This window comes from Streptomyces sp. NPDC026092 (assembly GCF_040638605.1).
In the GTDB taxonomy this organism is placed as follows: Bacteria; Actinomycetota; Actinomycetes; order Streptomycetales; family Streptomycetaceae; genus Streptomyces.
In genome coordinates this window covers 1-114,013 of record NZ_JBEZYN010000012.1, presented here as the reverse complement: position 1 = coordinate 114,013, position 114,013 = coordinate 1, and the positions used below count along the sequence as shown (strand labels likewise).

Genomic DNA, 114,013 nt, shown 5'->3' with positions numbered 1-114,013 from the left:
ACCTCGACGAAGACGAGCCCCTTCACCAGGCAATCCCTGAGCTCCTCAAGCCAGTCGATCCGCTCGTCATCGGAGGGTATGGATCCCAGGGATGTAGATATGTGCCCTTCGAATATCGAGTACGCGTCCTGGATGAGTTTATGTGAGGGGCGTGACGGGATCTCGGTCTGGGAAATCTTCCCGGTGGCTTCATTCCAGTCCTGAATGAAGTCCTTGAAGAAGTCCCGATCGAAAAGGGAGAGAGTTAGAAAGTATTGTGGTTGAGAATGCCGACCATCCTTGCGGGCGATGTAGTCCCGCTGGATGTTATTCGCCATCACTCGCGCCTCTGTTGAGGCCATGATTCCAAGCGTGTCTCTAATGGTGGCAATCAGGATGGTCGACGTGGTAAGGCGCTGCTGGCCGTCCAGGAGGGATCGGCTGGTAATTTTATCGTCAGTGATGGTGACGATAGGGCCGATGAAATACTCTGATGACGCCTTCGTTCCCGTTCGGCGCGCGCGCATAAACTTCTGAATGTCGGCCCAGTAGGTGTCGACCTCACGCTTTCCCCAAGCGTATTGGCGCTGACTGTCATCCGGTACTTCGACCGGAGGGTTGTTGGCGCCTATGAGTTGCCCAAGGGTCTGGCGGGCGGCGTGCTTGATGATGGCCATGGGCTATCCTCCCCGAGTTTCTCACGAGAATAGCGTCCGACGCGCATCTTTGCGTGAATTCTTCGGATTCAGGCTCCATGGGTGAGCGAGTTCAGGGTGAAATGGTGGTTATTGTCCATCTGTCCGGTATGTCGAGAGGGTTGCCCTTGGGTTCGCGGATCGTTCGTCAAGGTTCGTCGGCTTCGTCTGATAACTTCTTTGGTTACTGACGCCCAGGTTGCAAGGTGGGGGAATGGGGAATACGGCTTCGGTTACGAGCCCGCACGGCTTGTACGAGATTCTGTCGCGGGTGTGGGGTTCCGGTGCCCAGAATTTCCGCGATGGATGGGTTTCAGTGCTCGGAGCGGAGTGGGGCTCCGCCGAGTTTGCTCGACGGCATGCCGAGGTCGGTGTCCTGCTCTCGGAGACGATTGAGCAGGTCCATGCGCTGCCGGAGGCCCAGAGGGCCAGGTATTCCCGCTACTTTCCCCAATGGTGGACCGCCGTGATGCAGCCGGATCTGAGCTGGACTGACAGAGGGCGTCCAGCGAGCGTGTTGGTGGGACAGGAGACGCTTGATCATCTGGCGTCGGCCGCCGACCTGCTGGAGACCGCGATGCGCGGCACTAGTGCCGCGCCGAGTGGGGGCAACCTGGAAGAGCTCACGGAGAGTTGTCGCTCATGGCTCGAGATCCTCGCCGATACCTCAGACTCTGAGCTTCCTGCCGCTCTCAAGAACGAGATTTCCGCCCAGATCACGCACCTTCTCTGGCTCATTGAGCACGCTGAGCTCTTCGGGGTGGCGAGGGTCTCGCGCGAAACCAGTCACGTGCTGGGCTCCCTCACCCAAGCATCGACGATGCTGGCGGGTGTCGACCCGCAAGCTGGCGGTAGATGGAAGAGGGCGTTCCTGGGTCTCGTCACTGCGTCAGTCGTGTTCACGGCAGGCGCAACGCAGGTGCAGACTGCGATCGAGGCCGGCACTGGAGTGGTCAAGGAGATCACTCAAGTCGTGGATGGCATCGCCAACTCCGCAGAGTGAGCGGAGCCCCGCCTCCATCATCGTTTGAGGTTCTGCCGTGATGGAGGCGGCTCGACTCCGTGTCAGCCGGCTGCGATGGCTGAGTAGGTCATGACGTCGGCGGGGAGCTCGTGCCTGAGCTTCCAGGTGATACCCATCGGCTTGCTGCCCTTGTGTTCGACGTAGTCGGCTGGGCCAAGGAGCATCCATGGTTGGGGTCCGCCTATGTCTGTCTTCTTGTAGCGGCGGACGAAGAGGAGGACGTGGGAGTCGTTCTCCCTGTGGGTCTGGTAGCGGATGCCTGTGGGGGACGTTTCCGATGTCTGGTTCTGGGACTCCCAGTGGAAGAGGCTGTCGTTCAGCGCGTAGTCCCGGAAGCGGGTCTGTGGGGAGAAGTCCTTCTCATCCTTCTCCAGCGTGATCAGCAGCGCGTCCGTCTGGATGTCCTCGCACCACCTCACTCCCTCGCGGAAGTGGCCCGGCATGAAGCCGCCGATGAACGACTGGCCCAGAGCGGGGAGGATTTCTTCCCGGCTGTACGCGGCATGGACCGTCAGCGGGAGGTCGGCGAGGGGGCCGAGGAGCGGGATGGGGACGTGGTCGGTGCGGTCAAGGACATGCGCAAGCACCTGGCGCACTTCGTCGCGGAATGCGTGCTGGGGGCGCAGGGAGTCCATTGCATCCTGGTAGCTGGTGAATCCACCCAGAGGCCACAGCGAGAAGTAGAACATGCGGGCGTAGGCGCGCTCGATCTCGTTGAGTTCGCTGTAGGGAGGGGCATCGTCGGCAAGGAGCTTCGTGTAGGCCTCGACCCGTCGAGGGTCGTCGACATGGAGGAATGCCGAGACGCGCTTGAGGAGCGCTTCCTCGCCTTCGGGGCCGGCGCTGGGGAGCAAGCCCGAGCGGCGTAGCAAGCCAGTCCATGAGTTGCCGTTGCCGCGGTAGATCTCCTTGAGCTCTCGTCCGCTCTCCCCCAGATAGTCCGACAGCCGGGACTCGCCGTACCGGCTCACTTCCCGAGCGAGCTGCGTGACGTTGACGCTGATCTGGCTGCGGATGTTGTCCATGATCAGGTCCTTGGCCTTGGACTCAAGGACGATCTGGCAGCCAGACGGAAGCTGGGGGAAGTCATGCTCGATGTTGGCGAGCAGGCGGTTGCGCGTCAGGTTGGTCAGGGCGCGGAACTGCTCCTCGAAGCGGAATTCCTTACGGTGCTGGCCGATGAAGTCGAGGACGGTGAGTACCGCCTTGCCTTCGCTGCGACGCAGCCCACGGCCCAGCTGCTGCAAGAAGACCGTGGCACTTGATGTCGGACGCAGCAGAAGGAGTGTGTCGACGTCCGGGATGTCCAAGCCCTCATTGAAGAGGTCGACGGAGAAGATTACTTGAATCTCCCCCGAGCTAAGCGCAGCGAGCGCGTCTCTGCGCTCGTCTCGCGGCGACTCCCCAGAGAGGGCCACGGCCTTGATGCCGGCGCGGCAGAAGAAGTCAGCCATAAAGTGGGCATGAGTGACTGAGACGCAGAAGCCGAGGGCACGCATGGACCCTGGGTCCGTGACCTTGTCCATCACTGCCTGGACGACGAGTCGGGCGCGTGCGTCGTTGCCGGTGAACAGGTTGCTCAGGGCTGAGGCGTCGTACGCCCCGCGCTTCCAGGTGATGGCACTCATGTCGGTGTTGTCGGTGACACCGAAGTAGTGGAACGGGCTCAGCAGGTCGTTCTCCAGCGCCTCCCACAGACGCATCTCCGCCGCGATGCGTCCGTCGAAGAACTCATCCTGGACGTTGCGGCCGTCCATCCGCTCCGGCGTGGCCGTGAGGCCGAGGAGCTCGCGGGGCGTGAAATGGTCGATGATCTTCCGGTAGGTGGGGGAGACCCCGTGGTGGAATTCGTCGATGACGATGACGTCGAAGTGGTCAGGGGCGAACCGTTCGAGAGCGCCAGCGTTGAGCGACTGAACACTCGCGAAGACGTGCTTCCACTCCTCCGGGACGATGCTGCTGTGCATCTCTTCGCCGAAGTTGGCATCCACCAGGACGTCTTGGTACGTCCGTAGTGACTGGCGGAGGATCTCCTGCCGGTGAGCGACAAAGAGCAGCCTGAGGTCGCTCCCGTGCTTCGCCCTCAGATGCTTGTAGTCGAGCGCGGCCATGACGGTCTTGCCGGTGCCCGTGGCGGCAACGAGCAGATTGCGGTGGCGGCCATGGACTTCGCGTTCCACTTCGAGGCGTTCCAACATGTCCCGCTGGTGGGGATAAGGCCGCACTTCGAGCCCCGAGAGCGTGATGTGGCGTCCTGCGGCGTTGTTGGGGCCGCGGCCGGCGATCTGGAGGGCTTCGTCGAGGCGCCTCGAGTCGTGGTCGGGGTCGTACGGCTCGAATGCCGCATCGCTCCAGTAGGAGTCGAACGTGGCTTCAAACTTGCGGAGCACATCCGGGGTGGCGATGGATGACAGGCGGACGTTCCACTCCAGGCCGTCGAGGAGGGCGGCCTTGGACAGATTGGAGCTGCCCACGTAGGCGGTGTCGTAGCCGCTGTTTCGTCGGAAGAGCCACGCCTTTGCATGGAGTCGAGTAGAGCGCAGCTCGTAGTTGACCTTCACCTGGGCGTTGAACCTCTGGACGAGACGGTCCAGTGCTCTGCGCTCAGTGGCACCGATGTAGGTCGTGGTGATGACCCGGATCGGAACGCCCCTTGCGTGTGCCGCTTCGAGGGACTGCTCGATGACTCGCAGACCGTGCCACTTGACGAACGCACAGAGAAGGTCGACCCGGTCGGCTGTGGCGAGCTCAGCTCGGAGCTCAAAGCCCAGGCTCGGGTCATCGGGGGAGTTGGTGATGAGTGCGGTCTCGGAGAGTGGAGTCGCAGGCCTGATCTTGTAGACGCCCTTGGCCTCTTGCTCGGCGATGGCGAGGAGCTGGCGGGGGCCGTCGGACACGAGGTCGACCCACTCTCGAGCGCCCTCGATGCTGTTCATCGATTCGAGGATGTGGTTGGCAGCGTGAACGCGCTCAGCCTCGGGCAGGCGCTCCAGGATGCGCCGCGTCGTGTCCGCGACGTGCCGCGCGATGACATGGGGCGCCGACTCGGCTCCTATGGCGGCGTCGATCGCATGCCAGCCCTGATCTGTCAGACCCTTCAGCTGGTGCTCGAGACGCAGCGTGATGAGCTGCTCGTAGAGCCCCGAGATCGGCTCGTTGGTATTGATCGGACCAGCCACTGTTGTCCCCTCCCCGTTCAGACCTCAGTGATATCAGGCGTCACAGAGAAGCCAATCGCAACGCTGGCATGGCAGGTCAAGATCAGGCCATGGCCTTACGGACTGCTTCCGTGAGGAGGTCGACCGGCGGTCACTCCGCCCCGTGGCACTCCCCATAAGTCCGCCCCGACCCGCACCAGCACCCCGCCCCCCGCGCCGGCGGCCAAGCCGTTGCTCGGCCTCGGGCCGCCAGGGTCGTGGCGTACTGGGGGAGGAGGTCTGCGTTTGCGGGGGAGGAGGATTCGGAGGCGGCGAAGGCTTCGTAGGAGGGGACCGTGGCCGGGACGATGCCCAGGTTGGGGGTGCCGGCCGCGGACAGTTCGCGGAGGGAGGCCTCGAGGTCCGTGAGGTGGGCGCGGTACGTGGGGTACTCGGATTCCAGCTCCGGGTACGACGTCAGGAGCTCGTCCAGTTCCGCTTCCGGCCAGTGGAGGACCGCCACCGGGAACGGGCGGGAGAGGGCCGTTCTGTAGGAGCCCAGTTCGCTGCGGAGGCGGGTGATCTCCGCCTGGAGTTCCGCCGGGTCCGACGAGCCCAGCGACCACAGGCGCTTCGGGTCGTGGAGCTCGTCCAGCGGGACCGCCGCCCTGTGCAGGGTGTCCGCCAGCGTGTCCCAGTCGTCGTGCGGGAGCGCCAGCATCCGGCGGATCCTGTGGCGGGTCACCAGGAGGGATTGGGTGGCGTGGGGGAGGTCCTGGTCTGAAGCCTTGCCGGTCAGGAGCGTGGCGGCCTGCGTCGCCGTCTCTTCCGCCAGTTCCAGTTCGTCGTGGGCCTCCAGCGTCTCCGCCATGATCTCCCACGGCCCCGCCTCCGCGGGCATCGCCGTACGGAGGCCCTCGATGATCGCCCTCGCCTCCGCCTCGTGGCCGTACTCCCACAGGTTCGCCGCCTTCAGTGAGCGGATCAGGTGGGGGTTCCTCGGAGACTCCGCGAGCAGGGAGTCGTACAGCGTCGTCGCCCTTGTGCGGTCGCCCGCCAGTTCCAGGTGGGCCGCCGCCTGGAGAAGCAGGGCTTCCTGGTCCTCGGGGTACCGCGCGGCGGTGCGCAGCAGGCGCTCGGCTTCGGTGGCGTGGTCGGCAGGCATGTCGGGGCGCATGCCGACCACCGTACTGCTGTACGGCCCTGGAGAGTTGGCGCCCCAGCACCTATCGTGCCCCGCGTGCGGGCCAGGGTGCGGGACAGAGTGCCGGTCGTCGTCCAGACGCGCGGGGTGCGGAGCACACCCGCCCGCCTGCTGTGGGCCGGCGCCGAAGCCGTCGTCACCTGCGGGGTTGTTCTTCTTCTGCTTGTTATTCACCAGCTCTGGTGGACCAATCAGCAGGCCCGCGCCGAAGCCGGCGAGCAGGTGCGCGTGCTTGAGCGGGAGTTCGAGAGGGGGGGTGGGGGAGAGGCTGAAGTTGGGGAGGGTGAAGCGGCGCCCTCGGTTTCGGCTTCGGCATCGGCTTCTCCTTCCGCCCTTCCCTCTTCTGCGGCCTCCGGCTCCGGGCCCTCCTCGGCCCCTCCCGACCCTCCGGCCAAACCCGCCTACGCCATCATCCGCATCCCCCGCATCGGCCTCACCGCCCCCGTCGCCCGTGGCGTCTCCAAGCGGTCCGTCCTCGATCGTGGGTACGTCGGGCACTACCCGAACACCGCCGGCCCCGGCCAGACCGGCAACTTCGCCCTCGCCGGGCACCGCAACACCCACGGCGAGCCCTTCCGGTACATCAACCGGCTCCGACCCGGAGATCGCATTCAGGTGCAGACCCGCGACACCGCGTACGAGTACGTCGTCGATCGGGTGCTCGCCCAGACCTCGCCCCGCGACACCGGCGTCATCCAGGCCGTGCCCCGCTCCCTCGTCAAGCCCTCCTACGGCTACTCCGAGCCCGGCGCCTACCTGACCCTCACCACCTGCACCCCCGAATTCAGCTCCGCCTATCGGCTCGTCGTGTGGGCCAAGCGTGTATAACGGTCAGTACGATTGGGTCACTGGCTGAGGAAGGAGTGAAGGTGGGGACAGCACTGCTGCGCATCGCCGCTCCCGTTTTCTTCCTCCTTGCCCTCGGTGAGCTCTTCCTCTCCGACGGCTCCAGCCTCTCCGCCGCCGTCGCCCTCGCCGCGACCAGCGTCGTCTGCGCCCTCATCGGCGCCCAGGCTCCCGCGCCCGTGCCCCCCACCCGGGTACGCACCGCCCTGCGCGATCGTGAGCAACGCACCGCCTTCCTGCCCCAGCGCGACCCCGACGCCTCCGGGCGCCGTCGGCCCCGGGCACCCGGACGTCTCCTTCCGGCGGCCGCGTAGGCATCAGGAGTACTGCGTCAGCAGTACCGCCTCTGTAGTTGTGCGAGTACTGCGTCAGCAGTGCCCCCTCCTCGTCCTGCGCGGACTCGTCATGCCGATCCCTTTCCTCATCCCGGCACGACTGGCCCCCGGAGGGTCCCCATGTCCGTTTTCGCCACCCTGGTCGAGCGTCTCGCCGACCTGCTCCAGCCGCTCTTCGCCACCACCGCGACCGCCGCCGCCATCGTCCTGTTCACCATGGTCGTCCGGCTCGCCATCCACCCGCTCTCCCGCGCCGCCGCCCGCGGCCAGAAGGCCCGCGTCCGGCTCGCCCCGCAACTCGCCGAGCTGCGCGCCAAGCACTCGAAGAACCCCGAGCGGCTCAAGAAGGCCGTCATGGAGCTGCACGCCAAGGAGAAGGTCTCGCCCTTCGCCGGCTGCCTGCCGAGCCTCCTCCAGGCGCCCGCGTTCCTGCTCATGTACCACCTGTTCTCCGGCGACCGCATGGCCGGGCACAGCCTCTTCGCCGCCCCGCTCGGCGACCACTACGCCGACGCCCTGGGCGGCGGTGGGGTTTTTGGTCCTGCCGGGGTCGTCTACCTCGTGCTCTTCGCGATCGTCGCCGCAGTGGCCACGTTCAACTACCGGCGTACGAAGCGGCAGCTCGCCGCCCAGCCGCTGAACACCGGCCTTCCGGACACGCCCGGCGCCGAGACCATCAACAAGCTGATGCCACTGCTCTCGTTCGCCACCCTCATCACGGTCGCCGTCGTCCCGCTCGCCGCCGCCCTCTACGTCGTCACGAGCACCACCTGGACCGTCTTCGAGCGGGCCCTCCTCTACCGCGACCAGCCCGCCGTGGGGGTCCTTGCTACTCGCGCGTAAGGGTCCAGTCCGTGAACGGGGTCTTGCAGAGTGGTCCGAACTCTTGGAGGATCGACCAACCTCCGATGGCCGCAACCCATCGGCCGGGTGTCACGAGGGCCGCACTTCTGGCCCGACCCGACCAAGGGAGAAGACCATGAAGCTGCTGCGAGTCGGCCCGGTGGGTGCCGAGCGGCCCGCCCTGCTCGACGAGGACGGCACGCTGCGCGACCTGTCCGCCCTGGTCGGCGATGTCGACGGCGGCCTGCTTGCCGACGGGGCCGCCCTCGACCGGATCCGCGCCGCCCTCGCCGCCGGCGTGCTGCCCGCGCTCGACGCGACCGGTCTGCGGATCGGCGCGCCGGTCGGCCGGATCGGCAAGGTCGTGTGCATCGGGCTGAACTACCACGGCCACGCCGCCGAGACCGGAGCCGCGACCCCGACCGAGCCCGTCGTCTTCCTCAAGGCCCCCGACACCGTCGTCGGCCCGGACGACACCGTGCTCGTACCGCGCCGCAGCACCAAGACGGACTGGGAGGTCGAGCTCGCCATCGTCATCGGCCGCACGGCCCGCTACCTGGAGAGCGACGAGCAGGCCCTCGCCCACGTCGCCGGCTACGCCGTCGCGCACGACGTCTCCGAGCGCGAGTTCCAGATCGAGCGCGGCGGCACCTGGGACAAGGGCAAGAACTGCGAGACCTTCAACCCGCTCGGCCCCTGGCTCGTCACCGCCGACGAGGTCCCCGACCCGCAGGCCCTCGGCCTGCGGCTCTGGGTCAACGGCGAGCTGAAGCAGGACGGCCACACCTCCGACCAGATCTTCCCGGTCGCGGAGGTCGTCCGGTACGTCAGCCAGTTCATGACCCTGTACCCCGGCGACATCATCAACACCGGCACCCCGGCCGGCGTCGCCATGGGGCAGCCCGAGCCCAAGCCGTACCTGCGGGCCGGTGACGTCGTGGAGCTGGAGATCGACGGGCTCGGGCGTCAGCGGCAGGAGCTCAAGGACGCCTAGTTCCGAGCCTCGCCATGCCTCCGTGTGCCCCCGCAAGGGGGCACACGCGTTCTCAGGCGTCCACCGCGTACGACGTCAGCAGGCGTTCCAGCGCCTCCACCACCATCGCGTGGTCCTCCGCCTGCGGCAGCCCCGACACCGTGACCGAGCCGATCACCCCCGCGCCCACGACCGCGACCGGGAACGAACCGCCGTGCGCGGCGTACCGGTCGGGGTCCAGGCGCGAGGACGCCTCGAACGTCGTCCCCTTGGCCCGGAAGCGGGCGCCGACCAGGAACGAGCTCTCGCCGTACCGCTCCACCACCCGGCGCTTGCGGTCGATCCAGGCGTCGTTGTCCGCGCTCGAACCCGGCAGCGCGCAGTGGAACAGCTGCTGCGCACCGCGCCGGATGTCGATCGCCACCGGCGCCTCTCGCTCGCGCGCCAGCTCGACGAGAAGGGAGCCGAGCGCCCACGCGTCCTCGTACGTGAAGCGGGGGAGGACCAGGTTCCGTTCCTGCGCCTCCAGTTCGGGGATCTCGCTCGCGGAGTTCACAGCGTCACCGTGATTCCCTCGCGGGCCGAACGGCGAGCCGCCTCCAGCACGTCCAGGGCGGCCGCGGCCTCGTGGGCCGTGACCGGGTTCGTACCTCTGCCCCGGACCGCGGCGGCGACGGCCGCGTAGTACGCCGGGTAGTCGCCAGGCGCCGACTCCACCGGCAGGCCGCCGCCGGTCAGCGGGGACTCGCCGGCGCCGAGGCGGCCCCACAGCGACTCCGGCTCCACGCCCCACGCCACGCCGGGCCCGGGGAGCAGCCCCTCGCGCAGGTCGCCCTCCTGGGGGTCGAGGCCGTACTTCACGTACCCGGCGCTGGACCCCAGGACGCGGAAGCGGGGGCCGAGCTGGGCCGTCGTGGCGCTCACGTACAGGTGGGAGCGGACGCCGTTGGCGTGCGTGATCGCGAGGAACGTGTCGTCGTCCGCCTCGGCGCCGGGGCGCCGCACGTCGGACTCGGCGTACACCCGGACGGCCGGGCCGAACAGCACCAGCGCCTGGTCGACGACGTGGCTGCCGAGGTCGTACAGCAGACCGCCGATCTCCTCCGGGGCCCCGGACTCGCGCCAGCCGCCCTTGAGCTGCGGTCGCCAGCGCTCGAACCGGGACTCGAAGCGCTGGACCTCGCCCAGCGCGCCCTCCGCGAGCAGGCCGCGCAGAGTCAGGAAGTCGCTGTCCCAGCGGCGGTTCTGGAAGACCGAGAGGAGCAGGCCCCGCTCCTCGGCGAGGGCGGCGAGCTCGCGCGCCTCCGCGGCCGTACCGGCGACCGGCTTGTCCACGACCACCGGGAGGTCGGCGGTGAGCGCGGCGGTGGCGATCGGCACGTGCGTCTTGTTGGGGGAGGCGACGACGATCAGATCGAGTTCGTCCGCCCGCGCCCACAGCTCCTCGGGGGCGTCCGCGATCCGTACGCCGGGGTACGCGGCCCGGGCCTGCGCCTGGCGCTCGGGGTTGCTCGTCGTGACCGTGTCGAGGACGAGGCCCTCGGTGGCGGCGATCAGCGGGGCGTGGAAGACGGAGCCCGCCAGGCCGTAGCCGACGAGTCCGACGCGGAGGGGGGCGGTGTCGGTCATGCTCCCACTTAAGCAACGCTGTTGCCAAAGTGCAAGTGACAGGGACAATGGGGTGGTGAACGTGGTGAACAGGGAAGTCAGGCGTGCGCTGTCGGACGCCGGAGTCAATCTGCCCGGCCTGCGCAGCCACAACGCGGCCCTCCTCCTCGACCTGCTGCGGACCGCGGGCGAGGCCGGCATCAGCCGCCTGGAGCTGGCCGAACGGACCGGGCTCACCCCGCAGGCCGTCAGCAAGATCACGGCGCGGCTGCGCGCGGAAGGGCTGGTACGGGAGGCGGGTCAGCGCGCCTCCACCGGCGGCAAGCCCCGTACGGTCCTGCGGCTCGTCCCCTCCGCCGCGTACGCCGTCGGCGTCCACCTCGACCGCGACGAACTGACCGCCGTCCTGGTGGACCTGGCGGGGGTACGGGTCGCGGTACGACGCACCCCGCTGGACCTGGGCGCGGGCGCGGAGGCCGTGTTCGAGGTGGTGGCGCGGGAGGTGGGGGCGGTGGCGGGTGCGGCCCCGGGTGGTGTGCCGGGTGCGCCGGGTGACGTCGGGGCGGTGGGCGGTGCCCACGATCGCGGCTCCGACTCGGACCTCCCCGACGACGAACCCGCCGTTCTCGGGCTCGGCGTCGCCATGCCCGGGCCGCTCGACCACCTCTCCGGTACGCCCGGGCGCGTCACCGGGTTTCCCGAGTGGGAGGGCGTTCCGCTCCGGGAGGAGCTCGCGCGGCGGCTCGGGCTGCCCGTCGCCCTCGACAAGGACACCAACGCCGCCGCCCTCGGCCTCGCCCTGCGCTCCACCGCCCCCACCGCCGACTCGTTCGCGTACCTCCACCTCGGTACGGGGCTCGGCTCCGGGCTCGTTCTCGGCGGCGCCCTCCACCGGGGGGCGAGAACCGGGGCGGGGGAGTTCGGGCACCAGACCGTCCTGCTCGACGGGCCGCCCTGCGGCTGCGGCGGGCGCGGCTGCCTGGAGGTCCTCTGCCTGGCCGCCGTCGCGCGCGGTGACGTGCCGGAGGCGGCGCGGGTCCTCGGTACGGGTGCCGTGAATCTCGTACGGCTCCTCGACATCGACCGGGTCGTGCTCGGGGGCCGGGTGGTGGCCGGGGACCCCGAGGCGTTCGTGGGCGGCGTCCGCGCGGTCCTCGCCGGGGCGGGCCTGGGCACACCGGTCTCCGGTGCCACGTCTCCGTACGCCGTCGCGGAGGGCGCCGCGCAGCTGATCCTCGCTCCGATCTTCGGAAAATAGGCTGATCGGGCGGAATGTGCGGCCCGTCCGGGCGGGCGCCCCGCGTCGCTGCCCGGCGACACCCCGCCCGTGTGGCAGCGTCGCGGCCGTCCCGTACGCCCGCGAGCAGCAAAGGCACCCGCCCATGCGACTGCGCAACGCCCTCGCCCTCGGTGTCACGGCGGCGACGACCGGAACCTCCGTCCTCGCGCTCGCCGTCGGCCCGTCCTCGGCGGAGCCCGCGACGCCGAACCGGGCGGCGGCCCCGGCCCCCACCTGCGGCAAGGCGACGGACCGCGACTTCCCGATCGACACCCGAATCCACGGCGGGCCCGGCACGTACGTCCCCGGTGCCGGCTTCCGTACCTTCGAGGTCGACCTCACCAACACCACCACCGAGCCCTGCCACGGCGTCCACCCGGTCCTGGCCCTCACCGACCGCGACCGCGTCCTCCAACCCGCCCAGATCCGCCTCGACTTCTACGACTCCGAGGCACGGCGCTGGCGTCCGGTGACGTTCGAGGGGACGGAGGAGGACGAGAACGTCGGAGTCTTCGCGGAGGCGCCGAGCGCCGCAGCCGCCAGCCCCTCGGCCACCGGCCCGGCAGCCACATCCCCCTCTGAGACCGCCGCCGTCCTCCCGCCCTTCGCCGGCTTCTCCGTCCCCGCCGGCCGCACCCTCACCGTCGACGTACGGCTCGCCTTCCGTGACGGCACCGCGCCCAACGAGGTCGTGGCCAACGCGGCGATCGTGCAGCGCCGGGGGGACGACGGCGACTGGATCGGCGAGTCCGGCGGCTACCGCCTGACCATCGCCGCCGAGGGGACGGAGGAGGACACGGAGTCCGCCCCCGCCGAGTCCGCCCCGCCGCGCGGCGACGGCACCGGCCTCCCGCGCCCGCCCGCCGCCGTCCCCGACCCCGCCCGGCCCGAACTCGCCCAGACCGCCGACGAGTCGACCGGCCTCCTGCTCCCCGTCTCCGGTGCGCTGCTGGTCGCGGGCGTGGCCCTGCTCGTCGCGGCCCGACGTGAACGGCGTGGACGGACCTGAGTCCGCCCCGCCGCGCCACCCTCCGTACACCCTCCCGTTCATTCCCATCTGCGAGCATCCCTCAGTGGACTACCCGAACGACCAGGCACCTGGCGCACCCATCCGCTCCGGCATCCCCGAGCACGGCCGCATCCCCAAGTACTACGCGGTGAAGGCGAAAGTCGCCTCGCTGATAGACGAGTTGGGCGAGGGCGGGCTCCTGCCCACCGAGCGGGACCTCGCCGTCCGCTACGAGGTCTCCCGGGAGACCGTCCGGCAGGCCCTGCGCGAGCTGCTCCTCGAAGGGCGGCTGCGCCGCCAGGGACGCGGGACCGTGGTCGCCGGGCCGAAGCTGGAGCAGCCGCTCTCGCTCGCCAGCTACACCGAAGGCGTACGACGGCAGGGGCGCACCCCCGGCCGTACCCTCATCACCCTCGACCACTTCCCCTGCCCCGAGGCCCTCGCGCCCGAGATCGGGGTCCAACGGGGCGAGCCCGTCTGGCACATGGAGCGCGTGCTGCTCGCCGACGACGAGCGGGTCGGTCTGGAGAGCACGTACGTGTCGGTGGCCCGGGCGCCGCGTCTGGACAGCGAGTTCGACCCGGACTCCTCCTTCTACCGCTACCTGCGCGAGCAGCTCGGCATCACCTTCGGCGACGCCGACGAGCGGATCGAGACGGTGCTCGCCACGCCCCGCGAGGCTCTGCTCATCGGCACCCCGCCCGCGCTGCCGATGCTGCTCATCCACCGGATCTCGCGGGACACCTCGGGCAGCCCGCTGGAGCGCGTCCGCACCCTCTACCGGGGTGATCGCTTCAGCTTCACCGCGCACCTCGGCCACCAGGGCTGACCGACCGACGTGCCGGACCGGGTCTCGACGAGAGTCCCGTAAGATCACAGAAAGGTAACGGGTCTAGGCCAACCTTGTCGCCCCGTTCACCGTCCCGTTGCCATCCGGATCGTTCCGGGTCACCAACCCCCAGGACCGTGAACGGCATGAAGGTGATCGTCGTAGGAGCCGGCGTGGTGGGAACCATGCACGCCTGGCACGCAGTGGAACGCGGCCACGAGGTCGTACACATCGAGCGCGAGGCCGAGGCGCGCGGGGCCTCGCTCCGCAACTTCGGCCAGATATGGGTGAGCGGCCGCGCGGGCGGAGAGGAGCTGGACACCGCGCTGCGCGCCCGCGAACTCTGGGAGGGCATCGGCGCCCGCGTCCCCGAGCTCGGCTTCCGGGCCATCGGCTCGCTCACCCCGGTGCGGGGCGACCTCGAACTGGCCGTCGCCGAGGCCGCCCTGGCCCGGCCCGACGCGGCGGCGCGCGGCTACAAGCTGCTCACCGCCGAGGAGGCGCGCCAGATCAACCCGGCCCTGCGCGGCGCGTTTGAAAAGGGAGGGGCCAAGGCCGCGCTGTTCTGCGAGCGCGACGCGGCCGTCGAGCCGCGCACCGCCCAACTCGCGCTCCGCAAGGCCCTGCTGGCCTCCGGGAAGTACACCTTCCTGCCGAACCGCGAGGTCCGGGACGTCTCCGGCGCCGAGGGCATGCGCAACGCAGCCGTCCGCGACGACCGCGGCGAGATCCACACCGGCGACGCCGTCGTCCTCGCCACCGGCGCCGCGCTCAGCGGCCTGGTCCGCGAGATCGCCGGCAACATCCCGGTCCGCAAGGTCCGCCTGCAGATGATGCAGACCGACCCGCTCGGCGAGCCGCTGACGACCTCCGTCGCCGACGCCGACTCCTTCCGCTACTACCCGGCGTACAAGTCCGAGGCCCTGGACACCCTCAACGCGGGCCAGGCCCAGGACCCGACCGCCGCCGCGCACAAGATGCAGCTCCTGATGGTGCAGCGGCTCGACGGCGGACTGACCATCGGCGACACGCACGAGTACGAGCACCCCTTCGCCTTCGACACCCTCGAAGACCCCTACGAGCACCTCGTCCGCGTCGTCGAGTCCTTCCTCGGCCGCCCGCTGCCGAAGATCCGGCGCCGCTGGGCGGGCGTGTACGCGCAGTGCACCGACACCACCCGGGTCGTGCACCGCCAGCAGGTCCGCGAGGGCGTGTGGCTGGTGACCGGACCCGGCGGCCGCGGCATGACCTGCTCGCCCGCCATCGCCGAAACGACCGCGAACGAACTGGGCTGGTGAACACCATGACCGACATCCACAAGCACCACCTCGTCGTCCTCGACATGGCCGGCACCACCGTCGCCGACGGCGGTCTCGTCGAGCGGGCGTTCAGCGCCGCCGCCGAGCGCCTCGGCGAGGACCCGGCCACGATGATCGACTACGTCCGCGCCACGATGGGCGAGTCCAAGATCTCCGTCTTCCGCCACCTCTTCGGCGGCGACGAGACCCGCGCCCAGCAGGCCAACGTCGCCTTCGAGGAGGCGTACGGAGAGCTGGTCGCCGGCGGCCTGATCGCGCCGATCCCGGGCGCCGCCGAGGCGATCGACGAGCTGAAGGGCCAGGGCCGTACCGTCGTCCTGACCACCGGCTTCGCCCGGGTCACCCAGGACGCCATCCTGGACGCCCTCGGCTGGCGCGACCTGGTCGAGCTGACCCTCTGCCCGGCCGACGCGGGCGGCCGGGGCCGGCCCTACCCGGACATGGTCCTCGGCGCCTTCCTCCGTACCGCGGCCGTCGACGACGTCCGGCACATCGCGGTCGCGGGCGACACCTCGTACGACATGCTCAGCGGTGTCCGCTCGGGCGCCGGGATCGTCGCGGGCGTGCTCACGGGCGCGCACGACGAGGCCGCGCTGAAGGAGCACGGCGCCACGCACGTCCTCGGGTCGGTCGCCGACCTGCCGGCGGCGATAGCCGCTGCGGAGGCGGACCGGTGACGGCGCCCGCCCCAGTCACCACGGCGCGCGGCCCGGCCACCACGGCGACCGCCCTTCGCAGCGGCATCCGGTTCGACTCCGTCTCCGTCGCGTACGGGAACCACACCGTCCTCGACTCGCTCGACCTGACCGTCGAGCCCGGCGAGGTCATGGCTCTCCTCGGCCCCTCCGGCTCCGGCAAGACCACCGCCCTGCGCGCCGTGGCCGGGTTCGTGCAGCCGGTCTCCGGGCGGGTGTTCATCGGCGACCGTGACGTCACCGCCCTCCCGCCGCACAAGCGCGGGATCGGGATGGTCGTCCAGCAGTACGCCCTCTTCCCGCACATGCGCGTCGAGGACAACGTGGCCTTCGGCCTGAAGGCGCAGAAGGCGCCGAAGGCCGACATCCCCGGCCGGGTCGCCGAGGCCCTGGAGATGACCGGGATGGCCGCCTACGCGAAGCGCTACCCGCGCGAGCTGTCCGGCGGCCAGCAGCAGCGCGTCGCCATCGCCCGCGCGCTCGCCATCCGGCCGAACGTCCTGCTCCTCGACGAGCCGCTCTCCGCGCTCGACGCGCAGCTGCGCTCCGGGATGCTCGCCGAACTGGCGCGTCTGCACCGCGAGTTGCCGGACGTCTCCATCCTGTACGTCACCCACGACCAGGTCGAGGCGCTGACCCTCGCGGACCGGATCGCGGTCATGGACAAGGCCCGGCTGCAGGACTGCGGTACGCCGCAGGACCTGTACCGCCGTCCTCGTACGGAGTTCACCGCGTCCTTCGTCGGCAACGCGAACCTGCTGCCGGTGACGGTGGGGGCGGGCGGGGTGATGTTCGGCGGCACCCAGCTGGAGGTCGCCACCGACGGCATCGCGCCGGGCGCCGGCGCCACGCTCTGCGTGCGGCCGCACCTCGTCGGCCTCGGCGACGGGCCGAACGCGCTGCGGGGGCGGATCGCGGAGGTGCAGTGGCGGGGGTCCACGCACCGCTTGTACGTCGATGTCGACGGGCAGCGCGTCAAGGCGGACGTGCGGGAGCTGCGGGAGACTCCCGCCCTTGGTGACGAGGTCACGCTGCACTTCGCGCCCGAGGACGGGGTGCTGCTGGGGGCCGGGGTGTCCGATGGGTGACCCGTCCGCACGGGCCATGACCGCTGAGCGGCGTCGTGGCGGGGCACCGGGGGCGGAGGCGCCCGCAGAGGCGCCGTCCGTTGTGCCCACCCTCCCCCGGACTCCGTCCGGGGGGACCCCCACCGCCCCGGCGGAACGCATGCCCACAACGATCTTGTGGGCACTGCCGCCCGTCGCCGTTCTGGCTCTCGTCTTTCTCTACCCGCTCGCCCTCGTCGTCCAGGAGTCGCTCGCGCCCGGTGCGTACGCCGACGTGTTCGCGTCCGAGGGGTTCCGGGACGCGCTCGGTACGACCGTGTGGCTCGCTGTCGGGTCGACCGTCGGGTGTCTGGTCCTCGGGTTCGTGCTCGCGCTGATCATCGCGTTCGTACCGTTCCCCGGTGGGAAGGCGGTGTCGAAGTTCATCGACGTCTTCCTCTCCTTCCCGTCCTTCCTGATCACCCTCGCCCTGCTCTTCCTCTACGGCACGGTCGGCATCGGCAACGGCCTGTGGACGGATCTCACGGGCGCCGAGACCGGGCCCTTCCAGTTCCTGACCACGCCGTGGGGTGTCCTCCTCGCCGAGATCACGTACTTCACGCCCTTCGTGATGCGCCCCCTGCTCGCCGCGTTCTCGCAGATGGAGACCGCGCAGCTGGAGGTCGCCTCCTCGCTCGGGGCGAAGCCGCTGCGGATCATCCGGCAGGTCATCCTGCCCGAGGCGCTGCCCGCGCTCGCCGCCGGCGGCAGCCTCGTCCTGGTCATGTGCCTCAACGAGTTCGGGATCGTGCTCTTCACGGGCGCCAAGGGCGTCACGACGCTCCCGATGCTCGTCTACGGCAAGGCCATCCTCGAATCCGACTACGCCGCCGCCTGTGTCGTCGCCGTCGTCAACGTCGCGATCTCCGTGGGCCTCTACGGCCTCTACCGGGTGGTGAGCCGCCGTGTTGGTGCATAGCCGTACGGGCAAGTGGACGACCTGGGCCCTCTTCGCGGTCCTCTTCGTCCCGCTCTTCGCCCTCCCGCTCCTGGTGATCCTCGCCGCGTCGTTCTCCACCAACTGGTCCGGGGCCTTCCCCTCCGGGCCGACCGCGGAGCACTACACGGCCGCTGTGCGCGGCGAGTCGCTGCAGGCGCTGACGACCAGCCTGGTCACCGCCGTCACCGCGAGCCTGCTCGCGCTGACCATCGGCACCTGGGCGGCCCTGGTGGCCAACTCCCTGCGAAAGAACGGCCGTCGGTTCCTCGACGCGCTGTTCATGCTGCCGGTCGCCGTGCCCTCGGTCGTCGTCGGTCTCGCCGTCCTGGTCGCCTTCTCGCAGCCGCCGGTGCTGCTGAACGGAACGCGCTGGATCGTGATCCTCGCGCACACCATTCTTGTCACGGCGTTTGCCTATCAGTCGGTTTCGGCGGCCATCCTCCGTCTCGACCCGATGTACGAGCAGGCGGCGGCGAGCCTCGGTGCCCGTCCCGCGTACGTCCTGCTCCGGGTGAAGCTGCCGCTCCTGCTGCCGTCCCTGAACGCGGCGGCCGGGCTCTGCTTCGCCCTGTCCATGGGCGAGTTGAGCGCCACGATGATGCTCTACCCGCCGGACTGGCTGCCGCTCCCGGTGCTGATCTTCACCGCGACCGACCGTGGCTCCCTCTTCACCGGCTCGGCGCTCGCCGTGGTCCTCATGGCCACGACCCTGATCGTCCTGCTCGCCGTCTCCCGTATCCGTACCAAGGCGTCCTACCGATAAGCGCCTGCCGCAAGCACCCACCGCTGAGCGTCACCACCGCCAAGTCCCCCAGGAGAGAACGACGTTATGCGTACCTCGTCCAAGCTCGTCAAGCCGATCGCCGCCGTCACCGGCAGCCTCGCCCTCGCCGCCACCCTCACCGCCTGCGGTGGTTCCTCCGCCGCCTCCGACGAGAAGGTCGTCACCGTCTACAGCGCGGACGGCCTCAAGGGGGAGAAGGGCGACGGCTGGTACGACAAGGTCTTCGCCGACTTCGAGAAGGCGACCGGCATCAAGGTCAAGTACGTCGAGGGCGGTTCCGGCGAGATGGTGCAGCGCGCCGTCCGCGAGAAGAACAACACGCAGGCCGATGTCATCGTGACCCTGCCGCCCTTCATCCAGCAGGCCGACTCCAAGGGGCTGCTCCAGGCGTACACCCCGAAGGGCGCCGAGCAGGTCGACGGCGCGAACAAGGCCGCCGACGGCAAGTGGACCTCGGTCGTCAACAACTACTTCGGCTTCATCTACAACAAGCAGCAGCTCAAGGAGGCCCCCACGACCTGGGAGGAGCTCCTCGACGGCAAGTTCAAGAACAAGCTGCAGTACTCCACCCCCGGTGTCGCGGGTGACGGCACGGCCGTCGTCATCAAGGCGATGAACGACTTCGGCGGCCAGGAGCCGGCGATGGAGTACCTGAAGAAGCTGCAGGCCAACAACGTCGGCCCGTCCTCCTCCACCTCCAAGCTCGCCCCCAAGGTCGACAAGGGCGAGATCCTCGTCGCCAACGGCGACGTCCAGATGAACTTCGCGCAGTCCAAGTCCATGCCGAACCTCGGCATCTGGTTCCCGGCCAAGGAGGGCGGCAAGCCCACCACGTTCGCCCTGCCGTACGCCGCCGGCCTGGTGAACAAGGCCCCGCACACCGAGAACGGCAAGAAGCTGCTCGACTTCATGCTCGGCGAGCAGGCCCAGCGCGAGGTCAGCGCGGTCGGCGGCGGCTTCCCGGCCCGCAAGGACGTCAAGGCGACCGACGCCAACGCCATCGAGCTGGCGAAGCTGATCGAGGGCGTCGAGGTCTTCGAGCCGGACTGGGCGGACATCGACAAGAACCTGACCACGTACGTCGACGCGTGGAAGACGGCCACCGGTAGCTGACACCGGCAGCTCATCGCGGGCTTCCAAGAGTTCACTTCACCACCCCTGGAACACCTCCGTTCATCGCGGAAAGATAACGGGTACGGACCAACGCCCCTGAGGGATCAGGGGCGTTGGCGCGTCCTCGCCCCTTTCCTACGGAGGATCCGAGATGCCGATCAACGGCATGTCCACCGGCCTTTCCACCGGCCTTTCCACCACCCCGTCCCGCCGCACCGTCCTCGCCGCGGCCGGCGCCACCGCCGCCCTCGCTGCCGCGGGCACCGCCCTCGCACCCGCCGCCCACGCGGCCCCCACCGCGGCCCCCACGCTCCCGAACGGCATCAGCAAGGACAAGGTGCTCGTCGTCGGCATGGACGGACTGCGGTACGACCGGATCGACGCCGCCAACGCGCCGACGCTGAAGTCCCTGATCGCGAACGGCACGTACGGCCTGTCGCTGCTCTACGCCAACCCGATGGCCGCCACCTCCTCCGGCCCCGGCTGGTCGACCATCTCCACCGGTGTCTGGCCCGACAAGCACGGCGTGAAGGACAACTCCTTCACCGGCAAGAACTACGCCAAGTACCCCGGATTCCTGGCCCGCCTGAACCAGGTCCGCCCCGACCTCTCGCTCTTCGCGGCCGTCGACTGGCCCGAGCTCGACACGCACGGCACGGTCACCCCCGGCGCCGACGCCAAGCTGGTCTACAACAACAACTACGCCGTCAACGACAAGATCATCACCGACGCCACCGAGGACATCCTCCGGAACCAGAACCCGGACGTCCTCTTCGTCTACTTCGGCGAGACCGACGAGATGGGCCACTCCTACGGCGCCGCCAGCCAGAAGTACCTCGACGCCATCGCCGTCCAGGACGGCTACCTCGGCCGCCTCCTCGCCGCGATCAAGGCCCGCCCCTCCTACGCCACCGAGCGGTGGACGATCATGGTCACCACCGACCACGGCCACACCGACGGCGGCGGCCACGGCGGCTCCGCGATCGAGGAGCGCCGTACGTTCGTCCTCGCGCAGGGCCCCGGCATCGCGGCCGGCGCGCGCCCCATCGACACCCGGCTCGTGGACGTCGCCGCGACCGTCTTCCACCAGCTCGGCATCGTGCCCGACCCCGCGTGGGGCCTGGACGGCAAGCCGATCCAGCAGCGCTCCACCGACCCCTTCGACGCGCTGCACTCCACCCTCACCGGGCGGGTCGACGAGACCGGCATCCCGGCCGGCGTCCTCGGCTTCACCCACACCGCGCCCAGCGGCTGGTCCGTCATCAACAACGCCATGGGCACCGGCGGCATGACCGAGTGGCGCGGCTGGGCCTTCGCCACCGACGAGTTCTGGTCCCGCACCCAGCGCGACCAGTCCCGCGAGCTGAACGTACGCGCCCGCGGCGTCTTCGCCGTCGCCGACTCCGACGAGTGGTCCGACAAGTCCTTCTCCGGTACGTACGACTCGACGCTGGTCTCCCCGGCGTACAACGTCTCCGGCAAGACGCGGGCGACCCTCGACTTCACCACCTTCTACCGCCAGGAGGGCAGCCAGACCGCCCAGGTCCAGGCGGTCTTCAACGGCGGCACGCCGACGGTCGTCAAGAGCTACGCCTCCGACGTCATCTCGCAGCCGCAGTCCCTCACCGTGAACGTCCCCTCTGGCTCGTCCTCCGTGAGCTTCCGCTTCCGCTACACCGGCTCCAACAACTGGTACTGGGTGATCGACGGGGTCAAGGTCTCCACATCCTGATTAGGCTGGGGGCGTCGCCACAGCGCTGTCGCGGCGCCCCCAGCACACCGCACGATTTCTGTACGGCAGGAGTCCCCGCACATGGCAGAGCGCAAGCCGATCGAATCCTGGCTCACCGACATGGACGGCGTCCTCATCCACGAGGGCGTGCCGATCCCCGGCGCCGACGCGTTCATCAAGAAGCTGCGGGAAACCGAGAAGCCCTTCCTGGTACTCACCAACAACTCCATCTACACCGCCCGCGACCTGCACGCCCGCCTCGCGCGCATGGGCCTCCAGGTGCCGGTGGAGAACATCTGGACCTCGGCGCTCGCGACCGCCAAGTTCCTCGACGACCAGCGCCCCGGCGGCACCGCCTACGTCATCGGCGAGGCGGGCCTGACCACCGCGCTGCACGACATCGGCTACGTCCTCACCGACCACGACCCCGACTACGTGGTCCTCGGCGAGACCCGGACGTACTCCTTCGAGGCCATGACCAAGGCCGTCCGGCTCATCAACGCCGGCGCCCGCTTCATCTGCACCAACCCCGACGAGACCGGCCCCTCCCTGGAGGGCCCGCTGCCGGCCACCGGCTCCGTCGCCGCGCTCATCACGAAGGCCACCGGCAAGGACCCGTACTTCGCGGGCAAGCCGAACCCGCTGATGATGCGCACCGGCCTGAACGCGATCGGCGCCCACTCCGAGACCAGCGCCATGATCGGCGACCGGATGGACACCGACATCCTGGCCGGCCTGGAAGCGGGGATGCAGACCTTCCTCGTCCTCACCGGACTGACGACCCAGGCGGAGATCGACCGCTTCCCCTTCCGCCCCTCCAAGATCGTCGACTCGATCGCCGACCTCGTGGACCGGGTGTAGCCGCCGCGCGGGGGCAGCGGTCGAACACCCGACCGGACCCCTGCGGATGCGGGAGCGGGCGAACCGGGTGACCCTGCCAGTACCAGGAGGTCACGATGCGTTCAGGTCCCATTGCTCTCCGTGCCGCAGGGGCGGCCGTCATTCTCGTACTGGCACCCACGGCCGGTACCGCCTTCGCCGGAGGCGACGTCAAGGTCACGGTCACCCCGTCCACCGCCCGCCCCGGTGCGGACGTCGACGTCCGTGTGCAGGGCTGCAAGGGCACGACCGGCGCCGCCAAGTCCAAGGCGTTCGTCGCCGACGCCGAGCTCACCGGCCGTGACGGCGGCGACTACCCCCTCTTCGGCGACACGACGATCAAGTCGGGCATCGAGCGCGGCACCTACAAGGTGAGCGTGACCTGCGACGGCAAGGAGCATCGTGACGTCGGCGTGGTCCACGTCGAGAAGCACAAGCCCGAGCCCACGCACGACCCCACCCACCAGCCGACGCACCAGCCGACGCACCACCCCAGCCCGTATGCCCCGGTCCGGGCCGGTGGCGGCGGCGCGGCCCTGGCGGTCCCGGCGGTACCCGTGGCACCGGGGGTCGCTCAGACCACCAGCGAGAACGGCCTGGGTACGCCGTACACCCTGGTCGGCCTGGGCCTGGCCGCGGTCGCTGCGGTGGCCGTCGCCTTCCGCAGCGCACGCCGCCGCCGGGCGGGCGACTGAGGTGTCCGCCGGATCCGGGAACGGGTCCGACCCCGACACGGGTACTGCTACTGGCACCGGGTCGGGCCACGGGCGGATGGTGACCGGCGCGGCCTGGGCGGTCCTGGTCCTGGGGCTCTGGCTCTGGGGCCGGGAGATCGCCGACGGAGGCGCCCCGGCCCCCGCCAACGGCGACATCGCGGCCGTCGGCCGCCCCCTCGGCGCGCCCCTGCCCCCGGCGCACCGGCCCCTGGCGCCCGCCGAGCCGCGCCGGGTCGAGATCCCCTCGCTCGGGATCACCGCGCCGGTCGTCGGGCGCGGCCTGGACGCGTCGGGCGCGGTCGACCCGCCGCCGTTCGAGATGCCCCATTCGGTCGGCTGGTTCCGTACGGGTACGCAGCCGGGCGCGGAGGGCGCGGCCCTTTTCGTCGGCCACGTCGACACCGAGACCCGGCCCGCCGTCTTCTACGGCCTCAGCGCCGCTCGCCCCGGCGCCACGGTGCGGGTGACCCGTACGGACGGATCGGTCGCCGAATTCACCATCGACGACGTCCGCGTCTATCCCCGGGACCGCTTCGACGCGCGGAAGGTCTACGGACAGCACCAGGCCGACCGGGCCGAGCTGCGCCTGATCACCTGCGGCGGCACCTTCGACCGGGTGACCGGGACGTACACGGCGAACGTGGTCGTCTCCGCGTATCTGACGGGCGCGCGGGCGGGGACGGCGTAACGCCTTCTCGCGGATCGGCGGGTTTGACCACCGACGACCTTCGGCCACTGATCACCGGGGTCACCGGGCCCGGCCGGCGGGCCGCGGTCCGCGCGGCCCGACGGCCGGGCCGGCCTCGACCGCGGGCGCGCGGGCTGCGGGAGGAGCCCGGCGCCGGCGCGGGAGGTTCGGGTTCCGCAACTCTAGAACGGGCGTCAGGCCCGGGCCCAGAGCATGGTTCCGCCGCGCGAAGATCGACTGGTTCCGTACGGGAGTTCAGCCCCCCCGGCAGCCAACGGGCCAGCCGGGATGGGCGGTTGGGGCGGAAGGCGCCGAGCGGCCGGGATGGCCGGAACGTGACCGAGACGCTACGGAGCGGAGTCGTGGCCGGGTGCCCCTTGGTGTACGAAAACGATCGAAGCCCCTCACCATCGGTGAGGGGCTTCGACTGCGCGTGCGCCGCCAGGGACTCGAACCCCGGACCCGCTGATTAAGAGTCAGCTGCTCTAACCAACTGAGCTAGCGGCGCGTGCTGACCTGGATAACTCTACCCGACGCCCAGGGGTGCTCCTGACCAATACCGGTGCTCCCGGCCTGTCGGATGGTCGTATCAGGCCTTCGATCCGTCAAAATGCGATATGTCCGGACAGTTGAGACACTGGCGCCCGTGCACGAGCGCCCAAAGATCTTGACGAGTGTGGAGGGGAATCGCATGAGTGTGCCGGTCTTCGAGGAGTTCGAGCCCGCGGCCGACTGCGGCTGCGCGGGCTGCGCCCAGCAGCGGCGCGATCTTGCCCTGGGCCTGCCCGTCCGCGCGGGCGGCCACCCGGCGGCGCACGGGGCGCGCCGCGCGCTGGTCCTGGTGACCGCGGCGGGCGTGGCCCTCGGCGCCGGGGGCGCGAGCGCGCTGGCCCTGCCGGGGGACGGCCCGACCGCCCCGGCCGGTCTGCTCGCGGACCTGGACGCCGCCGGTCCGGTCGACGACACGCCGCAGGGCGGCGCGGGGCCGCTCCACGGAGCGCCCGGACCGGGCGGCCAGCCGGCGCCCGGCGCGACCCCGACGAACAGTCAGATCTCCACCGGGTCCCTGCGGAAGACCACCCGCGCCGAGATCATCAACCGCGCCAAGCGGTGGGTGAGCGCCCAGGTCCCGTACTCGATGGAGCGGTACTGGTCCGACGGCTACCGCCAGGACTGCTCGGGCTACATCTCGATGGCGTGGAACCTGCGCGGCAACGAGTGGACCGGCAGCCTGGACCGCTTCGGCGAGCGGATCGACCGCACCGAGCTCCAGCCGGGCGACATCCTGCTCTTCCATAACCCGGCCAACCCGACCAAGGGCTCGCACGTCACGATCTTCGGCGGCTGGACCGACTACACCCACACCTCGTACATCGCGTACGAGCAGACCAAGCCGCGCACCCGGCGCCAGGCGACACCGCTGGCGTACTGGAACAACTCCACCCGCTACGTCGCCTACCGCTACAAGGGCGTCGTCAGCGGCGGCAGCGCGGGAGGCGGCTCGTCCACGACGGTCACGCCCTACCCGGGCTCGGAGATGTTCGGGCCCGGCGCGAACAACGCGTACGTCACCCGGCTCGGGCAGCTGCTCGTGCAGCGCGGCGGCAAGAAGTACTACAGCCAGGGCCCCGGTCCGCGCTGGGGCGAGGCGGACCGCCGGGCGGCCCAGGCGTTCCAGCAGGCACAGGGCTGGAAGGGAGCGGAGGCGGACGGGATGCCCGGGCCGCAGACCTGGCGCCTGCTGGTGGCGGGGCAGGGGCGCAGCATCGGCGGTTCGAGTGGTTCGGGGGGCTCGAGCGCGAATGTGCCGGGCTTTCCCGGGCGTGGCTACTTCCGTCCGGGCCAATCCAACGCATATGTGGAGAAGCTGGGCAAACAGCTGGTGAAGCGGGGCTTCGGCAAGCACTACCTGTCGGGTCCCGGTCCGCGCTGGGGCGAGGCGGACCGTCGCAATGTCGAGGCGTTCCAGCGGGCGCAGGGATGGCGCGGCGGCGCGGCCGACGGCTACCCGGGCCCGGAGACCTGGCGGCGCTTGTTCCGATGACCCCGAGAGCATGAGGTGGACTCCATGACCGCAACGACCCCCAACCCGGATTCGGGAGCGGCGGCCAGCCGCGACGCGGCCCGGACGGCCCGCCGTATGACGACGGAGCCGCGCACCCCGAGACCCACGGGCCACCCGCCGGAGCCCGGCGCGGACCGCCCCGAGGGCGCGTGGGTCGGCGAGGAGTGCGCGGGAGGGGGTACGGCGCCTGGGGAGGCGCCGGAGACCGCGGCGGCTCAGGCGACCCCGGGCCCGGGCCCGTCGGCTGTTTCGCTTACGCGCCCGGAGTCTTCGGCCGGGTCGTCTGCGGGGCAGGTGCCGTCGGCTGTTTCGCCTGCGGGCCCGGGCCCGCAGGCTGTTTCGCTGACACGCCCGGGGTCCTCGGCCGGATCGCCTGACGGGCCGGGCCCGTCGGACGCGGCGGCTCCGGCGGAGCCGGGGCCCCACGCCGACGTGCCTCGCTCGGAGAACGGCGCCCCAGGGGCTACCGCGGTGACGGACCGTCATGCTCCGGCCGCAGCCCCCGGGGCCCCGGAGTTCCGGCTCCGGGTGGAGGGTGCCGTCGGTGCGACGCCTTCCGCCGCCCAGTGGGTGGCGCCCCGGCCGGGCGCGGCGCGCGCCCGCGCCGCCACCGCCCCCGGCGGTCCGGCTGCCGAAGCCCGTACGGTCACCCCCGCCGCCCCCAAGCCGGCCCCCCTCCCCACGGCCCCCGGCGCGCCCACCCCCGTGACCCCGGCCGCCCCCACCCCGAAGCCGGCCCCGCTCCCCACCACCCCCCTGGCACCCGCCCCCCACGTCCGACCCGTCTCCACCTCCAAGCCCGCCTCCAAGCCCGCCTCCACGCCCGCCTCCACGCCCGCCTCCACGCCCACCCCCGCCCCCGATCCGCGGCGGCTCGTGCGCGGGAAGGTCGGGGTCGTCGCACTCCCCGTCGCCGCCGAGGCCCCCGTGACCGTCGTGCCCGTCGCGGCCGAGGCGCAGGTCCTCACGCGGCCCCTGGTGCGGCGGAAGAACGTGATCGGGGCCGAGACCACCGGGTCGATCCCCGTGCACCTGCTCTTCCGCGAGGAGCCCGGCGCCGGCGCCCGTACCGACACCGACCGAACCGATGACGACGGCGGGCCCGCCACCGTCGCCATGTCCCCGCCCTCCCCGCCCTCCCCGCCCACCCCCAAGCCCACCATCCCCGCCCCCACCCGCCCCAAGGCCTCCCGCCCCGCGCCCACCGCCGACCCCGAGCTCGTCGAGCGGGAGGGGGCCGTGCTGCCCGGGTGGATCGGGGTCGTCGGCGGGGTGTTCGCGCTCGCCTGGTGTGCCGCGATCCTGTGGTGGACCGGGGCTGTGCCCGACGAGCTCGCGCGGATGCTCGGGCTGCCCCCGCAGCCGTACAACGGCATCCACCTCGGCCAGTGGGCGCTCCTCGCCCTCGGCGTCCTGGCCGCCCTGTTCACCCTCGGCGGCGTCGGCCGCGGCCGGGTCGGTTACGCCTTGGTCCTCACCCTCTTCGGCGAGTACCGCGGGACCGTCCGCCGTACCGGTCTCGTCTGGGTCAGCCCGCTCCTCCTGCGCCGCCGGGTCGACGTCCGCCTCCGCCACTGGCGCAGCGAGCCGCTCCCCTCGGTCGACGCCAAGGGCACCGCGCTGAACGTCGTCGTCCTCGTCGTCTGGCGCATCCGGGACACCGTCCGCGCCGCGCTCGGCGTCGACGGGCACGAGGAGTACCTGCGCGAGCAGGTCGAGGCGGCGATGGCCCGGGTCCTCTCCCAGCTCCCGGCCGACGCCTTCCACGAGGACGCCCCGACCCTGCGCGACGCGGAGGCCGTCGGCGAGGCGCTGACCCGGATGCTCTCCGCCGAGTGCGCCCCGGTCGGCATCGACGTGTTCTCGGCGCAGCCGACCCGGATCGAGTACGCCCCGGAGATCGCGCGGGCGATGCAGCGCCGCCGGATCGCCGCGATCGACGCCAAGCACCGGGACAGCGTGCTGACCTCCGTCGTGGACGCCGTGGACGACGTGGTCCACCGGCTGACCACGCGTGGTCTCGTCGAGCTGGACGACTACGAGCGCAAGGCGCTGGTCAAGGACCTGACGGTGGCGTTCTACACCGGCAGGACCGGTCCGATGGAAGGCGCGTGACCGGTATGGACATGGTGAACTTCCGTCAATACCTTGGTACTTGGTCTAGACCGGAATAGGCACTACCGCACAAGCGAACCACCCAGACGCACCACTCACACGCACCACCCTCCGCACGCGTGCAGCACGGCTCGGAACTCCCCCACGTTCATCAGGAGCGACAGCATGCGCAAAAAGATAGGCGTGGCGGCGGTGGCGCTCGGCGTCGCCGGCGCCGCCCTCTTCGCCACCAGCAGCGCCTCCAGCCACGGATACACCGACTCCCCGATCAGTCGTCAGAAGCTCTGCGCCAACGGCACCGTGACCAACTGCGGCGGCATCCAGTGGGAGCCGCAGTCGGTCGAGGGCCTCAAGGGCTTCCCCGGCGCCGGACCCGCCGACGGCACGATCTGTGCCGGCGGGAACTCCCGGTTCGCCGAGCTCGACGACCCGCGGGGCGGCGCCTGGCCCACCACCAGGCTCACGGCGGGCCAGAGCCACACCTTCCGCTGGCAGTTCACCGCCCGGCACAGCACCACCGACTTCAAGTACTACATCACCAAGAACGGCTGGAACGGCAGCCAGAAGCTCACGAGGGCGGCCCTCGATCCCCAGCCGTTCCTCACCGTCCCGTACAACAACGCGCAGCCGCCGGCCACGCTCTCGCACGCCGGGACCCTCCCGGCGGGCAAGACCGGACGCCATCTGATCCTGGCGGTCTGGACGATCGCGGACACCGGGAACGCGTTCTACGCCTGCTCGGATGTTCAGTTCTGACGTAGCGTCAGTTACCTTCCGGCGTATGACGGACGTCCGGCGTACGACGGAACCCACCGTGGCGGAGCTCGTGCGGAGGCAGTGGGGCGACCACCGGGTCGGACTGAGGGCGCGGAACACGGCCCTCAGCCATCACCAGGTCGCCGCCGGGGCCGCCGCACGGGCCGCGCTCCTCGTCGATCTGCTGCCCCGAGGTGCCGAGCCGCACCTCGGGGTACTCCTCGACAACACACCGGAATTCCCGCTCTGGCTCAGCGCGGCGGCCCTCGCGGGGGCCGCCGTCGCCGGCATCAACCCCACCCGGCGCGGCGCCGAACTGGCCCGCGACATCACGCACACCGACTGCCGCGTCCTGGTCACCCAGCGCGCGTACCTTCCCCTGCTCGACGGGCTTCCCCTGCCGGGCGTACGCGTCCTCGTCACCGACACCGACGCCTACCAGGAGCTGCTCACCCCCTACGAGGGCGCGAAACCGGGCGAGGCCGTCGTCCGCCCCGTGCGGCCCGACAGCCGGATGCTGCTCTACTTCACCTCCGGCTCGACCGGCGCGCCCAAGGCGGCGATCTGCAGCCAGGGCCGGCTCGCGGCCGCCGGACGCTCGCTCGTCGCCCAGTTCGGCGTACGACCCGAGGACGTGCACTACGTCTGCATGCCGATGTTCCACGGCAACGCCGTCATCGCGGACTGGGCCCCGGCGCTCGCCGCCGGTGCGTCCGTGGCGCTGCGGGACCGTTTCTCCGCCTCCGGCTTCCTGCCGGACGTACGGGAGTTCGGCGCGACCTACTTCACGTACGTCGGCCGGGCCGTCCAGTACCTGCTGGCCACCCCGCCCCACCCGGACGACCGCGCGCACCCGCTGCGGCTCGGCTTCGGTACGGAGGCGGGGGCGGTGGACGCGGCCCGGTTCGAGGCCCGTTTCGGGGCCCGGCTCGTCGAGGGCTACGGCTCCTCGGAGGGCGGCGCGGCGATCCCGCGGACGCCGTCCACCCCGGCCGGCGCGATCGGGCGGGCGGCGCCGGGGGACGACCTGGCGGTGGTGGACCCGGAGACGGGGGAGGAGTGCGCGCCCGCGATCCTCTCGCCCGAGGGCCGGCTCCTCAACGCCTCCGCCGCGATCGGCGAGCTCGTCAACCGGGGCCGGAACCCGTTCGAGGGCTACTGGCGCAACCCCGAGGCGGAGGCCGCCCGGCTGCGGGACGGCTGGTACTGGACCGGCGACCTCTTCTACCGGGACGCCGACGGCTTCCTCTACTTCGCCGGGCGCACGGACGACCGGCTGCGGGTCGACAGCGAGAACCTCGCGGCGGCCGTCATCGAGCAGATCCTCGCCCGCTGGGAGCGCGCGGCGGGCGTCGCCGTCTACGCGATACCCGACCCGGTCGCTGGGGACCAGGTGATGACGGCCATCGCCCTGCGCGAGGGCGCTGCCTTCGACCCGGCCGCGTTCGCGGAGTTCCTCGCCGCCCAGCCGGACCTGGGCACGAAGATGCCGCCACGGTTCGTACGGATCGTCCCGAGGCTTCCGCTGACCGCCACCAACAAGATCCACCGCGTGGGCCTGCGCCGGGAGTCCTTCCTCTGTACGGACCCGGTCTGGTGGCGCCCGGCGCCGGGCGACCCGTACACGCGCCTGACCCCGGCGGCGCTCACCGACCTCCGTGCCGCGTACGAGGCCCACGACCGCTCGCCCCTCGGCCACGAGGCCTAAAAGGGGGGTAGGGCCAGGCCTACCCCCGTACACCCACCAGACCGATGGCCGCGCCCCGCGGCCCCCGCCTACCGTGAACCCCATGACGCCCCGAACCCCCTGGCAGGCCCTCACCCGGGCCCGGTATCCGCGGACCCGCTGGCCCTGGCGGTCGGCCGGGTATCTGGCGACCGGGGTGGTGACCGGCGTCCCCGCGCTGCTCGTGCTCGTGGTGCTCGCCGTCTTCTCGCTGGTCCTGGTCGGGCTTCCGCTGCTGCTCCTCGCCGGGGTCGCCCTCGGCGGCCTCGAACGCCGGCGGCTCCGGCTCGTCGACCTCGACCCGGCCGCCGACCCGCACCGGGTCCCGGGCACCCCCGGGCTCGGGGCCTGGCTCCGGGTCCGAGCCCGGGAGCAGGCGACCTGGCGGGAGTTCGCGTACGCCGTCCTGCACGCCACCGTCCTGTGGCCGCTCGACCTGATCGTCCTCGCCGTCGCCCTCGGGCTGCCCGCCGCGCTCATGGCCACGCCCCTCCAGCTCGCCGCCGACGGCCACGAGGCCAAGGTCGTCAAGACCGTCCTGGTCACCTCGTATCCGCAGGCCTTCGCCGCCGCCCTCCTCGGGGTCGTGCTCCTCGTCGCCCTGCTCTACCCGCTGGGCGCGCTCGCCGGGGCCCGCGCCGCGCTGAGCCGGGTCCTGCTCGCGCCCCGCGAGGCCGAGCTGCGCGCACGGATCGGCGAGGTCACCGCCTCCCGGGCCCGGCTCGTCGACGCCTTCGAGGCCGAGCGGCGGCGGATCGAACGCGACCTCCACGACGGCGCCCAGCAGCGCCTGGTCGCCCTCGCCATGACCCTGGGGATCGCCCGGCTCGACGCCCCGCCCGGCCCGCTCGCCGACCAGCTCGCCCGGGCCCACGACGAGGCCGGCCGGGTCCTGACCGAGCTGCGCGATCTCATCCACGGCATCCACCCCCAGGTCCTCGCCGACTACGGCCTCGGCGCGGCCCTCACCGACGCCGCCGACCGCTCGGCCGTCCCCGTCACCACAGACGTCGAACTGCCCCGGCTGCCCACGGCCGTGGAGAGCGCCGGATACTTCGCCGTCAGCGAGGCCCTCGCCAACATCGGCCGGCACAGCGGCGCGGGCCGCGCGACCGTCACCGCCCGGTACGGCGACGGCTCCCTGACGCTCACGGTCGAGGACGACGGGCGCGGCGGGGCCGATCCGGGCCGCGGCACCGGGCTCACCGGACTCGCCGACCGGCTCGCCGTCCTCGATGGCACACTGACGATCATGAGCCCGCCGGGTGGGCCGACCGTCCTACGAGTGGAGATCCCGTGCCGACCGCTGCCCGAGACCGAGACCGCGCCCTCCGGGTCGTCCTCGCCGAGGACAGCGTCCTCCTCCGCGAGGGCCTGATCGGGCTGCTCGCCCGTTTCGGCCACGAGGTCGTCGCCGCCGTCGGCGACGCCGACGCGATGCGTGCGGCGGTCACCGCGCACGATCCGGACATCGTCGTCACCGACGTCCGGATGCCGCCCGGTTTCCAGGACGAGGGGCTCCGCGCCGCCGTCGCCCTGCGCGCCGAACGCCCGGACCTGCCCGTCCTCGTCCTGAGCCAGTACGTCCAGCGGACCTACGCCGCCGACCTCCTGGACGCCGGCGACGGCACCGGCGTCGGCTATCTCCTCAAGGACCGGGTCGGCCAGGTCGAGGAGTTCCTGGACGCCCTGGTCCGGGTCGCCGACGGCGGCACGGTCGTGGACCCGGAGGTCGTACGGCAGCTGCTGCGGCGCCGCCGCGATCCGCTGGCGGCGCTGACCCCGCGCGAGCGCGAGGTCCTCGGGCTCGTCGCCGAGGGGCACTCCAACGGGGAGATCGCCCGCCGGCTCGTCGTCACCGAGGCGGCCGTCGGCAAGCACATCGGCAACATCCTGGGGAAGCTGGACCTGCCGCCGGCGGAGGAGACCCACCGCCGGGTCCTCGCGGTCCTCACGTATCTGCGGGCCTGACGCTCTTCGGGACACGAAGAAGCCCCCCGCTTCCGCGAGGGGCTTCTTCCGTCTGTGCGCCGCCAGGGACTCGAACCCCGGACCCGCTGATTAAGAGTCAGCTGCTCTAACCAACTGAGCTAGCGGCGCCTGCTGACAGAGAAAATACTACCTGGTCCTCGGGGGTGGTTCCGACCACCACTCCTGAGGGCCGGGTCACACCGCTCCGATCCGCTCCGTCCGGCGCTGACCTGCTCAGATCGCCAGGGAGAGCACCACCGGAGCCGCTCTGCGGTTCAGCGTGTCGGCCGCCGCGCGCAGCCGGTGGGCGTGCTCGATCGGCAGCGAGAGCGCCAGGCAGCCCACGGCCGCGCCGGCCGTCAGCGGCACCGCCGCGCAGACCGTGCCCACCGCGTACTCCTGGAGGTCGAGCACCGGGACCGTCGCCGGCTGGCTGTCCAGCTTGGAGAAGAGCACCTTCTCGTTGGTGATCGTCCGGGAGGTGAGCCGGGCGATCTTGTGGCGCGAGAGGTGGTCCCTGCGGCCGTTCTGGTCCAGCTGGGTCAGCAGGCACTTGCCGACCGCGCTGGCGTGCGCGGCCGAGCGGAAGTCCACCCACTCGTTGACCTTGGGCGTGCGCGGCCCGTCGGCGAACTGGGTGATCTTCACCTCGCCGTCGATGTACCGGCTGATGTAGACCGCGGCGCCGACGGAGTCGCGCAGTTCGGTCAGCGTCTCCTGGAGCTTGCCCTCGAGCGCCTCGCGGCGGGTGAGGCCGGAGCCCAGGAGGACCAGGGAGTCGCCGATGACATAGGCGCCGTCGGCGACCTGCTCGACGTACCCCTCGCGTCGGAGCATGAGCAGCAGAGAGGACAGATGGGCGACGGGCAGACCGGTCTCACGAGCGATCTGGACGTCCGTCACCCCGCCACCGTGCCGTGAGACCGTCTCAAGGACGCGCAGGGCGTATTGCACCGAGTGGAACGGCGCAGTGGGCTCGGGCTTCAGCGCCACGGTTTCCCCCTACCAGGTTGTGACCGCAAGCTTCCGTACCACGATAGCCGTCAAGCTCCCTTTTCGGGGCGGCTGTTGGCGAGATTGATGCGGCGCCCCAGCGCCGTACGCTGGGGCGCATCACCTTGGCATATGCCATAGTCAAAGAACCTTACGAGAGCCTCAGGTCAGAGCACCGCGCCGAGAAACTCGCGAGTACGCGCGTGCTCAGGATCCGAGAAGATTTTTTCCGGAGAACCGGACTCGATCACCCGTCCCGCGTCGAACATCAGGACCTCGTCCGAGATGTCCCGGGCGAAATTCATCTCGTGCGTCACACAGATCATGGTGATGTCGGTCGTCGACGCGATCTCCCGGAGCAGATCGAGGACGCCGGCCACCAGCTCGGGGTCGAGAGCGGAGGTCACCTCGTCGAGCAGGAGCACCTTCGGCTCCATCGCGAGCGCCCGTGCGATCGCGACCCGCTGCTGCTGCCCGCCGGACAACTGCGCGGGCCTGGCCTCGCACTTGTCCGCGAGACCGACCATGTCGAGCAGTTCCCTGCCGCGCGCCTCGGCCTCCTCGCGGCTCTTGCCGAGGGTCCGGACCGGCGCCTCGGTGATGTTGCGCAGGACGGACATGTGGGGGAAGAGGTTGAAGTGCTGGAAGACCATGCCGATCTTCTTCCGCACCTCGCGCCGGTGCTTCTCGTCGGCCGGGTAGAGCTTCCCGCCGTTGACCCGGATGGTGCCGGCGTCGGGCTTCTCCAGGGTCATCAGGAGCCGCAGGATCGTCGTCTTACCGGAACCGGAGGGTCCGATCAGGGTGACGTGCTTGCCGGTACGGACCGAGAAGTTGAGATCGTCGAGGACCGTCTGGTCCCCGAAGCGCTTGGTGACGTTCTCGAAGCGGATGAGCTGTTCAGTGGGCAAGGCGGCGCTCCAGGGTGCGGACGAGAAGGGAAGCGGGATACGCGATCAGGACAAAGGCCACCCCGACCACCGTGAGCGGCTCGGTGTACTGGAAGGTGGCGGCGGACTCCAACCGGGTCTGCTGGAGGAGTTCGAGCACACCGATTCCGGCCAGGATCGGGGTGTCCTTCAGCATCGCGATGACGTAGTTGCCGAGCGCGGGCGTGATCCGGCGCAGGGCCTGCGGCAGGATCACCGTCAGCCAGATCCGGTGGCGCGGCAGGCTCAGCGCCTTCGCCGCCTCCCACTGCCCGACCGGTACGGCGTCGATGCCGGCCCGGTAGACCTGCGCGGTGTACGTCGAGTAGTGCAGCCCGATCGCGAGCGTGCCAGTGGCCAGCGCGGAGAACTGCACGCCCCACTCCGGCAGCACGAAGAAGAGGAAGAAGAGCTGCACGAGCAGCGGAGTCGTACGGACGAACTCGGTCACCGCCTGCACCGGCCAGCGCACCAGCCTGCTGCGGGCCCGGAAGCCGAGCGCCCAGACCAGGCCGAGCGAGAACGAGATCAGCGAGCCGAGCACCAGGACCTGGAGGGTGACGAGCACCCCGTCCCAGAAGCGCGGCAGGAAGTCCACGACCGCGGACCAGTCCCAGTTCACTTGGCCACCACCCCCAGGTTCGCCTTGGTGCGCCTCTCCAGCGCCTTCATGGAGCGGGTGATCGCGAGCGCGATCACGAAGTACACGAGCAGGGTGACCGTGTAGATCCCGCCGCTCTCCTGGGTCGCGAGCCGCACCAGGTACGCGGCGAAGGAGACGTCCCCGACGCCGAGCAGCGAGACCAGGGCGGTGCCCTTGAGCAGCTCGACCAGCAGGTTGCAGAAGGACGGGATCATCTCGGGCACGGCCTGCGGCAGCAGCACGAGCCGCAGCCGCTGCCAGGGCGTGAGGCTGAGCGCGATCCCCGCCTCGCGCTGCGCGTCGGGCACGGCGTTGAGGGCGCCGCGCACGATCTCGGCGCCGTACGCCCCGTAGGAGAGGCCGAGCGCGAGGATCGCCGCCCACATCGGGACGAGCTGCCAGCCGACCAGTGGCGGCAGGACGAAGAACAGCCAGAACATCAGGATCAGCGCGGACGTGCCGCGGAAAACCTCGGTGTAGAGCCCGGCCAGGAAGCGGACGGCGCGGGAGCGGTGCGTACGGGCGGTGCCGACGGCGAAGGCGACCACGGCGGCGAGCGCGGTGGAGGCGATCAGGAGCTGGAGGGTGATCCAGATGCCGGGCAGGACCCAGTTCTGCCAGAGTCCGGCGGTCATCGGCACAGCTCCTCGGCGGTCAGCGTGGTCATCTCGGCCTCCGTGAAGCCGAAGCGCCGCATGATCCGGAAGAGTTCGCCGCTCTTCTTCATGCGGTGCAGCTCGGTGTTGAAGGCGTCCCGCAGGGCGGTGTCGGTGGGGCGGAAGGCGAAGCCGCCGCCGTCGACCTTCCGCTTGCCGTCGACGACGGCGGCGAAGGGCGCGGTGGCCTCCGCCTTGCTGGACTTGCGGACCACCGAGCGGGCGGTCAGCGCGGTGCCGGCGAAGACGTCGACGCGACCGGACTCGACCGCGTTCAGGCCGGCGACCTGGTCCTGGAGGATCACGATGTCCTTCTCCGGGTAGCCGGCGGCGACCGCGTACGCGATCTCGGCGTACCCGCTGCCGGTCGCGAAGCGGGCCTTGGAGCGCACCACGTCCTCGTACGAGTTGAGGTTCTTCGGGTTGCCCTTGCGGACGATGAAGGAGTCGAGCATCTGGTACTCGGGGTCGGCGAAGACCACCTGCGCGCAGCGCTCCTTGTTGATGTACATCCCGGCCGAGACGACGTCGAACTGCTGCGAGCCGAGTCCGGGGATGAGCGAGGCGAAGTCCGTGGCGACCGGCTGGACGTCCTGGATGCCGAGCCGCCCGAAGATCACTCGGGCCAGCTCGGGGGCCTCGCCGGTGAAGGCGCCCTGCTCGTCGACATAGCCGTACGGCACCTCGCCCGCGATGCCGAGGCGGACGGTGCCCTGGGATCTGAGCCGGCCGAGGGTGTCGCCGGAGGCGACCCGGGCGCACCCGGCCGCCGCGGTCGTCGCGGCGGCCGCCGTCCCCCACAGGACCGTCCGCCGTCGTATCTGGTTCGTTGATCGAGGCATGGGCGCGCGGCTACCCGAAGCCGAACGGGTCATTCCTTCGGAATAACCGGAGACTGCCTCCTGTTCTGGTCCTGCGTACACACGTCTGAGCGCAGAAGGGTCGGCACACGGTGAGCGACGCGATTCGGGGCACGGCACACGGGGACTCGCCCGTGCCGCTGTCCGTACTGGACCTGGTGACCGTCGGCAGCGGCAGGACCGCGAGCCAGGCGCTGGCCACCAGCGTCGAGATCAGCAAGCTCGCCGAGCGCCGCGGCTACCACCGGCACTGGGTCGCCGAGCACCACTCGATGCCCGGCGTCGCCTCCTCCTCGCCGGCCGTGATCCTGGCCCACCTCGCCGCGCACACCGAGCGCATCCGGCTCGGCTCGGGCGGCGTCATGCTGCCCAACCACGCCCCGCTGGTGATCGCCGAGCAGTTCGGCACGCTGGAGGCCTTGGCCCCCGGCCGCGTCGACCTCGGCCTGGGCCGCGCCCCCGGCACGGACGGCGCCACGGCGGCCGCTCTCCGCCGGACCCGGACCCTGAACGAGGGCGCGGACGACTTCCCGCAGCAACTGGCCGAGCTGACCCGGTTCCTGGACGACGACTTCCCTGACGGCCACCCGTACTCGCGCATCCACGCCGTGCCCGGACCGGTGCAGGGGCCCAAGGGGCGGCCGCCGATCTGGCTGCTCGGCTCCTCCGGCTTCAGCGCGCGCCTCGCCGGCACGCTCGGGCTGCCCTTCGCCTTCGCCCACCACTTCTCCGCCCAGAACACGATCCCGGCGCTCGACCTCTACCGGGACTCCTTCCGCCCCTCGGCGGTCCTCGACGCGCCGTACGCGCTCATCGGCGTCGCCGCGCTGGCCAACGACGACGCCAAGGAGGCCCGCCGCCAGGTCCTCACGGGCGCCCTGTCGATGCTGCGGCTGCGCACCGGCCGGCCCGGCCTGATCCCGACGCCCGAGGAGACGGAGGCGTACCCCTTCAGCCCGACGGAGCGGGAGTTCGTGGAGAGCTGGCTCGCGAACATCGTGCACGGCACGCCGGACGAGGTACGGACCGGTCTGGACGATCTGCGCAAGCGGACCGGGGCCGACGAGCTGATGATCACGGCCAACGCGCACGGCGGCGATGTCCGGCTGCGGAGCTACGAGTTGATCGCCGACGCGTACGGGATGCCGCATCTGGACTGACGTCCCCAGGGCCTGTCCCAGCCGCCTCCGGCGCGAATTCCTTGGTCGGCTGGTTCAGTCCGGAACCGTCGACTCCGTTCCCATAAAGGAACCTTAAACCGCTCGTCACCCATGGTGGCGGGCGGTTCGTTTTTGTGCTGCACCGCTCTGACAAGGGTTTTCTCCCGCCAATTGGTCTAGTCCTTGATCTGGTTCAGACCATTGACGTGCTGTTCACGCAGCGGCTATCACTTTGCCAACCGCCGTACCACGTACCCCTCGTATCCCCCTCGGAGGCCGCACGTGCACCCCCGTAAGCCCTTGATCGCCGCGCTCGTGAGCACGGCCCTCGCCGCAGGCGCGCTCGCCGCGACCGTCGGCATCGGCTCCGCCTCGGCAGCCGGCTCCGCCACCACCGCCACGGCGGCCGCCGACGGCAACGTCCGCATCGCGTACTACGACCAGTGGAGCGTGTACGGCAACGCCTTCTACCCCAAGCACCTCGACACTCGGGGCATCGCGAGCAAACTGGACATCATCAACTACTCGTTCGGCAACATCCACCCCACTGAACTCACCTGTTTCGAGGCCAACAAGGCCGCGGGTGACGACAACAACCCCAACGCGGGTGACGGTGCGGGCGACTCCTACGCCGACTACCAGAAGTCCTTCGGCGCGGCCGACAGCGTGGACGGCGTCGCCGACACCTGGAACCAGCCGATCGTGGGCGTCTTCAACCAGTTCAAGGAGCTGAAGGCGAAGTACCCCCACCTGAAGATCAACATCTCGCTCGGTGGCTGGACCTACTCCAAGTTCTTCCACGACGCGGCCAAGACCGACGCCAGCCGCAAGAAGCTGGTCTCCTCCTGCATCGACCAGTACCTCAAGGGCAACCTCCCGGTCGAGGGCGGCTACGGCGGCCCCGGCACCGCGGCCGGCATCTTCGACGGCATCGACATCGACTGGGAGTACCCCGGCTCCTCCGGCGGCCACCTCGGCAACCACTACGGCCCCGAGGACAAGCAGAACTTCACGCTCCTGCTCGCCGAGTTCCGCAAGCAGCTCGACGCGTACGGCGCGGCCAACGGCGGCAAGAAGTACATGCTGACCGCGGCTCTCCCGGCCGGCCAGGACAAGATCAAGTACATCGAGACGGACAAGATCGGCGCGTACCTCGACTACGCGAACATCATGACGTACGACATGCACGGCGCCTGGGACGGCGACGGGCCGACGTACCACCAGTCGCCGCTCTACTCCGGCGCGAACGACCCGACCGACCCCATCGCGCCGGGCACCGAGAAGTACTCGATCGACAACGCGATCGACTCCTGGATCGACGGCAAGCCGGCCTACGGCATCGCGGGCGGCTTCCCGGCCAACAAGCTGACGCTCGGCTACGAGTTCTACTACCGCGGCTGGAAGGGCGTCCCGGCGGGCTCCGCCAACGGCCTCGCCCAGTCCGCGACCGGCGGCTCCAACGCCCGCCCGCTCAGCCAGCAGGCCGGCATCGCCCACTACAAGGAGCTCGGCGGCGTCGTCGACAACGCGGCGAGCACCTTCTGGGACGACCAGGCCAAGTCCTCGTACTTCTACAAGGACGGCGAGTTCTTCACCGGCCTGAACCAGAAGTCGATCCAGGCCCGGGTGGACTACGGCAAGCAGCGTGGTCTGGCCGGCGCGATGATGTACTCGCTCCTCGGCCTGGACAACAACATCACCCTGCTGAACCAGATCAACGACGCGCTCGGCGCCACCACGACCCCGCCGACCACGCCGCCCACCACCCCGCCCACGACGCCTCCGACCACCCCGCCCACGACCCCGCCGACCACGCCGCCCACCGGCTGCGGCTCGGTCCCGGCGTACGTCGCCGGCACGGTCTACAACGGCGGCACCGTCGTCTCCCACAACGGCCGTAAGTGGCTCGCCCAGTGGTGGACGCAGAACGAGACGCCGGGCACGACCGGCGAGTGGGGCGTCTGGAAGGACCAGGGCGCCTGCTAGCTCCCCGCTGAACCACCCATGAACCGCTGCCCCCGCCCGGAATGTCCCTCCGGCCGGGGGCAGTTCCATGCCCGCTGTCAGACGGGAAGCGGCGAGGTGCCGATCAACTCCGCGATACGGTCCGGGGACACCGCCCGCGAGTACAGCCAGCCCTGCCCGGTGTCGCAGCCGATCCGCCGCAGCCGGGTCGCCTGCCCCGAGGTCTCCACGCACTCGGCGGTGACCGTCAGACCGAGCCGGTGCGCCAGCTGGACCAGCGCCTCCACGATCAGCTCGTCCGCCGGGTTGGCGTGCGCCTCGTCCTGGAAGCCGCGGACGAACGACCCGTCGAGCTTGAGGACCGAGACCGGGAGCCGGCTCAGATACGCCAGGTTCGAATAGCCGGTGCCGAAGTCGTCGATGGCGATCCGCACACCCATGTCGCTCAGCGCCTGGAGCGCCTGGAGCGGCCGGCCCGCCGAGCCCATCACCGCGGACTCGGTCAGCTCCAACTGCAGCAGATGCGGCGCGAGTCCGGTCTCCGCCAGGATCCCCGCCACGTCCGCCACCAGGTCGGAGTCCCAGACCTGCCGTACGGCCACGTTGACGCTCACGAACAGCGGCCGCTCGCGCGGATGGTCCTTCTGCCACTGCCTGGCCTGCCGGCACGCGGTCCGCAGCACCCACCGCCCGAGCTCGACGATCGACCCGTCCTCCTCGGCGATCCCGACGAACCGATTCGGCGCGAGCGTGCCGAACTGCGGGTGGTTCCAGCGCACCAGTGCCTCCACCCCGCGCACCGCGCCGTCCGCGAGCCCGACCAGCGGCTGGTACTCAAGCCCGAACTCCCCACGCTCCACGGCGGGTCGGAGCGTGGAGGAGAGCGCCTGCCGGGTCATCCGGTGGGCGTTGCGCTCGGGGTCGAAGAGCGTCCAGCGGGCCTTGCCGTCGGCCTTCGCCCAGTACAGCGTGGTGTCGGCGGCCTGCATCAGGCCCGTCGCGGTCGTCCCGCGCGCGCCCCGCTCCACCACCCCGATCGAGGCGGAGACGGAGAGCCGCTGCCCGGCCAGGTCGAAGGGCTGCTGGAGCGCGCAGAGCACCGACTGGGCCAGATCCGCCAGCTGTTCGGTCCCGGTGGACTCCTCGACGAGGATCGCGAACTCGTCGCCGCCGAGCCGCGCGACCAGGTGCCCGCCGCTCCTGGTGTACCCGTCGTTGTCCGCGCACTCCGTCAACCGGGCGGCCACGGCGGCGAGAAGACGGTCCCCGACGCGGTGGCCGAGGGTGTCGTTGACCGCCTTGAAGCCGTCGAGATCGAGGTAGCAGAGACCGATCCGCCCTGTTCCGCCATGCCCGTACGACTCGTACGAAGATCGGAACTCGCCCGACTCGTCGTCCTGGCCCGCCGCGGCCTCAAGGGCGGCCGAGAGCCGCTCGAAGAAGAGGGTCCGGTTGGGCAGCCGGGTCACCGGGTCGTGCATCTGGAGATGGCGCAGCCGGGCCTGGAGCTCGCGCCGGTCGCTGATGTCCGCGATGGAGAGCAGGACTCGGGGGCTGTCGGGCACGGGCGAGACGGTGACCTCGGCCCAGAGCGAGCGCCCGTCGGGGTGCTTGAGCCGGCGCGTGCAGCGGAAGCGGGAGCGGCGGCCGCGCAGCACCTCGCGGTACGCGTGCCAGGTGCGGCCGTCGGAGGCGAGGTCGACGAGGTCGGCGGCGGCCTGCTCGCGGAGGGCCGCGCCCTCGGTGCCGAAGAGGGTGCCGAGCGCGTCGTTGGCGGAGACGACGAGACCGTCCTGGTCGACGACGGCCATGGCGAGCTGTGCGGCGCGGAAGGCGGCGCGGTAGTCGCGGAGTTCGGCGTCGCAGGGGTGGGCGGGCGCGTCGTCGGGGCGACCGGACTCGGGGTGGCCGTCGGGGTGCGCGTCCGGGTGGCCGTCCGGGTGGCCGTGGTGACGCTCCGTGATCGTCGGCGCGGCCTCCCGACCGGCTGAGAGCCGGGTGTGCACCGGTCCTTCGGGGGTTCCGCTCACCGCTCGCTCCCGTTGTGGTCGGGCCGTTCAGACGTGGTCGGGATGGGGTCGGCCAAGGAAAGTGTGCCGATCATAGAGGCACCCCAGGGGGCCGTTCCAGCTTCATGGGCGGCCGGCGGCCCGGTGGACGCCCCGAGCCACCTCCCGACGCGGCCCGGCCGATCGTTTCTGCGCGGGTCTGACGCGGGACGGCGGGGGCCTGACCGATTGTGACGTTCCGTGAGTCGTTGAGGGCGCGTGTCGCGTCGACCCCGTGATTGCGCGCTCACCCGACTGGGGCAGCGGAAAAGTGCGAAACACCGCAAACCATCACAAGGTGGTTGAGGTGTCCCGCATTCCGCAGCCGGAGGTCCACGTGAGGGGTCAGCAGCCACCCGGGGGAGTGGACCGCGCACGGCTTCGTGCCTCCGCCGCGGCCTTCACCTCCCTCGTGGCGCTCGCCGCGACCGGGCTCGTGGCGGGCCCCGCCGTGGGCGCCGCGGCGGCGGGCCCGTGCGCCCTGCCCCGTACCGCCGCGCACCACTCGCTCGGCCTCGACACCTGGAACGGCGCGTACCCGAAGCCGGTCCGCTCGCTCGACGCGGTCATGGTCTTCCTGTCGTTCCCCGACTCCGAGCCGCTGACCACGACCGAGGAGTTGGCCGCCGACCACTTCCCCGGGACCAGCGAGTTCTTCCGGAACGCCTCGTACGGCCGCTTCGCGCTGCGCGCGGACACCCGGGCGGAGTGGACCGAGATGCCGAAGGAGTCGACGGCGTACGCCATACGGCGTGACTGGGACGCGGCGAAGCGGACGGCGTATCTGCGCGACGCGCTGGCGGCGGCGGACGACAAGGTCGACTTCGCGCGCTACGACATCGTCTATCTGGTCGCCGACCCCGACGCCCCTGGCGTGGACTCCGACGCCACCAAGGTGGTGAACCTGGAGCAGCCGCTCACGGTGGACGGCAAGGAGATCGAGCGGGTCGTCACCGTCTTCGAGCGGCACCCGCCCGACCGCAACGTCCTCGCGCACGAGACCGGGCACGTCTTCGACCTGCCGGACCTCTACCACCGGCCCGTGGACGGAAAGGGCGACTGGGACACCCATGTGGGGGACTGGGACGTCATGGGCAGCCAGTTCGGTCTCGCGCCGGAGCCCTTCGGCTGGCACAAGTGGAAGCTGGGCTGGCTCGACCGGAGCCAGGTGACCTGCGTCCAGGGGCCGGGCAGCCGCCTGTTCAGCCTGGAGCCGCTGGCGGCGGCGCCGGTGGCCGGCGGTTCGCTCGGCAACCGGCTCGCGGTCGTCCGTACGGGGGTGGGGACCGCGCTCGCGATCGAGGCGCGCGGCGCCACCGGCAACGACCGGGACACCTGCGCGGAGGGCATCCTGATCTACCGCGTACGGAACGAGGCGGCGTCCGGCGACGGCCCGATCGAGGTCGTGGACACCCATCCGCGGACCGAGGCCTGCTGGGACCGGTCGGTCTACCCGCCGCTCGCGGACGCGCCGCTGGGTGTGGGCGAGACGTTCACGGTGCCGGGCGAGGGCACACGGGTGGAGGTCGCGGACCGGACGGCGGCGGGGGCGTGGACGGTGAAGGTGACGGTGCCGCCGACGTCGTCGTGAGGGACGGATGAGAGCAGCAAGAAGGCCCCCCGCTTGCGCGAGGGGCCTTCTTCGTCTGTGCGCCGCCAGGGACTCGAACCCCGGACCCGCTGATTAAGAGTCAGCTGCTCTAACCAACTGAGCTAGCGGCGCCTGCTGACGTCGTAGACCTTAGCACCCTGATCGGCGCCAGGAAAAATCGAAATACGCACGTCGGCGGCGGAGGCCGCGCGGACCGCCCGGACACAGGCCCAGAGCATGACCTCGGGCCCCGGCAGCCAGGGGTGCCGGGTGTCCGGGGCGACGACCCAGCGGGGGCCGCCGGCCGGGGCGGGGGTGAGCGGGGGGATCGTGACGGCGTCCCCGAGGCCGTGGCAGAGCGGGGGCGGAACGGAGTCGCCCCACTCCTCCCAGTGCAGCAGGGCCGGTAACCGCTGGGCGGTCCCGGGCGCGGCGAAGAGCAGCATCCGGCCCCGGTGGACGGCGACGGGCCCGGATCCGGGGCCCTCCGCCCAGAGCCGGTCGAGCATCCGGCGCCCGAAGGTGCTGTCCACGTTCACGACGTCGAAGACCGCCCCGCAGGGCAGGACGGCGGGGGCGGCGGGCCGGCCCTCCCAGAGCGCGAGCGTGGAGCGCGGGAACGCGGCGGCGGAGGCGAGCCAGTCGGCGCCCGGAGCGGTGACATGGGCGGAGTGGTGGCGCCGCTCGTCGGGGTCCCGCAGGAACCGGAAGATGTCCTGCCGCTCGCTCCGCCGCTCGTCGGTGTCGCTCTGGGCCGGACTCAGCGGGGTCTCGTCTCGTAGCCATGCGCTCATGACCCAAGATCTACCGGCAGTGACGGAACTGTTTCCCAGTGTTGCCAAAAACCCGGACAGGGCACGTGCCGGGGGAGTATCTTTCGCCCCGGCATATGCCAGACGGGTCGGTTGCCGGACGGGTCAGTCGTCGGTCGGCGTCCCGCCGGCGCGGAGCAGATCCCGACCGAAGTCGATCATCCGGCGGGCGTAGTCCTCGGTCCACTCCGCCCGCTCGGCGACGTCCGCCGCCGTCAGCCGGTCGAAGCGGCGCGGGTCGGCCAGCTGGGCCGCCGCCATCGCCTGGAACTCGATCGCCCGGTCCTTCGCCGCGCGGAACGCGAGCGTCAGCTCGGTCGCCCGCGCCAGCAGCTCGCGGGGGTCGTCGAGCGACTCCAGGTCGAAGAAGTGCTCCGGGTCCGCGGTCGCCTCGGCGGGCTCGAAGACCAGCGGCGCCGGCCGGAGCCGCCGTTGCCCGTTCCGCTCCGCGGATTCCGCCATGGTCCTTCTCCTCCTCGCACGCGCACGGCCCGGAGTTCCGGGCCTCCCTCCATTGTCCCGCGCCGCGCAAGAGGGCGAGGCGCGGGGCGGGTACGGAGGCGGGCTCGCGGCGGGCGCTCAGCCGTCGAGGCCGCCCAGGTACACCGCGAGCCCGCCGAAGAACTCATGTTCGGCGTCGACCCCGGGCGCGTCCCGGGCCGCCTCGGTCATGAACGGGAAGTGCTCGTGCGGCAGCTCGGCGATGGTGCTCGTGCCCGCGCCGGCGAGGGAGCCGAGGTGTTCGAGCTGGATGGCGCCGACGACGTACGCGACGAGTCCGCGCAGGGCGACGACCCGCCGCTCGCCCTCGATGCCCGCCTCGGCGAGGAGCCCGAGGACCGACTCCGACCAGCGCAGCAGACCGGGCAGCCGGTGCCGGTGGCTGAGGGTCAGCGGGACGGCGGCCGGGTGCTCGATCGCGCTCGTGCGGAGCCGGGCGACCATGACGACGACCCGGTCCCGCCAGGGCGGTCCCGCGGGGGGCGGGGTCGGGTCGACGGAGCTCAGGACGCGTTCGGCGACGAGGCCCTCCAGTTCGTCGCGGTCGGCGACGTACCGGTAGAGCCCCATGGTGCTCATCCCGAGCTCCTTGGCGACGGTGCGCATCGAGAGGCCGGGGAGCCCGTCGCGGTCGATGACGGCGAGGGCGGCGGCGGCCAGGTGGTCCGGGGTGAGGGAGCGGGGGCGCGGCATGGGTTGACAGCGTACGCCCTACGCCTATGGTGTTAGGAGTACGCCGTACGCCTACGGTTTCAGGGCGACGGCCGCGCGCCTACAAGGAGGTTTCACCCGTGCTCGCACCTGGCGCCCGCGTTCCCGTCAGCACGCTCGACCCGGTCCTCGGCCCTCCGGTCGCCGTTCCGGACCCCGACCCCGAGCGGCTGGTCCATCTCCAGTTCCGGCGCTTCGCCGGCTGCCCGATCTGCCACCTCCACCTGCGGTCCTTCGTCCGCCGGTACGAGGAGATCGAGGCGGCCGGGATCCGCGAGGTCGTGGTCTTCCACTCCCCGCCGGAGGAACTCCACCCGCACCTGGACGGCCTGCCGTTCCCGGTCGTCGCCGACCCCGGCAAACGGCTCTACGAGGCCTTCGGGGTCGAGTTCTCGCCCCGCTCACTGTTCTCGCCGCGAGCCTTGGCGCCCGTGGCGCGGGCGATCGCCCTCGGTACCGGAGACATCCTGCGCGGCCGTCAGCGCCCGCCGCGCCTGAGGCCGCGGGGCGGACGCTTCGGCCTCCCCGCCGACTTCCTGATCGGCGCCGACGGCCGCGTGGCCGCCGTGAAGTACGGCGTCCACGCCGACGACCAGTGGCCCCTCGACGAACTCCTCACCCTGGCCACCACGACGAGGCGCACCGCGACGAAACGCTGACCTCAGGGCGTCTTCGAGAGGGCCAGTTGCGCTCTGGCTGGATCGGTTGAACCGAGCGACGAAGAAGCGTGGAATCTTGAGGCTTTGAAAATCTTCAAGGAATCCCACGCTCTACAGGCATCTTGAGCGCCTGAGGGCTGTCCTGTACGTCGGCTGTGCTGTGCCTCGAGACCGGCTCGATCGGGTCAGGATCGCAGCCGACTGAAGAGATCGTTCGATGCTACGTACGACCAGCTGACCGAGCGGGCTGGTCGGGGGCATTTCATGCGAGCAGGACGGGACGCCGTGGCCGGCTGGCGTATCCCGGACTTGATGAACCTACGGCCGCCACGAGACACGGTGGTTGGACCAGAAGTCCCACGTGGACATCATCGCCTCCCAGCCGTCCGGGAATTTGACCGTGACGCCCAGCTGGACCGGTTCTGTCGACGGGTGGTCGTCCAGGAGGTCGGCGACGCCTGCGCGGCAGACGACGATGCAGGCGTGGCGGTGGCGGGAGGCCAGGACGCACAGGCGGCCGGTCTCCAGGTGGAAGGCCGTGGCGTCCGGGCGGCCCGACAGCGGGTGGAGGACGACCGTCACGTCGTACTCGCGGCCCTGGAGACGGTTCGCCGTGTCCACGGTCACGCCCGCGACGCCCAGCTCCGCGAGGGCCGCGCGGACCGCCGCCGCCTGGTCGCGGTGGGCCGTGCCGACCGCGACCCGGTCCGGGGTCAGCGGCACCGGCTCCGGCCCCCGCTCGCTCACCGCCGCGCCGCCCCGGTCCAGGAGCCGCCGCACCACCAGCGCGACCGCCCGGATCGCCTCCGGGTCCGTGCGCGGAGTGTGCCGGGCCGGCAGTTCGAGCAGGCCCCAGCCCGACTCCGCCGCCTCGTCCAGGACCCGGTCGGGGCCCGAGCCGTCCGACGGCACCCCGAACGTCAGGCGCCGGTCACCGTGGTCCGTACCGCTGCGGAACCGGGTGTACGGGTAGAACGCGTCGGACACCAGCGGCGCCGCCGACGCGGGCAGCCGCCAGGACACCGGCAGCCGGTGCTGCGGCAGCTCCGGGTTGTGCGCCAGGAGCGTGGAGACCGCGGACGCCGACGGGTCGTACGACAGGCCCGCCCACTGCTCCGCGCCCACCACCGAGAACGGGTCCAACTGGCCCGGGTCGCCCACGAACAGCGCCCGCTCGAAGAGCCCCGCCACCGCGAGCAGCGCGTCCGAGCGCATCTGGTACGCCTCGTCCACGATCGCGTGCGCCCACGGCTCGACGTTCTTCACGTGCGCCCACTTCGCGGCCGTCGAGATCGTCACCGGCAGCCCCGCCAGCTCCCCCGCCTTCGCCGACTTCCGTACGTTCTCCAGGCCGTCGAGCGCCTTGTCGTACGGATCGCTGTCGTTCGAGTGCAGCCGCCCCACGTCCAGGTCCGGCTGCTTCTCCGCGAGCCGCAGGACCAGGTCGTCCACCTGGGCGTTCGTCTGCGCGACCACCATCAACGGGCGCCCCGCGTCGGCCAGTTCCAGCGCGGCGCGGACCACGAGCGTCGACTTGCCCGCGCCCGGCGGGGAGTCCACGACGACGCCCCGGGCGGTCCCGTGCAGGGTGTCGGCCAGGATGCCGGCGGTGGCCTTCGCGGCCTCCGCCGAAGGGTCGAAGACGTCGGGGGTCAAGCGGGTCACAGCAGGTCCTCCGGCGTCGCGGCGTCGGGCAGTTCGGCGGCGTCCGAGCGCGGAGGGCCGCCGTGCGTCCAGGGTGTCTCCTCCGGGTCGGGCAGCTTCGCGCCCACCCGCTGGTCGTGCTCGAAGAGCGTCCAGGCGATCCGCTCGCCCTTCTCCGGCACCGACCCCTCGGCAGGCTCCTTCGACCGGCCCATCCGGTCGGTCACCCGCAGCACGAGCGAGCCGTCCTCCTCATGCCGTACGAACTCCGCCGTCTGCGGCTTGCCTTCGAGCGAGCGGAACACCTTGACCCCCGCGCCCAGGTGCGGCCGGTCGTCCGTGCGGACCGTCAGGAGCGGGCGCGGCGAGGGGCGCTTCGACTCCGACCAGGCCATCGTCACCTCCACCACCTCCGCGACGAACGCCTCGCCCGACAGCCGCCGCCCCGCGAGCACCAGCGGATCGTCCAACGCCTCCTGCGCCTCCAGCTGGCCCTGCGCCGACTCACGCGCGGCCAGCTTCTGCGCCGCCGTCACCGCGTCGTCGCGGCGGGGCTGCGGCGGCTCACCGGCGACCACGCGGTCGCGGTGGCCGGTGAACGACCAGCGGTCGCGGGTCCACCGGTCCGGCACCCGCGCGCCCTCCGGCAGCTCCCGCACCAGGTCGAGCGCGCGCCACACCGCCTCCCAGGTCGGCTTCAGCTGGGAGACGATCAGCCGGCGGATCTCCCGCTCGGCGCGGTGCAGTTCGGCGAGCCGCTCGTCGGCGCTCTCGCCGTCCTCGGCGGAGGCCAGCGCCTGCCGGGCCCGGTCGAAGCGCTCGATCGCGGGCGCGAGCAGCCGGTTGTCGAAGTCCGGGTCGGTCGCGGGCCCCGCGGGCGGGCAGAGCAACTGCCCGTCCCGGTCCCGGCCGAGCTCGGCACGGAGCGCGGCTTCGGCGCCCGACTCGTCGCCGTACGGATCGATCCAGGCCAGGAGCGCGCCCAGGTGCTGGTCCTCCAGGGAGGACTGGCCCGTCGCCCAATGCCGGTTCAGCAGGTCCGTCGCGGACAGCAGCAGCGAGGAGCCCGGTACGCGGGCCCGTTCGCCGAGGTGGGTCAGCCAGCGGCCGAGCAGCGGCACGCGCGGCGGCGCGGGGAACGGCGTCTCCGGGTCCTGCTCCGCCGTCCGCCGGAACCGCATCGACCGCCCGAGGAGCCGTACGTACTCGATGCCCGCCCGGCTCGGCACGACCAGCTGCGGCGCGTCCGCGCACAGGTCGACCTCGACCTTGACCTTCTTGCCCGTCTCCGGGTCGGTCTCGTTCCGCTCGGCCGCCTCGACGACGTCCGTGAACGAGTCGATGTACGGCAGGACTTCCTCGGCCAGGTCCGCGAGGAACGCGAACCGCAGGTCACGGTCGCGCGGCTGCGCGACGACGAGCAGCCGGGGCTCCTCGCGGTCCGTCCCGACGAGCGCGCCGAGCGGCGCGCCCGCCTCGCCCGCGGTCGTCAGTGGTACGAGGACCAGCGGCCGCTCCGACACGTGCCGGTGCCGCACCGTGGCCAACGGCTGCGCCCGACCGGCCTCGACGGCCTCGAGCCGGGCGAGGGTGGAGATCAGCGACATGAGGAGCCTCCCGCCGCCAGCGCCTCGGCGCGAAGCGCCTGCGCCCTGCGCAGGGCCTCGACCGTCGGGTCGTCCGCGTCGCCCGCCTCGCCTCGGGCCGCCGCCAGGACCGCGCCGACCGTCGTCAGGCTGCCCAACTCGCCCCGTACCGAACGGCCCAGGGTCTCCACCGCTCCCGCGTGCCGGGCCCGGTCGCGGCAGTGGAAGGCCAGCTCGCACGCGGAGAGGCACTCGGGGGCGTACGCGTGCGGGACGGACTCCACGGCCTCCGCCAGCTGCTCCGCCGAGCAGCTCTCCACGTCGAAGGTGACGCCCTCCGGCAGCGCGGCCGCGATGTCCTCGATCCGGGTGAGCCGGGTCAGCTGACGGCGGGTCACCGACAGCTGCTTGCGCACGTCGACGACCGAGGCCGTCGGCAGGTTGGAGAAGTCCTTCGGGCAGACGAGGAGGACGTGCGGGGCCACCTCCGCGCCCTCGGTCACCGCCGCGACCCGCTCCAGGGCCAGGACGTACACCGCGGACTGGCGGGCCGCCGCGCCCACCTTGGACGCGTCCGCCGAACCGTCGATCATCGGGAAGGACTTGATCTCGACGACCGTCCACCGGCCGTCGGGGTGCACCACGACGGCGTCGGGCTCCAGATAGGCGGGGGAGCCCGCCACCTCCAGGGCCAGCATCGGGTGGTCGAGCAGCGACCACACCCCGGCGGAGGTCGCCTCGCGCAGCGCGAGGGCGGTGCGGGCGGCGCGGCCCTGGGGACCTGCCGCCGTCAGGTCCGGGACCTGGACGGCGCCGGGCTCTTCGATGCCGAGCAGCCGCAGCAGCTCGCGTCCGCCGTCCGCCTTGACCTTCGCCTCGAAGGCGTTCCCCCGCATGAACGCGAACTGCGACTGCCCGAACGCGGCCGGAGAGCCGAGCTTCGACGCGAGCGCGGTCTTGTCCACCCCCGCGCCGTCGAGCAGGGCGCGCCGCCGGCAGCCGGGGTTGGCGGCGAGCGCCGCAAGGGCGCGCGCGTCCAGCGGGCGCGGCACCACGGCCGGCCCGCGCAGCTCGGCGAGCCGCTCCCACACCCGCGGCTGTCGTGTCGTCTGCGGAGGAACAGAGGCTCCGCCGTCGAGGGAATCGCTCACCCGCGGAAGTCTCCCATCCGCCACTGACATCCGACCGCCGTTCTCCGCGAACCGCAGGTGAGGGGCGGCCCGCAGGCCACCGCGAATTCAGGTGGGAGATGATGGGGGGACATCGCTCCGTCGAACATTCAGGGAGCCTTCATGGCACCGCGCATCCTGCTCGCCCGGCACGGGCAGACCGAATGGTCGCTGTCCGGCCGCCACACCGGCAGGACGGACATCCCGCTCCTCGAAGAGGGCCGCCGCGGCGCGAAGCTGCTCGGCGAGCGGCTGCACCGGGGGGTCTGGAACGGCCTGCCGAACGTGGAGATCCGTACGAGCCCCCTGGTGCGCGCCCGGGAGACCTGCGACCTCGCGGGCTTCGGCGAGCGGGCCCAGGACTGGGACGCGCTGATGGAGTGGGACTACGGCGCGTACGAGGGGCTCACCCCGGCGCAGATCCACGAGCGTCAGCCCGGCTGGCTGCTGTGGCGGGACGCCGTGCCGGACGGGGAGAGCCTGGCGCAGGTCTCGGCCCGGGCCGACGAGGTCGTGGAGTGGGTGCGGTCGGAGGACCGGGACGTCCTGGTCTTCGCGCACGGGCACATCCTGCGGACGCTCGGCGCGCGCTGGCTGGGCCAGGACATCTCCTTCGGCGCCCGGATCCGCCTCGACCCGACGAGCCTGTCGATCCTCGGCTGGGCCTACGGCGAGCCGGCCGTGGAGCGCTGGAACGACACGGGCCACATGGAGTAGCCCGCCCCGGCGGAAGGGCGTTCAGCGGGCCGCCGCCAGGACCTGGCTCGTCTCCGTGAGGAGGCGGCGGATGCGGGAGGACTGGACGTCGCCCAGGGAGTCCACCACGCGCCGGGCCTCCGCCGACGCCTCGTCGCGGCGGCCCGCGTGGGCCAGGTTGCTGGCCAGCTGGGCGCGGTAGAGGGCCAGGTTGCGGGCGAAGTGAGGGTTCTGCAGAACGGTCGCCCGGTGGGCGTGGCGGGCCGCCCGGCCCCAGTCGCCGAGCGCCGCCCAGCAGCGGGCCTCCTGCGCCTCCAGCTCCGGTTCGCCGAAGAACGACATCCACTCGGGGTCCCGGTCGCCCGGCCCCTTGGCGAAGTGGCCGTGCGCGCGGCCGAGGGCCTGCTCGCAGGCCGACCGGTCGCCGAGCGCGGCCCAGGCCCCCGCCTCCCGAAGGGAGAGGAGGGCGAGCAGCCGGGCGGAGGCCAGCGGCTGCGCCGCCCGCAGCCCGGCCTGTGCGGCCCGGACCGCCTCCCGGTACCGTCCCGCGTCCCTGGCCAGGAACGACGTGTTGCAGAAGGCGTGCGCCTCCAGGGCGGGATCGCCCGCCACGCGCGCGGTGGCCAGCGCCTCCGCGTAGTGCGAGCGGGCGTCGTCGATGCGGCCCGAGTCGTGGGCGAGCCAGCCCACGGAGATCGCGAGTTCGCCCGCGCCCGCGTGCAGCCGGTCCTCGGTGGAGCGGCGGGCCGTCGTGCCCGCGTCGAGCAGGGCGTACGCCGCGCGCAGCGGCTGGGCGGCGGCCTTGTACAGACCCTCGGCGCCATGCCGGTCGTCGAGCAGCCGGATCTGCCGTACGGCGTCCTCGACGGCGCGGACCTCGGCCTCGCCGATCCTGTGGGCCCCGCGAGGGGCGGGGATCGCGACGGCCGTGCCGCCGAATCCCATCGAGACGGCCGCCACCGTGGCGGTGCCGCTCGTCATGAACGCGCGACGCAGCACGTCGCTCTCCTCATCGTTACGGGTGGTGAGGGCGGGTCCTGGCGGTGCCCCGGCCGGGACGGCGGCCGGCCTTCTGCCGCGTACCGCCTCCCGGGCCGAGAAGCCCAGGTCCGCCAGGGAGAGGCCGGGGAACATGTGCAGGAACACCCGCTCGTACGCGTAGTTGGGACAGCGGATCTCACCCGCCTCCACGCGCCCGATGTAGCGGGCGTCGCACGCGACCTGCTCGCCGATCTCCCGTGCCGCCCGGCGGACCGTCGCGGCGAACTCCGCCGGCGAGTGCTGTCCGCGGAGCCGGCGGAAGGCGAGATTGGGAACTGCCCCTGACACCGCCATGGCCGAGCCCTCTCCTGTGCTGCCGGTGTTCCGGCGGGGCAAAACGTACCTGCTGTGACCGGGTGCTCACGCAGGGTTTTGCCATAAATCGGATATCTCGCTCGCGATCTGCCATGAACTGCCATCCTTTGCGGCGGCGTGCCGCCGTAGCCGTTGACGCACACGGGCGTTGAACCATGTGGAGAGACGGAACGTGTCTTCTCAGGAGCGAGGAGGGGTCCCATGTTGGAGATCGGATCGCAGTCGACCGCACTGCACGCACCCACCCCGGACGCCAGTGCCCCGTGCACCGCCCCCTGCGACCTGGTGACCGTCCCGGTCCGCCAGGGCCTGGAAGCCGTGGACATCCTCCGTCGCGGCGGGACCCCGGTCGTCGGCCCCGTGCTGCACGACGGCGCCTGCGACACCCTCGGCTTCCTCGTGCCGCCCGGCACTGCGGCCGCCTGGGACATGCCGGGCAGCGCGTGTACGCAGACCTCGGGCCGGGGCCTGCGGATCCCCGAACTTCCGGAGCTCCCCGAGCCCGCCGGCGACGCCCCGCGCCCGGCCGGCTGGCTGCTGCCGCCCGGGGACTCCGGCGAGGTCACCGACCCGGCGGTGCTCCGCGAGGCCCTCGGCCAGGCCGCCCGCCTGATCGAGGCCGCCGACGGCTGCCACTGACAGGCCCCGAGCCTCGTCGGGCGGGGACCTGGCGTGCGTGCCGATAATGGAGCACGTGGCAAGGAACAAGCAGCGTGAACGAGCGGCCGCGGCCGTCGCCGTCGTCGAGACCGTCGACGGCGGTCTCGCGGAGCTCATACCCGACCGGGAGCGGCCCCGCGGCTGGACGCTGCTCATCGACGGCGCCCCGCAGTCGCACGTCGACCTCGACGACCCGGCCCATCTCTCCTTCGAGTACCAGCGGCGCCTCGGCCACATCGCCGACCTCGCCGCCCCGCCGAACCGGCCCCTCCAGGTCGTCCACCTCGGCGGCGGGGCCTTCACGCTCGCCCGCTACATCGCCGCCACCCGGCCCCGCTCCACCCAGCAGATCGTCGAGCTCGACGGCTCGCTGGTCCAGCTCGTCCGCCGTGAGCTGCCCCTCGACGCGGCCGCCCGCATCCGGGTCCGCTCCACCGACGCCCGCGCCGGGCTCGCCAAGGTGCAGGACGGCTGGGCGGACCTGATCATCGCCGACGTCTTCAGCGGCGCACGTACCCCCGCGCACCTGACCACCGCCGAGTTCCTCGGCGAGGTCCGCCGGGCCCTCAGGCCGGGCGGCTTCTACGCGGCGAACCTCGCCGACGGCCCGCCGCTGGCCCATCTGCGCGGCCAGATCGCGACGGCCGCCACCGTCTTCCCCGAACTCGCCCTGACCGCCGACCCGACCGTGCTGCGCGGCCGCCGCTTCGGCAACGCCGTGCTCCTCGCCTCCGACCGGGAGCTGCCCGTCGCCGAGCTGACCCGCCGGGTGGCGACCGACCCGCACCCCGGCCGGGTCGAACACGGCCGGGAGCTCGCCGACTTCACCGGGGGCGCGAGCCCGGTCACCGACGCGAGCGCCAAGCCCTCGCCCGTACCGCCGGCGTCGGTCTTCCGGTAAAGCGCGTCAGCGGTCCTCGATCTCCACGCGGGGCGCGGTGTCGTGCCAGACGCAGAAGACCGACAGCTCGCGGCCGTCCTTGGTGAACGTGACCCGGATCCAGGTGGGTTGCTTCCACACCTGCATCTGCCAGCCCGAGTTCGGCCTGGCCGAGACCAGCTCCGCCGAGGTCTCGCCGAGGTCGAAGACGACCTGGCCGCCGTCCACCGCGTAGGGCTTCACGCTTCCGCCGCCCTGCGGCGGCTTCGTGGTGGGCGGCTCGGAGGGCGTGGTGGGCTTGTGTGAGGGGGTCGCCGGGGCCGAGGACGGCGGCTTCGTGGACGGGTCCGCCGACGGGGTCGCGGAGGCGGTGGGGCCCGGAGCGTGCGTGGACGAGGCACGGGTCGCGTCGTCGGTGGTCCCGGCCGGAATCGGGAGGGCGCGCGGCGGGTCGTAGACCGTACCGGCCAGTACCGTGTGGACGCCCCACCAGGACAGAGTGACCGCCGCGCCCGTGGCGAGCGACCACGCCATCGCGTGAACAAGTCCTCTATGCATCCGGGCCATACTGCACCACCGAGGCGACGGCCGTCCCAGAGGGTGGACCTTGCCTCGGGTTCGCCCGTATGGCGTACGGTGCGGGCCATGGCAAGTGTGCTCGTGGTCGAGGACGACCAGTTCGTGCGCTCCGCCCTCATCCGGCATCTGACCGAGGCCTCCCACACCGTACGGAGCGTCGGAACGGCCCTGGAGGCGCTGCGCGAGGTCGCCCATTTCCGTTTCGACGTGGTCATCCTGGACCTCGGACTGCCCGATCTGGACGGGTCCGAGGCGCTGAAGATGCTCCGCGGCATCACCGATGTGCCGGTGATCATCGCGACCGCGCGGGACGACGAGGCGGAGATCGTCCGGCTGCTCAACGACGGCGCCGACGACTACCTGACCAAGCCCTTCTCGGTGGAGCACCTGTCCGCGCGGATGGCCGCCGTGCTGCGGCGCTCGCGCGCGGCGGCGGGCGAGGTCCCGCCGTCGCGGGTGATCCAGGTCGGCGGTCTCTCCATCGACCCGCTGCGCCGGCAGGCGGAGCTCGACGGGGCCGGGCTCGACCTGACCCGGCGGGAGTTCGACCTGCTGGCCTTCCTGGCGGGCCGGCCCGGTGTGGTCGTGCCGCGCAAGGAGCTGCTCGCCGAGGTGTGGCAGCAGTCGTACGGGGACGACCAGACCATCGACGTACATTTGTCGTGGCTGCGGCGGAAGTTGGGCGAAACGGCCGCCCGGCCCCGCTATCTGCACACCCTGCGCGGGGTGGGCGTGAAGCTCGAACCGCCGCGGGAGCAGCAGCCGTGAGATGGGCACTCGTCAAGGTGTCGCTGGCCGTCACGGCCATGGTCGTCATCGCCTTCGCCGTACCGCTCGCTCTCGTCGTCAAGGAGATGGCCAACGACCGGGCCTTCTCCAACGCCGAGCGGCGCGCCGCCGGGCTCGCGCCCGTGCTCGCCATCACCACCGATCGCGACGAGCTCGACCGGGCCGTGGCCACCACCGAGGACGGCGCCGCCGGGCGGATGGCCGTCCATGTCCCGGCCGGCGACGAACCGGGCGCCGAGGCGCTGGAGATCGGCACCCGGCGGGCCACGGAGGAGGACCTGCGGACCACCCGGGAGCTGGGCCGGGCCACCATCGCCGACGTGGAGGGCGGCTCGGTACTGCTCCAGCCGACGGCGCTCTCCACCGGCCAGGTCGCCGTGGTCGAACTCTTCGTCCCCGAGGGCGAGGCCACCAACGGCGTCACCACCGCCTGGCTCGTGCTCGCCGGTGTCGGCATCGGCCTGATCGTGGGTTCGGTCGCGGTCGCCGACCGGCTGGGCGTACGGATGGTCCAGCCCGCGCAGCGGCTCGCGGGCGCCGCCCACGACCTGGGCGAGGGCAAGCTCGGCGCGCGGGTCCCCGAAGAGGGGCCGCCGGAGCTGAAGTCGGCCGCGATCGCCTTCAACTCCATGGCCGACCAGGTCGTCCAGCTCCTCGCCAACGAGCGCGAGCTGGCCGCCGACCTGTCCCACCGGCTGCGGACCCCGCTGACCGTGCTCCGTCTCAACGCCGCCTCGCTCGGCTCGGGGCCCGCGGCCGACCAGACCCGGGCGGCGGTCGAGCAGTTGGAGCGCGAGGTCGACACCATCATCCGTACGGCGCGGGAGGCCAAGCCGCAGACCCAGGCGACCGGTCCCGGCGCGGGCTGCGACGCCTCCGAGGTCGTACGGGACCGGATGGACTTCTGGTCCGCGCTCGCCGAGGACGAGGGCCGCAAGGTACGGGTCGCGGGCGTCGACCGGCCGGTCCGCATCCCGGTCGCCCGGCCCGAACTCGTCGCCGCGCTCGACGCGCTGCTCGGCAACGTCTTCCGGCACACCCCGGAGGGGACGGCGTTCTCGGTGGACGTCCACAACGGCGACGACGCCGTCATCGTGCTCGTCTCCGACGCGGGGCCCGGCATCGCCGACCCGGCCGCCGCGCTGACGCGCGGCAACAGCGGCCGGCGGGACGGCTCGACCGGTCTCGGCCTGGACATCGTCCGGCAGATGGCGGAGGCCACCGGCGGAGACGTCGCCATCGGGCACTCGGTGCTCGGCGGTACGGAGGTCCGGATCTGGATCGGTCTGGACGGGCGCCGCTCCGGCGACACGGGCGGCCGGCGCGGCCAGCGGGGCCGCCGCAAGAAGGCGCCCGCGCAGCGCGCTCGGTGAGGGGCAGGTCCCCCGTCCCCTCCCTGCGTGCCTAGTGCTCCACCATGTCGCCCAGGGCGCGGTCGAGGTCGCTGGCGAAGCGCTGCCATTCCCGGGCGTAGGAGTTGGCCAGGTCGGCGACCGCGACGGCGCAGTGCACCGGCACCGCGGCCATCAGCTGCTGCCCGGCTTCGAGGTCCGGTGCGCGCTTGTTCAGCCAGCGCAGCAAGGCGCGTCCTGACTCGGTGAACCTGAGCGAGGGGTCCTTCGCCAGGGTCTCGATGCGCTGCTCCCGCAGGTCGCCCGGCGGTGGCCCGGCGGGCCGCTCGCAGCGGCCGGCCTCGCGTACGAGGCCGGGGCGCGGTGGCGGTGGTGGGGGAGCCTGCTCGTCGCGGCGCAGCCGCTGCCGGATCGCGCCCGCGGTGCTGATGGAGACGCCCGCGCTGGCGGCGACCTCGCTGAGCGTGGCGCCGGGGTGTTCGGCGAGGAAGGCGACGGCGACTTCGCGGCGCCGGGCCGCGTCGAGCGGGCGGGCGCGACCGTCCGCCCCGACCCGTACCTCCGGCTGCGGGACCTCCTCGGTCGACGTACGGCGGACGGCGCTCACGGTCTTGGGCGAGAGGCCGGTGATGCGGGCGATCGCGCGGTCCGACAGGTCGGGGTGCGAGGCCAGGATCCGCCCGGCGGCGGCCTTGCGGTCCTTGAGCGTCAGGGGCAGGCCGTGGGAGACGTTGGCCGACACGGAGTGGATGAAGACCTCGCCGGCCGGTCCGTCCAGGAACCGGACCGGGATCTCGGCCTCGCCCCGGAGCCGGGCGGCGTGGAGGCGGTGCATGCCGTCGACCACGCGCATGGTGCCCCGGTGCACCAGGACCGGCTCGATGGCGCGCTGCGCGAGCACCTCGACGTGCTCCCGGCTCAACCCGCCGAGCCGGGGCGAGTCGGCGGCCAGCAGGGAGTCCGTCGGTACCAGGTGGACGTCCGAACACGCGCCACCGGTCATGGCCTCGAGATCACTGTCCGTCGCCTCTAATACGTCCCTCAATTCCTCCACCACCCTTTCCTCACGCGAGCGCGTGAGCACGACAGCCCGCCGCGGGGACGCGGCGGGGCACGGTTCCGGGCACGGTTCGACCATAACAAAAATAGCGTTCTTTATGTTCTGTAGAGTGGGCAAACAGCTCCCCAACTCACGGGGGAATGCGAGTCGTTCGGAGCGACACCAGGGGGCCAGACGAAACATGACAGAGGGACCGACAACGTGGCGCAGACACGAGCCGCGCTCACCCGAAGCCGGGTACTATCCGCCGCCGCCCTGGAGCTCGCCCGGTACGGCTACGCCGGCACGTCGCTGGCGCGCATCGCCTCGCAGGCCGGGGTGACGCAAGGGGCGCTCACCTTCCACTTCCCGACCAAACCCGAACTGGCCCGGGGCGTCTACGAGGAGGGTGCGACCGCCACGCGTTCGGCCGTCATCCGCGCCCTGGCGCGCTCGCCGCTGCCGCTGCAGAACATCATCGACCTCACTCACGAGGTGGCCCGGCTGCTGCGTTCCGACACCACCGTGCAGGCGGCCGCACGGCTCAGCCGGGAGACCGCGTGGACGGGGTGCTTCTGGTACCGGCTCTGGCTCGGCGAGGTCGAACTCCTCGCCGACCGGGCGTGTGCGCGGGGGGAGTTGGCCGAGGGCTGTACGGCGGGGCTGCTGTGCTCCCTGGTGGTGTGCATGCTCGCCCGGTTCGACAGTCCGTCGGTCCCCACGACCGGCACGGTCGGCGAAGACCTCGAAGCGCTCGCGCAGTTGTGGTGCCTGGCGCTCGGCGCGGTGGCCGCGACCCGCTCGCCCGACCTGCTGCCGGGCGGAAGTCAGAGCTGAGAGAAGTCACCGGGCCGTCCAGCCTCCGTCCACCGGGACCGCGGCCCCGGTGGTGAACGAGGAGCGGTCGGAGCAGAGCCACAGCGCGGCCTGGGCCACCTCGGAGGGGTCGGCCAGGCGGCGCTGGATGGCGCGGCTGGTGAACGGCTCGTACAGCGAAGGCGTACGGGTGAGGACCTCGTCCATCAGCTCGGTGTGCGTGCTCCCCACCACCAGGGCGTTGACCCGGATGCCGTGCGGCCCGTACTCGTCGGCGGCGGCCCGGGTGAGGCCGAGCACGGCGTGCTTGGCCGCGATGTAGGGGGCGGCGGTGCCGGTGGCGCGCAGTCCCGCGACGCTGGAGGTGTTGACGATGGCGCCGCGGGTCCCGGATTCGAGCATCGCGCCGATCTGGGCGCGGAGACAGTTCCAGACGCCCCGGACGTTGACGTCCATGATCCGGTCGTACTCGGCGTCGTCCGTCTTGTGCAGGGGGGTGCCCGAGGAGGCCCAGCCGGCGTTGTTGAAGGCCGCGTCGAGCCCGCCGTAGGCGTCCAGGGCCCGGTCGACGGCGCGCTGGACTGCATCGGCGTCGGTGACGTCGGCCGGTACGCAGAGGGCTTCGGCGCCGCTCTCGCGGATGAGCCGGGCGTGGTGTTCCAGCCGGTCCGCGCGCCGGGCCACGAGGACCACGGCGGCGCCTTCGGCGGCGAAGGCGTGCGCGGCGGCGGCGCCGATGCCGCTGGACGCGCCGGTGATCATGACGGTCCTGCCGTGGAGGAGAGGGGTGGATGAGGCCACGGCGAGGGGTCCAATCGACGGGCGGGGCGGGCGATCAGGTCTCTGGGAGGAGCCCTACGCGCGTACGGGGGTGCGGAAGGCCGGTGCGTGCTCGGTGGCCCACGTGCGGAAGGACCGGGGCGCGTGGCCCGTCGCCTCGCGCACCCCGTCGGCCACGGCGGCCTTGGAGCCGCGGTTCTGCCGCTCGGCGCTGAGCGTGCGCGCGTCCACCAGGATCTCGGGCATGCGGCGGCGCCACTCCTGGCGGGCCCGGTCCAGGGAGATCTCCTCGAAGACCAGCGGCCGGCCCAGGACTTCGGACAGCGTGGCGGTCTTCTCCCGTACGGAGATCGCGCGCGGCCCGGTGAGCGCGTACGTCCGCCCGATGTGGCCGGTGCCCGTCAGGGCCTGGACGGCGGCGTCGGCGATGTCGGCCGGGTCGACACAGGAGTTGAGGGAGTCTCCGTGGAGAGCGCGCACGATGCCGTGCCGGGCGATGTCGTCCCGCCAGGCCAGGGCGTGGGTCATGAAGGAGCGGGGGCGCAGCAGGGTCCACGGAAGGCCGCTCGCCCTCAGCCGCTCCTCGTTCTCGCGCTGCCAGCGGGTGATGGCGTCGTCGGCGTCCGGGTCGGTCACGGCCTGGGCGGACAGCTTGACGACGTGCGGGGTGCCGGCCGCGGTGGCGGCGTGGAGGAGGTTGACGTCGTGCTCGGGGCTCAGCGGGTCGTTGGTGACGAGCAGCAGCGCGTCCGCCCCGCGCAGGGCGGTCCTGAGCGTGGCGGGGGAGGCGAAGTCCGCGCCGACGAGCCGACCGGGCAGGCCCAGGGCGGCCGCCCTCGCCGGGTCCCTGGTCAGCAGGGTCACGTCGTACGTTCCGGCGGCGGCCAGTCGTGCCGCGGCGAGCCGGCCGACCGTTCCGGTGGCGCCGGCGAGCACGATGCGGCGGGCCGGTTCCCGCTGTCCGAGGGGAGAGGCGTTCATGGGGCCCTTCCGAGGTCGGGGTCGACAACGACGGTGGCGGCGTCGGGTGCCGCGATGCCCGGCAGCAGCAGCCGCCACATGGAGCAGGTGCGCTCGGTCAGGTCGGCCCGGCCGGTGACCAGTTGGGAGTACAGCTGTACGCCCGTACACGCGCCGACGACGAACTGGGCGACCTCCTCGGGTGAGACGCCCTCGCGGAGGCTCCCCTCGGCGCGGGCCACTTCGAGGTGGCCGACCATGATGTCCTTCCAGCCCTCGAAGGAGTCGATGTCGCGCATGCCGAAGCGGCTCTGCTCGACGGCGAGCCGGACGCCGGCGCGCAGCATCGGGTCGGTCTGCAGCCGGTGGGCCCAGACCAGCGTGATGTCGACCAGGCGCTGGAGTCCGCTGGACTCCAGGAGCGGCTCGATCACGTAGGGCTGGGCGTTCATCACCTCGTGGGCCAGGTCCTGCTTCGAGGGGAAGTGGAAGTAGAGCGCGCCCAGCGTGACGCCGGCCCGCTTGACGATGCGGGTGACGCTCGCGCCCTCGTAGCCCTCCTCGTCGAAGAGCTCCGCCGCCGCCTTCATGATCAGGTTGCGCGTGCGGACGGCACGCTCCTGCTTCAGATCAGTCACCCCTGCGTCCGATCACCCTCGTCGACCAGGCCCCGACTCGGCCTCGAAAGGAAACCGAACGTATTTTATGTTAGCGCGGATGACGGAGTCTCAGGGGGTGAAGACGGAGATCCGGTCGGTCACGTCCTCGGGCACCCGCCGCTGCGAGGCCCTGCTGCGCGGCGGAGTGCCGATGCACAGCCAGCCCAGCAGGCGCTCCTCCCCGCGCAGGCCGAGGGCGCGGCGGATCGGCTCGGACTCGGTGAACCCGCCGGTGCGCCAGACGCTGCCGAAACCGCGGGCGTGCAGCAGCAGGGTCAGCGAGTCGGCCATGGCGCTGGTGGCGGCGAGCTGCTCCCACTCGGGGGGACCGTCCTGGCCGCCCGGGTCGTGCGGCACGGGCGAGAAGACCAGCGTGGCGAGGAGCGGCGCGCCCTGGATCTCCTCCAGCCACTCGGGTCCCGGCCCGGGCCCCGTGGGCCCCGCGCCCTCGTCCGCGAGGCAGCGCTCCAGAGCGGCGCGGCCCTCGTCGCGTATCAGGATCAACCGCCAGGGCCGCAGGCCGCCGTGGTCGGGGGCCGTGGCGGCGGCGCGCAGGAGATACGCGAACTCCTGGTCGTTCGGGGCGGGTGCGACGAGGTGCTGTTCGCTGCGGCGGGACAGCACGGCCGTCATGACATCCACGGGTGTTCCTCCTCTGCGTTCAAGGGGCGGCCGCCTGCACCTCGCGACGGCCGTGGCGGCCGCAGCGGGCGACCTCACAGGGCGGTCCTCACGCCAGGGAGCGGACGACCCTCAGCGCCCTGTCCACGTCCTTGGGGAAGTTGACGATCCCGGCCGACAGGCGCACGTGCGGGACCGCGTAGGGGGTGCCGCTGGCGATGACCCGGTGGTCGCGGAAGATCTGCACGACGTCCTGCGGCTTGTAGCCGTCGACATCGAAGATGACGAAGCCCGCGGACCGCCCGGCGTCGACCGGCGTGTGCAGCGTGACGTGCTTCATGCGGGCCAGCCCCTCCTTGATCTGCCCGTTCAGCTCCGCGATCCGGCCGTGCACCCGTCCGCGGCCGATCTGCCGGTGGAAGCGGAACGCCTCGACGACGGCCCACTGGTGCTCGTACGCGAAGAAGCCGCCCGGGCTGACCCACGCGGCCTGCGTCGGGCCGGCCGGCGGGCGTTCCTGCCGCCAGGCGTCGGTGGTCTCCTTGGCCATCAGGCTGGGGATCGTCGGCCGCAGGAGCGCCCAGCTCTCCGGCTTTCCCCAGATGATCCCGGTGCCGTGCGGGCCGAGGATCCACTTGTGCGTCCCCGCGGCGAAGAAGTCGCAGCCCATCTTCGCGACGTCCTCGTCCACCACGCCGAAGCCGTGGACCCCGTCCACCACGAGCAGGACGCGGTCCGCCTCGTCGCGATGGCGGTTCAGCTCCTTGATCGCGGCCGCGAGCGGGGCGATCGGCAGCCGCACCCCGGTGCCGGAGTGGACCCAGGTGACGCCGACGACCCGGGTGTGGGGGCGGATGGCGGCGCGGATCCGTGCCACGGCCTCGTCGGCCGAGAAGTTCAGGGACGATTCGTAGAGCGGGATCTTCCGCATGCTCCCGCCCCACTTCTCGACGGCGAGCCGAATCGATTCGTGGTGCGGATAGAACTCGTGCGTGGTGGTCAGCACCTCCTGGCCGGGCTTCAGGCGCAGGCCGTTGTAGATGAGGGCGAGCCCCATCGTGGTGCTGCTGGTGAGGGCGATCTCCTCGGGCTTCCCGCCGACGTATTCGGCGGCGGCCGCGCATACGTCACGCCACAGCATGTCCTCGTCGCGCCGGAACATGTTGTCGTCGAGGAAACTGTACGGATTCTCGTCGAACGCCTTGCGGTATCGGGTGATCGCCTCACGCACCGGAGTGGGGTTCGAGGCGAAATAGAAGTTCGAGAGATGCGCGTACTCGGGCGCGAGCAGGAACTGCGCGCGGACGGATTTCCAGTCGTGCGGCCGGAAGGGCGCGGGAGTTGCCTCCTGTGCGGCGGCGGCCTTTCCCAGCGGGCCCAACGACAGTGCGGAAGCCGCGATACCGGAACCGGCCAGAATCCTGCGGCGCGAAAGAGACACGATCACTCCATGAGGTGGGGTGGATTGTGCATTGCCGGACAGGAAAGAGTGAAGGATCGTCGTCCGGTTCCGTCAAGTCCGGTCCGGTTCCGTGCCGGAGGCCCGCCCGTCGCCGGCCTCGACGGCTTCGACTGAGGAAGTTCCACACTCGGAGCTCCGGCCGGTAGGGGCGGTAGAGGCCGGCCGTCGCTTCCGGCCGCTCGGCTGGAGTGCGGAGTTCCGACCCCATTCGTTGACGGTCCATCTCGGGCCGCTCAATGATGAATTCGTGCTCGGCGGAGTGAATTCCCTCCGGCCGAGGAATCCGAACCACCCGAACTATGTGAATGGCAGAGCTGTTTCCATCGAACGTTGGAAGGGCCTGGGGTTCAGAATGCATCAAGCGAGCGCGGACGTGGCCGTCGTAGGAGCGGGTCCGGCCGGCCTGTACGCCGCCTACTGCGCGGGATTCCGAGGGCTTTCCAGCGTGATCGTCGACGCCCTTCCCGAGCCGGGCGGCCAGATCGCGGCCCTCTATCCGGAGAAGAAGATCCATGACGTCGCCGGCCATGTCGCCGTAAAGGGACGGGAGTTGGTCGAGCGCCTGGTCGCCCAGGCCGCGCCGTTCGAACCGCGCTACCTGCTCGGCAGGACCGCGGCCACCCTGACCCGGGACGAGGACGGGGCGGGCTGGGAGCTCGGCCTGGAGGACGGCGGGCGGGTGCGGGCCGGCGCCGTCGTGATCGCGGCCGGACTCGGCCGCTCCGTCCCGCGCACGCTGCCCTGCCTGCGACCGTACGAAGGGCGGGGCGTCGCCCACCACGTGCCGCGCCTCGACGAACACCGGGACCGTGACGTGGTGATCGTCGGCGGCGGCGACAGCGCGGTCGACTGGGCGCTCGCCCTCGCACCGCTCGCCCGCTCCGTGACGGTCGTCCACCGCCGCTCGGCCTTCCGCGCCCACGAGCACGGCGTCAAGCAGATGTACGCGGCCGACGTGCGCGTGCTGACCGACGCCCAGGTGACGGCCTGTCACGGCGTACGGCAGCTGGAGGAGGTACGCGTCCAGGCCGGCGCGGAGGAGCTGCGGCTGCCCGCCCAGGCCCTCGTCGGCGCCCTGGGCTTCGTCACCAGCATCGGCCCGCTCGCCGACTGGGGGCTCCGGCTGGAGAACCGGCTGATCGCGGTCGACCGGGCGATGCGCACGAACCTGCCGCGGGTGTACGCGGCCGGCGACATCTGCACGTACGAGGGCCGCGTCCCGCTCATCTCCGTGGGCCTCGGCGAGGCGGCGACCGCCGCGAACCACGCGGCCGTCGAGCTGCGCCCCGGCTCCCGCCTGGCGCCCGAGCACTCGACCGCCCGCTCCGCCGACCTCGACGCCGTGCCGGTGCCATGACCCTGAGGAAACTGACGATCCTCCCGACCGGAACCGAGATCCTGCTGCCCGCGGGATCCCTCCTCACCGAAGTCGAGTACGAGACCCCGCAGCGGCTCATCCCGTTCGGATGCCGCTCCGGCGCGTGCGGCGCGTGCGTCGTGGAGGTCCTGGAGGGCTTCGACGCCCTCGGCGCCCCCGACGACGACGAGCTCGACTTCCTCGAAGACCTCGGCCGGACCGGCGGCGACCACCGCCTGGCCTGCCAGTGCCGGCTGCGGGGCGACGCGGTCATCCGCGTCGTCGACGACATCTGAACCGCTCGCACCCGAGCGTCCGAGATACCCGACCAACGAGTACCCGATCCACGAGTACCCGAGCACCCGACCACCCACGAGAAAAGGTGACACCATGCCGAACCGCGTGACCAACGTCGGATACGGGAAGAGCTCCACGTTCCTCAACGCCGCCGCCTCTGCGGAACTGCGCGCGAAGATCGACGAGCAGATCGACCAGCAGGTCCTCGAGTGGTACGCCAACGTGCCCGAGGCCGCGCACCTCGAAGGCAAGAACGTCGACTCCGACTACTACAAGCGCCACCTCATCGAGACCGCCTGGCGCATCCGGCTGCTCCGCGTCGCCGAGGCCAAAGCGCTCGTCGAGATAGCCAAGCGCAGCCCGGAGGCGGCCCAGGTGTGGGCCAACTACGAGCAGGAGGAGATGCTCCACGACGAGCTGTTCATCACCGACCTCGCCAAGGTGGGCGTCTCGCGCGAGCAGTTCCTCGCCACCGAGCCGTACCTCTCCACCAAGCTGCTGACCGGCTACTTCTCCTACCTCCTGGACCACGAGGGCCCCCTCGGCGTCGTCGCGTACTCGTACCTCGTCGAGTACGTCAACGTGAAGCTGGAGCCCCGCAAGCTGGAGGCGCTGAAGGGCTCGGTCGGCGAGGGCAGGATCGGCGGCCAGATCAGCCACTCGCACACCGACATCAACGACGACCACCCCGGCGAGGTCTGGGCGGCCGTCCGGCACCTGCTCCACAACGAGGACGACGTCGCCGCGTTCCAGCGGTACCTCAAGGAGCACCAGGCGCTCCTGGCGCAGTACTTCGAGGAGCTCTACCTGGACACCATCGCCAAGGCCGAGAAGCAGCCGGCCTGAGCCCAGTCCTCAGTGGGGCGCGCCGCGACCGCGCCGCGCCCCACCCGCCGGTGAGGAGGCCGGAATTGAGCATGGAAAACGCCAGGGGAGTGCTGCTGCTCAGCCATGTCGGGTTCTCGTTCCTGGAGGACCTCGCCCGCACGGTCACGGCGCGGGGGCTGAAGGTCTACGTGCTCAGCTCACTGCCGGAGCCGCAGCACCAGGGCTCGAGGCCCGGGGCGCTCGCGGACCTCGCCGACGACGTCCGGGTGACCGGCGAGCACGTACTGACCCCGCACGACGTCGAGGAGTACCTCGACGGACTCCGGGCCGCGGGCGAGCGGGTGGCCTGCTGCCTCACGGTCTGGGAGGGCTACCGCCATCTGATGGCGCTGGCCAACGCCCGGCTCGGGGTGCCGGACCTGGACGAGAAGCAGGTCCCCGAACTCCGCGACAAGCTGACCCTGCGCAACCGCCTCGCCGACGCGGGACTCAGCCGGGTCCGGGCGGCCGCGCTCACCCCCGAGACCCTCGCCGCCCGCCGGAGCGACGGCGGCCGGCACTTCGTGAAGCCGGTCAGCGGCATCGCCTCGTTCGGCACGTTCCCGCTCGCCCCCGACACGACCTGGGCCGACCTGGAGCGCATCGCCGCCGAGGCCGCCGCCGACACGGTCTACGCGAGCGCCTTCACCCCGGGCCAGGAGTCCGGCGACCGGGGCATGGAGTTCCTCGTCGAGGACTACGTACCGGGGCGGGAGTTCAGCTTCGAGGTGATCGTCGTCGACGACGAGCCGCACGTGGTCGCCGTGCACGAGAAGTGCGAGGTCACGGAGACCGCCGGCACCGTCCTGGAGAACGCCTGCGTCAGCCCGCCGACGAGCCTGTCGGCGGAGGAGACCGCGGCCGGCCTCCGCTGGGTGTCGAGCGTCCTGTTCGTCCTCGGCCTGCGCTGGGGCTGCTTCCACGTCGAGGCACGGTACGACGCCCTGTCCGGCTGGGACCTGATCGAGGTCAACCCGCGCGTCGGCGGCAGCCTGATCTCGCCCAGCGTGGCCGCGCTCACCGGCGGCCCCGGGCTGCTCGACCTCTGGCTGGACGCGCTGCTCGCCACCGACGGGCCGGCCGCCTTCGCGAAGACCCTGAAGAGCCTCTCGTACGCCCCCGACGGCACCTCGCCGAGCGGGAACGCGACCTTCTTCCGCGTCTTCTTCGCCGACCCCGGCACCATCCGCGCGGTCGGCCCGGGCGGCGAACTCCCGCTCAGGCCGGTCCTGTCGCAGATCCTCCTCGAGCCCGGCGACGTCGTGGAGTCGTCCTCGCGCGAGGTCTTCCTCGGCCAGGTGCTCTGGAGCATGGACCGCGCCGACCGGGACGCGCTCCTCCCCGGGCTGCTGACCGCCTCCGAGCGCGCGATCGAGATCGTGTACGAGACGGAGCACGCATGACGACCGGGCCGATCCTCCTCATCGTCGACTACAACCTGAGCCGCATCGACGAGGTGCGCCACCTGCGGGAGTACGCCCGCGAGCGGCACGGCGCGACGGTGGTCCTCGTCCGCGCCGAGCCCACCGAGGCCGACCACGCCATCGCCGACGAGGTCGTCGACCTCGATCCGCTCGGCGACCGCTTCCCCGAGCTCGGCGAGAAGCTGCTCGGCGACCGGCGCGAACGGATCCGGGCGGGCATCGTCTTCTCCGACAACGCCGTCCACAGCGGCGCCGCACTGCTCCACCGGCTCGGCGTCCCGGTCGACTCGCCGCCCCTCGCCGCCGGCGCCTTCTCCAAGTACCGCTACCGGCTCGACGAGGCCCGCGTCGCCGACCTGCTCACCGCGCAGCGGATCATGGTGCCGGCCTTCGCCGAGATCGCCTCGCTCGACCAGCTCCGGGAGTTCGGGATCGCCCACCCCGAGGGCTTCGTCGTCAAACCGGCGGCCGAGGGCAACAACCGGGGCGTCGTCGTCGTCCGCCCCGGGGACGACCTGACGGCGGCGTTCGCCGAGGTCCTCCCGTACCTGGAGGGCGGGGTCATCTGCGAGGAACTCATACCGTACGGGCGCGAGTTCTCCTACGACGGGCTCGGCTCGCTCTCCTTCCTGACCGAGAAGGTCAGCGCGCGCGGCCGCTACCCCGTCGAGATCGCGCAGGTGCTGCCCGCCGCCCTGGACGAGCACGAGCGGGCGACCCTGGAGCGGGCCGGACGGCAGGCCAACTGGCTGGTGGGCCAGTGCGACGGGCCGTTCCACAACGAGATCAAGCTGAGCGACGACGGGCTGCGTGCCGCGATCGTGGAGCCCAACCGGCGACCGGGCGGCATGAAGATCTGGGCCCTGGCCCGCTGGGTGTACGGGATCGACCTGCACCACCGCTGGATCGACACGGCCTTCGGCACGGCCGCCGACGCCGGCCGACTCGTGCCGGGCTGCGCGGCGGCGACGGTGATGCTCGGCGTCGGCAGCGACCGCTCGTTCGCCCCGGACGACGTCGCGCCCGGCGCGGACCCGTTCGCGGACGCCGTGCAGGCCACCGCCGAACGGTTCGGCCTGGCCGACGGGGAGCTGACCGTCACGGAGTTCGCCTGGATCTCGGCCGAGCGGCGGGACCTGCACGCCGTCGCCCGCGACAACGCGGACTTCGCCGCCCAGGGCTGCGTCGTCCTGCGCGGCGACCGGGCCGACATCCGCACGGTCGTCCACGCCCTGCGCGAGGCCTGGTCGGAGGCCCTGGACCACGCCGTCGCCGTCCCCACTCCCGTCAGGAAGTCCCGATGAAGATCCTCGTCCTGCACCGCGTGCCCTACTTCAAGATCGAGTACCACCGGGGGATCTCCCACGACCTGCACGACGTCACCTACTTCGGCACCGACACCGCCCTCGCCACCCTGCCGCCCGGACTGCGCTGCGAGCGGGTGAGCCGCCCGGGCGCGCGCCCGGCCTTCGAGGAGGCCAGGGACTGGCTGGCGGAGGAGCCGCGCGCCTTCGACCGGGTCATCTCGATGTCGGAGTACGAACTCCTCGACGCGGCCCGGCTCCGCGAACACCTCGGCGTCCCGGGCGCGCCCGTCGACCAGGTCGCGCTCGCCCGCGACAAGGTCCTGATGAAGCGGGCCGTCGAGGAGGCGGGCCTACGCGTGCCGCGCTTCCTGCCGCTGCCGAGCTTCCTCCGACTGGGCGGCCGGGCGCCCTGGAACGGCCGTACCGTCCTCAAGCCGCACCGCGGCGCCTCCAGCGAGGACGTGCTCGTCTACGCCACCCCGCGCGAGGCCGCCGCGGCGGTCACCGAGGGCCGCACCGGCGTCGCCCGGCTCGACGGTCCCGACGGTCCCGACGGTCCCGACGCCGGGCCCGCACGAGAGGACTTCCAGGTCGAGGAGTTCGTCGCCGGGCCGATCCGGCACTTCGACGGCCTGGTGCAGAACGGCGAGGTCCTGGCCCTCACCGCGAGCGAGTACCTGGGCACCTGCCTGGAGTACGCGCAGGGGCGGCCGATGGGCTCGTTCCAGATCGGCTTCTCCGCGGAGACCCGCGCCTGGGTGTCCCGCGCCCTGGCCGCCGTACGGATCGAGGACGGCACCTTCCACCTGGAGGCGATCGTCCAGGCGGGAGACCCCGACGGCGAGCTCGTCTTCCTGGAGGTCGGCAACCGCGTCGGGGGCGCAGACGTGGTGGCCACCTTCGAGCTGGCCACCGGCATCCACCTGCCCTCGTACGAGCTGCGCGTCCTGCTCGGCGAGCCCGTCGCCGGGACGTTCCCCGAGCCGGACGCCGACCGCCTTCGGTACGCCTGGTTCGTCCACCCCGGCCACCACCTGGCCGGGCGTGAGTACCGCGGCCTGGAGGGCGCGGGGGCGTTCCGGTCCGGGCCGCGCGTGGTCACCTGGCACGAACTGCCGCCCGGGGCGCCGCTGCCCGACCACATCACCTACCAGGCCGGGGAGACCGTCCTCGCCGGGATCGTCGCGGGCGACACCCCCGAGGAGACCCGCGAGTGGATGGCCGCCCTCTTCGGCTCCCTCTCGGTCGCCACCCGCCCGGCCGCCGCACCCCTCACTCCACCGCTCGTCCCCGAAACTCCCGAACAGGTCCCCGCATGAAGAAACAGCACATCCTGATCGCGGTGGCCGTCACCGCGATCTGGGGTCTCAACTTCTCGATCATCAAGATCGGGCTCAAGAGCGTCGACCCGCTGATCCTGGCCGGGATCAGGTTCGCGCTCTGCGCGCTGCCGGCCGTCTTCTTCCTGAAGCGGCCGCAGGTGCCGTGGCGCCACCTCGTCGGCTACGGCCTGGTGTTCGGCGTCGGCCTGTGGGGTGTGGTGAACCTGGGCATCGAGGCCGGGGTGTCGTCCGGGATCGCCTCCCTGGTCCTGCAGTTCAGCGCGTTCCTGACGATCCTGCTCGGGGCCGTGGTGTTCCGCGAGTCGCTGTCCCGGTTCCAGTACCTGGGGATGGCGGTCGCGCTCGCCGGACTCTTCTCGATCACGTTCGTCACCGACGGCACGGTGACCATCGCCGGCGTCGCGCTCGTCCTGGTCGGCGCCGTGTCGTGGAGCGTCGCCAACGTGATCCTCAAGAAGGCCAAGCCCACCGACACCCTGGCGTTCCTGGTGTGGGCGAGCCTCTTCGCGCCGATCCCGCTCTTCCTGCTCGACCTGGTCGTGAACGGCACCGAGGGGTACGTCGCGCTGCCGCAGCAGCTCGGCTGGTCGGCGATCCTGTCCATCCTCTTCCAGGCCTACCCGAACACCCTCCTGGGGTACGCCATCTGGAACTGGCTGCTCCGCGAGTACCCGGTCTCGACCGTCGCCCCGCTCTCCCTGCTCGTACCGGTCTTCGGCGTCCTCGGCTCGGTGCTGATCTTCAGCGAGCCGCTGCCCGCGCTCAAGCTGGTCGCCGGGGCGCTGATCGTCGCGGGCCTGGTCATCGGCCTGTACGGCAAGCGGCTGACCGAGTCCACGGTCGCCAGGCTCCCGTCGTCGGTGAGCCGCTGATGAGCGCCCTCGACGAGCCCGCGCACCAGCAGGTGGCCGAGCTGTCGGACCGGTACGTGGACGAGCTGGCCGTCCTCGACCCGTGCCTGGCCGCCGTCATGGGCATCGCCGGGCAGGAGGAGCGGCTCACCGACCACGGCCCGGGCGCCGCGTGGGAGCGGGCAGAGCTGGCGCGCCGCACGCTCCGGGCGCTCGACGCCACGCCCGCCACCGGGGACGCGGAGCGGATCGCGGCGGCCGTGCTGCGCGAGCGACTCGCCACGGAGGTGGCCCTGGCCGACGCCGACGCGTACGGCACGCTCCTCGACACCCTCGACGGCCCGGTCCAGCGGCTGCGCCACGCGGTGGGCCTCCTCGACCAGGGCGCCGACACCGCCTGGGACGCGCTCCACGCGCGGCTGCGGGCCGTCCCCGGGGCGCTCGCGGGGCTGCGCGAGGGCCTGGAGGACGCCCGGCGCCGAGGCCGTGTCGCGGCGTACCGGCAGGTCGTACGGAACGCCCGGGAGTGCCGCGACATGCGGCCGTACCTCGCGGGGCTGACCGCCGGGCACGGCGACGGCGCCCTGCGGAGCGCCCTGGACGAGGCCGCGACGGCCGCGAACGACGCCCTGACCGGCTTCTCGGCGTACCTCTCCGAGGAGCTCGCGGCGGACGCGCCGGAGCGCGAGGCGGTGGACCGGGACCGCTACCTGCTGGGCGTACGGGAGTTCCTCGGCACCCGGCTCGACCTGGAGGAGACCTATGCGTGGGGCTGGGAGGAACTGGCCCGGGTGCGGCGGGAGACGGCCGAGGCCGCGGCGGCCGTCGCACCCGGCGAGCCGGTGCCGGCGGTGCTTGCGGCGCTCGACGGCGACCCCCGCCACCTGGTGAAGGGCGCGGCGGCGTTCCGCGACTGGCTCCAGAAGCTCGCCGACGGTGCCATCGCCGACCTCGACGGCACCCACTTCGCCATCCCCGCGCCCCTGTTACGGATCGACTGCCGGACCGCCCGCACCGACGGGCCCGCCTCCTACCTGGCGCCCAGCGAGGACCTGTCGCGCCCCGGCACGGTCTGGTGGCCGGTGCCGACCGACCCGGACGTGCCGGTCCCGACGTGGACCGTGCCGAGCACGATGTTCCACGAGGGCGTCCCGGGCCACCACCTCCAGCTGGGCGTCACGACCCTCAACACCGCGACCCTCAACCGGTTCCAGCGCCTCGCGAGCGAGCTGCACGTGGGGCACTGCGAGGGGTGGGGCCTGTACGCGGAGCGGCTGATGGACGAGCTGGGGTACCTCGCCGACCCGGCGCACCGCCTCGGCATGCTGGCCGGCGGGCAGCAGTTGCGCGCCGCGCGGGTGGTCCTGGACATCGGCCTGCACCTGCGGCTCCGGATCCCCGCGGGCACCGGGTTCCACGAGGGCGAGCGGTGGACGCCGGGCCTCGCCCGGGAGTTCCTCGCCGAGCACTGCGGGGTCGGCCCGGCGGGGTTCGTCGCGTTCGAGATCGACCGGTATCTGGGGCGCCCCGGGCAGGCCCTCGCCTACAAGCTGGGCGAGAAGGCGTGGCTGGACGCCCGGGACGCGGCCCGCCGCCGCGACGGGGCCGCGTTCGACCTCAAGCGCTTCCACCGACAGGCCCTGGATCTCGGGCCGATGGGCCTGGACCTGCTGCGGGCGGAGCTGACCCGCGCGAACTGACTCGCTCCGACCGACCTGCTACGGCGTCGTCTTCAGCACGTGTGTGGTGTCCGTGCCGAGGGCGGCGCCGTCGGCGTCGGCGGGCACGAACTCCGGTACTGGCGTGCCGTGTTGGTCGACCAGGACGGAATGCTCCTCCCCGGGCGCGAAGGCGTGCCGCTCGCCCCACTGCCGCAGCGTGAGGATGACCGGGAAGAGCGCGCGGCCCGCGTCCGTGAGCACGTACTCCTGGCGCCGGCCCGTCGGCGCGGTGCGCTGGGCGAGGACCCCGTGAGCGGTCAGCTTGCGGAGGCGGTCGGTGAGGATGTTGCGGGCGATTCCGGTCCGGCGCTGGAACTCGGTGAACGACCGCGCCCCGTCCATCGCGTCGCGCACGACGAGCAGGCTCCACCGGTCGCCGACGAGGTCGAGCGTGCGGGCGACGGGGCACTCGGGATCGGTCCAGTCGAGGTTCGGGGCGCTCATGGTGGTGCGTGTCATGACACCTCCCATTGGGTTGCGGATTGAAACCATCATGCCGTACCGTCAAAACGGTTGCAATCTGCTACCGATCTCGATGGGAGCGCTATGAACATGTGGCGGCGGTTACTGCTGGCGATGATCTGCGGTGTCGCGGTGGCGAGCATCTACGCCGCGCAGCCGGTCCTCGAACCGATGGGCCGCGACCTCGGCGTCTCGGCGGAACTCGCCGGGTGGATCGTCGCGACCAGCCAGTTCGGCTACCTCGCCGGACTCCTGCTGCTCGTGCCGCTCGGCGATGTGGTCGACCGGCGCCGCCTCATCGCCGTCCACCTGGCGGTCACCGCCGTGGGCCTCGCCCTGACGGCCGTGGCGTCGGCCGCCTGGCTGGCGTTCGTGGGGCTCGCGACCGCCGGCCTGTTCGCGGTCGTCGTGCAGACCACGGTGGCGTACGCCGCCTCCGTCTCGCCGCTCGCCGAACGCGGCCGGAACATCGGCGTCGTCACCTCGGGCGTCGTGGTCGGCATCCTGGGCGCCCGGGTCGTCACCGGCGCGCTCGCCGAGCTGTGGGGCTGGCGGAGCGTGTACGCCGTCCTCGCGGTGCTCTCCCTCGCCCTCGCGGCCCTCGTCCTCGTCGCCCTGCCGTCGGAGGAGCGCGTCCAGCCGCCGGTGGCGTACCGGCAGGTCGTCGCCTCGCTGGGCGGACTGTTCACGGAGCGCGTCGTCCTGACGCGCGGGCTCATCGCGTTCTTCCTGTTCGCCTCGTTCGGCACCCTGTGGAGCGGGCTCTCGCTGCCGCTCGCGGACGCGCCGTGGGAGCTGAGCGAGAGCCAGATCGGCCTGTTCGGCATCGCCGGACTCGCCGGCGCGCTCGGCGCGGCCCGCGCGGGCCGCTGGGCGGACGCGGGCCGGGCGGTCCCGGTCACCGGGTTCGCGTTCGCCCTGCTCCTCGTCTCCTGGGCGGCGATCGCCCAGCTGCCGTGGTCGCTGTGGCTGCTCATCGTCGGGATCGTGGTGCTCGACTTCGCGGTCCAGGCCGTCCACGTGAGCAACCAGCACCTGCTCACCGCCACGCATCCGGACCGCGTCAGCAGCGTCATCGGCGGCTACATGGTCTTCTACTCGCTCGGCTCCGCCCTCGGCGCGGCCGCGACCACCGCGCTCTTCACCTCGTACGGCTGGACGGGCTCCAGCCTCCTCGGGGCCGGGTTCGCGTTCTGCGGCCTCGTCGTCTGGGCGGCGAGCAGGGGAGTGGCCCGCGAGGCGGCGCACATCCCGACGGGCGCGGAGGAGGTACGGGAGGAGGCTCACCGAGCCAAGGCTCTCTGAGCGCCTCCCGCGCCCCCAGGGCGTCGCGCAATGGGCTCCGGCCCGGTTCCCGGTGTTCCTCCCCCGTCACCGGGAGTCGGACCCGAGCCCACTGCGCGACGCCCTCCGTCGTGACGCGGAACCTTTCCTGGCCCCGATGGCTTCCTTAAGCGGACCCTAAGAATCCCAACCCCCGTCCACTCATGGGTATTTGTCCGATTCCCTGTCGCTAGCGTGCTGCCGCACCCGAGTTCCACCCCACCCCCGGCACACAGAGGCAGGCACGCGATGAGCACCACCACTTCGCACCGGCGCAGGACGAGCGGCAGGACGAAGGTCATCGGCGCGGTCGTCACGGCGGCGGTGATCGGCGGCGCGGCCTTCGCCCTCACCGGCACCGCGCAGGCCGCCGCCGTGGGCGCCGCGTACACCCGGACCAGCTCCTGGACCGGCGGCTACACCGGCCAGTACGTCGTCACCAACGAGACCTCCAGCGTCCAGTCGGGGGGCTGGACGCTGGAGTTCGACCTGCCCGCGGGGACGACGATCGGCTCGCTCTGGAACGGCGAGCACACCGTCTCCGGCCGGCACGTCACGGTGAAGCCCGCGAGCTGGAACAAGGTCCTCGCCCCCGGCCAGTCCGTCACCGTCGGCTTCGTGACCTCGGCTGCGGGCCAGGCGGGCGACCCCGCCAACTGCCTCATCAACAAGGCCTCCTGCTCCGTCGGCGGCGCCACCCCGACCCCGAGCGGCCGCCCCACCACGCCGCCCACCGCCACCGCGAGCCCCTCCGCCCCGGCGACCCCCACCGCGAAGCCGTCGACCAGCACCCCGCCGGCCCCGACGACCACGGCTCCCACCCCCACCCCGACCGGGACCCCGGCGGCAGGGGCCGCGAAGTTCGCGCCGTACGTCGACACCTCCCTCTACCCGGCGTACGACCTGCTCGCGACCGCCGACGCCACCGGGGTCAAGGAGTTCAACCTCGCCTTCATCACCTCCGGCGGCTCCTGCGCCCCGCTCTGGGGCGGCGTGACCGACCTGGCCAACGACAAGGTGGCCGCCCAGATCGGAGCCCTGCGGGCCAAGGGCGGCGACGTCCGCGTCTCCTTCGGCGGCGCCGCCGGTCACGAACTGGCCCTGAACTGCGCGAACTCCGCCGACCTCGCGGCCGCCTACGGCAAGGTCGTCGACCGGTACAAGCTCACCAAGGTCGACTTCGACATCGAGGGCGCCGCCCTGCCGGACACCGCCGCCAACACCCGGCGCTCCCAGGCGATCGCCCAGCTCCAGAAGTCCCACCCCGGCCTGAACGTCTCCTTCACCCTGCCGGTCATGCCCGAGGGCCTGACCCAGCCGGGCGTGGACCTGCTCGCCGACGCCAAGCGCAACGGCGTCCGCGTCGACGCCGTCAACATCATGGCGATGGACTACGGACCGGCCTACAGCGCCGACATGGGGACGTACGCCATCCAGGCCGCCACCGCCACCCAGGCCCAGATCAAGGGCGTCCTCGGCCTCTCCGACGCCGCCGCCTGGAAGGCCGTCGCCGTGACCCCGATGATCGGCGTCAACGACGTGACGACCGAGATCTTCAAGGTCGACGACGCCACCCAGCTGGTCGACTTCGCGAAGTCCAAGGGCATCGGCTGGCTCTCGATGTGGTCCTCGACCCGCGACAAGCAGTGCGCGGCCGGCGCGGTCAACCACGCGGACGCCACCTGCTCCTCGATCCTCCAGCAGCCCCTGGCCTTCACCAAGGCCTTCGCCGCCTACAAGTAGCGAGCCCAGGACCCCCCTGTCCCCCCACCCACGCGCGCCCCGGCCGGAGCCCTACCCTCCGGCCGGGGCGCGCCCCTTGAGAACCCCGGCTCACCCCTTCACCGCGCCCCGCATGATCCCGCCGACGATCTGCCGCCCGAACACCACGAACACCACCAGCAGCGGCAGCGTCCCGAGCAGCGCCCCCGCCATGATCACCGACGGGTCCGGGACGTAGCCCCGCCCGAGCCCCGCGAGCGCCACCTGGACCGTCGGGCTGCCGTTCTGGGTCAGCGCGATCACCGGCCAGAAGAAGTCGTTCCAGGCCATCACGAACGACAGCATCCCCAGCACCGCCATCGCCGGCCGCGCGGCCGGGAACACCACGTGCCAGACGATCCGCAGCGTGCCCGCCCCGTCCGTCCTGGCCGCCTCGATCAGCTCCGTGGGCAGCGCCCGGCTCAGGTGCTGGCGCATGAAGAAGACCCCGAAGGCGGAGACGAGCGCCGGCAGCACGACGGACTGCAGCCGGTCGGTCCACGACACCTCGGCGATCAGCATGAACAGCGGTACGACGGCCAGCTGCGGCGGCACCATCATCGTGCCGATCACCACGAGCAGCAGCCCGTTCCTGAACCGGAACCGCAGCTTGGCGAAGGCGAAGCCGGCCAGCGTCGAGAAGAGCACCGTGCCCGCCGCCACCGCACCCGCGACGACCGTGGTGTTGAGCAGCGCCACCCCCAGATTGGCGTCCGTCCAGGCCGTGGAGAGGTTCGCGGGCAGGTTCCCGCCGAACCAGAGCGGCGGCGGGGTCCTGGCGAGCCGCGTGGTGTCCCGCGAGGCCGCGACCGCCGTCCACAGCAAGGGGAAGAGAGACCCGGCGGTGAAGAGGACGAGCAGGGCGTACACCGGCCACCCGGCCGCCCGCGACGCGGCACGCATCAGGACTCCTCCCGCCCGGCGAACCACGGCCGCAGCAGCCGCGCCACCGCGCCGATCAGCAGCAGGATCAGGAACATGGCCCAGGCGATCGCCGACGCCCGCCCCAGATGGTGGTTCACCCACCCCTGCTCGTACAGATAGAGACCCAGCGTCTGGTACTGGTGGTCCGCCCCGCCCGTGGCCCCGGCGCCCCCGTTGAAGAGCAGCGGCTCCCCGAAGAGCTGCGTCGCGCCGATCGTCGAGACCACGACCGTGAAGAGGATCGTCGGCCGCAGCCCCGGCACCGTCACATGGACGAACTGCCGCCACCGCGAGGCCCCGTCGAGCTCCGCCGCCTCGTACAGCTCGCGCGGGATCGACTGCATCGCCGCCAGATAGATCAGCGCGTTGTAGCCCGTCCAGCGCCAGATCACGATCGTCGACACCGCGACCCGCGAGGCCCACGTCCCGTTCTGCCAGTCCACCGGCCCGAACCCGACCGCCCCGAGCACCCAGTTGACCAGCCCGTGGTCCCGCCCGAAGAGCAGCACGAAGACCAGCGTGGCCGCGGCCACCGAGGTCGCGTACGGAGTCAGGGCCGCGACCCGGAAGAACGTACGGCCGCGCAGCCGGGAGTTGAGCAGATGCGCGAGGCCGAGCGCGATCAGCAGCTGCGGAACGGTCGACAGGACACCGATGGTGACCGTGTTCCCCAGCGCGTTCCAGAAGAAGTCGTCGCTCAGGAGCCGGGTGAAGTTCCGCGCCCCCACCCACTCCATCCGGTCCGGCGCGGTCAGCTCGACCCGGTGCAGCGAGGCCCAGCCGGTGTAGAGGAGCGGGAAGAGCCCGAAGGCGGCGAAGAGCACGAAGAAGGGGGCGACCAGCGCGTACGGCCCGTAGCGCAGGTCCCGCCGATGCCGCCGGGCGCGCTGGGTCGCCTCCTTCGTCCGGCGCGCGGGTGCTTCCAGCGGGGGTACGGCGACGTCGACCTCGGCCTCGGTCATCGGGTCACCGGTCCAGGGCGTTGTCGATCGTCTTCACGGCCGCGTCCCAGCCGGCCCGCGGCGGCCGCCCCTTCTGGTCGACCTGGAGCATCCCGATGTCGGCCAGGTTCTGCGCGATGACCGCGTCCTTCGGACCGGTGACCGCGACCGGCACGCCCCGGGCGGCCGCCGCGAAGATCGCGCCGACGGGCGCGCCGCCGAAGTAGGCGTGCCGGGCCCCGGAGACGGCGGGCAGGGCGAGGGCGGCCGAGGAGCTGGGGAAGCTGCCCCGCCGCGCGAAGAGCGTCGCCTGCTGGGCGGGCGCGGTCAGCCAGGCCACCAGCTTCACCGCCTCGGCCCGGTGCTTCCCGGCCGACGGTACGACGAGGAAGGAGCCGCCCCAGTTGCCGGGCCGGGGCGCCGCCGCCACGTCCCACGCGCCCCGGCCTGCGGGCCCGGCCTTGTCCTGGATGTAGCCGAGCATCCAGGCCGGGCAGGAGACCGTGGCGAACCGGCCGTTGGCGTACGCCTGGTCCCAGGCGGGCGTGAACTGCTGGAGCCTGGCCGTCAGGCCCCCGGTGGCGAAGGCGGCGGCCAGGTCCCAGGCGCGTTTCACCGCCGGGTTGTCCTTGTAGACGACCTCGCCGCTGGTGTCGTAGAAGCGGCGGGGGCTGCTTCCGGTGATCGCGGCCATCACCCCGGAGGCGGAGTCGACGAAGGCGACCCCGGCGGGCGCGGCGGCCTTGAACCGCCGGCCGACGTCCAGGTACTTCTGCCAGTCCCCGGCCCAGAGCCGCCCGACGGCGGCCCGGTCGGTGGGAAGCCCGGCCTTGGCGAAGAGGTCCTTGCGGTAGCAGACGGCCTGCGGCCCGATGTCCGTGCCCAGGGCGACCGTTCGGCCGTTCCGGTCGGTGCCCTGCGCCCATTTCCAGGGCAGGAAGGCGTTCTTGTCGACGCCGCTCGCCCGGCCGAGGTCTTCGAGCCGGTGCCCCTGGGTGGTGGTGACCTCGGCGATGTTGTTCACCTCGACGGCCTGCACGTCGGCGAGGCCGGAGTCGGAGACGAGGTGGGTGAGGAGCTGCGGGTAGTAGTTCTCGTTCCGCTCGATCGAGGTCTGCCGGACGGTGATCCCGGGGTGGAGCCGCATGTACGTGTCGTAGAGCCCGGCCTCCTTCAGGCCGAAGGCCCCGAACACCCCGACGGTGAGCGTGGTCCGCCCGGGCTGCTCGGCGGGGCCCGCGGCGCACCCGGTCGGCAGCGCGCCGGCGAGCACGGCGGCGACGGCGACGGCGGTACGACTCCTCCGCATGACGGCCTTCCGGTGCCGGGGCGTGGTGACCGTCGTCACGTTAGGCGCCGCCCCCGCCCCGCACCTCGGGGGCGCCGCGCGCGCTCACCCGAAGGGCCCCGGAAAACGACCGAGGCCCCGGTTCTTTCGAACCGGGGCCTCGACCTTCAGGGTGAGTGACGGGACTCGAACCCGCGGCATCCTGGACCACAACCAGGTGCTCTACCAGCTGAGCTACACCCACCATGACCGGCGGTTTCCCGAAGGTTTCCCCGACCGGCCGAGAAGAAGTCTACAGGGTCCGGGAGGGTGCTCGCGCCCGCATTCGACCCGGGGGCGTCAGAGGTGCGTCAGGGGCGCGAGCAGGGCGTCCCAGAGGGTGTGGGCTACTCCGGGGGCAGGACGTGGCGGGCCGCGATCTGCTTCGCCGTGTCCGAGTCGGGCCCGGGCTGCGGGACGAAGATCGCCTCGCGGTAGTAGCGCAGCTCGGCGATGGACTCGCGGATGTCGGCGAGCGCGCGGTGGTTGCCGCTCTTCTCCGGGCTGTTGAAGTACGCCCTCGGGTACCAGCGGCGGGCCAGCTCCTTGACCGAGGAGACATCGACGATCCGGTAGTGCAGGTGGCTCTCCAGGGCCGGCATGTCCCGCGAGAGGAAGCCCCGGTCGGTGGAGACCGAGTTCCCGCACAGCGGCGCCTTGCCGGGCTCCTTGACGTGCTCGCGCACGTAGGCGAGGACCTGCGCCTCGGCGTCGGCGAGGGTCGTGCCCTCGGCCAGGGCGTCGAGGAGGCCGGAGGAGGTGTGCATCTGGCGCACGATCTCGGGCATGGTCTCCAGCGCCGCTTCCGGCGGCCGGATGACGATGTCCACGCCGTCGCCGAGCACGTTCAGTTCCGAGTCGGTGACCAGCGCGGCCACCTCGATGAGTGCGTCGTCCGTCAACGAGAGCCCGGTCATCTCGCAGTCGATCCACACCATGCGATCGTTCATGCGTCCTACCTTAGGGCCTGCTCTTTGGTTCGGACCCGTACGCCGGCGGGCGCCCGGGAGAGGTTCTCCCCGGGCGCCCGCCGGTTTTCTCGGTGCGCGGCTTGTGGCACGCGGTCTGGTCGGCCCCTAGGGGGCGCTGCGCTGGCCCGGGAGGGCCGGTCGCCCGGAGGCGTACGCGTCGGAGTGCGGCTTCCCCGGGTCGAGCGGCCCGCCGGGCCGTCGGCCCACCGGCATGCCGCCCTGCGACGGCACCAGCGGGTCGAGGACCGTCACGGGCTCGGCCTGCGGGCGCCGAGCCCGGTAGGCCGCGCGGTACGCGGCCGGCGAGGAGCCGAGCTGGCGGCGGAAGTGCCCGCGCAGCGCGACCGGCGACCGGAAGCCGCAGCGTCCCGCGACCTCGTCGACCGAGTAGTCGGAGGTCTCGAGCAGCCGCTGCGCCTGGAGCACCCGCTGGGTGATCAGCCACTGGAGCGGGGCGGACCCCGTCAGTGAGCGGAAGCGCCGGTCGAACGTACGCCGTGACATGTACGCACGGGCCGCGAGCGTCTCCACGTCGAACTGCTCGTGGAGGTGCTCCAGGGCCCAGGCGACGACCTCGGCGAGCGGGTCGGCGCCGATCTCCTCGGGCAGGGACCTGTCGAGGTAGCGCTCCTGGCCGCCGCTGCGCCGCGGCGGGACGACCAGTCGGCGCGCGAGCGCGCCGGCGGCCTCCGCGCCGTGGTCGGTCCGCACGATGTGCAGACACAGGTCGATGCCGGCCGCGGTGCCGGCCGAGGTCAGCACGTCCCCGTCGTCGACGAAGAGCTCCCGCGGGTCCACATGGACCGACGGATAGCGCTTGGCGAGCGTCGGCGCGTACATCCAGTGTGTGGTGGCCGGGCGGCCGTCGAGCAGCCCGGCGGCGGCGAGCACGAACGCGCCGGTGCACAGCCCGACGATCCGCGCGCCTTCTTCGTGTGCCCGGCGCAGCGCTTCGAGTGCTTCCGGCGGTGGCGGCGAGGTGATCGACCGCCAGGCCGGTACGACGACGGTTCCGGCGCGACTGATCGCGTCCAGGCCGTACGGCGCGGTCAGTTCGAGGCCCCCTGTGGTCCGCAGCGGGCCTTCCTCACCGGCGCACACGAGCAGCCGGTAACGCGGTACTCCGGCGTCCTGCCGGTCGATTCCGAACACGGAGAGCGGGATGGAGCTCTCGAAGATGGGGCCGCCACTGAACAGCAGCACCGCGACTACTTCGCGGCGGCGGCGCCCGGACAGCTTCCGTGCGGCCTCCGTAACGGCGGAGTCCTGGCTCATGACGCTAAGCCCCCCTCGGTGTTCGCGTCTCCCTGGTCCTGTCGCTCCTGCACGATTCCCCTCGGTTTTGCACGAGACCCCAGTCTTCGATACCCATGATCGAATCTACTGTGTTCCGTAGTGCCGACGTGCCACGTTCTCCATCCAGCACATTGTCGACAAGGCAACTTGGCGCGAAGCATTCGATCACGAAGCGTTCCACTCGTGGGCCGCGCAGGGAAGTGCGCGTGGCTCGCATGGCCCGTCCCCGTAGGGTGCGGAGGCCCGGCGCACGCCTTTCCGGCCTGGTGGCACGGGGGTTGAGGGGTCATTCCGCCAAGGACGCGCCGACATCTGGAACTTGGCTGAAAACATATGGGCGTGGGCGTGCGAATACGTCAGCTTCGCGAGGGACGCGTCACCCGTGACGGTGGTTTCGGCCGCCGTGCGAGCGACGTGCGCGGGGTGCCGCCGTCTCGGCCCGCAGACCCCGCTCCGAGCGGCGCAGGAGCACCCGGCAGACCGCCGTCACGGCCGCGAGCCCGAGCGCCGTTCCGGCGGCGCCGCCCAGCGAGGTGCCGTAGACCACGAGGACGACCGGGACGAGGACGCAGCAGAAGACCGCCCACCGGACGACATCGCCCGCCGACTCCGTGGGGGCCGCGGACACGACGGGCGCGGGGCGGCCGGCGGGTCGGTCGGCGGGGACGCGGTCGAGGGGAAGGTCGTCGGGGCGGGCGGTGGCGGCGGCCGTTGGTGCGGGCACGGGCGGGGCTCCCTGCGACGGTGACTGGACCTGTGGGAACGACAAGCGGAACGTTCCGGTCACTCTCGCGGGCCTCCGTTCGGCCCCCGTACGGACCCCGTAGGGACCCCTGGCGGGGCCTCGGAGGGGCACGGAAAGGACAGCTGTAGGGGACAGGCGGCATTGCCATAACGGGACGGGCTCGTGCATGCTCCCTGGAACGCCGTGCGAGCGCTGTGTGCGGGCCCTGGACGGCTCTGGGCAGGAGAGGAGTGTCGCCGTACCCTTGGGGGTATGGGCTTGGGAAGATGATTCCCGGACACAGCTCCGCCGCCAACCGTTGCTCCGTACGACGCAGACGTATAGGTATACGACGTTCTCCCGTTTCCCTTCCCACGAGGATCTTCTTCGCCGAGACACCGATGGCCGGTCACGAATTCCCCGAACCCGCGGACCGCAAGCGCGTCGCCGATTCCACGGTCGACCCCCTCGCGGTCGAACAGCCACGCCACTCCTGCGATCCCGCCTTCCGCCACGGAGTGGTCGTCGGTTTCGACGGCTCGACCTCCAGTGAGCGAGCCCTCGCCTACGCCATCGGCATGGCCAAACGATCCGGCTCCGGCCTGATCATCGTGCATGTCGCCAACCGGCTCCCCACCACCGTCTGGGCGGGCTGCGAGCCGCCGGTCTTCGTCGACGTCCCCGACCACCGCACCGAGGTGCTCGGTCTGGAGCTCGCCTGCGCGGACTATCTGGCCGAGGTGCCCTGGATCCTCGTCGAGCGCGGCGGCGACATCTGCCACGAGCTGGAGGAGGTCGGCCGGGAGTACTCCGCCGACGCGATCGTGGTCGGCTCGACGCACGGGATCGTCGGCCGCATCTTCGGCTCGGTGGCCGGCCGGCTCGCCAAGCGCGCGCAGCGGCCCGTGATCGTCATCCCCTGACGCGCTTCACTTCCTCGACGCTTCGTCAACTCCCTTCGTACGGCGATAATTTCTGGCCACGAAAGGTGATTTGTGTGCTTGTGAAGGGTACTTAAATGTCACCGGATCAAGCAGCTCACGCAGCACAACTGCCCACTTGAAGGGAGCCCGCCGTGGACAAAGACGTCGCCGCGGGAAACACGACCTCCACTCTCGGCCACCTCGCGCTCGGACTGACCCTGCTGGCCTTCGGCATCGGCAGCACCGGCGTCATCGACAACGTCGCGGCGTCGGACGCCGCATCCCTCGCCACCTGGGTCGGCGGGGTGGCGCTCTTCCTCGTCGGCCTGCTCGCCCTGCGTGCCGGCAACGGCGGTGAGGGCACGGCCTATTCGGCGCTCGGTGCGTTCTGGTTCACCTGGGGGACCGGAGTCGGCGACGGCGGCTCGGCCGAGGCCACCGGTCTCTTCCTGCTGCTGTGGGCGCTCCTGGCGCTCACGCTGACCATGGCGGCCGCGGGCAGCGGTCTGTTCGGACAGGGTGTCTACGGGCTGCTGTTCGTCGCGCTGCTGCTGCTCGGCATCGGCGCACTCGCCGACAACGGCGGTCTGGCGAAGGCGGGCGGCTGGGTCGCCGCGCTGGCGGGTCTGGCGGCCTGGTACGGCGCGACGGCGGCGGTGGCCCACTGGCCGACCTCGCTGAGCCGCTCGGGCCGCAGCGCGGCCACGGCGAGCTGACACAGGAGGGCTGACAAAAGAGCGGTCCCCGCGCACGAGGTGCGCGGGGACCGCTCTGTGTGTCCGGCCGGGCGTCCGCCCTTCCGGGGACAGGTCCGGAAGGCGGGCGGACGGGCTTTCCCGGCCGTGGTCGAGAGCTCCGGGTGACAGGCCCGGACAGCTGCTACTCGACCGTGACGGACTTGGCCAGGTTGCGCGGCTTGTCGATGTCGCGGCCCATGGCGAGCGCCGTGTGGTAGGCGAGGAGCTGGAGCGGGATGCCCATCAGGATCGGGTCCAGCTCGTCCTCGTTCTTCGGGACGACGATGGTGTGGTCGGCCTTGGCCTGCTCCTGGTGCGCGACCGCGAGGATGCGGCCGCTGCGGGCCTTGATCTCCTCCAGGGCGGCGCGGTTCTTCTCCAGCAGGTCGTCGTCGGGGACGATCGCGACCGTCGGCAGAGCCGGCTCGATGAGCGCGAGCGGGCCGTGCTTCAGCTCGGAGGCCGGGTACGCCTCGGCGTGGATGTACGAGATCTCCTTGAGCTTCAGGGAGGCCTCGAGGGCGACGGGGTAGCCCCGCACGCGGCCGATGAACATCATCGACTGGGCGCCCGCGTACTCCGCGGCGATCTTCTTGATCTCTTCCTCGGTCTCGAGGATCTCGCTGATCTGGCCGGGCAGCTTGCGCAGGCCCTCGATGATCCGCTTGCCGTCGGTGACCGACAGGTCGCGGATGCGGCCGAGGTGCAGGGCGATCAGCGCGAAGGCGGTCACCGTGTTGGTGAAGCACTTGGTGGAGACGACGCAGACCTCGGGGCCCGCGTGCACGTACACGCCGCCGTCGGCCTCGCGGGCGATGGCGGAGCCGACCACGTTGACGACGCCGATGACGCGGGCGCCCTTGCGCTTCAGCTCCTGCACGGCGGCGAGCACGTCGTACGTCTCACCGGACTGGGAGACGGCGATGTACAGGGTGTCGGGGTCCACGACCGGGTTGCGGTAGCGGAACTCCGAGGCCGGCTCGGCGTCGGCGGGGATGCGGGCCATGGACTCGATGAGCCCGGCGCCGATGAGACCGGCGTGGTACGAGGTGCCGCAGCCGAGGATCTTGATCCGGCGGATCGAGCGGGCCTCGCGGGCGTCCAGGTTCAGGCCGCCCAGGTGGACGGTGGAGAACCGGTCGTCGATCCGGCCGCGCAGCACGCGGTCGACCGCGTCGGGCTGCTCGGAGATCTCCTTGTGCATGTACGTGTCGTGGCCGCCCATGTCGTAGGAGGCGGCCTCCCACTCCACGGTCTCCGGGGTGGCCGTCGTGGTGGCGCCCGAGGTCGTGTACGTACGGAAGTCGTCGGCCTTGAGGGTGGCCATCTCGCCGTCGTCGAGGGTGACGACCTGGCGGGTGTGGGCGATCAGGGCGGCGACGTCGGAGGCGACGAACATCTCCTTCTCGCCGATGCCGAGGACGACCGGGGAGCCGTTGCGGGCCACCACGATGCGGTCGTTGAAGTCGGCGTGCATGACGGCGATGCCGTAGGTGCCCTCGATGACCTTGAGCGCCTCGCGGACCTTCTCCTCCAGGGTGGTGGCCTGGGAGCGGGCGATGAGGTGGGTGATGACCTCGGTGTCGGTCTCGGACGCGAAGACGACGCCGTCGGCCTCCAGCTTGGCGCGGAGCTCCTGGGCGTTGTCGACGATGCCGTTGTGGACGACCGCGACCTTGTTCTCGGGGTCCATGTGCGGGTGCGAGTTGATGTCGCTCGGCGCGCCGTGGGTGGCCCAGCGGGTGTGGGCGATGCCGGTGGTGCCGGTGAAGCGCTTGGGGACACGGGCCTCCAGGTCACGGACCCGGCCCTTGGCCTTGACCATCTTCAGGCCGGTGGCCTTCGGGCTGGTGATGACGATGCCGGCGGAGTCGTACCCCCGGTACTCCAGCCGCTGCAGGCCTTCCAGCAGCAGCGGGGCGACGTCGCGCTTTCCGATGTAACCGACGATTCCGCACATATAGGTGTCAACCCTCCAAGTTGGTGTGTGTGCCCGGCCGTGACCCGGTCGGCGTCACCCGTAGACGATGCGGCGCAGCTGCCGGAGCGAGAGCTCCGGTGGCGCCACCGCGCGGTGCGGCAGCTCGGCCGCGATGCGCTCGAAGATCTCGGCGTTCACCGCGCCACCGGACTGCAGCTCGCGGTGGCGGCGGCGGACGAAGTCCTCGGTCGACTCGTCGAAGTACGCCAGCACGTCGAGCACCACCCGGGCGGCCTCCCCGCGCTGGAGCGCGGTGCTGCGCACCAGGTGGTCGATGAGGTCGTCATGCGACGGGCGGCGATCGAGCACCCGAGAATACTGAGGGGTCACCCCCATTCTTCGCAAGAATCCTGCCCGAATTCGGGCAGGCGCCTTCATGATCACCGCCCTGAGGGCGAAATTGGTCTACACCTTGACCGCTGAAGTGGTGCACGGTACGCATGGTGACTGTTCGGATACGCATATCCACAGCCGTAAAGCCCGACGAAGTTGATCGACGTTCATTGACGTTCATCGAAAGGGACCCATGTCTGTGAGACAGCGCAGAACGCTTCCCCGCCTCCTCGGCGCCGCACTGCTCCTCGCGGCGGCCGGCATCTCCTCCGTCGGAGCCGCCCCCGTCTCCCACTCCGCCGCCGACTCCACGACCCGCCCGCTCGGCCAGGTCGTCCCCGTCCCGGCCTCCGTGGCCCCGGCCGGACAGCCGTACACGCTCACCTCCGCCACCCGCATCCGGATCGACGAGGACTCCCGCGACTCCCGCGCCGTCGCCGACTACCTCGCCGGCATCCTGCGCCCGTCCACCGGCCTCTCCCTGCGCGTCGTCGACGAGCACGACGCGAGCGGCGGCATCCGACTCCGCCTCAGCGGTGCGGAGACGTCCCTCGGCGACGAGGGCTACCGGCTGCAGTCGGGACGGGACGGCGTCACCCTCACGGCCCACCGGCCCACCGGCCTCTTCCGCGGCGTCCAGACCCTGCGCCAGCAGCTCCCGGCGGCCGTCGAGAAGAAGACCAGGCAGCCCGGCCCCTGGAAGGTCGCCGGCGGCACCATCACCGACACCCCGCGCTACGCCTACCGCGGCGCGATGCTCGACGTCTCCCGGCACTTCTTCACCGTCGAGCAGGTCAAGCGGTACATCGACCAGCTCGCCCTCTACAAGATCAACAAGCTGCACCTGCACCTCTCCGACGACCAGGGCTGGCGCATCGCCATCGACTCCTGGCCCCGGCTCGCCACCTACGGCGGCTCCACCCAGGTCGGCGGCGGCCCCGGCGGCTACTACACCAAGGCCGACTACAAGGAGATCGTCCGCTACGCCGCCTCCCGCCACCAGGAGGTCGTCCCCGAGATCGACCTGCCGGGCCACACCAACGCGGCCCTCGCCTCCTACGCCGAGCTGAACTGCGACGGCGTCGCCCCGCCGCTCTACACCGGCACCGCCGTCGGCTTCAGCTCCCTGTGCGTGCCGAAGGAGATCACGTACGACTTCGTGGACGACGTCATCCGCGAACTCGCCGCGCTCACCCCCGGCACGTACCTCCACATCGGCGGCGACGAGGCGCACTCCACGCCCCACGCGGACTACGTGGCCTTCATGGAGCGGGTCCAGCCGATCGTCGCGAAGTACGGCAAGACCGTCGTCGGCTGGCACCAGCTCACCGGCGCCGTGCCCGCCCAGGGCGCCCTCGCCCAGTACTGGGGCCTCGACCGGACCAGTGCGGCGGAGAAGGAGCAGGTCGCGGCGGCCGCGCGGAACGGCACCGGGCTGATCCTCTCGCCCGCCGACCGGGTCTACCTCGACATGAAGTACACCAAGGACACCAAGCTGGGCCTCGCCTGGGCCGGCTACGTCGAGGTCCAGCGCTCCTACGACTGGAACCCGGCCGCCTACCTCCCCGGCGCGCCCGCCGAGGCGGTCAAGGGCGTCGAGGCGCCGCTGTGGACGGAGACCCTCTCCGAGAACGCGCACATCGACCAGATGGCCTTCCCGCGCCTGCCGGGCGTCGCCGAACTGGGCTGGTCCCCGGCGGCGACGCACGACTGGGAGACGTACAAGACGCGACTGGCCGCGCAGGGGCCGCGGTTCGAGGCCCTCGGGATCGACTACTACCGGTCGCCTCAGGTTCCGTGGCCGGCTGAGTAGACAGCAGCGCGGGCCGGGTGGAGGACCGTACTCCACCCGGCCCGCGCCGGTCCGAAAGGTGAGCTAGCGCGTGAACCGCGCGATCGGGTTCACCAGGTCGCCGACCAGCTGGAGGGCCGCCGACGGGTCCGCCAGGTCCACCATCTGCTTGTTGTTACGCAGCTGGAGGCGGTTGAGGGCGGAGAGCGCGAAGGTCTCCGCGAACAGGTCGTACCGCTCGAACTTCTCCGCCAGCTCCGGCTTCGACTCCTGGTACGCGCGCACGCACTCCGCGACCGTCCGCCAGAACGCGTCCTCGTCGAGCGTGCCCTCCGCCGCGAGCGTCGCCGCGAAGAAGCGGAAGAAGCAGTCGAAGACGTCCGTGAAGATCGACAGCAGCTTCATGTCCTCGGGGACGTCCGCCCGGATCCGCTCCACGGCCGGCGGCAGCACCGCCGTCGGGTCCATCACGCAGATCTCCTCGGCGATGTCCTTGAACACCGCCCGGATCACCGCACCCTGCTCGTCGAGGACCAGGATCACGTTCTCGCCGTGCGGCATGTAGACCAGGTCGTACGCGTAGAAGCTGTGCAGCAGCGGCAGCAGGTACGCGTCCAGGTAGCCGCGCAGCCATGCCGTCGGCTCCAGGCCCGAGTCCGCGATCAGGGCGCCCGCGAAGGACGCGCCCACGTGGTCGACATGGAGCAATGAGGCCATCGTCGCGAGCCGCTCGCCCGGCGCCAGGGAGGCCACCGGCGACTCGCGCCAGAGCGCGGCGAGCATCTTGCGGTACGGGGAGTACCGGTCCGTCGCCGCCTCGTACTCCAGGTGCCGGTAGCCGACCGCCGCCCGCTCGCGGATGATCGAGAACCGCGCCTCCTTGAAGACGGCGTCGGCGTCGATCAGACCGGCCAGCCAGTCGTTGATCGCCGGGGTCGCCTCCATGTACGCGGCCGAGAGCCCGCGCATGAAGCCCATGTTGAGGACCGAGATCGCCGTCTTGACGTAGTGCTTGGCCGGATCCGCCGTGTTGAAGAACGTACGGATCGACTGCTGCGCGAGGTACGCGTCGTCGCCCTCGCCCAGGTACACCAGGCGCTGCTGGGCGACCTCGGCGGCGAAGGTGACGGCGAGCTTGTTCCACCACTGCCAGGGGTGGACCGGCATCAGCAGATAGTCGGCCAGGTCCAGGCCCCGCTCGGCGAGGGTCGCGGCGAAGCCGTCGACCGCCGCGTCGCCCAGCTCGGCGCGGACGAAGCTGTCGTACTCGACGTCCGCGCAGCCCGTGAAGGTGGTGCGGTCACGGCGCGCGGCCAGCCAGATCAGATGGATCGGGGCGGCGGCCTCGGGGGCGTACGCGTGGTACTCGTCGACGCCGAAGCCGAGCCGGCCGTTGTTGGCGACGAAACAGGGGTGACCCTCGGTCATCCCGGTCTCGATCGCCTGGAAGTCCGCACGCGCCAGCTCGGCGGCGGTGACCGGCGGCTTCGTGGCCTTGTACGCCGTACCGGACAGGGTGGAGGAGATCTCCTCCAGGTAGACCGGCAGGACCTCGTCGCTCAGGCCCAGCGAGCCGCGCAGCTCGGTGATGAACAGCAGCGCGTCGAGCGGGAGATGCTCCTCGCCGCGGTGGCGGGTGATCGACTCGGCGTGGACCTGCCAGTGGTCGAGCGCGTACCGGTCGGCGGCGAAGCGGTACTCGACGGTGCCGTCGTCGCTGCGCACCCGGTAGCGGTTCCCGCCCAGCTCCTGCGGGTTGAGCAGCCGCTCGTGGGCGAACTCGGCGAGGCCCTTGCGGATCAGCGCCCGGTTGGCGTCGGCCCAGCGGGCCGGGGTGAGGTGCGCGACGGGGTCGGCGACGGGGGACGGGCGGCGGCTCATACGGTGGCTCCCACGGCGGCCTCGAACTGCGCACGGGTGCAGAAGGACAGCAGGGCCTTCTTCTCCGGCTTCTGGATCTCGCGCTCGGCCACGAAGCCGACGGCCTCGTTGAGCGCGTGGACGGCCTTGTTGGCCACATCCGGCTCGACGACGACCCGCTCGGTCGCCGGGTCGGCGAACAGCTCCCGCATGACGGCGGTGATCACCCGGCGGGTGAAGCCGTGGACAGGGGTGTCGGTGGGCGCGACGAGGAAGTGCATGCCGACGTCGCCGGGCTGGGGCTCGTACAGGCCGACCAGCTCCAGCTGGGACGGGTCGTACCGCTCCATGAGGATCGCGGGCACCTCGTCCACCAGCCCGATGAAGGCCTCGTGGTGCGGGTTCGCCGCGAACGCCATGTACTCGCGCTCGACGTCCTGGAGCGCGGCGTCCTGCATCATCCAGAACGCGGCCTTGGGGTGCGTGACCCAGCCGTGGATCAGCTCGGCGTCCGCGAGCGGGTCGAGCGGGCGGAAGCGGACGGTGTCGGTGGCGATGTCGGCGGTCACGCGGCGAACTCCTGGAACGCGATGGTCTTCTCGACGGGGTAGTACTCGCGGCCCAGCATCGCTCCGATGATGTACGCGTTGCGGTACGCACCCATGCCCAGGTCGGGCGAGGTGATGGAGTGGGTGTGGACGCTCGCGTTCTGCACGAACACGCGACGCCCTGTGGTGTCGACCGAGTAGTTCCGGGCGACGTCGAAGCGGCCCTGGGAGTCCCAGCGCAGCTGGTCGCGGACCGGCTCCAGGAACGCGGGGACGGAGTACTTGTAGCCGGTCGCGAGGATCAGGCCCTCGGTGTCGAGCGTGAAGTCCGTGCCCTGCTCCTCCTGGTGGAAGCCGAGCGTGTACGTGCCGCTGGTGTCGTCGTACGCGGCGGAGTGCAGGGCCGAGTTGGTGAGCAGCCGGGTGGGGACCGGGCCGGCCAGGTTCTTCTGGTAGAGCAGGTCGAAGATGGCGTCGATCAGCTCGCCGTCGATGCCCTTGAACAGGTTCTTCTGCTGGTTCTCGAGCCGGTAGCGGGTCTGCTCGGGCAGCGCGTGGAAGTAGTCCACGTACTCCGGCGAGGTCATCTCCAGCGTCAGCTTGGTGTACTCCAGCGGGAAGAAGCGCGGCGAGCGGGTCACCCAGTTCAGCCGGTAGCCGTGGACGTCGATCTCGGAGAGGAGGTCGTAGTAGATCTCCGCCGCGCTCTGGCCGCTGCCGACCAGGGTGATCGACCGCTTCTTCTGGAGCGCCTCCTTGTTCGGGAGGTAGCGGGAGTTGTGGATCAGGTCGCCGCCGAGGCCCTGGCAGGAGTCGGGGACGTGCGGCGGGGTGCCGGTGCCGAGCACGATTCGGCGGGCACGGAAGGTCTCCCCGGCCTCCGTGGTCACCACGTACTCCTCGCCGGCCTCGTCGTAGGTGACGGCGGCGACGGTGGTCGAGAACCGGATGGAGCTCAGCTGGTCGGCGGCCCAGCGGCAGTAGTCGTTGTACTCGACGCGCAGCGGGTAGAAGTTCTCGCGGATGTAGAAGGAGTAGAGCCGGCCCTTCGCCTTCAGGTAGTTCAGGAAGGAGTACGGGGAGGTCGGGTCGGCCATCGTGACCAGGTCCGACATGAACGGCGTCTGGAGGTGCGAGCCCTCCAGGAACATCCCGGAGTGCCACTCGAAGTCCGGCTTGGACTCCAGGAACAGGCCGTTCAGCTCGTCGATCGGCTCGGTCAGGCAGGCGAGACCGAGGTTGAACGGACCGAGCCCGATGCCGATGAAGTCGTACGTGCTGGTCGTATCAGGCGTGGACAAGGGTCTCTCCCAGGTACTGCTCGGCGTGGCCGGCTATCAGGTCGAGGACGGCGGCGATGTCGGCCACGGTCGTCTCGGGGTTGAGCAAGGTGAACTTGAGGTACTGGCGGCCGTCGACCTTCGTCCCGGCGACGACGGCCTCGCCGGAGGCGAAGAGCGCCTTGCGGGCGTAGAGGTTGGCGCGGTCGATGTCGGCGGGGGAGGTGACGGCCTCCGGGATGTAGCGGTAGACGAGCGTGGACAGCTGCGGCTGCACCACCACGTCGTAGCGCGGGTCGGCGGCGAGCAGGTCGAAGCCGTCCCTGGCCAGGTCGCAGACCTCGTCGAAGAGCTCTCCGACACCGTCGGCGCCCATCACGCGCAGGGTCATCCACAGCTTCAGCGCGTCGAAGCGGCGGGTGGTCTGGAGGGACTTGTCGACCTGGTTCGGGATCTGCTCGGCGACCGTCGTGGGGGTCCCCCCTGCTCGAGCGGAGCCGAGAGCTTGGGGGAGCGGGTTGAGGTAGTCCGCGTGGTACGTGGCGTGGCGCAGGGTCGCCCCGTCCCGGACCAGGAGCGCGGAGGAGCTCACCGGCTGGAAGAAGGACTTGTGGAAGTCGACGGTGACGGAGTCGGCCCGCTCGATGCCGTCCAGGAGGTGGCGGCGGGTGGGCGAGGCGAGCAGTCCGCAGCCGTAGGCGGCGTCGACGTGCATCCAGGCGCCGTACTCCTCGGCCAGGGCGGCGATCTCGTGCAGCGGGTCGATGGAGCCGAAGTCGGTGGTGCCCGCGGTGGCCACGATCGCCATCGGCGTCAGGCCCTCGGCACGGCAGGCCTCCAGCTCGGCGGCGAGGACGACGGACTGCATGCGCCGGGTCCGGTCGACCGGGATGGAGATGACGGCGTCGGGGCCGAGACCGAGGAGGCCGGCGGACTTCTGGACGCTGAAGTGGCTGCAGTCGGAGGTGAAGACGCGGAGCTTGGACAGGTCGGTCGTCTTCGCCTCCTCGCGGGCCAGGAGCAGGGCCTGGAGATTGGACTGCGAACCGCCGCTGGTGAAGACGCCGTCGGCGGAGGGTCCGAAGCCGATGCGGCCGGTGGTCCAGTCGACGAGCTTGCGCTCGATGAGGGTGCCGCCCGCGCTCTGGTCCCAGGTGTCGAGCGAGGAGTTGACCGCCGAGAGGACGGCCTCGCCAAGGACGGCGGGGATCACGACCGGGCAGTTGAGGTGGCCCAGGTAGCGGGGGTGGTGGAAGTAGACGGCGTCGCGGAGGTAGACGCTCTCCAGCTCGTCGAGGGCGGCGGAGGAGTCGCCGAGCGGCTTGTCGAGGTCGACGGCGTCGACGGTGGGGGCCAGCGCGGCGGGCGTGACACCGGTGAACGGGCGGCGCGTCGTGGCGAGTTTCCTCGCCACCCGCTCGACTCCTTCGGTGACGGAGCGCCGGTAGCTCTCCGCCGTGGCGTCGTTGAGCAGGTGCGAGCGCATGGGGATGGTCCTCCGGGGACGGGAGAGGTGAGGGGTGAGGGGGTGGGTGCGCGCCAAGGGTGGCGGTGCGTAAGTGAGGTTAGCCTAACCTAACTTTGCCACGCAAAGGACCCCCCACCCGTGAGGGGTGAGGGGTCCTCGCAGAGGTCGCAGGGGTCCTCTATGGATCCTCTACTGGTCGTCTTCCTGCGGCGACTCGCGCAGGGCGTCCTCGGACAGCCCCTTGCGCCAGTAACCGACGAACGTCACACGCCTGCGGTCGAGTTCACGATCGCGTACGAAGTGACGGCGCAGCTCCTTCACCGAACCGGACTCGCCCGCGATCCACACGTACGGTGCGTCACCCGGCAGTTCGGCGGCGCGCACCGCGGCCACGGCGGAGGGTGCGCCCTCCTCCCGTACGAGCCAGGTGACGGTGGCTTCGGCCCGGGTGGTGAGCTCGATCCGGTCGCCGGAGAACGGCACTTCGAGATAGACCTGCGCCCGGGTCCCGGCCGGCAGCCACTCCAGGATCGCCGCGGCGGCCGGCAGGGCCGTCTCGTCGGCCCAGAGGAGTACGGAGTCGGCGTCGTCCGGAAGCTGGAAGCGGACGGCGGTGTTCTCGGCGACCGCCGGGCCGAGAACGACCACCCGGTCGCCGGGCTTGGCGCCCTGCGCCCAACGGCAGGCGGGCCCGCCGTCCTCGTGGAGCGCGAAGTCGATGTCGATCTCGTTCGGCCCGTCGGGCCCGGTGCGCTGCTCCCGGACGGTGTACGAGCGCATCACGGCCCGCTCGTCGTCCGGCATCGCGCGCCAGGCGCCCAGGATCGCGTACATGTCCGGGTCGTCCAGCGGCGGCAGGACGGGGGCCTCCTGGCCGGGGTGCGGCAGGAAGAGGGAGAGCGACTGGTCGCGCCCCCCGGAGGCGAAGGACTTGAGGTCCTCACCGGTGAACGTCACGCGGACCAGGGACGGGCCGAGCCGCCTCGTCCGGTCGACCTGGAGGGAGAAGAACTGGAAGGGGGCGGTCTCGGCGTTCGCCATGGGTCAGGACACCTTCTTGGCGTTCTCGAGGGCCTTGGCCAGGTCCTCCAGGATCGGGGCGCACTTGGCGTACGAGTAGATCGGCTCGGTCACGCGCGGAATGACCTGGCCGGCCTTGACGGCGGGCAGCGCGGCCCAGGTCGGCTTGGCCTTGAGCGCCTCGGGCTGGAGGGCGGAGGTGCGGTTGTCGAGCATGATGATGTCGGCCTGGTACTTGCCGACGTTCTCCCAGCTGAGGCCCTCGAACCAGCCGCCCTGGTCCAGCTTGTCGGGCGTGACGAGGGTGACGCCCAGCTCCTTGAAGTAGAGCGTGTCGGTCGGCCGGACGGGGGTGGAGACGTAGAACAGGTCGGGGGAGCCGGAGCCGATCAGGACCTTGATGTCCTTCTTGCCCTTGGCGGCCTGGCGGACGCGCTCGGCGGCGGCCTCGAAGCGGGCCTTGTCGTCCTTGAGCTTCTGCGTCTTCACGTCGGCGCCGAGGGAGGCGGCGAGGTCGACGTGGCGCTGGAGCACGGCCGGCATGGACTTGTCCGAGGCCCAGAGCGCGACGCTCGGGGCGATCTTGAGGATCTTGTCCTTCTGCTCGGCCGGGACGTACCAGAGGTCGTTCTTCTCCCACATGTCGGTGATGAGGAGGTCCGGGTTGAGCTTGAGGTACTCCTCGATCTTGAACTCGCCCCAGACGTTGCCGATGACCGTGACCTTCGCGATGTCGAGGTCGCCGGCCTGGACGTCCGGCTTCTTGGCCTTGGTCTTCGGGTCCTCGACGTAGGTCGGGCCGAAGACGCCCTTGACCTCGATGCCGAAGTCCTTGAGGGCGGCGGCCATGCCGGTGAAGGCGACGATGTTCTTCGGGGTCGCCTTCGCCTCGACGGCGGTGCCGCGGTCGTCGGTGAACTTCCACGGCCCGGCCTTCTCGGAGGCCCCGGCGGCGCTGCCGCCACCGTTCTCGGTCTTGGTCCCACAGGCGGCGAGCGCGGCGCCGAGCCCGAGGGCGCCGCCGGCGGCGAGCAGGCCGCGACGGGTGAGGGAGGTGGCTCGGGCGTTGCTGGGCATGGCGGAGTCACTTTCGGTACGTGCCGGGGACGGCCTGGGCAAGTCGAAGGTAGGTTAGCCTAACCTCACGTTGATCTGGAGGGGTGGGGGTGGATTGGGGCTGGGGTGCATGTCACATGCCGGGGGCATATTTGGCCCTTGGGTGACCCGAGGGTGAAGTTCCCTTTCGTGGGGGTCGGTTGTGCTGCGGGTCGCCTCGGTTGACGTGGCGGCGGGCCCTTCGCGGGCTTCTGGTTCGGCCGCCCTCGTTCTGAGTCCGGCTCAGTGGCCGGCGGTCGCGGGCTCGGTTGGGCTTCATGCCCCGCTGATTGCTCCCGGCGGATCCCAAATCCCCTGCGGGAGCCCGCTGCCCGGCCCTAAGTGCAGCGAACTCCGCATAGCCGCACACGGATGGCAGCGATTGTCGGGTGTGTCGGCTGTGCGGTGGCGAGTTCGGGGGGAAACGTGCGCGCTGGGGGTGCCGGCTCGGTGTTGCGTGCCGGCTCAGGTGAGGGCGGCGGTCAGGAGGGTGAAGGCGGCGATGATGACGGCGACGCGGACGTAGTGGAAGCGGTCCCAGCGGTTCTTCTGCTCCTTCCAGTCCACGGGGCGGTTGTCGGGGGTCCACGTCTTGCTCCGGTTGTTGATCGGGACGAGCAGCAGGACCGACATGATCACGCTGACTATCAGCAGCGCGCCGGCGGTGGCGAGGAGTCCGGCGCCGTCCTGGCCCCATCCGGCGATGGCCAGGATCGCGACCAGGACGAGCGAGCTGATGTACCAGACCGGCATCACGGCGCCGAGCATCCGGCCCCCGTGGGCGCGGCCGAGTACGCCGCTCTCCTCCGGGAGGGCGTCGAGGATCCGGTTGATGACGAAGGCGACGGAGAACTCCACCCCCACCATCAGGCCGACGACCACGGTGGTGAAGACCTCGAGTGCGTTGAGCATGGGGACCCCTCCTGGGATCTAGCGCCGCTAGATGATGAGGCAACGCTAGTGCTACTGCCGCTCGATTGTCTAGCGATGCTAGAATCGAGTCATGTCGGTACAGGAACGCAAGCAGCGCGAACGGGCGGACCGTGAGCGACTCATCGTGGCGACGGCCCGCGAACTCGCCGAGGACCAGGGCTGGGACGCGGTCACCACCCGCCGGCTGGCCGAGGCCATCGAATACAGCCAGCCCGTCCTCTACAGCCATTTCCGCGGCAAGCGCGAGATCATCGGCGCCGTCGCCCTCCAGGGCGCCGCCGAGATGGCCGTGGCGCTCCGGGCCGCAACCTCCACCGCGGACGGCCCTCGCGCCCGCGTCACCGCCCTCGCCGGCGCCTACCTCGACTTCGCCGAGCGCAACCCGGCGGTCTACGACGCCATGTTCCAACTCGACGGCGGCCTGGCGTTCGCACACGAGGACACCCCGGCCCCACTGAAGGACGCCTTCGCCGCCCTCCTGGAGAGCCTCGCGGACGTCGCAGGGGACGGAGTCCACCCGGGCCTGTTCACCGAGGTGTTCTGGGCATCACTGCACGGGATGGCAACCCTGACCAGGGCAGGCCGCCTGCCCCCGGAGGACACCGAGCGGCGAATGGAACTCCTGGTGGACCGACTGGCCGCGCTCTGACAGCGCCTCAAGCGCGCACGTTTGCCCCCGAACTCGCCCCCGCATGGCCGACACCCCCGGCAATCGCCGCCGTCCGTGTGCGGCTATGCGAAGTTCGCTGCACTTAGGGCCGGGCAGGGCAGCGCGGCTCCCGCAGGGGGAATGGGGACCCACCGGGGCTGAAACAGCCGGGCATGAAGCCCAGCCGGACACGTGCCGTCAGTCGCTGAGCCGGTGCCGTCACCGCCCCATTCCACTGCCGCGCACCCCGAGCCGACCGGGACCGACGTCCCCCACCCCCGCCGCAAACCGAGCCCCCACCCACCGGGCGCAAGGCACCCGCTCGACCGGAGCGATACCCGGCCTCCCACCCGCCGGCCGCGAGGCCCCCACCCCGCCCGGCCAATCCCCATGCCCCCACCCGCCGGGCCGCAGGCGGCCTCGCGGCCGGAGCGATTCCCGCCGTTCCCCGTGGCCACGCCCCGGGGCGCCCTCCGAGAGTGTTTTCGCGCCTGGAGGCGTCGGGTCAAGGGTGGCCGTAGGCCATCGCGGAGCGACGCGACCGGAGGGAGCGCCCTTGACGCGGCGGTGGAAGGTGCGACTCTCGGAGAGAGGGCGGCCCCGCCAGAGGCTCACCGGCGCCAGGGCCTCGACCCGCTCGGAAGCCAGATCCACTCAAGGCCCCCAACGGCAACGCCCGCCACCCCGAGTGGGGCGACGGGCGTTCCTCGCGTAAGGCGACACGCGACACGGTCACGCAGTCGACAGCCCCAACTCCCGCGCGATCAGCATCCGCTGCACCTCGCTCGTGCCCTCGCCGATTTCCAGGATCTTGGAGTCGCGCCACATGCGGGCGACGGGGTACTCGTTCATGAAGCCGTAGCCGCCGTGGATCTGGGTGGCCTCGCGGGCGTTGTCGACCGCGACGGTGGAGGAGTACAGCTTCGCGATCGCCGCCTCCTTCTTGAACGGCTCCCCGGCCACCAGCCGGGACGCCGCGTCGCGCCAGCCGATCCGGGCCATGTGCGCCCGCATCTCCATGTCCGCGATCTTGAACTGGATGGCCTGGTTGTCGCCGATCGGGCGGCCGAAGGCGTGACGTTCCTTCGCGTACTTCACGGACTCGTCCACACAGCCTTGCGCGAGCCCGGTCGCGAGCGCCGAGATCGCGATCCGGCCCTCGTCGAGGATGCGGAGGAACTGCGCGTACCCACGCCCCTCCTCGCCGAGCAGGTTCGCGGCGGGCACGCGGACGTTGTCGAAGGACAGCTCGCGCGTGTCCGAGGCGTTCCAGCCGACCTTCGAGTACGGGGCGGCGACCGTGAAGCCCGGGGTGCCGGACGGGACGATGATCGAGGAGATCAGCGGGCGGCCGTCGGCCTTCCGGCCGGTCACGGCCGTCACGGTCACCAGGCCCGTGATGTCCGTACCGGAGTTGGTGATGAAGCACTTGGAGCCGTTGATGACCCAGTCGTCGCCGTCGCGGACGGCCGTCGTGCGGGTCCCGCCCGCGTCCGAGCCCGCACCCGGCTCCGTCAGGCCGAACGCGCCCAGGATCTCGCCGCTGCACATCCGCGGCAGCCACTCCTGCTTCTGCTCCTCCGTGCCGAAGCGGTAGACGGGCATCGCGCCGAGCGAGACACCCGCCTCCAGGGTGATCGCCACGGACGAGTCCACGCGGGCGAGCTCCTCCAGCGCGATGCCGAGCGCGAGGTAGTCGCCGCCCATGCCGCCGTACTCCTCCGGGAAGGGCAGGCCGAACAGGCCCATGCGGCCCATCTCGCGGACGATCTCGTACGGGAACTCGTGGCGCTCGTAGTAGTCGCCGATCTTCGGCGCGACGACGTCGTGCGCGAACTCCTCCACGGTGCGGCGGAGTTCCTCGTGCTCTTCGGCGAGCCGGTGGTCGAGGGACATGGGTGACGTCACTCCTTGTGGGAGAGGGCGCGGACGGTACGGGACGGGCTCGGTCGGCCCAGTTGTTCAGCCATCCACACGCTGGTGGCGGTGAGGGCGGTCAGATCGACACCGGTCTCGATGCCGAGGCCGTCGAGCATCCACACGAGGTCCTCGGTGGCGAGGTTGCCCGTGGCGCTCTTGGCGTAGGGGCAGCCGCCGAGGCCGCCGGCGGAGGCGTCGACGGTGGTGACGCCGTGCTGGAGGGCGGCGAGGGTGTTGGAGAGGGCCTGGCCGTAGGTGTCGTGGAAGTGCACGGCGAGGCGCCGCGTCGGTACCCCGGCCTCGTTCAGGCCGTGCAGGAGCTCGGTGACGTGGCCCGGGGTGGCGACCCCGATCGTGTCGCCCAGGCTCAGCTCGTCGCAGCCCATCTCGGCCAGGGCCTTGGTGACGCGGACGACCTGCTCGACCGGGACCGGGCCCTCCCAGGGATCGCCGAAGCACATGGAGAGGTAGCCGCGGACGCGGAGACCCTGCTCTATGGCGCGCGTGACGACGGGCTCGAACATGGCGAGGGCCTCGTCGACGGTCCGGTTGAGGTTGGCCTTCGCGAAGGACTCGGTGGCGGAGGCGAAGACGGCGACGTCGCGGGCGCCGAGGGCGAGGGCGCGGTCGAGTCCGCGCTCGTTCGGTACGAGTACGGGAAGCCGGGCCGGCACCCCGCCGAGCATCGGGAAAAGCGCCTCGGCGTCGGCGAGTTGGGGCACCCACTTGGGGTGGACGAAGCTGGTCGCCTCGACGGTGGAGAGCCCAGCGGCGGCGAGCCGTCGTACGAACTCGGCCTTGACGTCCGTCGGGACGACGGTCTTCTCGTTCTGGAGCCCGTCGCGGGGGCCGACCTCGTGGATCCGGACCCGGGCGGGGAGCCCGGGGGCGGGCACGCGCATGGGCAGGCCCGTGGTCATGATTCCTCCCTGGGAGTCACCACGGCGAGGATCTGGTCCATGGCGACGGTGGAGCCGGGGGTGACGTCCAGCTCGGTGACGGTGCCGGCGTGCGGGGCGGAGATGACGTGCTCCATCTTCATGGCCTCGACCACGAGCAGGCTCTGCCCGGCTTCGACCTCGTCCCCGACCGCGACCTTGACCACGGTCACGGTGCCGGGCATCGGCGCGGCCAGCGTGTCGGCGCCGCCGTGCCGGGCACCGCTGAGCGCCGCGGCGACGGGGTCGTGGTCCTGGAGGTGCCAGGAGTCCCCGTCCCGGCCGAGCCAGAGGCCTTCGGGGGAGCGGGCGACGTGGAAGTGGTGGACGACGCCGTCGAAGTGCACGGTCACGTGGTCGGCGGAGGTCTCCCCCACCCCACCCCTTCCCGAATCCCTGCCGGGGGCTTCGGGGGAGCTGCCGAGCGCGACAGCGAACACCCCTCCTGCCCCGGACGCGGCAGCACCCTCACCCAGCACCAGTTCCGCACCCCCCGCCCTGCCGCGGATGCGGGTCACGACCGGGTCGTGGCCCGCCGCGCGGAAGTGGCGTGGGGTCCAGGCCGGTTGGCCGCCGAGGCGCCACGCGGTGGGGGCGTCGAAGGGGTCCGTCCAGCCGGTGCCGGTCGGCCCAGGAGTCGGGGGGAACTGGCGCAGCAGCGCGGCCGCCGCGTAGACCTCCGGCGGGACCGACCCTCCGGTCAGGCTCTCCGCGTCGCGCTCCACCAAGCCCGTGTCCAGGTCCCCGCTCACCACCGACTCGTGCGCCAGCAGGCGTCGCAGGAAGCCCGCGTTGGTCGGGACGCCGAGGGTGACCGTGTCCGCGAGGGCCGCCCGGAGGCGGCGGAGGGCTGTCGGGCGGTCCGGGGCGTGGACGATGACCTTCGACAGCATCGGGTCGTACAGGCTGCCGACCTCCGTGCCCTCGCTCAGGCCCGAGTCCGTGCGCACCCCCTCGCCCTGCGGTTCCCGCAGCGACAGGACCGTGCCGCCCGAGGGGAGGAAGCCCCGCGACGGGTCCTCCGCGCAGATCCGGGCCTCGATCGCCCAGCCGTCCAGGCGGATGTCCGACTGCCCGAAGCCCAGCTTCTCGCCCGCCGCGACCCGCAGCTGCCACTCCACCAGGTCCAGGCCCGTGATGAGCTCCGTCACCGGGTGCTCGACCTGGAGCCGGGTGTTCATCTCCATGAAGTAGTACGAGGCCGGGTCGCCGCCCGGCACGATGAACTCCACCGTGCCCGCGCCGACATACCCGCACGAGCGCGCCGCCTCGACCGCCGCCGCGCCCATCGACTCCCGGAGCTCCGGGGTCAGGAGGACGCTCGGGGCCTCCTCGATGATCTTCTGGTGGCGGCGCTGGAGCGAGCACTCGCGCTCGCCCAGGTGGACCACGTTCCCGTGCGCGTCCGCCAGGACCTGGATCTCGATGTGGCGCGGGCGGTCGATCCACCGCTCCACCAGGAGGGTGTCGTCGCCGAAGGACGACCGCGCCTCGCGGCGCGCCGCCGCGATCTCGTCGTCAAGGACCGACAGGTCGCGCACCAGGCGCATGCCCTTGCCGCCGCCGCCCGCCGAGGGCTTGAGGAGGACCGGGGCGCCCAGCTCCCGCGCAGCCGACTCCAGTTCGGGATCGGCGGCGCCGGGGACCACCGGGACCCCTGCCGCCTTCACCGTCTCCTTCGCGCGGATCTTGTCGCCCATCAGCGAGATCGCCGAGGCCGGCGGGCCGATGAACGTCAGGCCCGCCTCCTCGCACGCCTTCGCGAAGCCCGCGTTCTCCGCCAGGAAGCCGTACCCCGGGTGGACCGCCTGCGCGCCCGTGCGACGGGCCGCTTCGAGCAGCGCCGGTACCGACAGGTAGGACTCGGAGGCCGGCGGCGGGCCGATCCGTACCGCCGTGTCCGCCTCCCGGACGTGCCGGGCCTCCGCGTCCGCGTCGCTGTACACCGCGACCGAGCGGACGCCGAGCGCCCGCAGCGTGCGGATGACGCGGACCGCGATCTCGCCCCGGTTGGCCACAAGGACTGTGTCGAACATCTGCTGGGGTCCCCTCACATCCGGAAGACGCCGAACTGGGGGTCACCCAGCGGCGCGTTGGCGCAGGCCGTCAGGGCGAGGCCCACCACCTGGCGGGTCTCCATCGGGTCGATGACCCCGTCGTCCCAGAGCCTGGCCGTCGCGTAGTAGGCGTTGCCCTGGGTCTCGTACTGCGCGCGGATCGGGGCCTTGAAGGCCTCCTCGTCCTCCGCGCTCCACTCGTCGCCGAGCTGGTCCCGCTTGACGGTCGCGAGGACCGACGCGGCCTGCTCGCCGCCCATGACGGAGATCTTGGCGTTGGGCCACATCCACAGGAAGCGCGGGGAGTACGCCCGGCCGCACATCGAGTAGTTGCCCGCGCCGTACGAACCGCCGACGACCACCGTCAGCTTCGGCACGCGCGTGGTGGCCACGGCCGTGACCATCTTCGCGCCGTGCTTGGCGATGCCGCCCGCCTCGTAGTCCTTGCCGACCATGAAGCCCGAGATGTTCTGCAGGAACAGCAGCGGGATGCCGCGCTGGTCGCACAGTTCGATGAAGTGCGCGCCCTTCTGGGCGGACTCGGAGAACAGGATGCCGTTGTTGGCGACGATCCCGACCGGGTGGCCGTGGATCCGGGCGAAGCCGGTGACCAGTGTCTGTCCGTACTCGGCCTTGAACTCCTGGAAGCGGGAGGCGTCCACGATCCGCGCGATGACCTCACGGGCGTCGTACGGGGTACGGGAGTCCACCGGCACCGCGCCGTAGAGCCCCGCCGGGTCCACCTTCGGCTCCTCGACCGGCTCCACCGACCAGGGCAGTTCGCCCCGTGCGGGCAGGGTCGCGACGATGTTCCGGACGATCCGGAGCGCGTGCGCGTCGTCCTCGGCGAGGTGGTCGGTGACTCCGGACGTACGGGAGTGCACCTCGCCGCCGCCCAGTTCCTCCGCCGTGACGACCTCGCCGGTCGCCGCCTTCACCAGCGGCGGTCCGCCGAGGAAGATCGTGCCCTGGTTCCGTACGATCACGGCCTCGTCGCTCATCGCCGGGACGTACGCGCCACCGGCCGTGCAGGAGCCGAGGACGGCGGCGATCTGGGGGATGCCGGCGCCGGACATCCGGGCCTGGTTGTAGAAGATCCGGCCGAAGTGCTCCCGGTCGGGGAAGACCTCGTCCTGCATCGGCAGGAACGCGCCGCCCGAGTCCACCAGGTACAGGCAGGGGAGACGATTCTCCAGCGCCACCTCCTGGGCCCGCAGGTGCTTCTTCACCGTCATCGGGTAGTACGTGCCGCCCTTGACGGTCGCGTCGTTGGCGACGATCACGCACTCACGGCCGGAGACCCGGCCGATGCCCGCGATGACTCCGGCGGCCGGGGCCGCGTCGCCGTACATCCCGTTCGCCGCGAGCGGGGCCAGCTCCAGGAACGGGGAACCCGGGTCCAGGAGCGTGTCCACCCGGTCGCGCGGCAGCAGCTTGCCGCGCGCGGTGTGCCGGGCGCGGGCCTTCTCACCGCCGCCGAGCGCGACCGCGGCGAGCTTGGCGCGGAGCGTCGCGGTCAGCTCCTCGTGCGCCGCCTCGTTGGCCTGCCAGGCCGCGGACGCGGGATCCGCCGCGCTCGTCAGCACAGGTGCCTGCTGCATCCCTCGAGCTCCCTTGCTCGGTTAATGAGCGTTAACGTATGTCCTTCAGGTTAACGACCGCTAACGCGGTTGTCTAGAATCATCTGCATGACCACCACCGCCAGGACCGACGCCCCCACGCGACGCGAGCAGATCCTCAAAGAGGCCGCTCGCCTCTTCGCCGAGCGCGGCTTCCACGGCGTGGGCGTCGACGAGATAGGAGCCGCTGTCGGCATCAGCGGCCCCGGGCTCTACCGCCACTTCCCGGGCAAGGACGCGATGCTCGCGGAGCTGCTCGTCGGCATCAGCGAGCGCCTCCTCGACGGCGGCCTGCTGCGCGTGGGCGACGCCGCCGGCGACCCGCGGGCGCTGCTCGGCGCGCTCATCGACGGGCACATCGACTTCGCGCTCGACGACCGGCCCCTCATCACCCTGCACGACCGGGAGCTCGACCGGCTCAAGGACGAGGACCGCAAGCGGGTACGCCAGCTCCAGCGGCAGTACGTCGAGCTGTGGGTGACGGTCGTACGGGAGCTGTACCCGGCGGCCTCCGAGGGCGAGGCCCGGGCCGCCGTCCACGCCGTCTTCGGGCTCCTGAACTCGACCCCGCACCTCGCCGCCGTCGGCCGCGATTCGATGGAGGAGCTGCTGCGACGCCTCGCGCACGGGGCCTTCGGCGCCCTCGCGGAGGCGTAGCGGGCGGCACGGACTCCGGTCCAGGAGGTGAAACCGGGCGGACGGCCGCCCGGCGGCCCGGCAGAATGAGCATCATGCCGATACTCAGTCGCCCCGCCCTGGTCGAGCACCTCGTGCGGACCCGGATCGCCGGAGACGTCGCCACCCCGCGCGACAACAACCTCTCCCACTACCGCAAGCTCGCCAACGGCGACCGGCACTACTGGCTCGGCCTGGAACTCGGCGACCGGTGGACCGACGAGCAGGACGTGCTCGCCGTGATGGCCGAGCGGTGCGGGGTGAACGACGACCCCGCCCACCGCGCCGGCCAGGACACCATCGACCCCGAGCTGACCGTCGACGCCCTCGACCGGGCCGCCGCCCGGCTCCGCAAGGCCGCCGCGGGCAAGCAGCGGGTGCTCTTCGCGACCGGCCACCCGGGCGCGCTGATCGATGCCCACAGCCGCGTCGCCGCCGCGCTGCGGGCCCAGGGCTGCGACATCGTACGGATCCCCGGCGGGCTCACCGCCGACGAGGGGTACGTCGTGCAGTTCGCGGACGTCGCCGTCTTCGAGCGGGGCGCGACCCTCTGGCACACCCATTCGCCGGAACCGATGAACGCGATCCTGGACGGCCTGGAGGCCCTGGGCGAGCCCCGGCCCGACCTCGTCGTCGCCGACCACGGCTGGGCAGGACGCGCCGGCCAGCGCGGGATCGACTCCGTCGGCTACGCCGACTGCAACGACCCCGCCCTCTTCATCGGCGAGGCCGAGGGCACGATGCAGGTCACGATCCCGCTGGACGACCACGTCATCGACCCCCGCTCCTACGAGCCCCTCACCGCCTACCTGCTCGACGCGTCCGGCCTGCTCTGATCCGGCCCGCCGCTCCGACGCTGTTGCAGGCCCGGTGTCGGGTCCAGGTACACCCGCTTGACGGCCGGAAAGCGCTCACGCAGCTGCTCTTCGGCCTCCTCGCACGCCCACTCGACCTGCTCGGCCGAGGACATGTCACGGAAGTCGACCTTCGCCGCGATCATGACCTCCTCCGGTCCCTGGATCAGCGTCGTCAGGTCCAGTACGTCGATGATGTGCGGCACCGTCAGCAGCTCCTCGCGGATCTCCGCCCGCATCCGCTTCGGGACCGGGCGGCCGATGAGCAGCTCCGCGTTGGAGCGGCCGAGCACCCAGGCCACGTACACGAGCAGGGCGCCGATGAGGATCGAGGCGACGCCGTCCCAGGCGCTGTCGTCGGTGAGCTCGACGCCGAGCAGCCCGCCCGCCGCCAGCATCAGCCCGCACAGGGCGGCCGAGTCCTCCATGACGACGGCCTTGACGGTGGTGTCGGGGGTGCGCCGCAGATAGCGGCCGAAGGGTGCCTTCATCCGCTCCGCCTCGCCCTTGACCTGACGGACCGCCGTCCGCAGGGAGAAGCTCTCCAGGACGAAGGCGACGCCGAGCACGATGTACGAGACGAGCGGGTCGCCGACCTCCTCGCCGTGGGTGAGGGTGTGGATGCCGTCGTAGACGGAGAAGACCGCGCCGCCGACGAAGGTGGCGACGGCGGCAAGCAGCGCCCAGACGTAGCGTTCCTGCGCGTAGCCGAGCGGATGGTCCTCGTCGGCCGGCTTCTCGCTCCGCCTGAGCGCGGTGAGCAGCATGACCTCGGTGACCGTGTCGGCGACCGAGTGGGCCGCCTCGGAGAGCATCGCGCTCGATCCGCTGATGACGCCGGCGATGGCCTTGGCGGCGGCGATCCCGAGGTTCGCCACCGCCGCCACGATCACGGTGACGGTGCTCTCGCCGTTCCCCGCGTCCTTCTTCGAGCCGTTCCGCGAGTCTCTCTGCGCCATGAATCGGACGGTATGTCCGGTCATCGGCGCGGGACGCGAACGACACCCTCCTGGATGACGGAGATCGCCAACCGCCCGTCCTGCGTGTAGATCCGGGCCTGGCCGAGTCCCCGGCCGCCCGAGGCGGACGGCGACTCCTGGTCGTACAGCAGCCATTCGTCGGCCCGGAACGGCCGGTGGAACCACATCGCGTGGTCCAGCGAGGCCCCGACGACGTCCCCGACCGCCCAGCCGCCGCGCCCGTGGGCGAGCAGCACAGAGTCGAGCAGCGTCATGTCGGAGACGTACGTCGCCAGGCAGACGTGCAGCAGCGGGTCGTCGGCCAGCTTGCCGTTCGTACGGAACCAGACCTGCGAGCGCGGCTCGCGCGGCTCACCGACCGAACCCCACGGCGGGGTGTCGACGTACCGCAGGTCCACCGCCGCCCGTGCCTCGACGAGCCGTGCGGCCACGTCCGCCGGGAGGTGCCGGGGCAGCATCTCGGCGGCCGTCGGCAGGGACTCCGGGTCCGGCGCGGGAGGCATGTCGTACTGGTGCTCCAGCCCCTCCTCGTACGTCTGGAAGGACGCGGAGAGGTGGAAGATCGGCTGCCCGTGCTGGACGGCGACGACCCGTCGGGTGGTGAAGGACCGGCCGTCGCGGATGCGGTCCACGGTGTACACGATCGGCGCGCCCGGGTCCCCGGCGCGCAGGAAGTACGCGTGCAGGGAGTGCGCGAGCCGGTCGCCGGGGACGGTCCGGCCGGCCGCCACCAGCGCCTGGGCGGCCACCTGGCCACCGAAGACGCGGGGGACGACGGCGGAACGGGACTGTCCCCGGAAGAAGTTCTGCTCGATCTGCTCCAGGTCGAGCAGATCGAGCAGGGCGTCGAGAGCCTCGGGCACTTACAGACCCATCGACTTCGCGATGATCGACTTCATGATCTCGCTGGTGCCGCCGTAGATGCGGTTGACGCGGTTGTCGGCGTACAGGCGCGCGATCGGGTACTCGTTCATGTAGCCGTAGCCGCCGTGCAGCTGGAGGCAGCGGTCGATGACGCGGTGCGCGACCTCGGTGCAGAAGAGCTTGGCGCTCGCGGCCTCGGCCGGGGTCAGCTCGCCCGCGTCCAGGGCCTCCAGGGCGCGGTCGGCGACGGCCTCGGCCGCGTCCACCTCGGCCTGGCAGGCGGCCAGCTCGAACTTGGTGTTCTGGAAGTGCGCGACCGGCTTGCCGAAGACCGTGCGGTCCGTGACGTACTGCTGGGCGAAGCGGACGGCGGCCTTGGCCTGCGCGTAGGCGCCGAAGGCGATGCCCCAGCGCTCGGAGGCGAGGTTGTGGCCGAGGTAGGAGAAGCCCTTGTTCTCCTCGCCGAGGAGGTCCTCGACCGGCACCTTCACGTCGACGAACGCCAGCTCGGCGGTGTCGGAGGTGCGCAGGCCCAGCTTGTCCAGCTTGCGGCCGATGGAGTAGCCCTCGGACTTGGTGTCCACGGCGAAGAGGGAGATGCCGAAGCGGCGGTCCTCGGCCGTCGGGGCGGACGTACGGGCGCAGACGATCACGCGGTCGGCGTGGACGCCACCGGTGATGAAGGTCTTGGCGCCGTTGAGGACGTAGTGCGTGCCGTCCTCGGAGAGCTTGGCGGTGGTCTTCATGCCGGCGACGTCGGAGCCGGTGCCCGGCTCGGTCATCGCGAGGGCCCACATCTCCTCGCCGGAGACGAACTTCGGCAGGTACTTCTTCTTCTGCTCGTCGTTGGCGAGCATCTTGATGTACGGCAGGGCGAGCAGCACGTGCACGCCGGAGCCGCCGAACTGCACGCCCGCGCGCGAGGTCTCCTCGTAGAGGACGGCCTCGAACTTGTGGGTGTCCAGGCCCGCGCCGCCGAACTCCTCGGGGACGTTGATGCCGAAGATGCCCAGCTCACCGAGCTTGTCGTAGAACTCGCGCGGCGCCTGGCCCGCGGCGAACCACTCGTCGTAGACGGGGACGACCTCGGCCTCGATGAAGGCGCGGATGGTCTCCCGGAACGCCTCGTGGTCCTCGTTGAATACGGTACGGCGCACGGTACGACTCCTCCGGATGTGCGGGCCCATGTATGGCTAAGCGCTTGCTCAGTCAAGTTACCCATCGGTTCTGGCCGCTGTCCAGGGTTGGGGACGCATGGTTGTCCACATCACGTCCGGTCAGGAGCCGGAGGCCTCTTCGCGGATCCAGCGACGGTTCACGTCGTCGTACGCGAACAAAGGCCTGCCGGCGACGGGGGCGGTGCGGAACGGCTGCCCGTCGTCGGTGATCCGGACCGTCCCCGAACGGCCCTCGCTGCTCCACACCAGCTCCAGGTACCAGCGGCAGTCGCAGCCTGCCGTCCGGGCGGTGACGAGCAGCTCCTCCGGGTCCGACGAGGTCACCGCGTACGGGAAGGAGATCGCCGGGAGCGTCCGGCCCTCCTCCCCGGAGGCGTCGTACCCGTCGAGTGCCCGAGCCACCGGCCGCGGCCGGTCCAGATCCACATCGAAAAGGCGCGGCGTCACCGCCCCGCCGCACCCGTCGCCCATCCGGTACGCCGCCCACGACAGCGGCGCGCCCCGCTCCACCACCCGCACGTGCAGCGCCTGGAGCACCACCGCGGCCGCGCCCTTCCCCTGCACCGACACCCGCACCAGCGTCTCCCCGCCGTCCACGGCCTCCTGCGCCGCCGCCCAGCCCCGCGCGTCGGCCGCCTCCGGCGGGGGAGGGGGCGTCCGCTCCATGAGGTAGGTGTACGCGCACCCGCCCTTCCAGATGTCCGAGGCGACCGTCCACGTCAGCGGCGCCGGTGGTTCGGCGGCCCGCTCCCGGGTCTTCCCGGGCAGGAGTACGGCTCCGAGCGTCACCGTCCCCACGACCGCCAGCGCCCCGCAGACCACGCCCACCCATCCCCACCGGCGCCTCCGCCGCTCGGACGGGAGGCCCGGCACGCGCGCGTGCACGGGTTCCGGCTCGGGCGCGGGTCCCGCCTCCGGGGCCGGCGCGGACTCCGGAGTCGGCTCCGGAGCGGGCTCAGGTGTCGCCTCCGGGCCGGGCTCGGGCTCCGACTCCGCGCCGAGCTCCTGCACCGCAGGGCGGCGGGCGCGGTCCGCGCGGGTCCAGGCCGCCTCCAGGGCCCGCCGCTCCTCCTCGTCCGCCCCGCACAGCAGGGCGAGGCGGTCGACCACGGCGAACTCCTCGGGGACGGTCGCGCCGGAGCAGTAGCGGTGGAGGGTGGACGCGCTGACGCTCAGGCGCCGCCCCAGCGCCTCGTAACTCCTCCCGTCCTGCGCCTTCATCGCGCGCACGAGCCGAGCGAACTCCTCGACGGCGGCGTCCTTCGGCATTCCATCCCCCTCGACCATGCGTCCCACCCTTCACGTCCTTGCACGTCAGCAGGGGTGGAATGGTTCCGGGACGGATGGTGGGCGCGTCACCGTTGCAGGCGGTGGGTGGCGGCCTCGACGCTGGTGGAGCACTGACCGAACGACCCGACGGGGGATCCACCAGCATGAACAAGTTCCGTACCGCACTCGCCAGCGCCGCCGCTGCCGCCCTGGGCCTCGCGGCCCTCGCCACGGCCCCGGCGCAGGCCGCCGCCCAGCCCGCCTTCCTCGCCGCCTCCCAGATGCCGCCCTCGTCGACGCCGTGGACCGCCACCCAGGTCTTCGCCGGCGTCCCGGAGAACGGCGGCGCCCTCTGCGCCCCGTACAAGATCCCGGCGCAGAACAGCCGCTACCGCGAGTTCAGCACCGAGCTCGACACCAACGGCGTCCAGATCACCACCGTCGCCCGCACCGAGGCCGACGCCGTGAAGCTGGTCGACACCCTCCGTAAGTCCCTCGCCGGCTGCGGCCCCCTGCTTGAGCGGCAGAACCCGGGCCTGAAGGCCGTCAGCGCCTCCCACGGCAAGGTCGCCGTCGAGGAGGGCGCCTGGGTCTACAGCCTGGACACCGCCGACCCGCAGATCGGCAACACGGACATCCACCTCTTCTCCGTCGGCCGCGACGGCCGCGCGGTCACCCTCGTCCGCTGGGGGCAGATGGGCGACCTGGCGGACGCCCCGGTGACCGCCTTCAAGACGACCACCCGTACCGCCGTGAACAAGCTCTGGCCCTGACCGAGCGCTAAAGCCGGCCGAGGGCGAACCACAGCTCCATCCGTACGTCCGCGTCGTCCAGGTCCATGGCCAGGAGCGTCGCGCAGCGCGCGATGCGCTGGCGGACGGTGTTGCGGTGGATGTCCAGGGCGACGGCCGTGCGGTCCCAGTTGCCGTGCAGCGAGAGCCAGGTCCGCAGCGTCTCGGTGAGCGGTTCGTGGAGGGGCGCGAGCAGGGTGCGCGCGTACGCCGTCGCCTCCGCCGCGTCCATCAGCCCGCCGAACCCGGCGGGCCGGTGGCGTACGAGGTCCGTACGGGTCGCCTCCGCCCGGCGCAGCGCCCGCGCGGCCTGCGCGTCGCCGACGGCCAGGTCGCCGGCCGCGACGGGGGCGCTGACCCCGAGGGTCCAGCCGGGCTGGGCGGTGACGGGAGAGGAGGCGGGGAGCAGCAGTCGTACGGACACGGGGGTGCCGTGCGGCTCGCTGCTCCCCGCCTCCGCGTCGGCGCGTCCGGGTGCGCCCCCGCCCGCACCGCCCCCACCCGTGCTGCCCGTGCCGCCCCCGCCCGCGTCCACCAGCGCCGTCCCCAGTGCCGCGCCCAGGCTCGGGGCCGCGAACGGGGTGCCGTCGCCGCCTCGGGCGTGGACGACCGTCCAGGGGCCCGGGCCGAGGGGACGTGAAGCCTCCTCGACGTCGGCCCCGAGGAGGAGGCGGACCAGGGCCGTGTCGCGGGCCGAGACGTCCGCGCCGCGGTGCGGGGCGGTCAGCAGCGAGAGCAGGACGACGGCGACGCCCGCGATGGTGTGGTCCCCGGGCTCCCGGCTCTCCGTGGCGACCCCGAGGGTCAGCCCGTCGCCGCCGCCCAGCGCGTACGCGGCCAGGCGCAGCCCGTCGCCCTCGCCGCTCGCCGTGGCCGGGCCGCCGGGCCGGTGGCCCACCACGCCCGCCAGCTCCATGAGCGCCAGGGACACCGTGCCCGGCAGCTCCCGCCCCGCCGCCGCGTAGGGCGTGCCGTCCGCCGCGTACAGCACCGCCCGCCCGCCGAGCCGGGAGGCGAGCGCCCCCAGGACCGCCGGGACGGGCGCGGGACGGGCGGCCGCCACGGCGAGCGACTGCTGGGCCTCCGTCACCCGCCGCAGCTCCCGGTGGCGGGCCTCCGCCATCAGCCGCCAGACCGCCCGGGCGACCGCCGTGAACGGCGTCTGCGGCGGCACTTCGAGCAGCGGCAGCCCGTGCCGCTCGCACGCGGCGACGAGGGCCGCGGGGACGGTGTCGTACACCGGCGCGACACCGAAGCCGAGAGCCGCCGCCCCCGCCTCCACGACCCGCTCGACGTAGTGCGCCGGGTCCGGGAGCTGCACGCCCGCCGTCATCAGGAGCTCGCCGCCGAGCAGGTACGGGTACGGGTCGGCCATCTCGGAGGTGTGCACCCAGTGGATGGCGGCGTCGGCCGGTCCCGCCAGGCGCCGCAGCCCGAGGTCCTTCCGGCCGAGCAGTGCGGCCAGCGAGACGGGTGGGGCCGGTGGCGTGGACGTCGGTTCTTGCGCGGCCATCGCTATGGACCTTTCGTACATCGCACCGGATTGACAGTGGATGAAACTTACGCTTCTTCGTCGCTTTCCGGCCACCTAGCCTCGTGCCATCCAGCGGCCGCGGGTACGGGCGGATGTCCTCGCGAACAGTCACTGGTTGTCACTCCACCGCACGACACGCCACCGGAACGAACGAGGGAGGGCCCACCCCATGGCCGTCGACTACACAGTGATCGTCCTGTACTTGGCCGGCATGCTCGCGATGGGCTGGTGGGGCATGCGCCGCGCCAAGTCCAAGAGCGAGTTCCTGGTGGCGGGCCGTCGGCTCGGCCCCTGGATGTACTCCGGGACCATGGCCGCCATCGTTCTCGGCGGCGCGTCGACGATCGGTGGTGTGGGCCTCGGCTACAAGTACGGCCTCTCCGGCGCCTGGATGGTCTTCGCCATCGGCCTCGGCCTGCTGGCCCTCTCGATCTTCTTCTCCGCCCGGATCGCCCGGCTGAAGGTCTACACCGTCTCCGAGATGCTCGACCTGCGTTACGGCGGCAAGGCCGGCGTCATCTCGGGCGTGGTCATGTGGGCGTACACGCTGATGCTCGCGGTCACCTCGACCATCGCGTACGCCACGATCTTCGACGTCCTCTTCGACCTGCCCCGCACGGTCGCGATCGTGCTCGGCGGCGCCATCGTCGTCGCGTACTCGACGCTCGGCGGCATGTGGTCGATCACGCTCACCGACATGGTGCAGTTCGTGGTGAAGACCATCGGCGTGCTGATCCTGCTGCTGCCGATCGCCGTCATCAAGGCGGGCGGCTTCGCCGAGATGAAGGCCCAGCTGCCCACCGAGTACTTCGCGCCGCTCGGCATCGGCGGCGAGACGATCTTCACGTACGTCCTGATCTACACCTTCGGCATGCTCATCGGCCAGGACATCTGGCAGCGGGTGTTCACCGCGCGGACCGACAAGGTCGCCAAGTGGGGCGGCACGGTCGCCGGTACGTACTGTCTCGTCTACGCCCTGGCCGGCGCCGTCATCGGTACCGCGGCCAAGGTGCTCTACCCGAACCTGCCCAGCGCCGACGACGCCTTCGCGACGATCGTCAAGGACGAGCTGCCGATGGGCGTGCGGGGCCTGGTCCTCGCCGCCGCGCTCGCCGCGGTGATGTCGACCTCCTCCGGCGCGCTGATCGCCTGCGCCACCGTCGCCAACAACGACATCTGGTCGCGGCTGCGCGGTCTCACGGCCAAGGGCGGCGGTGCCGAGGAGCACGACGAGGTGAAGGGGAACCGTCTCTTCATCCTCCTCATGGGCATCGCCACGATCGCCATCGCGATCGCCCTCAACGACGTCGTCCAGGCGCTGACCGTCGCGTACAACCTGCTGGTCGGCGGCCTGCTCGTGCCGATCCTCGGCGGTCTGCTGTGGCGCCGGGGCACCGTGCAGGGCGCGCTCGCCGCGGTCACGGTCGGCGGCCTGTCCGTGATTGGCCTGATGTGGGCTTACGGAATCTTGGCAAATGAGCCTGTTTACTATGGTTTGTTGGCCTCGCTCGCCGCATATGTGATCGTTTCCCTGGCGACCCGCCCGACGGACGCCGCCGTGCTCGCCCACTGGCGTGACCGGCTGGCGGGCCGGAACACCCCCGAAACGGACGCCGACACCGGCGCCGACGCCGACCCGACGAAGCCGGAGACCGTGCCGGTGTCGTCGTCGGCGACCGGCTGACGGCACCAGACTCCCGGCCGGGGCCCGAGACGACCCTCGGGCCCCGGCCGGACACCACCGACACACCCAGGAGGACCCGACCATGAGCAGCAGCGACCAGAACGCCTTCCGCGGCCCCACCGACTCGTCCCGCATCCCGCGGTACGCCGGTCCCGCGACGTTCGCCCGGCTGCCGCGACTCGACGAGGTCGGCACCGCCGACGTCGCCGTGGTCGGCATCCCCTTCGACAGCGGTGTCTCCTACCGCCCCGGCGCCCGCTTCGGCGGCAACGCGATCCGCGAGGCCTCCCGCCTCCTGCGCCCGTACAACCCGGCGCAGGACGCCTCGCCGTTCGCGCTCGCGCAGGTCGCCGACGCCGGTGACATCGCCGCCAACCCGTTCAACATCAACGAGGCCGTCGAGACGATCGAGGCCGCGGCCGACGACCTGCTCGCCACGGGTGCGCGCATGATGACCCTCGGTGGCGACCACACCGTCGCGCTGCCGCTGCTGCGCTCCGTCGCCAAGAAGCACGGCCCGGTCGCGCTGCTCCACTTCGACGCGCACCTCGACACCTGGGACACGTACTTCGGCGCCGAGTACACCCACGGCACCCCGTTCCGCCGCGCCGTCGAGGAGGGCATCCTCGACACCTCCGCCCTGTCGCACGTCGGCACCCGCGGCCCGCTGTACGGCAAGCAGGACCTGACCGACGACGAGAAGATGGGCTTCGGCATCGTCACCTCGGCGGACATCTACCGCCGCGGCGCCGACGAGGTCGCCGACCAGCTGCGCCAGCGCATCGGTGACCGCCCGCTGTACATCTCCATCGACATCGACTGCCTCGACCCGGCCCACGCCCCCGGCACCGGCACCCCGGAGGCGGGCGGCATGACCTCCCGCGAGCTCCTGGAGATCCTGCGCGGCCTGTCCTCCTGCAACCTGGTCTCGGCGGACGTGGTGGAGGTGGCCCCGGCCTACGACCACGCGGAGATCACGGCGGTCGCGGCGTCGCACACGGCGTACGAACTGACGACGATCATGTCCCGCCAGATCGCGGCGGGGCGCGCCTCCGGCGCGAAGTAACCCCTGGGGTCGGGGGGGGGGGGGCGGGGGGGGGGGGGGGCCCCCGGCCCCCCCCCCCCCCGCCCGCGCCCCCCCCCCCCCCCGGGCCCGCCCGAGCCCAGCCCCCCCCGCGGGGAGGACGCCGCCC

The 114,013-nt window shown here is 71.6% G+C and carries 103 protein-coding genes and 4 tRNA genes (1 of these 107 cut by a window edge); 53 read left to right on the top strand and 54 right to left on the bottom strand.

Annotated features, from left to right (window positions below):
* Positions 1-656, bottom strand: partial view of a DUF262 domain-containing protein gene (locus AB0F56_RS20945; protein WP_362011736.1) — the 5' portion only. 1,117 nt of this gene lie to the left of the window's left edge; only the first 656 of its 1,773 coding nucleotides appear in the window; the start codon lies at positions 654-656; the stop codon falls past the left edge of the window.
* A 268-nt stretch (positions 657-924) separates the two neighbouring features.
* On the opposite strand from AB0F56_RS20945, the gene AB0F56_RS20940 reads away from it, so the two are divergent.
* Positions 925-1,677 carry a hypothetical protein gene (locus AB0F56_RS20940; protein WP_362011733.1) on the top strand — a complete coding sequence of 251 codons (753 nt, stop codon included), beginning with the start codon at positions 925-927 and terminating at the stop codon, positions 1,675-1,677.
* 62 nt (positions 1,678-1,739) lie between these two features.
* Here the strand turns inward: AB0F56_RS20940 and AB0F56_RS20935 are convergent, their stop codons facing one another.
* Together AB0F56_RS20935 and AB0F56_RS20930 are read right to left on the bottom strand one after the other, a co-directional pair.
* Complete coding sequence (locus AB0F56_RS20935; RefSeq protein WP_362011731.1) at positions 1,740-4,877, bottom strand: DUF3427 domain-containing protein; 3,138 nt, start codon at positions 4,875-4,877, stop codon at positions 1,740-1,742.
* Between the two features lie 130 nt (positions 4,878-5,007).
* Positions 5,008-6,012: an SEC-C domain-containing protein gene (locus AB0F56_RS20930; protein WP_362011729.1), complete on the bottom strand. Its 1,005-nt coding sequence runs from the start codon at positions 6,010-6,012 to the stop codon at positions 5,008-5,010.
* 63 nt (positions 6,013-6,075) lie between these two features.
* On the opposite strand from AB0F56_RS20930, the gene AB0F56_RS20925 reads away from it, so the two are divergent.
* The 4 genes from AB0F56_RS20925 to AB0F56_RS20910 all read left to right on the top strand — a co-directional run bounded on the left by AB0F56_RS20925 (position 6,076) and on the right by AB0F56_RS20910 (position 9,057).
* On the top strand, positions 6,076-6,867 hold the full coding sequence (locus AB0F56_RS20925; protein ID WP_362011727.1) for a class E sortase: 792 nt from the start codon (positions 6,076-6,078) through the stop codon (positions 6,865-6,867).
* Between the two features lie 35 nt (positions 6,868-6,902).
* Positions 6,903-7,199, top strand: a complete 297-nt coding sequence (locus AB0F56_RS20920; RefSeq protein WP_362011725.1) for a DUF6412 domain-containing protein — start codon at positions 6,903-6,905, stop codon at positions 7,197-7,199.
* 141 nt (positions 7,200-7,340) lie between these two features.
* Positions 7,341-8,063 carry a YidC/Oxa1 family membrane protein insertase gene (locus AB0F56_RS20915; protein WP_362011722.1) on the top strand — a complete coding sequence of 241 codons (723 nt, stop codon included), beginning with the start codon at positions 7,341-7,343 and terminating at the stop codon, positions 8,061-8,063.
* Positions 8,064-8,199: 136 nt separating this feature from the next.
* Complete coding sequence (locus tag AB0F56_RS20910; protein ID WP_362011720.1) at positions 8,200-9,057, top strand: fumarylacetoacetate hydrolase family protein; 858 nt, start codon at positions 8,200-8,202, stop codon at positions 9,055-9,057.
* A 52-nt stretch (positions 9,058-9,109) separates the two neighbouring features.
* Here the strand turns inward: AB0F56_RS20910 and AB0F56_RS20905 are convergent, their stop codons facing one another.
* On the bottom strand, positions 9,110-9,592 hold the full coding sequence (locus AB0F56_RS20905; RefSeq protein WP_362011718.1) for a heme-degrading domain-containing protein: 483 nt from the start codon (positions 9,590-9,592) through the stop codon (positions 9,110-9,112).
* Positions 9,589-10,665 carry a Gfo/Idh/MocA family oxidoreductase gene (locus AB0F56_RS20900; protein ID WP_362011716.1) on the bottom strand — a complete coding sequence of 359 codons (1,077 nt, stop codon included), beginning with the start codon at positions 10,663-10,665 and terminating at the stop codon, positions 9,589-9,591. The genes AB0F56_RS20905 and AB0F56_RS20900 overlap by 4 nt, the downstream gene beginning before the upstream one ends.
* Positions 10,666-10,720: 55 nt before the next feature.
* Here AB0F56_RS20900 and AB0F56_RS20895 point away from each other — a divergent pair, with 55 nt between their 5' ends.
* The 13 genes from AB0F56_RS20895 (at position 10,721) to AB0F56_RS20835 (ending at position 23,733) form a co-directional block, all read left to right on the top strand.
* A complete protein-coding gene (locus AB0F56_RS20895; RefSeq protein WP_362011714.1) occupies positions 10,721-11,902 on the top strand; it encodes an ROK family transcriptional regulator in 1,182 nt (393 codons plus the stop codon).
* 124 nt (positions 11,903-12,026) lie between these two features.
* Complete coding sequence (locus AB0F56_RS20890; RefSeq protein WP_362011711.1) at positions 12,027-12,932, top strand: hypothetical protein; 906 nt, start codon at positions 12,027-12,029, stop codon at positions 12,930-12,932.
* Positions 12,933-12,996: 64 nt separating this feature from the next.
* Positions 12,997-13,761, top strand: a complete 765-nt coding sequence (locus tag AB0F56_RS20885; protein WP_362011708.1) for a GntR family transcriptional regulator — start codon at positions 12,997-12,999, stop codon at positions 13,759-13,761.
* A 146-nt stretch (positions 13,762-13,907) separates the two neighbouring features.
* The gene (locus tag AB0F56_RS20880; protein ID WP_362011705.1) at positions 13,908-15,059 is read left to right on the top strand and encodes a TIGR03364 family FAD-dependent oxidoreductase; all 1,152 of its coding nucleotides are present in this window, start codon (positions 13,908-13,910) and stop codon (positions 15,057-15,059) included.
* A gap of 5 nt (positions 15,060-15,064) precedes the next feature.
* Entirely contained in the window at positions 15,065-15,757 is a 693-nt protein-coding gene (locus tag AB0F56_RS20875) for a phosphonatase-like hydrolase (RefSeq protein ID WP_362011703.1), read from the top strand.
* Positions 15,758-15,822: 65 nt separating this feature from the next.
* A complete protein-coding gene (locus AB0F56_RS20870) occupies positions 15,823-16,863 on the top strand; it encodes an ABC transporter ATP-binding protein (protein ID WP_362011991.1) in 1,041 nt (346 codons plus the stop codon).
* A 139-nt stretch (positions 16,864-17,002) separates the two neighbouring features.
* A complete protein-coding gene (locus AB0F56_RS20865; protein WP_362011700.1) occupies positions 17,003-17,800 on the top strand; it encodes a 2-aminoethylphosphonate ABC transporter permease subunit in 798 nt (265 codons plus the stop codon).
* Positions 17,787-18,584 carry an ABC transporter permease subunit gene (locus AB0F56_RS20860; RefSeq protein ID WP_362011698.1) on the top strand — a complete coding sequence of 266 codons (798 nt, stop codon included), beginning with the start codon at positions 17,787-17,789 and terminating at the stop codon, positions 18,582-18,584. The genes AB0F56_RS20865 and AB0F56_RS20860 overlap by 14 nt, the downstream gene beginning before the upstream one ends.
* A gap of 66 nt (positions 18,585-18,650) precedes the next feature.
* The gene (locus AB0F56_RS20855; RefSeq protein WP_362011695.1) at positions 18,651-19,718 is read left to right on the top strand and encodes a 2-aminoethylphosphonate ABC transporter substrate-binding protein; all 1,068 of its coding nucleotides are present in this window, start codon (positions 18,651-18,653) and stop codon (positions 19,716-19,718) included.
* 151 nt (positions 19,719-19,869) lie between these two features.
* Complete coding sequence (locus AB0F56_RS20850; RefSeq protein ID WP_362011692.1) at positions 19,870-21,450, top strand: alkaline phosphatase family protein; 1,581 nt, start codon at positions 19,870-19,872, stop codon at positions 21,448-21,450.
* Positions 21,451-21,531: 81 nt separating this feature from the next.
* The gene (locus AB0F56_RS20845; protein ID WP_362011690.1) at positions 21,532-22,311 is read left to right on the top strand and encodes an HAD-IIA family hydrolase; all 780 of its coding nucleotides are present in this window, start codon (positions 21,532-21,534) and stop codon (positions 22,309-22,311) included.
* A gap of 95 nt (positions 22,312-22,406) precedes the next feature.
* On the top strand, positions 22,407-23,024 hold the full coding sequence (locus AB0F56_RS20840) for a hypothetical protein (RefSeq protein ID WP_362011687.1): 618 nt from the start codon (positions 22,407-22,409) through the stop codon (positions 23,022-23,024).
* 76 nt (positions 23,025-23,100) lie between these two features.
* On the top strand, positions 23,101-23,733 hold the full coding sequence (locus AB0F56_RS20835; protein WP_362011988.1) for a class F sortase: 633 nt from the start codon (positions 23,101-23,103) through the stop codon (positions 23,731-23,733).
* 434 nt (positions 23,734-24,167) lie between these two features.
* On the opposite strand, the gene AB0F56_RS20830 is transcribed toward AB0F56_RS20835, so the two are convergent.
* Positions 24,168-24,241, bottom strand: a tRNA-Lys gene (locus AB0F56_RS20830).
* Between the two features lie 183 nt (positions 24,242-24,424).
* Between AB0F56_RS20830 and AB0F56_RS20825 the strand changes: the two genes are divergently transcribed.
* The 6 genes from AB0F56_RS20825 (at position 24,425) to AB0F56_RS20800 (ending at position 32,366) form a co-directional block, all read left to right on the top strand.
* Positions 24,425-25,777: a peptidoglycan-binding protein gene (locus tag AB0F56_RS20825; protein WP_362011684.1), complete on the top strand. Its 1,353-nt coding sequence runs from the start codon at positions 24,425-24,427 to the stop codon at positions 25,775-25,777.
* A gap of 492 nt (positions 25,778-26,269) precedes the next feature.
* Entirely contained in the window at positions 26,270-27,913 is a 1,644-nt protein-coding gene (locus tag AB0F56_RS20820; protein ID WP_362011681.1) for an SPFH domain-containing protein, read from the top strand.
* 165 nt (positions 27,914-28,078) lie between these two features.
* Positions 28,079-28,669 (top strand): lytic polysaccharide monooxygenase auxiliary activity family 9 protein, encoded by a 591-nt coding sequence (locus AB0F56_RS20815; RefSeq protein ID WP_362011679.1) that lies wholly within the window; start codon positions 28,079-28,081, stop codon positions 28,667-28,669.
* A 25-nt stretch (positions 28,670-28,694) separates the two neighbouring features.
* Positions 28,695-30,377 (top strand): AMP-binding protein, encoded by a 1,683-nt coding sequence (locus AB0F56_RS20810; protein WP_362011676.1) that lies wholly within the window; start codon positions 28,695-28,697, stop codon positions 30,375-30,377.
* A gap of 82 nt (positions 30,378-30,459) precedes the next feature.
* Positions 30,460-31,773: a sensor domain-containing protein gene (locus tag AB0F56_RS20805; protein WP_362011674.1), complete on the top strand. Its 1,314-nt coding sequence runs from the start codon at positions 30,460-30,462 to the stop codon at positions 31,771-31,773.
* Entirely contained in the window at positions 31,692-32,366 is a 675-nt protein-coding gene (locus tag AB0F56_RS20800) for a response regulator transcription factor (protein WP_362011671.1), read from the top strand. Before AB0F56_RS20805 ends, AB0F56_RS20800 begins: the two co-directional genes overlap by 82 nt.
* 55 nt (positions 32,367-32,421) lie before the next feature.
* Here the strand turns inward: AB0F56_RS20800 and AB0F56_RS20795 are convergent.
* The 6 genes from AB0F56_RS20795 to ehuB form a co-directional block, all read right to left on the bottom strand.
* A tRNA-Lys gene (locus AB0F56_RS20795) sits at positions 32,422-32,495 on the bottom strand.
* A gap of 105 nt (positions 32,496-32,600) precedes the next feature.
* Positions 32,601-33,359 carry an IclR family transcriptional regulator C-terminal domain-containing protein gene (locus AB0F56_RS20790; RefSeq protein WP_362011669.1) on the bottom strand — a complete coding sequence of 253 codons (759 nt, stop codon included), beginning with the start codon at positions 33,357-33,359 and terminating at the stop codon, positions 32,601-32,603.
* Positions 33,360-33,526: 167 nt separating this feature from the next.
* Positions 33,527-34,270: an ectoine/hydroxyectoine ABC transporter ATP-binding protein EhuA gene (ehuA, locus tag AB0F56_RS20785; RefSeq protein WP_362011666.1), complete on the bottom strand. Its 744-nt coding sequence runs from the start codon at positions 34,268-34,270 to the stop codon at positions 33,527-33,529.
* Entirely contained in the window at positions 34,260-34,910 is a 651-nt protein-coding gene (gene ehuD / locus AB0F56_RS20780; protein ID WP_362011663.1) for an ectoine/hydroxyectoine ABC transporter permease subunit EhuD, read from the bottom strand. The genes ehuA and ehuD overlap by 11 nt, the downstream gene beginning before the upstream one ends.
* Positions 34,907-35,566, bottom strand: a complete 660-nt coding sequence (ehuC, locus tag AB0F56_RS20775; RefSeq protein WP_362011661.1) for an ectoine/hydroxyectoine ABC transporter permease subunit EhuC — start codon at positions 35,564-35,566, stop codon at positions 34,907-34,909. The genes ehuD and ehuC overlap by 4 nt, the downstream gene beginning before the upstream one ends.
* The gene (gene ehuB, locus AB0F56_RS20770; protein ID WP_362011658.1) at positions 35,563-36,429 is read right to left on the bottom strand and encodes an ectoine/hydroxyectoine ABC transporter substrate-binding protein EhuB; all 867 of its coding nucleotides are present in this window, start codon (positions 36,427-36,429) and stop codon (positions 35,563-35,565) included. Before ehuB ends, ehuC begins: the two co-directional genes overlap by 4 nt.
* Before the next feature lie 110 nt (positions 36,430-36,539).
* On the opposite strand from ehuB, the gene AB0F56_RS20765 reads away from it, so the two are divergent.
* Together AB0F56_RS20765 and AB0F56_RS20760 are read left to right on the top strand one after the other, a co-directional pair.
* The gene (locus tag AB0F56_RS20765) at positions 36,540-37,607 is read left to right on the top strand and encodes an LLM class flavin-dependent oxidoreductase (protein ID WP_362011655.1); all 1,068 of its coding nucleotides are present in this window, start codon (positions 36,540-36,542) and stop codon (positions 37,605-37,607) included.
* A 282-nt stretch (positions 37,608-37,889) separates the two neighbouring features.
* Positions 37,890-39,593 (top strand): glycosyl hydrolase family 18 protein, encoded by a 1,704-nt coding sequence (locus AB0F56_RS20760; protein WP_362011652.1) that lies wholly within the window; start codon positions 37,890-37,892, stop codon positions 39,591-39,593.
* Positions 39,594-39,670: 77 nt separating this feature from the next.
* Here the strand turns inward: AB0F56_RS20760 and AB0F56_RS20755 are convergent, their stop codons facing one another.
* Positions 39,671-41,602: an EAL domain-containing protein gene (locus AB0F56_RS20755; protein ID WP_362011649.1), complete on the bottom strand. Its 1,932-nt coding sequence runs from the start codon at positions 41,600-41,602 to the stop codon at positions 39,671-39,673.
* A 355-nt stretch (positions 41,603-41,957) separates the two neighbouring features.
* On the opposite strand from AB0F56_RS20755, the gene AB0F56_RS20750 reads away from it, so the two are divergent.
* On the top strand, positions 41,958-43,211 hold the full coding sequence (locus AB0F56_RS20750; RefSeq protein WP_362011985.1) for a M6 family metalloprotease domain-containing protein: 1,254 nt from the start codon (positions 41,958-41,960) through the stop codon (positions 43,209-43,211).
* 58 nt (positions 43,212-43,269) lie between these two features.
* Here AB0F56_RS20750 and AB0F56_RS20745 read toward each other — a convergent pair.
* From AB0F56_RS20745 to AB0F56_RS20730, 4 genes are all read right to left on the bottom strand, one after another.
* A tRNA-Lys gene (locus tag AB0F56_RS20745) sits at positions 43,270-43,343 on the bottom strand.
* The gene (locus AB0F56_RS20740) at positions 43,334-44,005 is read right to left on the bottom strand and encodes a bifunctional DNA primase/polymerase (RefSeq protein ID WP_362011646.1); all 672 of its coding nucleotides are present in this window, start codon (positions 44,003-44,005) and stop codon (positions 43,334-43,336) included. Before AB0F56_RS20740 ends, AB0F56_RS20745 begins: the two co-directional genes overlap by 10 nt.
* Positions 44,006-44,128: 123 nt before the next feature.
* Positions 44,129-44,485 carry a hypothetical protein gene (locus AB0F56_RS20735; protein WP_362011644.1) on the bottom strand — a complete coding sequence of 119 codons (357 nt, stop codon included), beginning with the start codon at positions 44,483-44,485 and terminating at the stop codon, positions 44,129-44,131.
* Between the two features lie 117 nt (positions 44,486-44,602).
* Entirely contained in the window at positions 44,603-45,217 is a 615-nt protein-coding gene (locus AB0F56_RS20730) for a TetR/AcrR family transcriptional regulator C-terminal domain-containing protein (RefSeq protein WP_362011642.1), read from the bottom strand.
* A 98-nt stretch (positions 45,218-45,315) separates the two neighbouring features.
* Between AB0F56_RS20730 and AB0F56_RS20725 the strand changes: the two genes are divergently transcribed.
* Positions 45,316-45,894: a peroxiredoxin-like family protein gene (locus tag AB0F56_RS20725; protein ID WP_362011639.1), complete on the top strand. Its 579-nt coding sequence runs from the start codon at positions 45,316-45,318 to the stop codon at positions 45,892-45,894.
* Between the two features lie 318 nt (positions 45,895-46,212).
* On the opposite strand, the gene AB0F56_RS20720 is transcribed toward AB0F56_RS20725, so the two are convergent.
* The 3 genes from AB0F56_RS20720 to AB0F56_RS20710 are packed head-to-tail and all read right to left on the bottom strand — an operon-like array spanning position 46,213 to position 50,275.
* A complete protein-coding gene (locus tag AB0F56_RS20720) occupies positions 46,213-47,550 on the bottom strand; it encodes an AAA family ATPase (RefSeq protein ID WP_362011983.1) in 1,338 nt (445 codons plus the stop codon).
* Between the two features lie 5 nt (positions 47,551-47,555).
* The gene (locus AB0F56_RS20715; protein WP_362011636.1) at positions 47,556-49,145 is read right to left on the bottom strand and encodes a hypothetical protein; all 1,590 of its coding nucleotides are present in this window, start codon (positions 49,143-49,145) and stop codon (positions 47,556-47,558) included.
* Positions 49,136-50,275 (bottom strand): hypothetical protein, encoded by a 1,140-nt coding sequence (locus AB0F56_RS20710; RefSeq protein ID WP_362011633.1) that lies wholly within the window; start codon positions 50,273-50,275, stop codon positions 49,136-49,138. Before AB0F56_RS20710 ends, AB0F56_RS20715 begins: the two co-directional genes overlap by 10 nt.
* A gap of 141 nt (positions 50,276-50,416) precedes the next feature.
* Here AB0F56_RS20710 and AB0F56_RS20705 point away from each other — a divergent pair, with 141 nt between their 5' ends.
* On the top strand, positions 50,417-51,010 hold the full coding sequence (locus AB0F56_RS20705) for a histidine phosphatase family protein (protein WP_362011630.1): 594 nt from the start codon (positions 50,417-50,419) through the stop codon (positions 51,008-51,010).
* A 21-nt stretch (positions 51,011-51,031) separates the two neighbouring features.
* On the opposite strand, the gene AB0F56_RS20700 is transcribed toward AB0F56_RS20705, so the two are convergent.
* On the bottom strand, positions 51,032-52,324 hold the full coding sequence (locus AB0F56_RS20700; protein ID WP_362011627.1) for a tetratricopeptide repeat protein: 1,293 nt from the start codon (positions 52,322-52,324) through the stop codon (positions 51,032-51,034).
* A gap of 222 nt (positions 52,325-52,546) precedes the next feature.
* Between AB0F56_RS20700 and AB0F56_RS20695 the strand changes: the two genes are divergently transcribed.
* The gene (locus tag AB0F56_RS20695) at positions 52,547-52,984 is read left to right on the top strand and encodes a hypothetical protein (RefSeq protein WP_362011624.1); all 438 of its coding nucleotides are present in this window, start codon (positions 52,547-52,549) and stop codon (positions 52,982-52,984) included.
* Between the two features lie 55 nt (positions 52,985-53,039).
* Complete coding sequence (locus AB0F56_RS20690) at positions 53,040-53,906, top strand: fused MFS/spermidine synthase (protein WP_362011621.1); 867 nt, start codon at positions 53,040-53,042, stop codon at positions 53,904-53,906.
* 6 nt (positions 53,907-53,912) lie between these two features.
* On the opposite strand, the gene AB0F56_RS20685 is transcribed toward AB0F56_RS20690, so the two are convergent.
* The gene (locus AB0F56_RS20685; RefSeq protein WP_362011618.1) at positions 53,913-54,419 is read right to left on the bottom strand and encodes a hypothetical protein; all 507 of its coding nucleotides are present in this window, start codon (positions 54,417-54,419) and stop codon (positions 53,913-53,915) included.
* A 111-nt stretch (positions 54,420-54,530) separates the two neighbouring features.
* On the opposite strand from AB0F56_RS20685, the gene AB0F56_RS20680 reads away from it, so the two are divergent.
* A complete protein-coding gene (locus AB0F56_RS20680; RefSeq protein WP_362011615.1) occupies positions 54,531-55,232 on the top strand; it encodes a response regulator transcription factor in 702 nt (233 codons plus the stop codon).
* Positions 55,229-56,626: a HAMP domain-containing sensor histidine kinase gene (locus AB0F56_RS20675; protein WP_362011612.1), complete on the top strand. Its 1,398-nt coding sequence runs from the start codon at positions 55,229-55,231 to the stop codon at positions 56,624-56,626. The genes AB0F56_RS20680 and AB0F56_RS20675 overlap by 4 nt, the downstream gene beginning before the upstream one ends.
* A gap of 31 nt (positions 56,627-56,657) precedes the next feature.
* On the opposite strand, the gene AB0F56_RS20670 is transcribed toward AB0F56_RS20675, so the two are convergent.
* On the bottom strand, positions 56,658-57,659 hold the full coding sequence (locus tag AB0F56_RS20670) for a transcriptional regulator (protein WP_362011609.1): 1,002 nt from the start codon (positions 57,657-57,659) through the stop codon (positions 56,658-56,660).
* A gap of 207 nt (positions 57,660-57,866) precedes the next feature.
* Here AB0F56_RS20670 and AB0F56_RS20665 point away from each other — a divergent pair, with 207 nt between their 5' ends.
* Positions 57,867-58,481 (top strand): TetR/AcrR family transcriptional regulator, encoded by a 615-nt coding sequence (locus AB0F56_RS20665; protein WP_362011606.1) that lies wholly within the window; start codon positions 57,867-57,869, stop codon positions 58,479-58,481.
* A gap of 6 nt (positions 58,482-58,487) precedes the next feature.
* Here AB0F56_RS20665 and AB0F56_RS20660 read toward each other — a convergent pair whose 3' ends face one another.
* The 5 genes from AB0F56_RS20660 to AB0F56_RS20640 all read right to left on the bottom strand — a co-directional run bounded on the left by AB0F56_RS20660 (position 58,488) and on the right by AB0F56_RS20640 (position 62,921).
* Positions 58,488-59,261, bottom strand: a complete 774-nt coding sequence (locus tag AB0F56_RS20660) for a glucose 1-dehydrogenase (RefSeq protein ID WP_362011603.1) — start codon at positions 59,259-59,261, stop codon at positions 58,488-58,490.
* Between the two features lie 54 nt (positions 59,262-59,315).
* Positions 59,316-60,221, bottom strand: coding sequence for an NAD(P)H-binding protein (locus AB0F56_RS20655; RefSeq protein WP_362011600.1), 906 nt, complete (start codon positions 60,219-60,221; stop codon positions 59,316-59,318).
* Entirely contained in the window at positions 60,218-60,838 is a 621-nt protein-coding gene (locus AB0F56_RS20650) for a ScbR family autoregulator-binding transcription factor (RefSeq protein ID WP_362011597.1), read from the bottom strand. The genes AB0F56_RS20655 and AB0F56_RS20650 overlap by 4 nt, the downstream gene beginning before the upstream one ends.
* Before the next feature lie 90 nt (positions 60,839-60,928).
* Complete coding sequence (locus AB0F56_RS20645) at positions 60,929-61,492, bottom strand: nitroreductase family protein (protein WP_362011981.1); 564 nt, start codon at positions 61,490-61,492, stop codon at positions 60,929-60,931.
* A gap of 97 nt (positions 61,493-61,589) precedes the next feature.
* Positions 61,590-62,921 (bottom strand): aminotransferase class V-fold PLP-dependent enzyme, encoded by a 1,332-nt coding sequence (locus AB0F56_RS20640; protein WP_362011594.1) that lies wholly within the window; start codon positions 62,919-62,921, stop codon positions 61,590-61,592.
* A 373-nt stretch (positions 62,922-63,294) separates the two neighbouring features.
* Here AB0F56_RS20640 and AB0F56_RS20635 point away from each other — a divergent pair, with 373 nt between their 5' ends.
* From AB0F56_RS20635 to AB0F56_RS20600, 8 genes are all read left to right on the top strand, one after another.
* Positions 63,295-64,299 carry an NAD(P)/FAD-dependent oxidoreductase gene (locus tag AB0F56_RS20635; RefSeq protein ID WP_362011591.1) on the top strand — a complete coding sequence of 335 codons (1,005 nt, stop codon included), beginning with the start codon at positions 63,295-63,297 and terminating at the stop codon, positions 64,297-64,299.
* Positions 64,296-64,595 (top strand): 2Fe-2S iron-sulfur cluster-binding protein, encoded by a 300-nt coding sequence (locus tag AB0F56_RS20630; protein WP_362011588.1) that lies wholly within the window; start codon positions 64,296-64,298, stop codon positions 64,593-64,595. The genes AB0F56_RS20635 and AB0F56_RS20630 overlap by 4 nt, the downstream gene beginning before the upstream one ends.
* 94 nt (positions 64,596-64,689) lie before the next feature.
* Positions 64,690-65,442, top strand: coding sequence for a hypothetical protein (locus tag AB0F56_RS20625; protein ID WP_362011586.1), 753 nt, complete (start codon positions 64,690-64,692; stop codon positions 65,440-65,442).
* A gap of 71 nt (positions 65,443-65,513) precedes the next feature.
* A complete protein-coding gene (locus tag AB0F56_RS20620) occupies positions 65,514-66,866 on the top strand; it encodes an ATP-grasp domain-containing protein (protein WP_362011979.1) in 1,353 nt (450 codons plus the stop codon).
* The gene (locus AB0F56_RS20615; protein WP_362011583.1) at positions 66,863-68,191 is read left to right on the top strand and encodes a biotin carboxylase; all 1,329 of its coding nucleotides are present in this window, start codon (positions 66,863-66,865) and stop codon (positions 68,189-68,191) included. Before AB0F56_RS20620 ends, AB0F56_RS20615 begins: the two co-directional genes overlap by 4 nt.
* Positions 68,188-69,513, top strand: coding sequence for an ATP-grasp domain-containing protein (locus AB0F56_RS20610; protein ID WP_362011580.1), 1,326 nt, complete (start codon positions 68,188-68,190; stop codon positions 69,511-69,513). The genes AB0F56_RS20615 and AB0F56_RS20610 overlap by 4 nt, the downstream gene beginning before the upstream one ends.
* Positions 69,510-70,409, top strand: a complete 900-nt coding sequence (locus tag AB0F56_RS20605; protein ID WP_362011577.1) for an EamA family transporter — start codon at positions 69,510-69,512, stop codon at positions 70,407-70,409. Before AB0F56_RS20610 ends, AB0F56_RS20605 begins: the two co-directional genes overlap by 4 nt.
* Complete coding sequence (locus AB0F56_RS20600) at positions 70,409-72,088, top strand: DUF885 domain-containing protein (RefSeq protein ID WP_362011574.1); 1,680 nt, start codon at positions 70,409-70,411, stop codon at positions 72,086-72,088. Before AB0F56_RS20605 ends, AB0F56_RS20600 begins: the two co-directional genes overlap by 1 nt.
* A gap of 18 nt (positions 72,089-72,106) precedes the next feature.
* On the opposite strand, the gene AB0F56_RS20595 is transcribed toward AB0F56_RS20600, so the two are convergent.
* Positions 72,107-72,568 (bottom strand): helix-turn-helix domain-containing protein, encoded by a 462-nt coding sequence (locus AB0F56_RS20595; RefSeq protein WP_362011571.1) that lies wholly within the window; start codon positions 72,566-72,568, stop codon positions 72,107-72,109.
* 87 nt (positions 72,569-72,655) lie between these two features.
* Here AB0F56_RS20595 and AB0F56_RS20590 point away from each other — a divergent pair, with 87 nt between their 5' ends.
* Complete coding sequence (locus AB0F56_RS20590; protein ID WP_362011569.1) at positions 72,656-73,876, top strand: MFS transporter; 1,221 nt, start codon at positions 72,656-72,658, stop codon at positions 73,874-73,876.
* A gap of 267 nt (positions 73,877-74,143) precedes the next feature.
* On the top strand, positions 74,144-75,637 hold the full coding sequence (locus tag AB0F56_RS20585) for a cellulose binding domain-containing protein (RefSeq protein WP_362011566.1): 1,494 nt from the start codon (positions 74,144-74,146) through the stop codon (positions 75,635-75,637).
* Between the two features lie 90 nt (positions 75,638-75,727).
* Here AB0F56_RS20585 and AB0F56_RS20580 read toward each other — a convergent pair whose 3' ends face one another.
* The 7 genes from AB0F56_RS20580 to AB0F56_RS20550 form a co-directional block, all read right to left on the bottom strand.
* Complete coding sequence (locus tag AB0F56_RS20580; protein ID WP_362011563.1) at positions 75,728-76,558, bottom strand: carbohydrate ABC transporter permease; 831 nt, start codon at positions 76,556-76,558, stop codon at positions 75,728-75,730.
* Positions 76,558-77,541 carry a sugar ABC transporter permease gene (locus tag AB0F56_RS20575; protein WP_362011560.1) on the bottom strand — a complete coding sequence of 328 codons (984 nt, stop codon included), beginning with the start codon at positions 77,539-77,541 and terminating at the stop codon, positions 76,558-76,560. The genes AB0F56_RS20580 and AB0F56_RS20575 overlap by 1 nt, the downstream gene beginning before the upstream one ends.
* 4 nt (positions 77,542-77,545) lie before the next feature.
* On the bottom strand, positions 77,546-78,829 hold the full coding sequence (locus tag AB0F56_RS20570) for an ABC transporter substrate-binding protein (RefSeq protein WP_362011978.1): 1,284 nt from the start codon (positions 78,827-78,829) through the stop codon (positions 77,546-77,548).
* Between the two features lie 150 nt (positions 78,830-78,979).
* A tRNA-His gene (locus tag AB0F56_RS20565) sits at positions 78,980-79,052 on the bottom strand.
* A 142-nt stretch (positions 79,053-79,194) separates the two neighbouring features.
* On the bottom strand, positions 79,195-79,797 hold the full coding sequence (gene orn, locus AB0F56_RS20560; protein WP_362011557.1) for an oligoribonuclease: 603 nt from the start codon (positions 79,795-79,797) through the stop codon (positions 79,195-79,197).
* Between the two features lie 126 nt (positions 79,798-79,923).
* The gene (locus AB0F56_RS20555; RefSeq protein WP_362011554.1) at positions 79,924-81,093 is read right to left on the bottom strand and encodes a helix-turn-helix domain-containing protein; all 1,170 of its coding nucleotides are present in this window, start codon (positions 81,091-81,093) and stop codon (positions 79,924-79,926) included.
* 397 nt (positions 81,094-81,490) lie between these two features.
* Positions 81,491-81,742 (bottom strand): hypothetical protein, encoded by a 252-nt coding sequence (locus AB0F56_RS20550; RefSeq protein WP_362011975.1) that lies wholly within the window; start codon positions 81,740-81,742, stop codon positions 81,491-81,493.
* 497 nt (positions 81,743-82,239) lie between these two features.
* On the opposite strand from AB0F56_RS20550, the gene AB0F56_RS20545 reads away from it, so the two are divergent.
* Together AB0F56_RS20545 and AB0F56_RS20540 are read left to right on the top strand one after the other, a co-directional pair.
* Positions 82,240-82,761 (top strand): universal stress protein, encoded by a 522-nt coding sequence (locus AB0F56_RS20545; protein WP_329120266.1) that lies wholly within the window; start codon positions 82,240-82,242, stop codon positions 82,759-82,761.
* Positions 82,762-82,913: 152 nt separating this feature from the next.
* On the top strand, positions 82,914-83,477 hold the full coding sequence (locus AB0F56_RS20540; RefSeq protein WP_362011551.1) for a GPR1/FUN34/YaaH family transporter: 564 nt from the start codon (positions 82,914-82,916) through the stop codon (positions 83,475-83,477).
* Between the two features lie 163 nt (positions 83,478-83,640).
* Here AB0F56_RS20540 and glmS read toward each other — a convergent pair whose 3' ends face one another.
* Both glmS and AB0F56_RS20530 read right to left on the bottom strand, forming a co-directional pair.
* Positions 83,641-85,458 carry a glutamine--fructose-6-phosphate transaminase (isomerizing) gene (gene glmS / locus AB0F56_RS20535; RefSeq protein ID WP_362011548.1) on the bottom strand — a complete coding sequence of 606 codons (1,818 nt, stop codon included), beginning with the start codon at positions 85,456-85,458 and terminating at the stop codon, positions 83,641-83,643.
* 54 nt (positions 85,459-85,512) lie between these two features.
* Positions 85,513-85,788 carry a hypothetical protein gene (locus AB0F56_RS20530; protein ID WP_361969256.1) on the bottom strand — a complete coding sequence of 92 codons (276 nt, stop codon included), beginning with the start codon at positions 85,786-85,788 and terminating at the stop codon, positions 85,513-85,515.
* Between the two features lie 223 nt (positions 85,789-86,011).
* Here AB0F56_RS20530 and AB0F56_RS20525 point away from each other — a divergent pair, with 223 nt between their 5' ends.
* A complete protein-coding gene (locus AB0F56_RS20525; protein WP_362011545.1) occupies positions 86,012-87,625 on the top strand; it encodes a beta-N-acetylhexosaminidase in 1,614 nt (537 codons plus the stop codon).
* A 63-nt stretch (positions 87,626-87,688) separates the two neighbouring features.
* On the opposite strand, the gene AB0F56_RS20520 is transcribed toward AB0F56_RS20525, so the two are convergent.
* From AB0F56_RS20520 to AB0F56_RS20490, 7 genes are all read right to left on the bottom strand, one after another.
* A complete protein-coding gene (locus tag AB0F56_RS20520) occupies positions 87,689-89,485 on the bottom strand; it encodes an IucA/IucC family siderophore biosynthesis protein (protein ID WP_362011542.1) in 1,797 nt (598 codons plus the stop codon).
* Positions 89,482-90,033, bottom strand: coding sequence for a GNAT family N-acetyltransferase (locus AB0F56_RS20515; protein ID WP_362011540.1), 552 nt, complete (start codon positions 90,031-90,033; stop codon positions 89,482-89,484). Before AB0F56_RS20515 ends, AB0F56_RS20520 begins: the two co-directional genes overlap by 4 nt.
* Positions 90,030-91,313: a lysine N(6)-hydroxylase/L-ornithine N(5)-oxygenase family protein gene (locus tag AB0F56_RS20510; RefSeq protein ID WP_362011537.1), complete on the bottom strand. Its 1,284-nt coding sequence runs from the start codon at positions 91,311-91,313 to the stop codon at positions 90,030-90,032. The genes AB0F56_RS20515 and AB0F56_RS20510 overlap by 4 nt, the downstream gene beginning before the upstream one ends.
* A complete protein-coding gene (locus AB0F56_RS20505) occupies positions 91,300-92,778 on the bottom strand; it encodes an aspartate aminotransferase family protein (protein WP_362011535.1) in 1,479 nt (492 codons plus the stop codon). The genes AB0F56_RS20510 and AB0F56_RS20505 overlap by 14 nt, the downstream gene beginning before the upstream one ends.
* Before the next feature lie 171 nt (positions 92,779-92,949).
* The gene (locus AB0F56_RS20500; RefSeq protein ID WP_362011532.1) at positions 92,950-93,801 is read right to left on the bottom strand and encodes a siderophore-interacting protein; all 852 of its coding nucleotides are present in this window, start codon (positions 93,799-93,801) and stop codon (positions 92,950-92,952) included.
* A gap of 3 nt (positions 93,802-93,804) precedes the next feature.
* Positions 93,805-94,857: an ABC transporter substrate-binding protein gene (locus AB0F56_RS20495; protein WP_362011529.1), complete on the bottom strand. Its 1,053-nt coding sequence runs from the start codon at positions 94,855-94,857 to the stop codon at positions 93,805-93,807.
* Positions 94,858-95,340: 483 nt separating this feature from the next.
* Complete coding sequence (locus AB0F56_RS20490) at positions 95,341-95,787, bottom strand: DUF1772 domain-containing protein (RefSeq protein ID WP_362011526.1); 447 nt, start codon at positions 95,785-95,787, stop codon at positions 95,341-95,343.
* Between the two features lie 91 nt (positions 95,788-95,878).
* On the opposite strand from AB0F56_RS20490, the gene AB0F56_RS20485 reads away from it, so the two are divergent.
* Positions 95,879-96,457, top strand: a complete 579-nt coding sequence (locus AB0F56_RS20485) for a TetR/AcrR family transcriptional regulator (protein WP_362011524.1) — start codon at positions 95,879-95,881, stop codon at positions 96,455-96,457.
* A gap of 732 nt (positions 96,458-97,189) precedes the next feature.
* Here the strand turns inward: AB0F56_RS20485 and AB0F56_RS20480 are convergent.
* From AB0F56_RS20480 to AB0F56_RS20465, 4 genes are read right to left on the bottom strand one after another with little or no spacing between them, the layout of a single operon-like run.
* On the bottom strand, positions 97,190-98,353 hold the full coding sequence (locus AB0F56_RS20480; RefSeq protein WP_362011522.1) for an acyl-CoA dehydrogenase family protein: 1,164 nt from the start codon (positions 98,351-98,353) through the stop codon (positions 97,190-97,192).
* Between the two features lie 8 nt (positions 98,354-98,361).
* Positions 98,362-99,297, bottom strand: a complete 936-nt coding sequence (locus AB0F56_RS20475) for a hydroxymethylglutaryl-CoA lyase (protein WP_362011519.1) — start codon at positions 99,295-99,297, stop codon at positions 98,362-98,364.
* Positions 99,294-101,351 (bottom strand): biotin carboxylase N-terminal domain-containing protein, encoded by a 2,058-nt coding sequence (locus AB0F56_RS20470; protein WP_362011516.1) that lies wholly within the window; start codon positions 101,349-101,351, stop codon positions 99,294-99,296. Before AB0F56_RS20470 ends, AB0F56_RS20475 begins: the two co-directional genes overlap by 4 nt.
* 14 nt (positions 101,352-101,365) lie before the next feature.
* Positions 101,366-102,973, bottom strand: a complete 1,608-nt coding sequence (locus AB0F56_RS20465) for a carboxyl transferase domain-containing protein (RefSeq protein WP_362011513.1) — start codon at positions 102,971-102,973, stop codon at positions 101,366-101,368.
* A gap of 87 nt (positions 102,974-103,060) precedes the next feature.
* Between AB0F56_RS20465 and AB0F56_RS20460 the strand changes: the two genes are divergently transcribed.
* Both AB0F56_RS20460 and AB0F56_RS20455 read left to right on the top strand, forming a co-directional pair.
* The gene (locus AB0F56_RS20460) at positions 103,061-103,648 is read left to right on the top strand and encodes a TetR/AcrR family transcriptional regulator (RefSeq protein WP_362011510.1); all 588 of its coding nucleotides are present in this window, start codon (positions 103,061-103,063) and stop codon (positions 103,646-103,648) included.
* Between the two features lie 74 nt (positions 103,649-103,722).
* On the top strand, positions 103,723-104,502 hold the full coding sequence (locus tag AB0F56_RS20455; protein WP_362011507.1) for a phosphatase: 780 nt from the start codon (positions 103,723-103,725) through the stop codon (positions 104,500-104,502).
* On the opposite strand, the gene AB0F56_RS20450 is transcribed toward AB0F56_RS20455, so the two are convergent.
* From AB0F56_RS20450 to AB0F56_RS20435, 4 genes are all read right to left on the bottom strand, one after another.
* Entirely contained in the window at positions 104,472-105,479 is a 1,008-nt protein-coding gene (locus tag AB0F56_RS20450) for a cation diffusion facilitator family transporter (RefSeq protein ID WP_362011504.1), read from the bottom strand. The two genes, AB0F56_RS20455 and AB0F56_RS20450, sit on opposite strands and share 31 nt — an antisense overlap.
* Before the next feature lie 20 nt (positions 105,480-105,499).
* On the bottom strand, positions 105,500-106,363 hold the full coding sequence (tesB, locus tag AB0F56_RS20445) for an acyl-CoA thioesterase II (RefSeq protein ID WP_362011502.1): 864 nt from the start codon (positions 106,361-106,363) through the stop codon (positions 105,500-105,502).
* Positions 106,364-107,521, bottom strand: a complete 1,158-nt coding sequence (locus AB0F56_RS20440; RefSeq protein ID WP_362011499.1) for an acyl-CoA dehydrogenase family protein — start codon at positions 107,519-107,521, stop codon at positions 106,364-106,366.
* Positions 107,522-107,641: 120 nt separating this feature from the next.
* The gene (locus AB0F56_RS20435; protein WP_362011496.1) at positions 107,642-108,811 is read right to left on the bottom strand and encodes a helix-turn-helix transcriptional regulator; all 1,170 of its coding nucleotides are present in this window, start codon (positions 108,809-108,811) and stop codon (positions 107,642-107,644) included.
* Positions 108,812-108,975: 164 nt separating this feature from the next.
* Between AB0F56_RS20435 and AB0F56_RS20430 the strand changes: the two genes are divergently transcribed.
* Complete coding sequence (locus AB0F56_RS20430) at positions 108,976-109,584, top strand: hypothetical protein (protein WP_362011494.1); 609 nt, start codon at positions 108,976-108,978, stop codon at positions 109,582-109,584.
* Positions 109,585-109,591: 7 nt separating this feature from the next.
* On the opposite strand, the gene AB0F56_RS20425 is transcribed toward AB0F56_RS20430, so the two are convergent.
* On the bottom strand, positions 109,592-111,115 hold the full coding sequence (locus AB0F56_RS20425) for a PucR family transcriptional regulator (protein WP_362011492.1): 1,524 nt from the start codon (positions 111,113-111,115) through the stop codon (positions 109,592-109,594).
* A gap of 190 nt (positions 111,116-111,305) precedes the next feature.
* Between AB0F56_RS20425 and AB0F56_RS20420 the strand changes: the two genes are divergently transcribed.
* Entirely contained in the window at positions 111,306-112,820 is a 1,515-nt protein-coding gene (locus AB0F56_RS20420; protein WP_362011490.1) for a sodium:solute symporter, read from the top strand.
* Between the two features lie 82 nt (positions 112,821-112,902).
* Positions 112,903-113,886, top strand: a complete 984-nt coding sequence (gene speB, locus AB0F56_RS20415; protein WP_362011488.1) for an agmatinase — start codon at positions 112,903-112,905, stop codon at positions 113,884-113,886.
* Positions 113,887-114,013 lie beyond the last annotated feature (127 nt).

Coding starts and splice junctions, on each gene's coding strand:
- AB0F56_RS20645 (WP_362011981.1), bottom strand. CDS start 61,492: ATGACGGCCGTGCTGTCCCGCCGCAGCGAACAGCACCTCGTCGCACCC.
- AB0F56_RS20610 (WP_362011580.1), top strand. CDS start 68,188: ATGAAGATCCTCGTCCTGCACCGCGTGCCCTACTTCAAGATCGAGTAC.
- AB0F56_RS20575 (WP_362011560.1), bottom strand. CDS start 77,541: ATGACCGAGGCCGAGGTCGACGTCGCCGTACCCCCGCTGGAAGCACCC.
- AB0F56_RS20580 (WP_362011563.1), bottom strand. CDS start 76,558: ATGCGTGCCGCGTCGCGGGCGGCCGGGTGGCCGGTGTACGCCCTGCTC.
- AB0F56_RS20455 (WP_362011507.1), top strand. CDS start 103,723: ATGCCGATACTCAGTCGCCCCGCCCTGGTCGAGCACCTCGTGCGGACC.
- AB0F56_RS20805 (WP_362011674.1), top strand. CDS start 30,460: ATGACGCCCCGAACCCCCTGGCAGGCCCTCACCCGGGCCCGGTATCCG.
- AB0F56_RS20845 (WP_362011690.1), top strand. CDS start 21,532: ATGGCAGAGCGCAAGCCGATCGAATCCTGGCTCACCGACATGGACGGC.
- AB0F56_RS20620 (WP_362011979.1), top strand. CDS start 65,514: ATGGAAAACGCCAGGGGAGTGCTGCTGCTCAGCCATGTCGGGTTCTCG.
- AB0F56_RS20850 (WP_362011692.1), top strand. CDS start 19,870: ATGCCGATCAACGGCATGTCCACCGGCCTTTCCACCGGCCTTTCCACC.
- AB0F56_RS20825 (WP_362011684.1), top strand. CDS start 24,425: ATGAGTGTGCCGGTCTTCGAGGAGTTCGAGCCCGCGGCCGACTGCGGC.
- AB0F56_RS20810 (WP_362011676.1), top strand. CDS start 28,695: ATGACGGACGTCCGGCGTACGACGGAACCCACCGTGGCGGAGCTCGTG.
- AB0F56_RS20915 (WP_362011722.1), top strand. CDS start 7,341: ATGTCCGTTTTCGCCACCCTGGTCGAGCGTCTCGCCGACCTGCTCCAG.
- AB0F56_RS20635 (WP_362011591.1), top strand. CDS start 63,295: ATGCATCAAGCGAGCGCGGACGTGGCCGTCGTAGGAGCGGGTCCGGCC.
- AB0F56_RS20880 (WP_362011705.1), top strand. CDS start 13,908: ATGAAGGTGATCGTCGTAGGAGCCGGCGTGGTGGGAACCATGCACGCC.
- AB0F56_RS20475 (WP_362011519.1), bottom strand. CDS start 99,297: ATGACCACGGGCCTGCCCATGCGCGTGCCCGCCCCCGGGCTCCCCGCC.
- AB0F56_RS20930 (WP_362011729.1), bottom strand. CDS start 6,012: ATGCGCCCCGACATGCCTGCCGACCACGCCACCGAAGCCGAGCGCCTG.
- AB0F56_RS20490 (WP_362011526.1), bottom strand. CDS start 95,787: ATGCTCAACGCACTCGAGGTCTTCACCACCGTGGTCGTCGGCCTGATG.
- AB0F56_RS20500 (WP_362011532.1), bottom strand. CDS start 93,801: ATGGCGAACGCCGAGACCGCCCCCTTCCAGTTCTTCTCCCTCCAGGTC.
- AB0F56_RS20735 (WP_362011644.1), bottom strand. CDS start 44,485: ATGGCGGAATCCGCGGAGCGGAACGGGCAACGGCGGCTCCGGCCGGCG.
- AB0F56_RS20480 (WP_362011522.1), bottom strand. CDS start 98,353: ATGTCCCTCGACCACCGGCTCGCCGAAGAGCACGAGGAACTCCGCCGC.
- AB0F56_RS20595 (WP_362011571.1), bottom strand. CDS start 72,568: ATGACACGCACCACCATGAGCGCCCCGAACCTCGACTGGACCGATCCC.
- AB0F56_RS20460 (WP_362011510.1), top strand. CDS start 103,061: ATGACCACCACCGCCAGGACCGACGCCCCCACGCGACGCGAGCAGATC.
- AB0F56_RS20625 (WP_362011586.1), top strand. CDS start 64,690: ATGCCGAACCGCGTGACCAACGTCGGATACGGGAAGAGCTCCACGTTC.
- AB0F56_RS20840 (WP_362011687.1), top strand. CDS start 22,407: ATGCGTTCAGGTCCCATTGCTCTCCGTGCCGCAGGGGCGGCCGTCATT.
- AB0F56_RS20590 (WP_362011569.1), top strand. CDS start 72,656: ATGAACATGTGGCGGCGGTTACTGCTGGCGATGATCTGCGGTGTCGCG.
- orn (WP_362011557.1), bottom strand. CDS start 79,797: ATGAACGATCGCATGGTGTGGATCGACTGCGAGATGACCGGGCTCTCG.
- AB0F56_RS20485 (WP_362011524.1), top strand. CDS start 95,879: ATGTCGGTACAGGAACGCAAGCAGCGCGAACGGGCGGACCGTGAGCGA.
- AB0F56_RS20815 (WP_362011679.1), top strand. CDS start 28,079: ATGCGCAAAAAGATAGGCGTGGCGGCGGTGGCGCTCGGCGTCGCCGGC.
- AB0F56_RS20715 (WP_362011636.1), bottom strand. CDS start 49,145: ATGTCGCTGATCTCCACCCTCGCCCGGCTCGAGGCCGTCGAGGCCGGT.
- AB0F56_RS20470 (WP_362011516.1), bottom strand. CDS start 101,351: ATGTTCGACACAGTCCTTGTGGCCAACCGGGGCGAGATCGCGGTCCGC.
- AB0F56_RS20495 (WP_362011529.1), bottom strand. CDS start 94,857: ATGCCCAGCAACGCCCGAGCCACCTCCCTCACCCGTCGCGGCCTGCTC.
- AB0F56_RS20435 (WP_362011496.1), bottom strand. CDS start 108,811: ATGCCGAAGGACGCCGCCGTCGAGGAGTTCGCTCGGCTCGTGCGCGCG.
- AB0F56_RS20655 (WP_362011600.1), bottom strand. CDS start 60,221: ATGAACGCCTCTCCCCTCGGACAGCGGGAACCGGCCCGCCGCATCGTG.
- AB0F56_RS20585 (WP_362011566.1), top strand. CDS start 74,144: ATGAGCACCACCACTTCGCACCGGCGCAGGACGAGCGGCAGGACGAAG.
- AB0F56_RS20900 (WP_362011716.1), bottom strand. CDS start 10,665: ATGACCGACACCGCCCCCCTCCGCGTCGGACTCGTCGGCTACGGCCTG.
- ehuC (WP_362011661.1), bottom strand. CDS start 35,566: ATGACCGCCGGACTCTGGCAGAACTGGGTCCTGCCCGGCATCTGGATC.
- AB0F56_RS20450 (WP_362011504.1), bottom strand. CDS start 105,479: ATGGCGCAGAGAGACTCGCGGAACGGCTCGAAGAAGGACGCGGGGAAC.
- AB0F56_RS20420 (WP_362011490.1), top strand. CDS start 111,306: ATGGCCGTCGACTACACAGTGATCGTCCTGTACTTGGCCGGCATGCTC.
- AB0F56_RS20680 (WP_362011615.1), top strand. CDS start 54,531: ATGGCAAGTGTGCTCGTGGTCGAGGACGACCAGTTCGTGCGCTCCGCC.
- AB0F56_RS20865 (WP_362011700.1), top strand. CDS start 17,003: ATGCCCACAACGATCTTGTGGGCACTGCCGCCCGTCGCCGTTCTGGCT.
- AB0F56_RS20730 (WP_362011642.1), bottom strand. CDS start 45,217: ATGCCGCGCCCCCGCTCCCTCACCCCGGACCACCTGGCCGCCGCCGCC.
- glmS (WP_362011548.1), bottom strand. CDS start 85,458: ATGTGCGGAATCGTCGGTTACATCGGAAAGCGCGACGTCGCCCCGCTG.
- AB0F56_RS20425 (WP_362011492.1), bottom strand. CDS start 111,115: ATGGCCGCGCAAGAACCGACGTCCACGCCACCGGCCCCACCCGTCTCG.
- AB0F56_RS20430 (WP_362011494.1), top strand. CDS start 108,976: ATGAACAAGTTCCGTACCGCACTCGCCAGCGCCGCCGCTGCCGCCCTG.
- AB0F56_RS20890 (WP_362011711.1), top strand. CDS start 12,027: ATGCGACTGCGCAACGCCCTCGCCCTCGGTGTCACGGCGGCGACGACC.
- AB0F56_RS20835 (WP_362011988.1), top strand. CDS start 23,101: ATGGTGACCGGCGCGGCCTGGGCGGTCCTGGTCCTGGGGCTCTGGCTC.
- AB0F56_RS20685 (WP_362011618.1), bottom strand. CDS start 54,419: ATGGCGTGGTCGCTCGCCACGGGCGCGGCGGTCACTCTGTCCTGGTGG.
- AB0F56_RS20700 (WP_362011627.1), bottom strand. CDS start 52,324: ATGGCGGTGTCAGGGGCAGTTCCCAATCTCGCCTTCCGCCGGCTCCGC.
- AB0F56_RS20605 (WP_362011577.1), top strand. CDS start 69,510: ATGAAGAAACAGCACATCCTGATCGCGGTGGCCGTCACCGCGATCTGG.
- AB0F56_RS20630 (WP_362011588.1), top strand. CDS start 64,296: ATGACCCTGAGGAAACTGACGATCCTCCCGACCGGAACCGAGATCCTG.
- AB0F56_RS20505 (WP_362011535.1), bottom strand. CDS start 92,778: ATGCGCTCGCACCTGCTCAACGACGCCACGGCGGAGAGCTACCGGCGC.
- AB0F56_RS20545 (WP_329120266.1), top strand. CDS start 82,240: ATGGCCGGTCACGAATTCCCCGAACCCGCGGACCGCAAGCGCGTCGCC.
- AB0F56_RS20910 (WP_362011720.1), top strand. CDS start 8,200: ATGAAGCTGCTGCGAGTCGGCCCGGTGGGTGCCGAGCGGCCCGCCCTG.
- AB0F56_RS20705 (WP_362011630.1), top strand. CDS start 50,417: ATGGCACCGCGCATCCTGCTCGCCCGGCACGGGCAGACCGAATGGTCG.
- AB0F56_RS20555 (WP_362011554.1), bottom strand. CDS start 81,093: ATGAGCCAGGACTCCGCCGTTACGGAGGCCGCACGGAAGCTGTCCGGG.
- AB0F56_RS20600 (WP_362011574.1), top strand. CDS start 70,409: ATGAGCGCCCTCGACGAGCCCGCGCACCAGCAGGTGGCCGAGCTGTCG.
- AB0F56_RS20855 (WP_362011695.1), top strand. CDS start 18,651: ATGCGTACCTCGTCCAAGCTCGTCAAGCCGATCGCCGCCGTCACCGGC.
- ehuB (WP_362011658.1), bottom strand. CDS start 36,429: ATGCCTCGATCAACGAACCAGATACGACGGCGGACGGTCCTGTGGGGG.
- AB0F56_RS20465 (WP_362011513.1), bottom strand. CDS start 102,973: ATGCAGCAGGCACCTGTGCTGACGAGCGCGGCGGATCCCGCGTCCGCG.
- AB0F56_RS20740 (WP_362011646.1), bottom strand. CDS start 44,005: ATGAGCGCATGGCTACGAGACGAGACCCCGCTGAGTCCGGCCCAGAGC.
- AB0F56_RS20520 (WP_362011542.1), bottom strand. CDS start 89,485: ATGAGCCGCCGCCCGTCCCCCGTCGCCGACCCCGTCGCGCACCTCACC.
- speB (WP_362011488.1), top strand. CDS start 112,903: ATGAGCAGCAGCGACCAGAACGCCTTCCGCGGCCCCACCGACTCGTCC.
- AB0F56_RS20615 (WP_362011583.1), top strand. CDS start 66,863: ATGACGACCGGGCCGATCCTCCTCATCGTCGACTACAACCTGAGCCGC.
- AB0F56_RS20875 (WP_362011703.1), top strand. CDS start 15,065: ATGACCGACATCCACAAGCACCACCTCGTCGTCCTCGACATGGCCGGC.
- AB0F56_RS20695 (WP_362011624.1), top strand. CDS start 52,547: ATGTTGGAGATCGGATCGCAGTCGACCGCACTGCACGCACCCACCCCG.
- AB0F56_RS20570 (WP_362011978.1), bottom strand. CDS start 78,829: ATGCGGAGGAGTCGTACCGCCGTCGCCGTCGCCGCCGTGCTCGCCGGC.